Origin of the sequence: Methylobacterium sp. SD274 (assembly GCF_017355285.1) — a bacterium.
Lineage (GTDB): Bacteria > Pseudomonadota > Alphaproteobacteria > Rhizobiales > Beijerinckiaceae > Methylobacterium.
Window position 1 is genome coordinate 1 of sequence record NZ_JADIJP010000017.1, and the last position, 107,056, is coordinate 107,056.

Annotated in this window: 94 protein-coding genes, 4 tRNA genes and 5 pseudogenes; 60 read left to right on the forward strand and 43 right to left on the reverse strand. The window is 66.7% G+C overall.

All coding sequences use genetic code 11. The features are described 5' to 3' along the window. On the forward strand, positions 1-282 hold a 282-nt coding region (locus IPV08_RS15075), incomplete at its 5' end, for a DDE-type integrase/transposase/recombinase (RefSeq protein ID WP_207412445.1). 250 nt (positions 283-532) lie between these two features. On the opposite strand, the gene IPV08_RS15080 is transcribed toward IPV08_RS15075, so the two are convergent. The 5 genes from IPV08_RS15080 to IPV08_RS15100 all read right to left on the reverse strand — a co-directional run bounded on the left by IPV08_RS15080 (position 533) and on the right by IPV08_RS15100 (position 5,482). Continuing rightward, positions 533-1,342, reverse strand: coding sequence for a hypothetical protein (locus IPV08_RS15080; protein WP_207412446.1), 810 nt, complete (start codon positions 1,340-1,342; stop codon positions 533-535). A gap of 142 nt (positions 1,343-1,484) precedes the next feature. Next, on the reverse strand, positions 1,485-2,066 hold the full coding sequence (locus tag IPV08_RS15085; protein WP_207412447.1) for a hypothetical protein: 582 nt from the start codon (positions 2,064-2,066) through the stop codon (positions 1,485-1,487). A gap of 1,091 nt (positions 2,067-3,157) precedes the next feature. After that, positions 3,158-4,162: a hypothetical protein gene (locus IPV08_RS15090; RefSeq protein WP_207412448.1), complete on the reverse strand. Its 1,005-nt coding sequence runs from the start codon at positions 4,160-4,162 to the stop codon at positions 3,158-3,160. Positions 4,163-4,214: 52 nt separating this feature from the next. Next, positions 4,215-4,961 (reverse strand): hypothetical protein, encoded by a 747-nt coding sequence (locus IPV08_RS15095; protein WP_207412449.1) that lies wholly within the window; start codon positions 4,959-4,961, stop codon positions 4,215-4,217. Positions 4,962-5,029: 68 nt separating this feature from the next. Then, complete coding sequence (locus IPV08_RS15100) at positions 5,030-5,482, reverse strand: hypothetical protein (protein ID WP_246747970.1); 453 nt, start codon at positions 5,480-5,482, stop codon at positions 5,030-5,032. Between the two features lie 579 nt (positions 5,483-6,061). On the opposite strand from IPV08_RS15100, the gene IPV08_RS15105 reads away from it, so the two are divergent. From IPV08_RS15105 to IPV08_RS24635, 3 genes and pseudogenes are all read left to right on the forward strand, one after another. Beyond that, a complete protein-coding gene (locus tag IPV08_RS15105; protein WP_207412450.1) occupies positions 6,062-7,075 on the forward strand; it encodes a WYL domain-containing protein in 1,014 nt (337 codons plus the stop codon). A gap of 404 nt (positions 7,076-7,479) precedes the next feature. After that, positions 7,480-7,605 (forward strand): annotated as a pseudogene (locus IPV08_RS15110) (transposase); the annotation flags it as partial. Continuing rightward, a pseudogene (locus IPV08_RS24635) lies at positions 7,596-9,167 on the forward strand (ISL3 family transposase); the annotation flags it as partial. The pseudogenes IPV08_RS15110 and IPV08_RS24635, both read left to right, overlap by 10 nt. Before the next feature lie 52 nt (positions 9,168-9,219). Here IPV08_RS24635 and IPV08_RS15125 read toward each other — a convergent pair. Next, positions 9,220-9,930 carry a hypothetical protein gene (locus IPV08_RS15125; protein WP_207412453.1) on the reverse strand — a complete coding sequence of 237 codons (711 nt, stop codon included), beginning with the start codon at positions 9,928-9,930 and terminating at the stop codon, positions 9,220-9,222. Positions 9,931-10,054: 124 nt separating this feature from the next. Between IPV08_RS15125 and IPV08_RS15130 the strand changes: the two genes are divergently transcribed. The 3 genes and pseudogenes from IPV08_RS15130 to IPV08_RS24645 all read left to right on the forward strand — a co-directional run. Continuing rightward, positions 10,055-10,375 (forward strand): hypothetical protein, encoded by a 321-nt coding sequence (locus tag IPV08_RS15130; RefSeq protein ID WP_207412454.1) that lies wholly within the window; start codon positions 10,055-10,057, stop codon positions 10,373-10,375. Further along, positions 10,365-10,715, forward strand: a complete 351-nt coding sequence (locus IPV08_RS24640; protein WP_246747971.1) for an excisionase — start codon at positions 10,365-10,367, stop codon at positions 10,713-10,715. Before IPV08_RS15130 ends, IPV08_RS24640 begins: the two co-directional genes overlap by 11 nt. A gap of 554 nt (positions 10,716-11,269) precedes the next feature. After that, positions 11,270-11,560 (forward strand): annotated as a pseudogene (locus IPV08_RS24645) (tyrosine-type recombinase/integrase); the annotation flags it as partial. Between the two features lie 194 nt (positions 11,561-11,754). Here the strand turns inward: IPV08_RS24645 and IPV08_RS15145 are convergent. Further along, positions 11,755-11,830, reverse strand: a tRNA-Ile gene (locus tag IPV08_RS15145). A 439-nt stretch (positions 11,831-12,269) separates the two neighbouring features. On the opposite strand from IPV08_RS15145, the gene IPV08_RS15150 reads away from it, so the two are divergent. From IPV08_RS15150 to IPV08_RS15165, 4 genes are all read left to right on the forward strand, one after another. Further along, a complete protein-coding gene (locus IPV08_RS15150) occupies positions 12,270-12,671 on the forward strand; it encodes a hypothetical protein (protein WP_207412455.1) in 402 nt (133 codons plus the stop codon). Next, positions 12,668-13,075 (forward strand): hypothetical protein, encoded by a 408-nt coding sequence (locus IPV08_RS15155; protein ID WP_018043878.1) that lies wholly within the window; start codon positions 12,668-12,670, stop codon positions 13,073-13,075. The genes IPV08_RS15150 and IPV08_RS15155 overlap by 4 nt, the downstream gene beginning before the upstream one ends. 119 nt (positions 13,076-13,194) lie before the next feature. Beyond that, a complete protein-coding gene (locus IPV08_RS15160; RefSeq protein WP_207412456.1) occupies positions 13,195-13,455 on the forward strand; it encodes a hypothetical protein in 261 nt (86 codons plus the stop codon). An 84-nt stretch (positions 13,456-13,539) separates the two neighbouring features. Continuing rightward, positions 13,540-14,031 (forward strand): DUF2934 domain-containing protein, encoded by a 492-nt coding sequence (locus IPV08_RS15165; protein WP_207412457.1) that lies wholly within the window; start codon positions 13,540-13,542, stop codon positions 14,029-14,031. Between the two features lie 69 nt (positions 14,032-14,100). Here IPV08_RS15165 and IPV08_RS15170 read toward each other — a convergent pair whose 3' ends face one another. Beyond that, positions 14,101-14,727 carry a hypothetical protein gene (locus tag IPV08_RS15170; RefSeq protein ID WP_207412458.1) on the reverse strand — a complete coding sequence of 209 codons (627 nt, stop codon included), beginning with the start codon at positions 14,725-14,727 and terminating at the stop codon, positions 14,101-14,103. Positions 14,728-14,927: 200 nt separating this feature from the next. Here IPV08_RS15170 and IPV08_RS15175 point away from each other — a divergent pair, with 200 nt between their 5' ends. Then, on the forward strand, positions 14,928-15,221 hold the full coding sequence (locus tag IPV08_RS15175; RefSeq protein WP_207412459.1) for a hypothetical protein: 294 nt from the start codon (positions 14,928-14,930) through the stop codon (positions 15,219-15,221). Between the two features lie 159 nt (positions 15,222-15,380). Continuing rightward, on the forward strand, positions 15,381-15,590 hold the full coding sequence (locus tag IPV08_RS15180) for a hypothetical protein (protein ID WP_056433825.1): 210 nt from the start codon (positions 15,381-15,383) through the stop codon (positions 15,588-15,590). A gap of 394 nt (positions 15,591-15,984) precedes the next feature. Here IPV08_RS15180 and IPV08_RS15185 read toward each other — a convergent pair whose 3' ends face one another. The 3 genes from IPV08_RS15185 to IPV08_RS15195 form a co-directional block, all read right to left on the reverse strand. Next, positions 15,985-16,287 (reverse strand): hypothetical protein, encoded by a 303-nt coding sequence (locus IPV08_RS15185; protein WP_207412460.1) that lies wholly within the window; start codon positions 16,285-16,287, stop codon positions 15,985-15,987. 77 nt (positions 16,288-16,364) lie between these two features. Beyond that, on the reverse strand, positions 16,365-16,793 hold the full coding sequence (locus tag IPV08_RS15190; RefSeq protein ID WP_246747972.1) for a hypothetical protein: 429 nt from the start codon (positions 16,791-16,793) through the stop codon (positions 16,365-16,367). After that, positions 16,790-17,290, reverse strand: a complete 501-nt coding sequence (locus IPV08_RS15195; RefSeq protein ID WP_207412461.1) for a peptide deformylase — start codon at positions 17,288-17,290, stop codon at positions 16,790-16,792. Before IPV08_RS15195 ends, IPV08_RS15190 begins: the two co-directional genes overlap by 4 nt. 246 nt (positions 17,291-17,536) lie before the next feature. Here IPV08_RS15195 and IPV08_RS15200 point away from each other — a divergent pair, with 246 nt between their 5' ends. After that, positions 17,537-19,159 (forward strand): ABC-F family ATP-binding cassette domain-containing protein, encoded by a 1,623-nt coding sequence (locus tag IPV08_RS15200; protein WP_207412462.1) that lies wholly within the window; start codon positions 17,537-17,539, stop codon positions 19,157-19,159. A gap of 90 nt (positions 19,160-19,249) precedes the next feature. Next, positions 19,250-19,624, forward strand: coding sequence for a hypothetical protein (locus IPV08_RS15205; protein ID WP_207412463.1), 375 nt, complete (start codon positions 19,250-19,252; stop codon positions 19,622-19,624). 99 nt (positions 19,625-19,723) lie between these two features. On the opposite strand, the gene IPV08_RS15210 is transcribed toward IPV08_RS15205, so the two are convergent. From IPV08_RS15210 to IPV08_RS15230, 5 genes are all read right to left on the reverse strand, one after another. Further along, complete coding sequence (locus tag IPV08_RS15210) at positions 19,724-21,400, reverse strand: methyl-accepting chemotaxis protein (RefSeq protein WP_207412464.1); 1,677 nt, start codon at positions 21,398-21,400, stop codon at positions 19,724-19,726. A gap of 386 nt (positions 21,401-21,786) precedes the next feature. Beyond that, positions 21,787-22,794, reverse strand: coding sequence for an inorganic phosphate transporter (locus tag IPV08_RS15215; RefSeq protein WP_207412465.1), 1,008 nt, complete (start codon positions 22,792-22,794; stop codon positions 21,787-21,789). A gap of 5 nt (positions 22,795-22,799) precedes the next feature. Further along, positions 22,800-23,456 (reverse strand): DUF47 domain-containing protein, encoded by a 657-nt coding sequence (locus IPV08_RS15220; RefSeq protein ID WP_207412466.1) that lies wholly within the window; start codon positions 23,454-23,456, stop codon positions 22,800-22,802. Between the two features lie 146 nt (positions 23,457-23,602). Continuing rightward, a complete protein-coding gene (locus IPV08_RS15225; RefSeq protein ID WP_207412467.1) occupies positions 23,603-27,895 on the reverse strand; it encodes a translocation/assembly module TamB domain-containing protein in 4,293 nt (1,430 codons plus the stop codon). Positions 27,896-28,074: 179 nt separating this feature from the next. Then, the gene (locus tag IPV08_RS15230) at positions 28,075-29,988 is read right to left on the reverse strand and encodes an autotransporter assembly complex family protein (protein WP_246747973.1); all 1,914 of its coding nucleotides are present in this window, start codon (positions 29,986-29,988) and stop codon (positions 28,075-28,077) included. Positions 29,989-30,646: 658 nt separating this feature from the next. Here IPV08_RS15230 and IPV08_RS15235 point away from each other — a divergent pair. Beyond that, entirely contained in the window at positions 30,647-30,856 is a 210-nt protein-coding gene (locus IPV08_RS15235; RefSeq protein WP_018043862.1) for a cold-shock protein, read from the forward strand. Positions 30,857-31,068: 212 nt separating this feature from the next. After that, positions 31,069-31,443 carry a DUF6481 family protein gene (locus tag IPV08_RS15240; protein WP_056433860.1) on the forward strand — a complete coding sequence of 125 codons (375 nt, stop codon included), beginning with the start codon at positions 31,069-31,071 and terminating at the stop codon, positions 31,441-31,443. A 255-nt stretch (positions 31,444-31,698) separates the two neighbouring features. Here IPV08_RS15240 and IPV08_RS15245 read toward each other — a convergent pair whose 3' ends face one another. Both IPV08_RS15245 and IPV08_RS15250 read right to left on the reverse strand, forming a co-directional pair. Next, positions 31,699-31,938, reverse strand: coding sequence for a hypothetical protein (locus tag IPV08_RS15245; RefSeq protein WP_056433863.1), 240 nt, complete (start codon positions 31,936-31,938; stop codon positions 31,699-31,701). A gap of 153 nt (positions 31,939-32,091) precedes the next feature. Beyond that, positions 32,092-34,197, reverse strand: a complete 2,106-nt coding sequence (locus IPV08_RS15250; RefSeq protein ID WP_246747974.1) for a TonB-dependent receptor — start codon at positions 34,195-34,197, stop codon at positions 32,092-32,094. 288 nt (positions 34,198-34,485) lie between these two features. Between IPV08_RS15250 and IPV08_RS15255 the strand changes: the two genes are divergently transcribed. From IPV08_RS15255 to IPV08_RS15280, 6 genes are all read left to right on the forward strand, one after another. Beyond that, positions 34,486-35,232, forward strand: coding sequence for a DUF3750 domain-containing protein (locus IPV08_RS15255; RefSeq protein WP_207412514.1), 747 nt, complete (start codon positions 34,486-34,488; stop codon positions 35,230-35,232). Further along, positions 35,229-35,738, forward strand: a complete 510-nt coding sequence (locus tag IPV08_RS15260; RefSeq protein WP_207412469.1) for a GNAT family N-acetyltransferase — start codon at positions 35,229-35,231, stop codon at positions 35,736-35,738. The genes IPV08_RS15255 and IPV08_RS15260 overlap by 4 nt, the downstream gene beginning before the upstream one ends. Before the next feature lie 80 nt (positions 35,739-35,818). Continuing rightward, the gene (locus tag IPV08_RS15265) at positions 35,819-36,064 is read left to right on the forward strand and encodes a ferredoxin (RefSeq protein WP_200919226.1); all 246 of its coding nucleotides are present in this window, start codon (positions 35,819-35,821) and stop codon (positions 36,062-36,064) included. A gap of 5 nt (positions 36,065-36,069) precedes the next feature. Continuing rightward, positions 36,070-37,371 (forward strand): FAD-dependent oxidoreductase, encoded by a 1,302-nt coding sequence (locus IPV08_RS15270; protein ID WP_207412470.1) that lies wholly within the window; start codon positions 36,070-36,072, stop codon positions 37,369-37,371. Then, positions 37,368-38,621 (forward strand): cytochrome P450, encoded by a 1,254-nt coding sequence (locus IPV08_RS15275; RefSeq protein ID WP_207412471.1) that lies wholly within the window; start codon positions 37,368-37,370, stop codon positions 38,619-38,621. Before IPV08_RS15270 ends, IPV08_RS15275 begins: the two co-directional genes overlap by 4 nt. 168 nt (positions 38,622-38,789) lie before the next feature. After that, on the forward strand, positions 38,790-39,383 hold the full coding sequence (locus IPV08_RS15280) for an AprI/Inh family metalloprotease inhibitor (protein WP_056433882.1): 594 nt from the start codon (positions 38,790-38,792) through the stop codon (positions 39,381-39,383). Between the two features lie 76 nt (positions 39,384-39,459). Here the strand turns inward: IPV08_RS15280 and IPV08_RS15285 are convergent, their stop codons facing one another. From IPV08_RS15285 to IPV08_RS15315, 7 genes are all read right to left on the reverse strand, one after another. Next, on the reverse strand, positions 39,460-41,214 hold the full coding sequence (locus IPV08_RS15285) for an outer membrane beta-barrel protein (protein ID WP_207412472.1): 1,755 nt from the start codon (positions 41,212-41,214) through the stop codon (positions 39,460-39,462). A 341-nt stretch (positions 41,215-41,555) separates the two neighbouring features. Further along, positions 41,556-41,762: a hypothetical protein gene (locus IPV08_RS15290; protein ID WP_056433887.1), complete on the reverse strand. Its 207-nt coding sequence runs from the start codon at positions 41,760-41,762 to the stop codon at positions 41,556-41,558. Between the two features lie 176 nt (positions 41,763-41,938). Next, positions 41,939-42,940: an NAD-dependent epimerase/dehydratase family protein gene (locus tag IPV08_RS15295; protein ID WP_207412473.1), complete on the reverse strand. Its 1,002-nt coding sequence runs from the start codon at positions 42,938-42,940 to the stop codon at positions 41,939-41,941. A 70-nt stretch (positions 42,941-43,010) separates the two neighbouring features. Continuing rightward, on the reverse strand, positions 43,011-44,324 hold the full coding sequence (locus IPV08_RS15300; RefSeq protein ID WP_246747975.1) for a glycosyltransferase: 1,314 nt from the start codon (positions 44,322-44,324) through the stop codon (positions 43,011-43,013). A gap of 231 nt (positions 44,325-44,555) precedes the next feature. Then, on the reverse strand, positions 44,556-46,760 hold the full coding sequence (locus IPV08_RS15305) for a polysaccharide pyruvyl transferase family protein (RefSeq protein WP_207412474.1): 2,205 nt from the start codon (positions 46,758-46,760) through the stop codon (positions 44,556-44,558). Positions 46,761-47,118: 358 nt separating this feature from the next. Further along, complete coding sequence (locus IPV08_RS15310) at positions 47,119-48,444, reverse strand: glycosyltransferase family 1 protein (RefSeq protein ID WP_207412475.1); 1,326 nt, start codon at positions 48,442-48,444, stop codon at positions 47,119-47,121. A gap of 331 nt (positions 48,445-48,775) precedes the next feature. Beyond that, positions 48,776-48,851, reverse strand: a tRNA-Asn gene (locus IPV08_RS15315). A 206-nt stretch (positions 48,852-49,057) separates the two neighbouring features. Between IPV08_RS15315 and IPV08_RS15320 the strand changes: the two genes are divergently transcribed. Beyond that, a tRNA-Cys gene (locus tag IPV08_RS15320) sits at positions 49,058-49,131 on the forward strand. A gap of 57 nt (positions 49,132-49,188) precedes the next feature. Here the strand turns inward: IPV08_RS15320 and glpK are convergent. Next, positions 49,189-50,694: a glycerol kinase GlpK gene (glpK, locus tag IPV08_RS15325; RefSeq protein WP_207412476.1), complete on the reverse strand. Its 1,506-nt coding sequence runs from the start codon at positions 50,692-50,694 to the stop codon at positions 49,189-49,191. Between the two features lie 70 nt (positions 50,695-50,764). Continuing rightward, positions 50,765-52,273, reverse strand: a complete 1,509-nt coding sequence (gene glpD / locus IPV08_RS15330) for a glycerol-3-phosphate dehydrogenase (protein ID WP_207412477.1) — start codon at positions 52,271-52,273, stop codon at positions 50,765-50,767. A 523-nt stretch (positions 52,274-52,796) separates the two neighbouring features. Between glpD and IPV08_RS15335 the strand changes: the two genes are divergently transcribed. The 5 genes from IPV08_RS15335 (at position 52,797) to IPV08_RS15350 (ending at position 57,233) form a co-directional block, all read left to right on the forward strand. Then, positions 52,797-52,870: transfer RNA gene (locus IPV08_RS15335), tRNA-Gln, on the forward strand. Between the two features lie 117 nt (positions 52,871-52,987). Further along, positions 52,988-53,170 (forward strand): DUF6538 domain-containing protein, encoded by a 183-nt coding sequence (locus tag IPV08_RS25085; protein ID WP_348646135.1) that lies wholly within the window; start codon positions 52,988-52,990, stop codon positions 53,168-53,170. A gap of 493 nt (positions 53,171-53,663) precedes the next feature. After that, the gene (locus IPV08_RS15340; protein ID WP_207412478.1) at positions 53,664-55,826 is read left to right on the forward strand and encodes a marine proteobacterial sortase target protein; all 2,163 of its coding nucleotides are present in this window, start codon (positions 53,664-53,666) and stop codon (positions 55,824-55,826) included. Next, positions 55,814-56,389: a class GN sortase gene (locus IPV08_RS15345; RefSeq protein WP_207412479.1), complete on the forward strand. Its 576-nt coding sequence runs from the start codon at positions 55,814-55,816 to the stop codon at positions 56,387-56,389. Before IPV08_RS15340 ends, IPV08_RS15345 begins: the two co-directional genes overlap by 13 nt. Before the next feature lie 85 nt (positions 56,390-56,474). Next, positions 56,475-57,233, forward strand: a complete 759-nt coding sequence (locus IPV08_RS15350; protein ID WP_207412480.1) for a helix-turn-helix transcriptional regulator — start codon at positions 56,475-56,477, stop codon at positions 57,231-57,233. A gap of 157 nt (positions 57,234-57,390) precedes the next feature. Here the strand turns inward: IPV08_RS15350 and IPV08_RS15355 are convergent, their stop codons facing one another. Further along, entirely contained in the window at positions 57,391-58,392 is a 1,002-nt protein-coding gene (locus IPV08_RS15355; RefSeq protein WP_207412481.1) for a helix-turn-helix domain-containing protein, read from the reverse strand. Between the two features lie 568 nt (positions 58,393-58,960). Between IPV08_RS15355 and IPV08_RS15360 the strand changes: the two genes are divergently transcribed. The 10 genes from IPV08_RS15360 to IPV08_RS15405 all read left to right on the forward strand — a co-directional run bounded on the left by IPV08_RS15360 (position 58,961) and on the right by IPV08_RS15405 (position 72,967). After that, a complete protein-coding gene (locus tag IPV08_RS15360) occupies positions 58,961-62,599 on the forward strand; it encodes a flagellin (RefSeq protein ID WP_207412482.1) in 3,639 nt (1,212 codons plus the stop codon). Between the two features lie 91 nt (positions 62,600-62,690). Beyond that, on the forward strand, positions 62,691-63,074 hold the full coding sequence (locus IPV08_RS15365; RefSeq protein WP_056433946.1) for a flagellar biosynthesis repressor FlbT: 384 nt from the start codon (positions 62,691-62,693) through the stop codon (positions 63,072-63,074). Between the two features lie 442 nt (positions 63,075-63,516). Next, the gene (locus tag IPV08_RS15370; protein ID WP_207412483.1) at positions 63,517-65,088 is read left to right on the forward strand and encodes an ABC transporter substrate-binding protein; all 1,572 of its coding nucleotides are present in this window, start codon (positions 63,517-63,519) and stop codon (positions 65,086-65,088) included. A gap of 99 nt (positions 65,089-65,187) precedes the next feature. After that, entirely contained in the window at positions 65,188-66,168 is a 981-nt protein-coding gene (locus IPV08_RS15375; protein WP_207412484.1) for an ABC transporter permease, read from the forward strand. Further along, the gene (locus tag IPV08_RS15380) at positions 66,168-67,091 is read left to right on the forward strand and encodes an ABC transporter permease (protein WP_056433956.1); all 924 of its coding nucleotides are present in this window, start codon (positions 66,168-66,170) and stop codon (positions 67,089-67,091) included. The genes IPV08_RS15375 and IPV08_RS15380 overlap by 1 nt, the downstream gene beginning before the upstream one ends. Then, positions 67,091-68,926 (forward strand): ABC transporter ATP-binding protein, encoded by a 1,836-nt coding sequence (locus IPV08_RS15385; protein ID WP_207412485.1) that lies wholly within the window; start codon positions 67,091-67,093, stop codon positions 68,924-68,926. The genes IPV08_RS15380 and IPV08_RS15385 overlap by 1 nt, the downstream gene beginning before the upstream one ends. An 86-nt stretch (positions 68,927-69,012) precedes the next feature. Next, positions 69,013-69,771 (forward strand): DeoR/GlpR family DNA-binding transcription regulator, encoded by a 759-nt coding sequence (locus IPV08_RS15390; RefSeq protein ID WP_246747976.1) that lies wholly within the window; start codon positions 69,013-69,015, stop codon positions 69,769-69,771. Next, positions 69,764-71,056 (forward strand): Zn-dependent hydrolase, encoded by a 1,293-nt coding sequence (locus IPV08_RS15395; protein WP_207412486.1) that lies wholly within the window; start codon positions 69,764-69,766, stop codon positions 71,054-71,056. Before IPV08_RS15390 ends, IPV08_RS15395 begins: the two co-directional genes overlap by 8 nt. Further along, a complete protein-coding gene (locus tag IPV08_RS15400; RefSeq protein WP_207412487.1) occupies positions 71,053-72,021 on the forward strand; it encodes a phosphotransferase in 969 nt (322 codons plus the stop codon). The genes IPV08_RS15395 and IPV08_RS15400 overlap by 4 nt, the downstream gene beginning before the upstream one ends. Positions 72,022-72,031: 10 nt before the next feature. Beyond that, complete coding sequence (locus IPV08_RS15405) at positions 72,032-72,967, forward strand: phosphotransferase (RefSeq protein WP_207412488.1); 936 nt, start codon at positions 72,032-72,034, stop codon at positions 72,965-72,967. Positions 72,968-73,074: 107 nt separating this feature from the next. On the opposite strand, the gene IPV08_RS15410 is transcribed toward IPV08_RS15405, so the two are convergent. The 11 genes from IPV08_RS15410 to IPV08_RS15460 form a co-directional block, all read right to left on the reverse strand. Beyond that, positions 73,075-73,425 (reverse strand): Rieske 2Fe-2S domain-containing protein, encoded by a 351-nt coding sequence (locus IPV08_RS15410; RefSeq protein WP_207412489.1) that lies wholly within the window; start codon positions 73,423-73,425, stop codon positions 73,075-73,077. Further along, entirely contained in the window at positions 73,397-74,101 is a 705-nt protein-coding gene (locus tag IPV08_RS15415) for an ABC transporter ATP-binding protein (RefSeq protein WP_207412490.1), read from the reverse strand. Before IPV08_RS15415 ends, IPV08_RS15410 begins: the two co-directional genes overlap by 29 nt. Then, positions 74,094-74,909, reverse strand: coding sequence for an ABC transporter ATP-binding protein (locus IPV08_RS15420; protein ID WP_207412491.1), 816 nt, complete (start codon positions 74,907-74,909; stop codon positions 74,094-74,096). Before IPV08_RS15420 ends, IPV08_RS15415 begins: the two co-directional genes overlap by 8 nt. Continuing rightward, positions 74,906-75,943, reverse strand: coding sequence for a branched-chain amino acid ABC transporter permease (locus IPV08_RS15425; protein ID WP_207412492.1), 1,038 nt, complete (start codon positions 75,941-75,943; stop codon positions 74,906-74,908). Before IPV08_RS15425 ends, IPV08_RS15420 begins: the two co-directional genes overlap by 4 nt. Beyond that, positions 75,940-76,812, reverse strand: a complete 873-nt coding sequence (locus IPV08_RS15430) for a branched-chain amino acid ABC transporter permease (protein ID WP_056141947.1) — start codon at positions 76,810-76,812, stop codon at positions 75,940-75,942. The genes IPV08_RS15425 and IPV08_RS15430 overlap by 4 nt, the downstream gene beginning before the upstream one ends. Positions 76,813-77,150: 338 nt before the next feature. Then, positions 77,151-78,302: an ABC transporter substrate-binding protein gene (locus IPV08_RS15435; protein ID WP_207412493.1), complete on the reverse strand. Its 1,152-nt coding sequence runs from the start codon at positions 78,300-78,302 to the stop codon at positions 77,151-77,153. Positions 78,303-78,358: 56 nt separating this feature from the next. After that, the gene (locus IPV08_RS15440) at positions 78,359-79,582 is read right to left on the reverse strand and encodes a 2Fe-2S iron-sulfur cluster-binding protein (protein ID WP_207412494.1); all 1,224 of its coding nucleotides are present in this window, start codon (positions 79,580-79,582) and stop codon (positions 78,359-78,361) included. Then, positions 79,579-80,454, reverse strand: coding sequence for an FAD binding domain-containing protein (locus IPV08_RS15445; protein WP_207412495.1), 876 nt, complete (start codon positions 80,452-80,454; stop codon positions 79,579-79,581). The genes IPV08_RS15440 and IPV08_RS15445 overlap by 4 nt, the downstream gene beginning before the upstream one ends. Then, positions 80,451-82,823, reverse strand: a complete 2,373-nt coding sequence (locus tag IPV08_RS15450; protein WP_207412496.1) for a xanthine dehydrogenase family protein molybdopterin-binding subunit — start codon at positions 82,821-82,823, stop codon at positions 80,451-80,453. The genes IPV08_RS15445 and IPV08_RS15450 overlap by 4 nt, the downstream gene beginning before the upstream one ends. After that, positions 82,820-83,686: an alpha/beta hydrolase gene (locus IPV08_RS15455; RefSeq protein WP_207412497.1), complete on the reverse strand. Its 867-nt coding sequence runs from the start codon at positions 83,684-83,686 to the stop codon at positions 82,820-82,822. Before IPV08_RS15455 ends, IPV08_RS15450 begins: the two co-directional genes overlap by 4 nt. 26 nt (positions 83,687-83,712) lie before the next feature. Next, entirely contained in the window at positions 83,713-84,987 is a 1,275-nt protein-coding gene (locus IPV08_RS15460) for an amidohydrolase/deacetylase family metallohydrolase (protein ID WP_207412498.1), read from the reverse strand. Positions 84,988-85,138: 151 nt separating this feature from the next. On the opposite strand from IPV08_RS15460, the gene IPV08_RS15465 reads away from it, so the two are divergent. Then, entirely contained in the window at positions 85,139-85,660 is a 522-nt protein-coding gene (locus IPV08_RS15465; RefSeq protein WP_207412499.1) for a MarR family transcriptional regulator, read from the forward strand. A gap of 60 nt (positions 85,661-85,720) precedes the next feature. On the opposite strand, the gene IPV08_RS15470 is transcribed toward IPV08_RS15465, so the two are convergent. Beyond that, positions 85,721-86,725: a LysR family transcriptional regulator gene (locus tag IPV08_RS15470; RefSeq protein WP_207412500.1), complete on the reverse strand. Its 1,005-nt coding sequence runs from the start codon at positions 86,723-86,725 to the stop codon at positions 85,721-85,723. A 148-nt stretch (positions 86,726-86,873) separates the two neighbouring features. Here IPV08_RS15470 and IPV08_RS15475 point away from each other — a divergent pair, with 148 nt between their 5' ends. The 8 genes and pseudogenes from IPV08_RS15475 to IPV08_RS15505 form a co-directional block, all read left to right on the forward strand. Beyond that, positions 86,874-87,890 (forward strand): carbon-nitrogen hydrolase family protein, encoded by a 1,017-nt coding sequence (locus IPV08_RS15475; protein ID WP_207412501.1) that lies wholly within the window; start codon positions 86,874-86,876, stop codon positions 87,888-87,890. A gap of 110 nt (positions 87,891-88,000) precedes the next feature. After that, a complete protein-coding gene (locus tag IPV08_RS15480) occupies positions 88,001-89,314 on the forward strand; it encodes a substrate-binding protein (RefSeq protein ID WP_156467937.1) in 1,314 nt (437 codons plus the stop codon). Between the two features lie 11 nt (positions 89,315-89,325). Next, the gene (locus IPV08_RS15485; RefSeq protein ID WP_056434011.1) at positions 89,326-90,201 is read left to right on the forward strand and encodes a branched-chain amino acid ABC transporter permease; all 876 of its coding nucleotides are present in this window, start codon (positions 89,326-89,328) and stop codon (positions 90,199-90,201) included. After that, complete coding sequence (locus tag IPV08_RS15490; RefSeq protein WP_207412502.1) at positions 90,201-92,123, forward strand: branched-chain amino acid ABC transporter ATP-binding protein/permease; 1,923 nt, start codon at positions 90,201-90,203, stop codon at positions 92,121-92,123. Before IPV08_RS15485 ends, IPV08_RS15490 begins: the two co-directional genes overlap by 1 nt. Continuing rightward, positions 92,110-92,814 carry an ABC transporter ATP-binding protein gene (locus IPV08_RS15495; protein ID WP_056434019.1) on the forward strand — a complete coding sequence of 235 codons (705 nt, stop codon included), beginning with the start codon at positions 92,110-92,112 and terminating at the stop codon, positions 92,812-92,814. Before IPV08_RS15490 ends, IPV08_RS15495 begins: the two co-directional genes overlap by 14 nt. Positions 92,815-92,932: 118 nt before the next feature. Then, positions 92,933-94,354, forward strand: coding sequence for a pyruvate kinase (gene pyk, locus IPV08_RS15500; protein WP_207412503.1), 1,422 nt, complete (start codon positions 92,933-92,935; stop codon positions 94,352-94,354). Between the two features lie 214 nt (positions 94,355-94,568). Beyond that, positions 94,569-94,853, forward strand: a complete 285-nt coding sequence (locus IPV08_RS24650) for a hypothetical protein (RefSeq protein WP_246747977.1) — start codon at positions 94,569-94,571, stop codon at positions 94,851-94,853. A 12-nt stretch (positions 94,854-94,865) separates the two neighbouring features. After that, a pseudogene (locus IPV08_RS15505) lies at positions 94,866-95,819 on the forward strand (glutamate carboxypeptidase); the annotation flags it as partial. 10 nt (positions 95,820-95,829) lie between these two features. Here the strand turns inward: IPV08_RS15505 and IPV08_RS15510 are convergent. Together IPV08_RS15510 and IPV08_RS15515 are read right to left on the reverse strand one after the other, a co-directional pair. Next, positions 95,830-96,042 (reverse strand): DUF6494 family protein, encoded by a 213-nt coding sequence (locus IPV08_RS15510; protein ID WP_056434031.1) that lies wholly within the window; start codon positions 96,040-96,042, stop codon positions 95,830-95,832. A gap of 147 nt (positions 96,043-96,189) precedes the next feature. Beyond that, positions 96,190-96,552, reverse strand: a complete 363-nt coding sequence (locus tag IPV08_RS15515) for a DUF4440 domain-containing protein (protein ID WP_056434034.1) — start codon at positions 96,550-96,552, stop codon at positions 96,190-96,192. Between the two features lie 523 nt (positions 96,553-97,075). Between IPV08_RS15515 and IPV08_RS15520 the strand changes: the two genes are divergently transcribed. The 3 genes from IPV08_RS15520 to IPV08_RS15530 all read left to right on the forward strand — a co-directional run bounded on the left by IPV08_RS15520 (position 97,076) and on the right by IPV08_RS15530 (position 98,912). After that, a complete protein-coding gene (locus tag IPV08_RS15520; protein WP_207412504.1) occupies positions 97,076-97,528 on the forward strand; it encodes a Tellurite resistance protein TerB in 453 nt (150 codons plus the stop codon). A 563-nt stretch (positions 97,529-98,091) separates the two neighbouring features. Further along, positions 98,092-98,343 (forward strand): hypothetical protein, encoded by a 252-nt coding sequence (locus tag IPV08_RS15525; protein WP_244477934.1) that lies wholly within the window; start codon positions 98,092-98,094, stop codon positions 98,341-98,343. 179 nt (positions 98,344-98,522) lie between these two features. Then, positions 98,523-98,912 carry a hypothetical protein gene (locus IPV08_RS15530; protein WP_246747979.1) on the forward strand — a complete coding sequence of 130 codons (390 nt, stop codon included), beginning with the start codon at positions 98,523-98,525 and terminating at the stop codon, positions 98,910-98,912. 145 nt (positions 98,913-99,057) lie between these two features. On the opposite strand, the gene IPV08_RS15535 is transcribed toward IPV08_RS15530, so the two are convergent. Next, the gene (locus tag IPV08_RS15535) at positions 99,058-99,468 is read right to left on the reverse strand and encodes a hypothetical protein (protein ID WP_056434050.1); all 411 of its coding nucleotides are present in this window, start codon (positions 99,466-99,468) and stop codon (positions 99,058-99,060) included. Positions 99,469-99,622: 154 nt separating this feature from the next. Between IPV08_RS15535 and IPV08_RS15540 the strand changes: the two genes are divergently transcribed. From IPV08_RS15540 to IPV08_RS24655, 9 genes and pseudogenes are all read left to right on the forward strand, one after another. Beyond that, on the forward strand, positions 99,623-99,910 hold the full coding sequence (locus tag IPV08_RS15540) for an MTH1187 family thiamine-binding protein (RefSeq protein ID WP_056434053.1): 288 nt from the start codon (positions 99,623-99,625) through the stop codon (positions 99,908-99,910). 67 nt (positions 99,911-99,977) lie between these two features. Further along, a complete protein-coding gene (locus IPV08_RS15545; protein ID WP_207412506.1) occupies positions 99,978-100,907 on the forward strand; it encodes an aldo/keto reductase in 930 nt (309 codons plus the stop codon). Then, positions 100,891-101,640 (forward strand): NADPH-dependent F420 reductase, encoded by a 750-nt coding sequence (locus IPV08_RS15550; protein ID WP_207412507.1) that lies wholly within the window; start codon positions 100,891-100,893, stop codon positions 101,638-101,640. The genes IPV08_RS15545 and IPV08_RS15550 overlap by 17 nt, the downstream gene beginning before the upstream one ends. Positions 101,641-101,666: 26 nt before the next feature. Beyond that, positions 101,667-103,022, forward strand: a complete 1,356-nt coding sequence (locus IPV08_RS15555) for an MFS transporter (protein ID WP_207412517.1) — start codon at positions 101,667-101,669, stop codon at positions 103,020-103,022. Positions 103,023-103,044: 22 nt separating this feature from the next. Continuing rightward, positions 103,045-103,512: a low molecular weight protein-tyrosine-phosphatase gene (locus IPV08_RS15560; RefSeq protein WP_207412508.1), complete on the forward strand. Its 468-nt coding sequence runs from the start codon at positions 103,045-103,047 to the stop codon at positions 103,510-103,512. Between the two features lie 16 nt (positions 103,513-103,528). Next, the gene (locus tag IPV08_RS15565) at positions 103,529-104,329 is read left to right on the forward strand and encodes a fructosamine kinase family protein (RefSeq protein WP_207412509.1); all 801 of its coding nucleotides are present in this window, start codon (positions 103,529-103,531) and stop codon (positions 104,327-104,329) included. Positions 104,330-104,519: 190 nt separating this feature from the next. Continuing rightward, complete coding sequence (locus IPV08_RS15570; RefSeq protein WP_207412510.1) at positions 104,520-105,185, forward strand: protein-L-isoaspartate O-methyltransferase; 666 nt, start codon at positions 104,520-104,522, stop codon at positions 105,183-105,185. Between the two features lie 186 nt (positions 105,186-105,371). Next, positions 105,372-106,766, forward strand: a complete 1,395-nt coding sequence (locus IPV08_RS15575; protein ID WP_056434067.1) for a TolC family outer membrane protein — start codon at positions 105,372-105,374, stop codon at positions 106,764-106,766. Between the two features lie 136 nt (positions 106,767-106,902). Then, positions 106,903-107,056: pseudogene (locus tag IPV08_RS24655) on the forward strand (DUF2497 domain-containing protein); the annotation flags it as partial.

Sequence of the window (107,056 nt, forward strand, 5' to 3'; positions counted from 1 at the left end):
GTCACCAAGCATTTGCAGGAGGGCATCGAGAGCGACCACTTCCGGGTGAAGCGGTCGCTGCCGCGGGTGGGTGGCTCCCGCTCGTTCAACACTGCGCGGCGTACGATCCAGGGCTTCGAGGCCATGCTCTGGCTGCGCAAGGGTTTTGGGTTGGCCGGCGTATGGACGGTACGCGAGCAGAACCGGCTACTTGCATTCTGCTTTGGCCTTCCTCAGGCGAACGAAGGGGGAAAGCAATTACGGCAGACTTCGTTCCACGTCTCACATCCGCGTTTGCGATAGGCCCAGAGCGTGTCCCAAAAGCCCAAAATCTGTCGCCGCCTCCAAAGACTTTGGCCCTCCAACGGCGGGAGCGTTAGCGAGTCCACTTGATCGGGGGGCGATGCTTGAACCCAGCACACGACTTTCTTTAGCGAGTGATCCTTACGCATCCCGCATCAAAGTTTCTCGTATGCTTTGATGCCGTTCGGAATACTGCAACGTGTTGCTACTCCGGCGGTGAGTCGAGTTTGACGGCGGGATCTAGCGCCATTCAAATTACAACCCAACCAGCGGCGAGCAAATCCTCAAAGCTTTCGAATCGCGTACTGACTGGAGCGTCGCGGTCGACCACGCGCAGGATGCCGGCGTCGAGTTCATAAGTGTCCATAGCGCCGAACCGACCGTCGCGGTTCTTTAGGTAAAGGCGCCCGGTGCCCTCAATGCCGGCTGTAATACGGGAATCCCCGATCATGCGGAGGTCTGGCCACCGTTGCCCTAGGACCTGACGCGTACGCTCGACCGAATCATCTGACAGGGTGAACTCTCGAACAGTGTCCGGCGTGTCCAACACCAGTTGCTTGGACGGAACCTCGTGGTCGCACCGCTCCGATCCATCTTCGGGCGTTAGCAGCGGCAGATCCTCCTCCTCGTAGCCGGTAGCGCCCAGCGCCGTGGCATGAATAGCCACGTCGACAAGGGCGGTCGCCAGGGTCTGCCCCCGACCTGAGCAGTCGAAGAAGCGATGCCGCAGCCAGACGGCGTGTCGCGCGCCGTCGGCCCGCCGCGGTTCGTCGCTAAGATCCCCATAAATGATCGCCCAGCCCGGACCGAAACCCAGCTGTCCTAGGAAGCGAAGGGCGTCCTCGACAGAACCGGTGATGTCGTGCCCCGCACTGATCCCCCTGCGCGCGCCCTCGGGCCGCGCGAGCCACGCCGCAGCCGAGGCGGCAGCAATCGTGTTCGGCAGCAGCAGGGCGACGATCGCGCAGCCTAGGTCAGGGTCGGGCTCGCCCGTGTGGCGCAGGCGCAGGCGCAGGTCGGCGAGGTGGTCGAGATCGAGCGGGTGCGTCGTGTCTGTCATGCTTCCCTCCAAGGCGATCGTTGGGGTCCGGTGCGGGTTCTGGAGTCATTGGACGGAGCATCGAAGGCAGCCCACCTAGCTTCGTTCCCAACCAGTGTGGACCGTTAGGGGCGCAGTTCGGCGCGGGGAGGACGATCGCCCCTCATCCCGCGACTGCGCTGCTTGTTACGTCCGGCCACTCCGGCAGGAACCACACGACGGTGCGCGGCGGTCGATGATCGTTGCTCTCCGAATGATTGATAGGCGGCCGCCAGCCGCAGATCTGCGGGTAGAGAACGCATCGGCCCTCCACAAGCCGCAGGAGCCAGCCCGCCATCGAGACCTGCACCTCCCAATCACAAGTGAGCGGATCACCCGTTTCGGCGATTAGCCCGTCGCGCCCGGCCAGACCGATCTGCATGAATTTGAGATCGTGGATCGTGGCGTGGATCAGATCCTCCCAGGACGGCTGCCCGCGGTAGAAGCAGCCGAACCAGTGGGTGCCGGCGGCGTGGTGGCGCGCCAAACGAGCGAGAAGCGTTCCAATGGCCGATCGGTGGTAGGCTACGTGATCCGCCCGCTCGATATCCCCGACCTGCCTGAGGGTCAGTGCCCACGACTGCGGGCTCCACCGATCCGGGTTTGCGGCCGCGATAAGGCCGCGGGCGACTGCTCCGGGCGTGATAAGCACGTCGGCGTCGACGCCGAGCGAGCGATCCACCGCGCGCCGCCGCGCCGCCTCCATCGCCTCTCTTCCGCCGCCGGCGGCTTCTCCGTCGCCAATGGGAGGCGGCCGAAGGGACGCCAGCGCCTCTCGGACGCGATCAAGGCTCGGTTGGAGCCCGGCGGGGGCTGCCCTGGTCTGCCCCGGTCGCGTCTCGCCGGCTGCGGGGGCGACGCACATGGTGGGGATCACGGCGCCCGCCCCCCGGAGGAACGCTCGGCGGGGAAGGCCAGGCGCACGCGGGACTCCCCGACGCGGGTCGATGTACGCGGCCGACGTCGTCGCCGAGCGGGCGCGCGCATGCCCTTCCGCCTCGTAGCCTCCGGAAGAACCCTCGCCGGCGACGCGGGCGGGCGGCGCTGCGCACAGCGGATTCGGCCCGACAGGCGCGGACGAGCGGACTGGGGTCTTGGTCATCGTCTTCTCCGGCGGAACCACACCCACGGGATAGTGGCCCGACACGACAGAAGCGGTCGCAGAAACGGGGCCGTCTAGCGCACCGGGCGGATCAGGGGATCGAACCGGTTCGCCTGGACGCGTCGTCGGCGAGGTCGACGATCGGGAACAGCCGACCGTTGATCCCGGTGGCGAGGGCCACGACCCGCCGCTCGGCGTACGCGCTGGCGCGGTGTCGGACGAGGTGGCAGATAGGGCGGCCCACACACACTCCCACGCCCTGGGACCGAGGGCGGCGATCAGGTCTTCCCAGGAGCGCAGGGCGAAGGTCGGTTCGATGTCGGCCGCCGCGAAGAAGCGTTCGAGCCACAGTACCCGGGGCTGGTCAGCTCGTCGCAGTGCTCAGCTACGATCGGTAACAGGATCGCGTCCAGGGACCGCGTACACGCCGTCGGAGCCGCGCCGGCTACGAGGTCGTTCGGCGTGAGGCCGTGAACCCGCGCCGAACGCGGACTGCAGTGCCTTGGTGCGAACCAGGCCCAGGTCGGGCAGATGGGCGTGGACCAGCCGAGCGCCGGATTCGTGCGCGCCGGCCCGATCGCTAGGCCGAGCTCGATCGGGTCGCCGCCCTCGTCGAGCGAACCCGCCTCAAAGTCGAGGATCGCGAGCGGCCAGGGCAAGGGCACGGCGACGGGTCCGCGGGGTAGCGGTCGTCCCTATTCATCGATCACCCACCCCTTCACGACCAAGTCCTCGACGCTCTCGTAAGGGTTGCACGCGTACGAGTAGCGATCCTCGACGACGATCGGCCAGGGCCATCCGTCGACCTTTTTCATGATAGTTCCGAACCGCCCATCGGCGTGCTTCAGCCGGGTGCCGACGATGTCCGCCGCCGGGCACGCGAGGTGAGACTGCGTCTCTGCTCGCAGCCGCTGCGGCCAGGAGTGGGGCGGCAGGGGGACCGAGGGACCCTGCTGCTTCAGGAGGCGCATCAGGGCATACGTGGCGTTCTCGGCTGACTCGGCCGGGGGGACCCTCGCTGCGTAACCGTTCGGGTGGTAGGCGCTCACGAGGCAATACTTCAGCCCCGGGCGGCTCCAGATGCGGTATCCGTCTTTGTCCCTCCATGCAGCGTGCGCGCCCACGGGTGCGCCATGGTTCAGCATGGTGTGGAGCAGTTCCCCGTGTTCGTTCGGACCGACGAAGGCCAGCACGGCGTGCGGCTTCAGGAACTCAATCTCGGCGCGGAAGAGTTCGGCTTGCCAATCCCCATACTGCTGCGCGTTGAAATTAGGGTGGTTGTGTACAGCGACGCTTCCGTTGTGCGGCGCGAGCACTTGCGCCTTTGACACGTTGGACCACGCGACTGAGCAAGTGTCCGCCCGTCCAAAACGTCCGCAAAACAGGTTGAACGCTTGCCAGAATGGTCCAGCGCTCTGGTAGGCAGCGGCGATACCGGGACCGGTTGCGTCGGCCCAGGCATGCTCAGGGGTGACACCATTGTACCCGAATCGGTCGGGGTCCGCCTCCTTGCCCTTCGTCTCCTGTCCCATGACAAGCAGACGGATCTCGCTTGCGAAGTAGCTCTCGTGCACCGCGACCGCTTGCGGCAGGCTGAGATCAGCGACGAACTGCGGATCGAGGACGCTCCCGTCGTTTGCTTGGGTGACGGCGTTGATGTAGGCCTGCCGGTAGGCGCCGCTGTCGGCGATCCAGGTCATGCGTCTTTCCCCTCCATCTTGTCCGATTTGTGGGGTCGACCGGAGGCAATGGTCACCGCATCCTGGATCCGTCTGCGAACGCGACGACGACGGTGGCGGTAACGCTCGCTTCGAGCGAGGCTGTCAACCAGGTCGGGCGGTCGACCTCGTCGGCGAGGACAGCCTGCCAGAATGCATCGAGCGCCGATAGCCGCAGTTGACGGGCCTCGTCGCCGTGGGCGAGTTGCACGAGGAGTAGACCGCCGGCAAAACCCTCCTGCGCCGCCCGCGCGATCCAGTCGCGCAGAGTCGCGCCCGCCCCTGGCGCGCCGAAGCCCGGCCGAACACAGGCCCGCGCCCGGGCCGGCCCGCCGCCCGCCGAGCCGACGTGCGCGATCACCGGGCCGAGGTCGAGCCCGATCAGCAGGTTCCCGGTGATGAGGATGGCGAGCGCCTCTACCAGAGCGGCTAGGCCAGCTTCCTCGCCCGCGACGACGAGGTCCGCCGCGGGCAGCCCGCCGGGCCGAGTGAGCCCGTCGGCGAGCGGCAGAGCGCACGCGACGAGCCGCCGGCGCGGTCTGACGTGCGCAAGGCGCGGCGGCAGGTGGATCGGAAAGATCTCGAGCCAGGGCGCCGCGAAGATCATGTCAATCTCCCAGTCGGGCTCGTGTGCCACGAAAAGGGTTGCGCTCGCGAATGGCGGCAGCGGCCGGCCAAGGGACTGCACGACGATCGACGGGATCGGGCAGCGCACACGCACCACCTCGCCGGGCGCAAAGGCGGCGTAGAAGCCCCCGCCCCACTCGGGGCGCTCGAACATTCCCACGCTCGCAAGCGGGCTCGCGCGCCCACGCACGAAACCGGCCGGTTCGGCCTCGCGCGCCCCGATCACGAGCCCGAAACCCCACCCGACGTGTCCGTCCCGGCCGCGGCGCGGTCCCGTTCGGCTAAGGCGGCGCGGGTGAGCGCGACGAGTTCCGCCTTGGGCGTGAACGGCGCCGCCGCGCGCTGCCGCGCTTTGGCCATGCGCGCATGCGCCGCCTCCCAGGCGGCGTCCCGGGTCAGTAGGCGCAAGAGCGTCGCTGTAGGGCCCTCGTCGGGCAGGGCTCGGGCTAGCAGGCCGTCGCGCTCGTCGCGCACAAGCCACAGGGTCAGCGTGCCGTCCGCCGCCGTCGCTGCTTCGTCGGGTACGGCACCGGCGTCCTTCAGCGCCCGCACGCTCCCCGCCTCGAAGCCGCAGGGGACGGTGCCGCTCAACGCCACGATCCGGACCGCATGTCGAGCCTGCCCCTGCGCCCGGGCGATCTCGCCGCCGCCGATGGTGCGCGTTCCCCACGTCATGCCGATCCCCCCCCCTGTGAACCTCGCGTCGACCGGTTGCCCGACGAGCGGCAGAGCGTGCCGCCGACGTCCATCTGGTTGCCCCCTTCAAAACCGCGCTTCTACGTCAGAACAGGACGCACATGGAACGCGGGGATGCCAAGAAACGACTGCTACGCCTTCGCTGAGCGCCTCCTCGCCCTTGGTCTCGCCCTGGCGGAGGCGCGGCGGACCGACCCTCGAAGAAATGGCGGAGCGCCTCGGAAGTCCGCAACGTACCATCGGCGAGCGCCTCCGTATTGTTACGCAAAAGGCCAGCATCCTTGAGCGCCTGCATGCTCTCCTGCTCGATCCTGCAGCCGACCAAGCCGCCCCGACTTGCGATCGCGGTGGCTTGACGTGCCTCCGCCTGATGCCGGGCGATCTTACCCCACCCGATCGTCCGCGTACCCCACGCCTTTCCTACCTCCCGAAGCTAAACCTGCTGACCGACCCAGCAGCGACGCACTCAGTTTAGGCTTGCTGACCAATCCATCCTTGTGGCAACCGCAAGGGGCGACAAAATCGGTCGCATGATAGGCGACCGCGAGGGCTGAAGGGATGAGTACGCGCTATGCACCCGCTGAACGCCTGCTTGCCCTGAGCCTCGCACTGGCGGAAGCGCGGGGTGGCTTAAGCCTCGATCAGATGGCCGAGAGCCTTGGTGTCGGGCGACGCACAGCTGAACGTCTTCGCGATACGCTCAATCGTCTTCTTCCTGACGGCCTCACGTCCATCTTGCTCGACGATGGCACGAAGCGTTGGCGTGTAACTGCCGGCCGTTTGATGCCGCATCACGCCCCGACGCTCGATGAGATGGTGGAGTTGCGGCTTGCTGCCGACCGCGCGCGGCAGCAAGGCCTGGAACACGAAGCGGAGCGTCTCGGTTCGCTGGCTTTAAAGCTCGAGGCCAGCCAAACCCGCGCGCAATATCGGCGCGCTGACGAGAACCTCGCAGATCTCCTTGCTGCGACCGGCGTCGTCGTCAGGCCAGGCCCTCGGGAGGCGATCGCAGCAGACCTGATCGAGGCGCTGCGCGAGGCGGTCCTCGCCAATCACGTCGTGCGCCTCGTCTACCGCCGGCGTGACACCGGCCAGTTATCCTATCCGATCCTTCATCCTTACGGCTTCCTCACCGGCTCGCGCGCGTATCTCGTCGGTTTCAATCCACATCCGGACGTACAAGCGCACCGCCTCTACGCGATCGCTAACATCGAACGCGTGCGCCCAACCAGGGACTGTTTTACACGCGACGAAACTTTCGATCTCCACGCGTACGCGGCGCGCTCGTTCGGCGCGTTCTGGGATGGAGAGATGTTCGACGTGATCTGGCGCTTCTCGGCCGCCGTGGCCGCAGATGCACGAAGCTTCCGCTTTCATCCCACCCAACAGGTGACTACTAACGACGACGGTACTATCACGGTGGCCTTCCGTGCGTCCGGACTTACCGAGATGGCGTGGCACTTGTTCACGTGGGGCAGCCATGTCGAGGTGCTCGCGCCTGAAACGCTGAGGGCGCGGTACCGCGACTGCTTGGCTGCCGCGGTGCACACAGTGCACGCGTTCGCCGACTAACTAGCCCGGACGTTCTGCCTCGGACGCGGTACGCGCAAGGGTAACGTGCCTCAACCTTACGACTAGATACTGACGTCGTTCAGATTGGGAATGTGTATGAGAGGGCGGTGCAAATCTAGGCTACTAAAGCCCCCCACGCGTATCGGCTTTGAACGCCGTAGTTCGGTTGCCGCATTGGCGTAATGACCCTGACCTGACCCTCCAAACTGGCCCACACTGAGCGCAAGTTTTTCGGGCACCCTGAACCCTGAAGGAGGGTGGATGCCATGCCTCGCAAAAGCTTCACGAACGAACAGATCGCTTTCGCCCCTCGGCAGGCGTAGAACGGTGCGACGTAGGACTAGGTGTTTGGTCCCTCCATGTGGCATCAGATGTATCACCACATGCCGGGACCAAACAACTAGGTCTGCTGGAAGATGGGTGTGTCCGAGCCTACTTTTTATCGCTGGAAGAAGCAGTTCGTCGGCATGGTCGTGCCGGAGATCCGACGGCTCAAGCAGTTGGAGGACGAGAACAGCAAGCTCCAGCGAAGCGAGATCACGCCCGTCGCCCACGCTGTCATACGGTCAGCCGGTCAGTGCATAGTCGCTATCACCGGCGTCCCGCCGACTTGCCGACGAGCGGTCATGAGATGCGTCTGACCCTGACGATCCGACGTTTCTACTGTCACGATGCTGCTTGCGCGCGTCGGACCTTCGCCGAGCGTCTGCCCCGCCTCCTCGACCGCTACGCTCAGAGGACCCGCCGCCTGGCCAACGCTCAGGTTCGGACCGCGCTGGCGCTCGGTGCCACACCCATCGCCCGGCTGCTGCCGCACTTGGCGATACTGACCTGTGCCACGACACTGCTGCGGGGTATCCGCAAATGGCCGCTGCCGACCGGATCCAAACCGATTATCGTCGGTGTCGATGACTGGGCCCTGCGTAAAGGCCGAACCTATGGCACTATTCTGCGCGACCTCAAACGCCGCCGTCCCATCGACCTGCTGCCAGATCGTTCGGCCTCGACGCTGGCGGCTCGTCTGCGACGCGACCCACAAATCCAGGTCGTGGCACGGGACCGCTCGACCAAGTATGCCCGTGGGACCGCCATGGGTGCGCAATATCCCGTTTAGGTCGCGGACCGGTGGCACCTTCTGCTCATTACCCGGCGGATGGTCGAGCGGTGGCTCGCCCGCGTTCATCCGCGTCTGAAGCTGCTGCCGGCCGTAGCCCCGTCATCGCCATCTATCCGGCGCGTCACGGCCTACCCACGCGCACCGTCCGAGATGCTTGCGCGAGCAGCGTCCCGCGGTCGATGGGAAGCAGCCTATGATGGCGTGCGTCGCCGCCATGCGGAAGGACACTCGCTTCGGCGCATCAATCGCGAGACAGGCTTGGCCCTAGCTACGGTACGCAAGTACGCCTTCGCCGTGAGCTTTCCCCGGAACGGCATGCGTGAACCGAAGCCGAGCATACTCGATCCTTATCTCGGGCATCTGCATGACCCCCGCGATGAGGGCTGCGAGAACGCTGCGCAGCTCTGGCGCGAACTTCAGGGTATCGGATTCGCCGGCATCTCGAAGCAGATGCGTCGTTGGTTGCCCGAGCGGCGCCCAGGCCCGGCCAAAACGACTATCCGGTCGTCGCCAGCACCGGCTGTCATCCGGGTTGCGACCTCCACCGCATCACCCTTGGTCTCATCCAAGCAGCTGTCCTGGCATCTCCTACGGGAGCCCGAAGAACTCGGCCCCGAGGCAGCCGCGGTCGTCTCGCGCGTCCTGCAGGATACCGAGGCGGCTAAGGTCGTCGATCTTGGCCGCCGGTTCTGCCGGATCGCCCGGAGCCGCTGTGGCCAGCAGCCGTCAGGAAAATCAGATGTTACGGCGTTCGATCAATGGCTGGGCGAGGCGCGAACCTGCGGTGTCCGGATTGTCGAGAGCTTCGCGGCTAGCCTCTGTCAGCATAGAGATGCCGTTCGGTCCGCGCTGCCACTGATTTGGAGCAGTGGACAAGCCGAAGGCCAGATCACGCGTCTCAAGCCCTTGAAGCGCGCCATGTACGGCCGCGCCAATCTCGACCTCCTACGACGACGGCTCCTCCTCGCAGCCTAATCCACCAAACTTGGCGACAAGCCACTTCAATGGGGTGGACCAGATCTTTAAATTAAATCTCTACTTGCATAACCTCAATGCTACCGTCAAGCATATTGTTCTGCTTAAGCCAATCGGCGCCAAGTTGCGCTATTTCTTCTGTTGGAACAGCAAGTATTACTTTGCTAAACAACCTACTGAGACCCGCAGATCTCACCATCCAATAATTGAGCATTCTGCGATATGCTACATCACTTTCATAAGGCCCCATCGCTATCGCTGCCAATGAGAAATCGGCATCATTCTGCTTTATGAAGCAGCAATCGACACTCGGACTATACCACGGATTATTTTTCGATTTAACGGAAATGTACTCATCTAAACGTAAAATATCGCTCAGGTATTCCGCTAAATATTGACGATATCCTACTGCAAGCGCTCGACCTCGCAGTGTAGGCGACAGGCGCGCACGGGCCTCGCTTTCACCAGCCGCGATCGCTTCTACCGATGCCCCCTTTACAAGCTCCTTGGCGGCTGCCGCAGCTCCCTTTGCGTCGTACCCATTCCATTTCTTAATATATTCAAGACCCGCAAGCGGAACTGCCCTCAGGTTCAAGCCAGCCATCAGCTGCGATGATTCAACTCTCTCGACAAACTTTAGCATTGCGACAGCTCGGCGCAGGGTTTGAGGACTGACGTCAAATCGCTCGGCGAGCACCCGAAAACCCTGCTCTCTTTGGCCGTGATTCAGCTGCCTAAGCTCGGGCGCAGCCTCCGCTGCCATGACGGCCCATCGGGCAGGCAGAGCCTGGGTCCGGTCTTCCCGGGTATGCGCCGTACTTGGACGTGAATGATCGGTCATGGCAACGGTTTAGAACCTACGATGCGCTTCAGCAATCGCCTCACTTGTGCGCTATCTGTTCTCGTTGTATGGTATGAATATCTCAAATGACATCGCGGTGGATCACATGGCTCAGTCGCTAAAAATTCACGACAGGTGTCGAGCCCAACCGACCGAAGGCAAAGATATTAGAAAAATTCTTGCCCACCGAGATATCGAGGAAAAGTCCGTTAATTTTATCGACATCGGACTTTGCGAGGACGAGCGCGGCAGAATTCGAACAAGTATTGTTGAGGCGGCCCAATCAGCTAAAATTGTTTCGCTAAGCAATGCTGCTTCCCCAAGACACACCATTTCTGGCTTGGGACAGGCATGTGATGGAAGGTGATATTACGAACCATTCACCACTTCGCTTAGGAATTGCGGCGAAAATCGCATTTCCAGATGGAAGCATGACAGCGTCTGGACTGCGACGGGAAAAAGAAAGAGGGCGGCTCGCAACAATGCGCGTTGCTGGGAAAGACTACACAACTTTAGCTGATATTACCGAGATGCTCAAGCAATGCCGAGAACCAAGAAAGGCGCCAGACTCTGGTACCGAGAACCTCGCCACGACGAGAAGACGGGCAAGCTGCGAGACCGAGGAACCTGGATCATCAGAGATGGCGCTGAATTTATCGCCACTGGATGCACTCTTACAGAAGTTAGATCAGCTGAAGAAAAATTAGCTGCGTACATCTCAAGAAAAAACTCACAAATTATGCCGGTAAAAGACATAGAAAAGATTGACGTCGCACACGTTTTGAACTTTTATCATGAAAAAACAAGGGAGAAGCAAGCAAACAAGGAGAAACTTGACGAACGCATAAGACGCTTAGCTTTATGGTGGGGCGGCAAAATGCTGTCGCAAGTTACCGGCGAAACCTGTGAAGAATTTACAGATTTCCGAGGTACGAATGGTGGTGCAAGACGCGATCTACAGGACTTAGCTGCAGCGATCACATTACATCGGAATCATGGTCTTCATCGAGAGCTTGTGGAAGTGTTGTTACCGAGCCGCGGTCAATCACGGGATCGCTGGCTGACACGAGATGAGGTTGCCCGCCTGCTGTGGGTCTGCTGGCGTCATCGCGAGGTTCAAACTTGGCAGCATGGCACGCGTGCAGGCAAGTCGGTAGTGACCAACAAGCGACCGCTTCGCCACATTGCTCGGTTTATCCTAATAGGCCTTTACACCGGTACAAGGGCAGGAGCTATCGCGTCCGCATCACCCTTCCGGCATATGGGTCACTCTTTCGTTGATCTCGATGCGGGTCAGTTTCACCGCCTCGCTTGCGGGAGGAGGGCAACGAAAAAGCGTCAGCCATTGGTGCGTCTGCCTTCCCGACTGGTCGCTCATATGCGTCGCTGGCAGTTGCAAACCCATTTTATCGAGTGGCACGGCAAGCCGGTAAAATCCGTAAAGACAGGCTTCAAGACCGCTATCACGCTCGCTGGACTGAGCGGAAAAGTCCATCCTCACACCCTACGCCACACAGCTGCAACGTGGATGATGCAGAATGGCGAGGACATGAATGAGATTGCTGGCTTCCTTGGAATGACGGTCCAGATGTTGAATGACGTTTACGGCCACCACCATCCGGATTTTCAGGAAAGAGCCGCTGAATCATTCTCTGTGAAAAATCGCAGGAAGCGTCAAAAAGTGGGGGTTTCTGTGGGAGCCCTTACGACCCCCTCTGCCGAGGCAGATCGAACCATTGAGAACATTGGTGGGCCCGGCAGGACTCGAACCTGCAACCAGACCGTTATGAGCGGTCGGCTCTAACCATTGAGCTACAGGCCCCACGTCTATCCCGTAAAAGGAAAGAGGGGGCTTCGTCCAGCCGTGGGGAGTCCGAAGATCACGGATTTTCGCTGGTTGGCCCTCTCCTGTCATTGCGCGATCGAGGCGTGCGGTATCCGTTCCGGGCAGCCTGTTTATGCCGGACGGTTCAGATCTTGACGGGTGGTGTAGAGCCGGATCGGCTTTTGTCGTCCTGTCAGCGAAGCTCCAGACGCCGACCGTCGCTGGTCGAGATTCATCCCTCGGCAACCGGCAGGCCCTCCGACATATGCGCAGCGATGCGCTTCGGGCTGTCGGGTCGAATACGGGGCACAGCGGTGTTGGGTGAGAATGGAGACTCCCATGAGGCAAGGTCGTCTTCGCGTTAAGGTCATGTTAACCCTGGGCCGACGATCGTTCCCGGACGGACCAGGGGTCTGCCGATCCGATTGAGGAGCCGATGGGCCGCACGATCCTCGCTTGCCGGCTCGCCGCTTCATCTCTCGCCTGCACTCTTGCAGGATCGCCCGTTCTGGCCCAGGAACCGCTCCTCCTGAGAATCAGGCCTCCCGACGCCGCTCCGGCCGAGATCGGCGCCAGCGGGGGAATGCCGTCGGCGGAGGAAGTGGCACGGGCCCGGGCCGCTCGCGAAGCGGTGTGGGAGCGAGCCAACCGCCGCGCCCGCATCGCGATCGCCTCCGTCTGCAGCGGCTGTCTGCAGCCGGAGCGGCCGGCGCGGCCCAATCCTCAACCGCGCCCGGAGGACGCCGTCGTCCGGACGCAGACGACACCGCCCGCCGCCGACACGGCTCCGGCCCACACACTCGCCCAGACATCCACGAGCCAGACAGGTATTCCATGACCCAGTCGCACCCCACCAGCGGCGCCGAGCCGGATCCCGCCTGCCCGGTCTCCCTCGACCTGCTCGGAGCGGTCTACCGTGCCGAGCCGGAGGACCTGCCCGAGATTCTCGCCGAAATCCCCCCCACCACTCGCGCCAAGCTCGCCGTCTATCTCTACGGCAAGAGCCACATGCATCAGCTCGGCCTCTCTGTCGCCCGAGCCTGCGAGCGGGACGACCTCGTGCGTGTCGCGGGCGAGATCGGCTCGGTGGTCCATGGCCAGGCGCAGATGAAATCCGCACGGCCCGCGGCTCCGAACCCCGCCGCCCCGCCGCCGCCCCGCAAGATCAGCCTCGGCGGCGGTTCGGCCCCGAAGAAGATCAGCCTCGGCGGGTCCTCCGCGAAGTCGCGCTCCTTCGATTGAGACGCGCTCACGGAATCGTGCATCCGTGACGTCGGTTCGACAGAGCCGCCCGTTTCGACCATGGCGAGCCGCGTGGCATAAGCGCGGCCATTGCGCCCATCGGCGTGGAGAGGACTGACATGTTCGGTGCGTGGTGGAAGCTCGGCATGGACGCGACCCTGCTCGCGATGGAATCGCAGCAGGTGATCGGCCTTCGTCTCGCTAAGCTCTCCCTGGGCGGTCCGGCCGCGCAGATCGAGGCTCAGCGTATGGTCAGCGAGAAGATCATGGCGACCGGCGAGGCGGCCATGATGATCGCGACCGGGGTCTCCACGCAGAAGGTGGTCACGGGATACCGCCGAAAGGTCCGCGCCAACGCGCGACGCCTCTCGCAAGCCTGAGACGCCCTGGCCGCGGGGCGACATTAACCGAGCATTAACCAACCTCCGCTTCCATCGGGGCCACCACCCACGAGGAGAGCGCGAATGAATCCCTTCGAGCAGCTGGTGCGCGAGCGCGCCTATGACATTTGGGAAAGCGAGGGCCGAGTGTTCGGCCGCGCCGAGGAACATTGGCTGACGGCCGAGGCCGAGTTGCGCGCGGCGAGCCTTTCCGCACCGGTCTACGTTCAGCCCGTGACCGCCGATCTCAGCCTGGCACCGAGCCCGGCCAAGACCCTGAAACCCCGCGCCTCGCGGAGCACCGCCGCCAAGGCCGTCACCGAGAAGGCCGTGGTCCAGGCGTCCGAGACCGCGCCGCGCCAGACCAGGACGGCCAGCGCTAAATCGTCTTCGGCCAAGGCTGCTTCTGCCAAAACACCGGCCGCGCCCAAGGCGCCCAAGGCCGCCTCGACCAAAACTGCCGCGACCAAGACCGCATCGACCAAGACTGCATCGAGCTCCACGGCGACGAAACCGCTCCGCGCCACGAAGCCGCGCGCCGTGGCGCCGATGGAATCCGCCGCGACCGTGCATTGACGGCAAGCGGATCCGCTCAAGCCCGCCGCCCCTCGCCGGGCGTCGGGCTTCTTTTTTGTACCTTGTGATTCAGGCGGCGCGCCGTCGCTCGCTCCAGCACAAGAGCGCGGCCGCCACCATGGTGAGGGCGAGCAGGACAACGTTGAACACTGCCACAGCCGGCCAAGCCTGGGCTGTCCAGAACCATCCGCCGGCCAAACCAAGGCAGCTCGAACCGAGATAGCCAGCGCGAAGGTACAGGGACGCTGCATGGCCCTTGGACCCGGCCGCCATCCGACCGACCCAGCCGCTCGCCACCGAACGCGCCACGAAGAACCCGGCCGTGACCGCCGCAACGCCGACGATCATGCCGGGAAGCGAGGGCAGCAGCGTGAGGGCGATGCCCACCGCCATGATCAGGATCCCCGAGGCGAGGACGGAACCACGACCGAACAGGTCCGCCCGGGAGCCTGCCGTCGAGGATGACATCACACCGAACAGGAAGACGGCGAAGACCAGACTGATCTGGGCCTGGTTGAGGCCGTAGGGCAGGGCACTCAGCCGGAACGTCAGGTCGTTGAAGGTCGCGACGAAGACGCCGAGAACAAGGAACCCGGTGGCGAAGAGCAGCGGCAGGCCGGGATGACGCAGGTGACAGGCCCAGGCTCCCAGATGGTAGGCCGCGTCGATGCCCGAACGCCTGATGAAACGGACCATGTCGAGCGCGGCATCTGGGTCGGGGAAATGCCGAGAGCGTAGGGACAAGTCGGGCAGAACCGATGGAGATCCTCTCCGTTCTGATCCGCCCTTCCCATGGCGCCGCGATGGGACGGGCGGAACGTCGCGACAACCTTTGCTGTTATAGGGTCACGTGATCGATTCGCGCCGGATCCCGGCCAGTGCTTCCGAGGCCTGTGATGAAGACCGCCTTTTCCGCCTTGCTCGCCATGACGATGATGGCGGCTCCCTTTGCCGCCGAGGCCGGTTCCGGTCCCTATCGGGATCGTCCGATGGTGCGGGACATCGACTCCACCGGTGGCATCACGGTGGGTGGCCGGGCGCCGTGGAACCAGGCCTGGGAATACGATTCCGGCAGCGATAACGACCGCCGGCCGGAACTGCCCTATTATCAGCAGGGCCGTGGCCAGCAGACCGGCGGGCCGGCACGCAACCTCTTGCCCGATGACGGTCTCCACATTGTCCCGCGCTGAGGGTCCAGTCTGGAACCGCTCTGCAAGCCACACATGACACAAATGCGTCAGAACCGGCTGCCGGCTATGAATAGTCGGCGAAAGGGACTGGCGGAGGCGGACGTCTTCGCGTAGCGAACCGCCCGGGGAAAAGTGATCCCGAGCGACGGAACGCAGACCATGGCGCATCAGGCCCAGTCGAGCTTCGATTCTCAGCGTCCTTATGAGCGGATGGCGCTCCAGGACCAGGTCGAGGCCGCAGTTCAAGACGGCACGACCCCGATCAGCCGGCTTCTGCGGCTGATGTTCGCCGTCGATGCGGATGCAACGGCCAACGAGAACCTGCGCCTGCGCCTGCGGGCGCGTATCGGCGCACCGCGCAGCGTCTGATCGTCGGCGGACGTAGCCTATCGCCGCCGACGTGCGGCGCGTGGCTGGGAACGCGCCATGCAGGTCATGTAGATCTGCCGGCCGACCGCGTAGAGCCCAATCCCACCCGGATCGGGCGTGACGAACACCTTCGCACGCGCCTCGTTACGGCAGGCTGCATCCTGCGGGCTCTTGATCGGGGCCTCTGCTCGAGCCTGCGAGACCAATCCCAACAATCCCACAGCGACCATGCAGGCGATGCTGCGTCCTTGACGGCCAGCCGATTCTCCACCGCATGATCCGGTAGTTTCACCCATGAGTTTACCCCCCTTCGTTGCGGCTAAGGTAGGGCGGTTCGTCGGAAAAGCGCATCGGTATTAGGTGCCGAATATCCGCTTCCCTCCGGCACGACTCCCTATGGTTTGATCCAGAGGCAGGAGGGCTCGCCCCTTACCGCGAGGCATTCGAACGGAGCGCCGCCGATCATGGCGCGGTGTTCCGGTGCGCCGACACGATCGCGGGCGATTCGGCGGCAGCCGGGATGGTCGCCGAGATCGGCCCGAGCCTGCCCCATCAAGACCCGCAGGTTGACCAAGGTATCGCAGGCGACCACCTCGCTCGCCGACATCGAGCCGGCGCCGGCCAGGGTCGTTCCCGCCATGCCCACTCCCGTCATGATCAACAGGAGAGCGATTCCCCGGCGTTGCGACAGCTTCATGGTGTGGATCTCCGGCTTGGCTCTACCGGAGGCGATATAGGGCACGCTGCGGCATCGCCCGCCGCCATGACGCGCCGTCAGCGCTTGGATTTGGGGGGCGGCGCCTTTTTGACCGCTCGCGCCGGATCGGCCGGGACGACCGTTCCGGCGATGGTCCAGGAACAGATGCTGGTTCCAGTAATGCCAACGCAGTCGTACTCGTTGCCGTTGAGGGCGGCATGGTCCGTAATGGCATTGACCGTATCACGTCCGAGAAGATTGCAACTCAGGTGGTCGGCCTTCGGATCGGCCAGGGTCGCGGCCGCTTTCTTGAGGTCACCTTCCGACTGGCGCAGGAGAAGACGCAGATTGGCCAATGACGGGCAGCCAATCGCCGGCGCGGAGGGCAGGGCCGCGGACGACGGCAGGGGCGTCGGAGCTTTGGCCGGCTGCGCTTCGGCGCGCGCCGCCCCTATCGCTGCGAGGAACAAGGCCGCCAGCGGGCGGGAACGGGATCCACGCCTCATGCCGCGCGCCTCGCCTTCGCGTAGCGCTTCACCGCACGGTCCCGACGAAGCCGCGACAGGCGCTCGATCCAGAAAATGCCGTCGAGCTGGTCGATCTCGTGCTGCAGGCAGGCCGCTTCGAACCCCACCGATTCGATTTCATGCCAGGCCCCGTCGAGATCGGCATAGCGAAGGCGTATCCGCGCCGCCCGCTCCACGATGTCGGAGGCGCCCGGCATCGAGACGCTGCCCTCGGTCTGAGGCTCCGTCTCGGGTGAGGCGAAGACGATCTCCGGATTGACGTAGATCGTCGCCGGCGTACCGGGCTCGAGCCGCAAAGCCACCACGCGGGCGAGCCACCCCACATGTGGCCCGGCGAGGCCGATGGCCGAAACCCGGGCGATGGCGGCGACGAGATCCGCGGCATCGCGGCGAAGGTCCTCGTCGAACACGCTTACCGGTTCGGCGCGCAGACGCAGCCGTGGATCGGGGTAGAGGATCAGCGACTGGACCGGCACGGGGCAGGGGACCTTCGGCAGAGAAGCTTCGGCGAATACCCTTTGAATGAGGCGATGCGTGGATACGCGATCGGCCCGGCGCTGTCCAAGCAAGGCCCTCGCGGCATCTGGGCTCGGGTCCGGCCGGGGCACCCATCCGCGACAGCGAAGCCGTGCCTCCCGGATCGTGCCCGTGGTACCCCGCCTTCCGCTTCCGCGCGCCATGCCGTAAGGCCGCGGGACAGATCTCAGGACAACGATGCGCGCATGATCCGCCTCGAGAAAATCGGCAAGCAGAACGGACGGCAGATCGTCTTCATCGAGGCGTCGGCCGCTCTCCAGAAGGGCGAGAAGGTCGGCCTCGTGGGGCCGAACGGCGCCGGCAAGACCACCCTGTTCCGGATGATCACCGGCGAGGAGGAGCCCGACGAGGGCCAGGTCGCCACCGATCGGGGCATCACCATCGGCTATTTCAGCCAGGATGTCGGCGAGATGTCGGGCTGCTCCGTCGTCTCCGCCGTGATGGACGGGGCCGGCCCGGTGAGCGTGGTCGCCACAGAACTGAAGCAGATCGAGGCCGGCCTCGCCGATCCGGACCGGATGGACGAGATGGATGCCCTCGTGGAGCGCTACGGCGAGGTCCAGGCCCGGTTCGAGGAGCTCGACGGCTACGCCCTCGAAGGCCGAGCCTACGAGGTGCTGGCGGGGCTGAGCTTCTCCCAGGAGATGATGGACGGCGATGTCGGCAAGCTCTCGGGCGGCTGGAAGATGCGCGTGGCTTTGGCCCGCATCCTCCTGATGAACCCGGACGTGATGCTCCTCGACGAGCCATCGAACCATCTCGACATCGAGAGCCTGATCTGGCTCGAGGCGTTCCTGAAGAACTTCGAGGGCGCCCTGCTGATGACCTCGCACGACCGCGAGTTCATGAATCGCATCGTCTCCAAGGTCATCGAGATCGACGGCGGCACACTCACCACCTATTCCGGCGACTACGGCTTCTACGAGCAGCAGCGGGCCCTGAACGAGACGCACCAGCAGGCTCAGTTCGAGCGCCAGCAGGCGATGCTCGCCAAGGAGATCAAGTTCATCGAGCGCTTCAAGGCGCGGGCCTCCCACGCCGCACAGGTGCAGAGCCGGGTGAAGAAGCTCGACAAGATCGAGCGGGTGGAGCCCCCCAAGCGCAGGCAATCGGTGGCGTTCGAGTTCCAGCCGGCGCCGCGCTCCGGTGACGATGTCGTCATCATCAAGAACGTGCACAAACGCTACGGCAGCCGCACCATCTACGAAGGACTCGACTTCTCGATCCGCCGCCGGGAGCGCTGGTGCGTCATGGGCATCAACGGCGCCGGCAAGTCGACCCTGCTCAAGCTCGTGACCGGCTCGACCCCGCCCGACGACGGCAGCATCGCCGTGGGGGGAAGCGTCAAGCTCGGCTACTTCGCCCAGCACGCCATGGACCTCCTCGACGGCGAGCTCACCGTGTTCCAGGACCTGGAGCGCTCGTTCCCGCAGGCGGGCCAGGGGAGCCTGCGGGCGCTGGCCGGCTGCTTCGGCTTCTCGGGCGACGATGTCGAGAAGCGCTGCCGCGTGCTCTCGGGCGGCGAGAAGGCCCGGCTGGTCATGGCCAAGATGCTGTTCGACCCGCCGAACTTCCTCGTCCTCGACGAGCCGACCAACCACCTCGACATGGGCACCAAGGAGATGCTCATCACCGCGCTGGCGAACTACGAGGGCACGATGCTGTTCGTGAGCCACGACCGGCACTTCCTCGCCGCCCTGTCGAACCGCGTCCTCGAACTCACCGCCGACGGCATCCATCAATATGGCGGCGGCTACACCGAATACGTCGCGCGCACCGGCCAGGAGGCACCGGGGCTGAGGAGCTGAGCGGCTGGTTTCCCCCTCTCACCGCGGGCGGGGCGAGGGGATGCACGGTAACGAAAGCGCCTCGAACCCGATCACCCCAGGAGACCGACCATGGATGCCAAACTCGCTGACATCGTCAGGGCGGCGGCGGCACAGGCCCGGCGCAAGGCCCGCGCCTTCGACGGATCGTCGTCGAAGGACGCACTGCCCTGGGCGGTGATCGAGGCCTTCGATGCCGATGTGCGTGGACATGTGGAGCGCGACCGCCGGATCGAAGAGGAACGCGACCGGGTTCTCATCGCCGCCGTCAATTTCGCCGAGACACCGGACGAGGACGGCGAGGAGGCGGTCGGGGCCGCGCGGGATGCCCTCATCGATGCGATCGACTACCTCGAACAGGCCGTCCTGCGCTTCGGAAGCGTCAACCGCCAGGGAGCCCGGCTCGGCTACGGCGAGACGGGACAGAGGGTGACCGACGGACGGTGAGGGTTTCGCCCACCGGGGGTGAACCCGGACGGTCGACATGAGAACGGGTCAGGCTCCCGCGAGCCCGACCCGTTTGTAGGTCCGCGCGGTGGAATCGGGTCAGGCGGCCCGCACCGTGGCGAGGAAGCGGTGCACTTCTCCGGTGAGATGTTCGGATTGCTGAGAGAGTTCGCCAGCGGCGCCGAGCACCTGGCTCGCGGCGGCTCCGGTCTCTTCGGCAGCACTGGCCACGCCGGCAATGTTGCTCGTCACCTCGTTGGTACCGGCCGAGGCCTGCGAGACGTTGCGCACGATCTCCTGCGTCGCCGCGCTCTGCTGCTCGACCGCCGCCGCGATGGCAGTCGCCACGGCATTGATGTCCCGGATCCGCATCGTGATCGAACCGATGGCCGAGACCGCCTGGCCGGTAGCGCCCTGGATGTGGCCGATCTGCTGGGAGATCTCATCCGTGGCGCGGGCCGTCTGGTTGGCCAGTTCCTTCACCTCGGCGGCGACCACCGCGAAGCCCCGGCCCGCTTCACCGGCGCGCGCGGCCTCGATGGTGGCGTTGAGGGCGAGCAGGTTGGTCTGGCTGGCGATGGTCGAGATCAGGCTCACCACATCCCCGATCCGGCTCACGGCGCCGCTGAGTTCCTGCACGAGGCCGGCCGTGATGTCGGCCTCCGTGACGGCGGATTGTGCGAGAGTGGCGGAGCTCGAGACCTGTCGGCCGATTTCCTGCACGGACGTGCCGAGTTCCTCGGCGGCGGCAGCGACGGTGTTCACGTTGACGGCGGCCTCCTCGGCTGCAGCGGCCACGGTGGTGGATTGCGACGCGGTCTGCGTCGCCGTCACCGTCATGGCCTGCGCCGTGGCCTGAAGCTCGGTGGCGGAGGAGGAGACCATGCCGATAATGCCGCCGACGGCCGTCTCGAAATCCTCGGCCATCTTGCGCATTCCAGCACGGCGCTGCTCCTCGGCGGAAGCCCGAGCGAGGACCGTGTCCTCTTCGAGCTGACGCGTGCGGATCAGGTTGGTCCGGAACACTTCCACCGCCTGGGCCATCTCGCCGATCTCGTCGCGGCGGCCCATGGAGGGAACGGCGGTCGTCTCGTCACCGCCGGCGATGTGACGCATGGCCTGGGTCATGCGCTCGATCGGGCGGGCAACGCCGAGGAACGAGAAGATCATGGCCGAGACGGCCATCACGATGCAAACCGTGAGCATGATGATCGAGATCCGGATCGCTTCGGCCTGCTGGCTGCGCGCCGCCTCTCCGGCGGCGTTGGCCGCCGCCACATTGATCTCCACCAGACGGGTGGCCGCGTCGGCGACCGCCCGATAATTCGCGTGGTTGCCTTCGCGGAAGAAGCTCAGCGCCTGCTCTCTGTCGCTCTCGCGCATGGAGCGGAGCTTTCCCCAATCGGCCTTCAGAATCTCCATCTTGGCGATCAGATCCTCATAGATCGCCTTTTCTTCCGCTTCGGTGATCAGGGACTTGTAGTCTTCGATGGACTTATTGCGCTCCAGCATCATTTCGTTCGCGAGCTTGAGATCGGCCTGCTCGATGGTGCTGTTGGGAGCGGTCAGGTAGCGCAGCTGGGACGTGCGGACCCGGAGCACCAGACGATTGATCTTGTCGGCCTGAGTCACCGACGGCACGGCATTGTCGACCAGAACGGCAATCTTCGTGCCGATGTCCTGAAGCTTGTATAGGGCCACCAAGCCCTGCGCTGCCGAAATCGAAACGACGATGCTGAACAAGCCGATCAGTACGGCCTTGATCGACAATCGCATGACTTATACTCCCCCAACGATACAATGATAATAACCGAATAAAGAGTCTTATTTAATATTTTATAACTACTTGTATGAAATATAGTTCATCGATATTTGATTTATATTCGCCCCGCCTTAACGATCGTGTATTCAAATTTATGTAAATAAAAACTCTACCCGCCCCACCGATGACTTGAATAACGACAAAACATGTATTGTTACGTCCAATTCGCGAAACCCTTACCGCGAAACTTATTTCAGTATTCGCGAGCATCACAACTGACCACCAATATCGGCGCAGCAGCGGTAGTGTGAGGCGTGCCTGATTTCCCTCGACCACGAGTAGAAGGGTCTCGCGCGGAGGTTCGCGGCATCATGGCTCCAGGCGAGCCGGGCAAGATCGCTCAGCCGAGCCAGCCCGTCAGGACGTAGCAGCATGCGGCGATGAGGGCGGCGGCGGGCAGGGTCAGGACCCAGGCGACGACGATGTTCCCAGCGATGCCCCAACGGACCGCCGAGGTCCGGCGGGCTGCGCCCACGCCGACGATGGCGCCGGTGATGGTGTGCGTGGTCGAGACCGGGACACCGACCCAGGTCGCCAGGAACAGGGTGATGGCGCCACCCGTCTCGGCGCAGAAGCCCTGCATCGGATTCAGGCGGGTGATCTTCGAACCCATCGTGTGGACGATGCGCCAGCCGCCGAAGAGGGTCCCGAGCGCCATGGCCGATTGGCAGGCCAGGACCACCCAGAGCGGCACGTGGAAGCTGCTCCCCAGATGCCCCTGCGAGTAGAGCAGCACAGCGATGATCCCCATGGTCTTCTGGGCGTCGTTGCCGCCATGTCCGAGGGAATAGAGCGAGGCCGAGACGAATTGCAGGAGCCGGAAGCTCCGGTCGACCGCGAAGGGCGTGGCGCGCCGGCAGGTCCAGGACACGATCAGCACGAGGAGGAGGGCGAGGAGGAATCCGATAAGCGGCGAGAGCACGATGGCGGCGATCGTCTTCGACAGGCCGGACCAGACCACCACACCGAGACCCGCCTTGGTGATGCCCGCCCCGACGAGGCCACCCACCAGGGCGTGCGAAGAACTCGACGGAATGCCGAGCACCCAGGTGGCGATGTTCCAGGCGATGGCGCCGACCAGCGCGCTCAGGATGACGCGCGGATCGACGATCCCGGCATCGACGATCCCTGTCCCCAGGGTCTGGGCCACATGGAGGCCGAAGAACAGGAAGGCGATGAAGTTGAAGAACGCCGCCCAGAGCACCGCGTATTGCGGGCGCAGCACCCGCGTCGAGACGATGGTGGCGATGGAATTGGCCGCGTCGTGCAGGCCGTTGAGGAAGTCGAAGAACAGGGCGACGGCGATGAGGCCGGCCAGCGCCGGCAGCGCGAGGGAGGCGGCGTCCATGCCCGTCACACGTTCTCGATCACGATGCCGCTGATCTCGTTGGCGACATCCTCGAACCGGTCGACCACATCCTCCAGGTGCCCGTAGATCTCGGCGCCGATGATGTAGGCCATGGTGTCGCCGTCACCGCCATCCTTGCGATGGGCCCGGTAGAGGGCCTTGAGGCCACGCTCCTGCAACTCGTCCGAGCGGCCCTCGACGCGGGTGATGCGCTCCGTGAGGGTGTTGATGCGTCCCGCATGGGTGCCGACGGCGTTGAGCAGGGGGATCGTCTCGGCCGTGAGACGCGCCGCCTCGAGCACGGTGTCGCCCATCTCGCGCATCAGAGGCTCGAAGGAGCGGATCTCGTAGAGGGCGATGGTCTTCACGGTCTTGTTCATCTGGTCGATGGCGTCGTCCATCGACTGGATCAGGTCCTTGATGTCGCCGCGGTCGAACGGGGTAATGAAGCTGCGCCGGACCGCGAGCAGAACCTCGGCGGTGATCGCGTCCGCCTCGTGCTCGCGATCAACGATCACCTGGCAATAGCCCGGCACGCCGTCGCCGCCCTTCAGGACACCCTGGAGCGCCTCCGCTCCCGCGACGAGGGTCTGAGAATGGCGCTCGAACAGGTCGAAGAAGCGATCCTCCCGCGGCATCAAGGCCCGAAACCAGCCCATCATTCGGCGTGTCCCTTCCCGATGTGGCGGGCACTCTCCGCTCGGCGCCGCAGGCTATGTCAGCCGTCAGGTGGCCGTGGCCCTGAGAGTCCTGCCGGCCGATAACGTCTTCGAGGCCGCTCCGGTGCCGGTCATTCGCTCCGACCCCATCAATATTCCCATTCGGCTCCCACCCCCACGGCCGTGCGGCCGTCGCTGCCGGCCTCGCCCTGGATCTTGATGCGACGGGTCACGTCGTAATCCACGGTGGCGGCGGTATCCTGAGGCTTGGCGCCCGCCTTGACGCCGACGCTCAGACGGTCGCTGAGATAGCGCGAGGCACCCAGGGCCGGACCGCCGCTGGCTCCGGTGGAAACGTCCAGGCTGTCGAGGCCGAGCCCCTTGCGGGCCTGTTCGAACACGTCCGGGCCGCCGGCCCCGCCGGAGAGCTGCGACACGGCCTGGGCGAGCTGCAACGCCTGGAAGGGCGAGAGTCCCCCGGCCGCCTTCTTGAACAGCAGCCGCGACAGCACCTCGTCCTGCGGCAGGGACGGGTCGGAGGTCAGGATGAAGTCGGGCTGGTTGGCGGGGCCGCTCACGGCCACGCGGGCGGTGACCTCGGCGGCCTTGGTCTCGGCCTGGAAGTCGAGATCGGGAATCGCGAGCTCGCCGTTGAAGGCCAGGCGGCCGCGGGTGAAATCGAGGCGCTGGCCGATGATGCTGAGACGGCCGCGGCGCATGGCGAAATCACCCACCGCCACGGGGTCGCGCGAGGTGCCGGTGAGGCGCAGGTCACCGCCGAGTTCCGCGTCGATTCCGCGCCCACGCACGAAGATGCGGTTCGGCGCATGGACGGCTACGTCCAGCGTGGCGTCGAAGGGCGGGGGCGCCTTCCTGCGCTTGCCCAATGCGGCGACCTTCGCCTTGCGGTCGGCCTTCGCATCGAGGCGCACCCGTACGTCGGCGGGCGTATTGACCCGGCGCACGCCGGGCAGGGGCTGCACGGTCGCGGGCAGCCGATCGGGGACCGTCACATCGACGGAGACGAGGTCGACCCGTCCCGACACTTTCGGCGTCCGCGCCAAAGGACCGCTCAGGGCGAGGTTGAGGCTCGCGGTGGCGGTGACGATGGGGCTTGAGACGAGCTCGGCCCGCTCGGCAGTGATCTTGAACGTGCCGGGGAACCCGCCATTCGGGTCCAGGGCCACGCGCCCGCTGGCCTGAAGGCCGCCGCCGTTCCGGGTCTGGGCGGTGAGACGCTCGACAGCGAGGGTATCGCCCCGCCCGGTGACGCGGCCCTCGATCTGCTTGAGGGCGATGCCCTGGAGCGGATCGGTGAAGCTGCCGCCGGAGAGGGTGGCGGCACCCTCGGCACGAGGCGCGTCGAGCGTGCCCGAGACGCCCCCGTCGAGGGCGATCCGGCCGCCCACCCGCTGGCCGCCGACGCTGAGCAGGCTGTTGGCCATGGCCGCGTCGAGGGTACCGCGCAGTTTCAGCGCGATGGGTCCGCCCGCCGAGACGGGCAGGAAGCCGGCAAGGGTCAGCTCGGCGCCGCGACCGGCCGAGACCCGGCCCTCGATCCCGGCACGGCCGTCGCCCAGTGTGCCACTCGCCTTGGCGTCGATGGGCGGCAGGCCGGCCTTGCGCGTCTCCGGTGTCACGACCTTCGCCACCGACAGGGCATAATGCCCTTCCGGCCGCGCGGCCGTGCCGTGGATATCGGCGTCCCCGTCGAGGGTACCGGTGAGGGCGAGGCTCGGCGAGGCAATGCGGGCAAGAGCCAACGGCAGCGCCCGGATGCCGAGTTTCAGGTCGAGATTCGATCCGGCGCGGCCGGCGAGGCTGACCCGCCCGGTACCGGCGGCGATGACGAGACCGTCGATGACGGCCGAGCCCCGGTCGAGGGTGATCGTGGCGGGACCAGCCAGCGCCAGGCGGTCCTTGCCGCGTGACGCGGAGAAGCGCGACAGCTCGATCCGCGTGGCCTCGGCCGGAACCAGCCGGGCAGCCCCGTCGAGATCGAAACCTCGCGCCTTGGCGGTGAGGGTGATGTCGCTGGCACTGGGCGACCCCACGGCCAGGAGGCGCACGGTGTCGATGGACTCGCCGGCGGCGATGACCCGGTCGGCATTGACCCGCCCGTCCACGACGGGATGGGCGAGGAGATCGCGGCCGGCGAGGTCGGCGTCGAGCTGCGCGAGGCCGATCTCACCCGAGCGCAGGGAGGCGCCCTTGGCCTTCACCGACGCGTCCTGGCGTCCCCCATCGCGCGAGAGGGCGACGGTCGCGTCGAGGCTTCCGGCCAGCGGCGTGAGGGCGAGCGGCGACAGGTCGTCGAGATTGGCGGCCGAGAGCGTGACGCTGCCCTGCGTGAGGAGGGTCGCCGCATCGACGGCCGCCTTGCCGGCGAGGGTGGCCGACCCGAGATTCACCGCAAGCCGGTCGAGAGACCAATCTGCGCCCGTGCGGGCGAGATGCACGTCCCCGCGCAGGGTCTTGCCGCCGATCTCGCCGCCCAGCGCCACCGTTCCATCGAGCGCCCCGGTGAGGTCCTTGAGCGCCGCGGCTACGCGCACGTCCCGGATCGGGCGGCCGAGCGCCCGTCCGTCGGCAGCGGTGAGGGTGGCGGTGAGGTCCGGTTTCTCCAGGGTTCCGGAGAGCCGCCCGTCGAGGAGGGCGCGGCCGGCAAGGCGCGGATCGAGGGCGGAGAGGCTTTTCACGTCCACTAGGAGCTTGGCGTCGGCGAGACGCGCCGTGGCCTTGCCCTCCAGCCGGGCCACCATCTCGGCGCCGTCGAGCTTCACACCATCGAAGCTGTACCCATCGAAAACCTGGGAAAGCCTGCCTGAGAAATGCGGCTCGCGGCCCAGGAGCCGGTCGAGGGCCGGCAGGCCGAGGACGAGCCCCTGTGTCGTCGCATCCACATCGGCGGTCACGGCCTTGCGGGCGGGGTCCCCGCTCAAGTTCGCCTTAACGACGACGCTGCCGGCCAGGGTCCGGTCGGCGACATCGGAGAACGCCGAGAGATCGGCGAGGCCCGCCTTCAGCGTGCCCGTGAGCGTGTTCTGGCCGACGCGGCCGGCATAGGAGAGCGTGGCGGTGGGCGCGTCGAGATCGAACGCCGCCACATCGACCACGCCATCGGGCTGCAGCGTGCCTCGGAAGCTGAAGGCACCGCGCGATCCGACCGCCCGGCGCAGGGCCGGGTCGGCTAGCTTCAACCCCTCCACATTGGCATCCGCACGGAGCGCGAAGCGGGTGGCGCTGGGATCGCCGCCCGTGGGTTCCATGGCGAGGCTGGCGGTGATCCGCTCGAGGACGTTGCCGTCCGCGCGCAGGCCCGCCGCCTTGAGGTCGCCGTTCACCCGTGGCCGCGCGATCGGCCCCTTCACGGTCCCGTCGAAGACGAGGGTGTCGAGCTCGGCATTGGCCGCCTTGGTGACGCTGCCATCGGTGGGGACGGCGCGGGCCGAGATGGTGAAGTCGGCGACCCGCTCGGGCGTGAGGCCGCCCGACGCGTCGAGGCGGGCGGTGCGGGAAGCGAGGGCGAGGCGGTCGATGCCGAACGCGCCGTTATCGGCAAAGCGCAGGGCGCCGTCGAGCTTGGTGGTGCCGGAGAAGATCGCCGCCGCCGGGCCGGGCAGCAGCCCCTCGATCCGCGAGGAGAGGTCGAGGGTGAGGGAGCGATCGGCGCCGGCCCGGGCGATGCGGGCCGTGCCCTTGGCGCCGAGATCGGGGCCGGCATCGAAATCGAGCTGGGCGTTCCAGGCATCGAGGGTGCCGCGCCCGTCGAGATCGAGGTTGATCGGCGGCTCGCCGGGGAGATTGGCGAATTTGGAGAGGAGGCCACCGGCGGCCTCCACCAGGGTGGTCTTCACCTCGAGCTTCTCGCCCTTGGGCACGAAGAGCAGGCGGGCGACGAACTGCCCGGTGGCGTCGAGGCGGCGCACGGACAGGTCGAGGTCGAGCCCTTCGGACGGGGCGCCGAGCTTGGCCTTCCCCTCGGCGGACAGGCGTGCCGGCTGACCGGCGACGGTCTCGCCGAGGACGAGCTCGGCGAGCTTGAAGGCGGTGATCTCCACCTTCACGGGCAACTCGGGAAGCAGCGAGCCATCGGGCTCCGGCGTCGCCGAGACCGGGGCGGGGAGGGGACGGCGCAGCACTTCGAGGCGGCCGATCTCCAGGCTGTCTACCTGCAGCCGGCCGGAGAGGAGGGCGAGGCGGCTCCAGACCAGGCGTGCCTTGTCGAGCTTCAGCCAGGGACCGTTGCGATCGCTGATCACCACGTCGCGGATCGTGGCGTTCGACGAGAGCGCCCCGTCCACCGCGCCGATGGACACCTGGGAGCCCGGCGTGGACAAAGCCTTCGACAGGAGCCCGCCGAGCACGGTCTTCTCGCCGTCGTCGGCGCGGGTGTAGGTCGCGGGAACGGCGATGCAGACGGTCAGAGAGACGATCGCCACGATGACGCGCGTTCTCCCTCCCCCCCTTGCGGGGGAGGGCGGCCTGCGAAGCGGGTCGGGAGAGGGGAGCGCCATGTCCGGAGAGGTCGGTCCCTCTCCCGCCTGCTCCGCAGGCACCCTCCCCCGTAGAGGGGGGAGGGTCGATGCGCACCGAACCATAACCCGTCCGAAAAATTCCATCAGAACGACTGCCCCAGGCTGATGTACAGGGCCACGGGACGTTCGCGGTTCCCCTTGATGCGGTCGAGGGGGAACGCCACGTCGACGCGGATCGGGCCGATGCCGGTATAATAGCGAAGACCGAGGCCCGCCGCGTAGCGGATGCGCTCCTCGAAATCGGGCAGGCTGCCCTCGAAGGCTGTGCCGGCGTCGAAGAACGGCACGATCCCGATCGTGTCGGTGATCTTGACCCGCGCCTCCACCGAAGCTTCGAGCAGGCTACGCCCACCGACCGGCAGGTTGAACGGCCCGCGTGGGCCCAAGGTCCGATAGGGGAAGCCACGCACCGAGCCGCCACCGCCGGCGAAGAAGCGGATATTGGCCGGGATGTCCTCCAGGCTCGCGCCCGAGATGGAGCCGAATCCGACGCGGCCGGCGAGGATGTAGCGGGCCTCGTCGTCGAGGGCGTAGTAGGTCGAGCCCTGTGCCTTGGCGACGAAGATCGACGGATCCGAGCCGAGGAAGCCGGCATAGGGTGTCACCGAGGCGGTGGCACGGAACCCCTGCGTCGGATCGAGCAGGTTGTCGGTGGAATCGTAGGCAACGGAGAGTGGCACGCCGACGAGGCGGTAATCGACCTTGCCCAGCGCGTCCTGCGAGCGACCGGCCTGACCGTCGACGCCGATCTGCGCGTAGAACGTGTCGGAGAACCGGTGCCGGATGCCGATCGTACCGCCGGCCGCGTCCGAGACGTAGGATTGCTGGGCCTCGCGGCCCGCGAAGACATTGGCCACGAGATCGTTGCGCGTGCCCCATAGAGCCGGCTTGACGAAGGTCGCGGAGACCCTGCCGCCCAGCCCGTTCGAATCGATCCCGGCGGCCTTGCGCTGCGCAGCGTAGAGGTCGTTGCCGAGATAGTAGATGTCGGCGTCGAGCCGCAGGGTCTCGCCGCCGCCGAACAGGTTGCGGTTGGCATAATAGGCACGGATGCCCGGGCCATCGACCGTGGAGAAGCGGGCCGCGACCCCGATCAGGTTACGGTCGCGCTCGGTCACGTCGACGAAGATCGGCAGGTTGCCCTGCGCGTCGAGCGCCTCGCCCTCGCGTACCCGGACGGAACCCAGGGCCTCCACCTTGGCGACGGACCGGCGAATGTCGGCCACGGCCTTGGGTGAATAGGGATCGCCCGGCTCGCTATAGATGAAGGAGCGCACCACCGCCGGGTCGATGCCGGTGGTACCGCGCACGACGACCTCGCCCAGCCCCGCGATCGGCCCGGGATCGATGGTGAAGCGCACATCCATGACGTGGGCCTCGTCATCCACCACAGGATCGCGCGAAACCGCCTTGGCGAAGGGATGGCCCAGCGCCCGGAAGCGGTCGACGATCTTCGCCTCGCGGGCGAGCACGGTGGCCGAGCGGGCGGGGACGTCGTCGCCCACCCGGGTGAAACGCTCAGGCAGCACCTCGGACGGGAAATCGTTGCCGCGGGGGTCGGAAGCCGTCACCGTGCGGAGCTTATAGAGCGGTCCGGCATCGACGACGATCTTCACGGGCACCAAGGCCCGGTTCCGGCCGCCCTCGGCGGCACGCGCCGCAGCCGCCACCGAGGCCTCGCCCGTCAGTTCGACGCCATCGATGCGGATGGCGACCTTGCCCTGGTAATAGCCGTAGCCGGAGAGCACGTCTGACAGGCGGCGAAGGTCCGCCTCCGCACGCCGCACGATGCCCTCGCCGTCGGGCGGAGCGTCCTGGCGAAGGCGATAGAGCGTGGAGGTGTCCTGCAGAGCCTGCAGCACGTCGTCATCCTCGAGCCCCTGAAACTTCACCGAATAGGGCAGCGTCTCGCCGCTCGGTGCCGGCGGCTCTTCTTCGGAACCGAACATGCCGAACAGGTCGAAGGCGATGGCGGGGGAGGCGGCTAAGGTGCTCATCGACACGCCGCCGAGGACGGCCATGGCCACGCCCGCGCAGCCGTGTTTCAGGCCTCTGCCCTTTAGGTCACGCGTGTTCGACGTCACGAAACACGGCCCGCCCGTGATTCGGACCGGTTCGCTCTCGCCCCTTGCAACGGCATGCCCGCAAAGGTTCGTCCGTCAGCCGTCGATTCCGTCATCCCGCCCCCGCTTCGATGCCGGTCAACCTTCCGTGACGACCCCTCACCGGGTCGTTAAGGTCGTTCCTCGCCTCATGTCGCAGAGTGGCAAGCCTAGACCGCACCACCCACGAGGGCAATCTCGGCCGGTGCCGCAGCCCTTCGCTCAGTCGGCTCCGGGGAAGGATGGAAATCGCGCATCTCGACGGGAACCCGGAACGGCCGGGAGCCTTGTCTGAACATCGCAGGCACCCTAACTTTCACCTATCGGACCTTGTCTTCCACGATCCCCCGCCGGTTCAATCCGGGTCGCACGCCCAGCAGTCATTGCAGAACTGCTGCGGTCTGTCGCTTCGATCTCATCGCATCTCCGAAACCCTGCGCCCTGTCGGCCGCACGTCGTTTTCTGCGGCCCGAGAGGCCCCTCCCCACACAATTCGAGACGAGGGCGCGAAGACTGCAATCGCGTTCCTCCCGACGACGAGAAGGACATCACCATGAGCACGGGTACCGTGAAATGGTTCAACGAGACCAAGGGCTACGGCTTCATTCAGCCTGATGACGGCGGCAAGGACGTGTTCGTCCATATCTCGGCCGTGGAACGTGCCGGCATGCGCAATCTCATCGAGGGGCAGAAGCTGTCCTACGAGATCGAGAACGACCGTCGCACCGGCAAGCAGTCCGCCGGCAACCTTCAGGCGGCCTGAACCGCTAAGGGCGAGGGTCGTTCAGTGAGGCCTTCGTTCAACACATGCGTAGGAAGCCGCCCTGTCATGGGCGGCTTCTGTTGATTCCGGCCGAATCGTGAGGCATTGGGCTTTTCGATTCGATCCCGTCTTCCGATGATTCACAGCAAGGCTCAGCGCCGCGCGCTTCCGCTCGCGGAACGGGCCGAGACGCACCACCCGAGAAAGGTCAGATGAGCGCCTTCGACTACAGGAATTTCGACGACCGCCGTAAGAACTCCGCCAGCGCCAAGCAGATGCTGCTGGAAAAATTCAAGGCCCGCCCTCCGGCGGATGACCCGGAAATGGTTGCCAAGGCCCAGGCCCGCGCAGCGGTTGCCCGCGCCCGGGACGAGAGGGCTCGCGAACGCGAAGCCGCCCGCATCGCGGCCGAAAAGAAGGCCGCTGAAGAGAAGCGCGCCCGCGAGGAGGCGGAACTCGCCGCACAGATCGCCCGCGAAGAGGAAGAGACGCGTCTCGCCGCCGAACGCAAGGCGATCGAACTCGCCGAGAAGAAGGCCCAGCGCGATGCGCGCTACGCGGCTCGCAAGGCCAAGGCTCGCCGCTGACACCCACAGAGGAAGCCCTTCCCGGGGAAGGGTTAGCCTCGTCGCTCCGGGGGGCGCCGGACGCTGGATGAGACAAGGGCTCGGAACGTCGTACCGGATTTCGCATCCGCTGCGGCGCTCCGGGCCCTTCGCGTTTCTTCGCGGCACACGCGCCGAGAATGGAGCACGATGACAGGCATTGAACAGATGCTCGGAACGCGAGATTCGGCGCGCCGGTTCAATGCCGCATCAGGACTAGCGACAGGAGGCCGAAGTTTAAGCCTCGCCCTCAGCTTCGCCTTCGTCTTTCTCGGAGGTCGTCTCGACCTCGCCCTTCGGCTCGGTATCGGCCTCGGGGCGGGGGCCGGCCTTGAACGAGCGGCGCGGGGCGTTGCCGCGCTTCATCTGCGCCGGCTTCTCGATAGCGCCGAGACGCTCGGAGAGCTGCTTGGCCCGTTCGTTGAAATCGTTGGTGGTGCGCGACTGGGACGCACCACTTTTAAACGCATTCGCCACTTGGGCCTCATGGAGTTGCCCAGGGCACGGGTTCGTGCGGGGTTGCTCACCTTATAGCACGGTTTGCCACGCCGCGGGCAGCTAACTGTCCGACTTCGGTCTCATCGGTCCCGAAACGGGCCGGTGCGGCCCGTTTCGAGGAGGGGTCCGGCTTCAGAACCGGGCCGTCAGGAACAGCCGAACGTTGCGACCTGGCAGCAGGATCTCGTCCTTCTTGAACGACGCGGAATTGCGGATATCGTCGTCGAGGAGGTTGCGCCCCTGGAGCCCCACCGTGACCTCGGTGGCACCGTAGATCGCCGGGTCGAGGGACTGCGTGTAGGCCAGTTCGGCGCGCAGGTCGTTCCAGCCCCGGGTCAGCGTCTCGAACGGCGCGATCTCCGTATGGTCGAAGGCGTGAAGGAGGTTCACACGGCCGAACCAGCCATTCGCCCGTAGGAAGGCGCCACCACCCAGACGATGGGGAGGAATGCGCGGAACGTAGGAACCGTCGTCGAACTGCGCCCGTACGAAATCGTATTGCGCCTCGATCCCGGCCCAGCCGTCGCCAACGGGAACGATGTCGAGCTGGGCGCCGATCTCGGCGCCGTAGAAGGTCGTGTTGGCCTGGGAGTAGACGATCTGGCGCAATTCGTCGCCGCTGCCGCAAGAGGCGAAATCGTCATCGCAGCGGTTGCCCGTATCCCGGCGGTAGATGAAGCCGGTATAGCGCGTGACATATCCGGTCGCGTCGAGACGCAGGGGGCCTTCGGCCCGGCGCAGACTGAGCTCCATCGTGCGGGCGCGTTCCAGCTTCAGGGTCGGATCACCGATCTCGAAGGTCGCGGAGGCGTGGTGCGGTCCCTGCGAGAACAGCTCGTAGCTGGTGGGCGCGCGCTCGACATAGGAGCCGTTGATGCTCGCCACGAACCCGTAGGGGAGGTCCTGCAGAGCGCCGAAGCTCAGACTCTTGGGGGCGAAGCGGCGGGTCAGTGCGTAGCTCGACGGATCGATGCCGCCGGGCAGATAGTCGGTCGGGAACAGCGTGGCGATGCTGTTGAGCCGGTCGTTCCCGATCCGGCCGGCTGCCTGGAAGCGCAGGCCGCCCCCCACTACGAGTTCCTCGAACAGATAGGCGGCCAGGGAGCGCGATTCCGTGGGCGGCAGGAAGCTCTCGAGCTGCGAATTGAGGACTCGCCGGCTGGTCTGCACGCCGACCGCGCCGGTCAGGGTGCCGAGCGCGGTGACGACCGGTACGTGCTGCGCCTCGAACCTGGCCTCGACCTCGCGGTTCTTGAAGATGGCCTGCACGCCCTCGGGGCCGGCCACCTCCTCATGGTCGTGCTCATGCTCATGGTCGTGATGCGCCAGACCGATCTCTTCGTGGCGGTAGACCGAGCCGCCGGCCCAGAACCGCAGAACCTCGAACGGCCCTTGGAGCGGTCGGTACTCGCCACGTGCGAGCACCCGGTCCTGCTTCGGGTTCAGACTTGAGCGGGTCTCTTCCGACTCGCCACCGGGGATCTGGTACATCGCCTCGTAATGGCTGAACGACACGCCGAGGAAGCCGCGATCGCCGATCGCCGAGATTCCGATGGAGCCGCCCTGCGTCTCGGTGGCCGAATTGCGCTGGATGCCGCCGGGAATCGCGTAGGAATCGGTTGCCGTCTTGAACCCGTCGGCATGGACCGCGATGCCGTTGGCCCCGGCATCGACGCTCGCCGCGCCGAGCCGACCGTTATCGACACTGGAATAGCCGGTGGTGACCTGGCCGGAGACACCCCGGGCCGGAATGAAGGTCGGCACCTGGTTATTCTCGGACGAGACCACGCCGCCGATAGCTCCCGAGCCGTAGCGCAGGGTCGCCGGGCCCCGGATCACCTCGATTCGATCGGCGGTGAGCGGGTTGACCGGCACCGCATGGTCCTCGCCGAGATCGGATACGCCGCCATTGACGATTCCGTTCTCCTGAATTCGCACCCGCGCATTGTCGAGGCCGCGAATGATCGGCCGCGAAGCCGCGCCCGGCGCATAGGTCGAGGACGAGATACCGGGGCGGTCGGATAGGGCGTCGCCGAGGGTGCGGGGCTGGTTGCGCTGAATCTCGGAGCGGGTCACCACCGTGACGGGGGAAAAGCTGTCGCCGACGACCGGCAGCACGCCGGTGGGAAACCCACCCACGGCGGAAGGGCCGGGGGCGGGAAGGATCGGGCTCGCGGAGGTTACGCTGAGTTCGGAGAGCGTCGCCTCGGCCTGCTGGGCCGCTACGGGAGCGACCATCGCGCCAGATGTCAGGCCCGCGCCGGATAGCATCGTCCCGGCCAGCCAGATCCTTGATCGTCTCGTCCGCATCACGCCCCTCAAGAATTATGTTATAATGTTTCATCCGCGAGGGCGTCTATTTCCGCAAGGGGGGGAGGGCGCTGATGGACGGTTGGAGCCCCGCCTGTTGCCGAACTGCATCAACGGCAGATGCCGCTGCGACGAAGGCGGCGCTTGCGGGAGGCTCGGCGCAGGCAAACATCCTTGCTTGTGATCTCCCTCTCCCTCCTTGGCACCACCTTCCGAATGCTCGGCCTGCTTCTGCTCGCTCTGTTCCTTCTGCCGCTCGGCACCCATGCGCTGTGGTGGACGGCGCGGGGCGGCGGCGCAGCGGATTGGGCAGTGGCCGACTGGTCGAGCGCCGGGCTGTTGCGCCCGCCCAAAGCGAGCGATCCGGCCCTCGTCAGGGTCTATGCGGCGCGTGTCGGGCGCTGGCGCGGGATCTTTGCCCATCACAGCTGGATCGTGGTGAAACCGGCCGGTGCCGCCCGCTACACCCGCTACGACGTGGTCGGCTGGGGGATGCCGGTCCGCACGGATGGCTGGGCCGCAGACGGCCGCTGGTTCGGCAACGATCCGCAAACCATTCTCGCCCTCGACGGGGACGATGCCGCCCGCGCCATCCCGGCGATCCGCGCGGCCGTGGCCGACTACCCCTACCGGGCGCTCGGAACCTACCGGGCTTGGCCAGGCCCGAACTCGAACAGCTTCGCGGCGCATGTGCTGGCCCGCCTGCCGGAGCCGCAGGTCACTCTTCCGCCGACGGCGCTGGGGAAGGATTGGGCGCCTCCCGGACGCATCGTCGAGCGCACGCCGAGCGGCACCGGAATCAGGCTGACCGTCGGCGGCTATGCCGGTATCACTGTCGGCTGGGTCGAGGGGGTCGAGATCAACCTGCTCGGCCTCGTCGCAGGACTCGACCTGCGCCGCCCGGCGATCAAACTTCCCGGTTGGGGAAGAATCGGAGTGGCATTAGCCCGGATCGAACGATGACGTCCCTTCTTATTCGTGCCGCCGAACCCGACGATTCCGATGCGATCTGGTCCATCCTCGAGCCGGTGATCCGGGTGGGCGAGACCTATGCGCTTCCGCGTGACGGATCCCGCAAGGCCATGCTGGACTATTGGTTCGCCCCGGCAAACCAGGTCTTCGTCGCCGTGGACGAGGGCAGGGTGCTCGGTACCTTCATGCTCAAGGCGAACCAGCTGGGTGGTGGGGCCCATGTGGCTAATGCCGGTTTCATGACGCATCCCGACGCGGTCGGCCGCGGCATCGCCCGCGCCATGGGACGACACGCTATCGACGATGCCGCCCGGCAGGGCTTCCTGGCAATGCAGTTCAACTTCGTCGTCGCCAGCAATACCCGCGCGGTAGCCCTGTGGAAGAGCCTCGGCTTCTCGGAACTTGCGCGCCTGCCCGACGCGTTCCGGCATCCGACCCTCGGATTGGTCGATGCCCTGGTGATGCACCGGAAGCTCGGGACCGACGTCGAATCGTGAAGCGCTCGCGCGACCTTTGCGCTCGCGACGGAACCTCGGCTCGCCGGAAACCTTGTCGGGTGATTCCTGCAGCGAGCCTCATGCCAGATTCTTCCTTGCCACCCGACGCGACGCCACCCTTGCGCGTCACCGTCGATCTCAACCGTTGCCAAGCCTATGCTCAATGCTGCTACGCGGCGCCGGGGCATTTCGTGCTGCATGGGCGAGAGGCTTTGTTCTACGACCCCGCTCCCTCTTCCTCCGCCCGTCTCGCCATCGAGCGTGCTCGGGTGTCCTGCCCGGTCCAAGCGATCCGCGTCGAGGATCCGGAGCGACAGGGCCGATGAGGGGCATGGACGCCGAAAGGAAGAACACCGGGGGACATACGGTGGTGGTCGGCGCGTCCCTGGCGGGCCTGCGCGGGGCCGAGGCCCTGCGCCGCGCGGGCTTTGCCGGCCGCCTCACCCTTGTCGGCGATGAGCCGCATCGCCCCTACGACCGGCCGCCGCTCTCCAAATCCGCTCTTACGGGCGAGGTGGCGCCCGAAGCGACGGTCCTGCCGAACCTCCACGCCCTCAATGCCGATTGGCGGCTCGGCGTCGCCGCCACCGGTCTCGACAGGCAGGCGCGCGAGGTCCGCCTCGCCGACGGTACGACCTTGTCGTATGACCGGCTTCTCATCGCCACCGGTTCGCGCGCACGATCATGGCCGAACCCGACCGAGGCAGGCCTTGCCGGGGTCCATACCCTGCGCGGGCGCGACGATGCCGCCGCCCTGCGTCAGGCGCTCGCCGCCGGCCCCAAGCGCGTCCTCATCATCGGCGCGGGTTTCATCGGCTGCGAGGTCGCGGCATCCTGCCGGGCCCTCGACCGCGCCGTCACGCTGATCGATCCGGGGCCGGCGCCCCTCGCCCGGATTCTCGGGCAGCCGGTGGGCGAGATCGTCGCTGCCCTGCACCGAGCTCTCGGCGTCGACCTGCGCAGCCGGACCAAGGTCGCGCGGCTCGAAGGCAATGAGGCAGGCCGGGTGGTCCGGGCTATTCTCGAGGACGGCAATGTAGTCGAAACCGACCTCGTGGTGGTGGCGTTGGGCGCCGTGCGCAACACCGAATGGCTGAGCGGATCGGGACTCGATGCCGGGCCGGGCGGCGTCGTCTGCAACGAGACCGGCTACGCCCTCGACACCGAGGGGCGTCCTGACAGGGCCATCGCCGCGGCCGGCGACGTGGCGCGGTTCCCCCATCCGCTCTTTGACGGACGTCCCGTCGCCCTCGAACATTGGGGACACGCCGTGGCGCAGGGCGAGCACGCCGGGCGCCTTCTCGCGGGCGAAGCCAATGAGACGGACTATGCCGAGATGCCCGCCTTCTGGTCGTCCCAGGGCGGGATCACGATCAAGTCGGTCGGCCTCACCGAAGGGGCGGATTCCATGGTCTTCGCGCAGGGGAGCCCGAAGGAGGGCCGCTTCGTCGTCGTCTACGGCGCGAAAGGCCGCTGCATCGCAGCCGTGTCGTTCGATTCCGCCCGGTGGCTTCCCGCCTATGCCGAGCAGATCGCCGCCCGCGCACCATTCCCTCCCATCTGCGGCGGAACCGACGAACACAATCTGACGGTGCTGTCGCCGGGCTTTCCCGAGAAACGGACATCGCCATGAAGACCGGACAGCTGTTCGAGGCGGTCAAGGACGAGGCGAACCGGGCCGATCCCTATCCGCTCTATGCCCGACTGCGCGAGACGCCCGTCTCGCGCCAGGACGACGGCATCTATGTGGTCTCGACCCATACGGCGATCACGAGTCTCCTGCACGATCCGCGGATCAGTTCGGAGACCCTGCCGCCGAGCGAGCGCCCCCGGACCGGTAATCCGTTCTCGGACTGGATCGTCAACCCGGTCAAGGACCACCTCACCAACACCCATCGCCCCTTCATCTTCCGCGATCCGCCGGACCACGACAGGCTGCGGATGGCCGTGATAGGGCAATTCACCCATCAGCGCGTTCATGCCATGCGCGGGCGCTCGCATGACCTCGTGGCCGACCTCCTGGACAAGCAGAGCGATGCGACGAGCTTCGACCTCGTCTGCGACCTCGCCTATCCGCTTCCCGTCACGGTGATCTGCGAAATGCTCGGCGTGCCGCCGGAGGACGAGCCGCAATTCCACGGCTGGGCGACGCAGCTCGCCTCGGCCCTCGAACCGGACAACCTCGGCAACGAAGAGGCACGAGCGAAGAACATCACCACCTTCGACGAGATCTCCACCTACATGCGTGGCCTCATCAAGGAAAAGCGCCGACATCCGCAAGACGACATGCTGTCGGGCCTGAGTGCCGGTTCCGGGCCAGGCGGCGAACCGGGGATGGGCGAAGTCGACCTCATCGCCAGCGCCATCCTGCTGCTGGTGGCCGGGCACGAAACCACCGTGAACCTCATCGCCAACAGCACGCTGGCTCTGGTGCGCCACCCCGATATCCTCGCGCGGCTCGCCGGCGAGCCGGACCTCGCGCCGCGTCTGATCGAAGAGATGCTGCGCTACGACCCACCGGTGCATTTCCGGACAAGGCGGGCATTGAGCGCCATCGACATCGCCGGCACCACCATCCCGGAGGGCGCCGACATCGTCCTCCTCCTCGCCTCCGGAAATCGCGACCCGGCGGTGTTCCGCGATCCGGACCGGTTCGATCCGGATCGCCCCGATATCCGTCATTTCGGCTTCGGCGGCGGACTCCATTATTGCGCGGGCGCGCCGCTCGCCCGGTTCGAGGCCGAGGCGGCCCTGGTGGCGCTGGCGCAACGCCTCGTCCATCCGCGTCTGATCGACGATCCGCCTCCCTATCGCTCGGGCGCTGCCTTGCGCGGCCCCATGCATCTTCGGCTTGCCATCGATGGAGTGGCACCTCGGCGCTGAGGCCGCGAGCATGCGCGGGGGCGATTGAGGCCTTGCCGCCACACCGTGTCCGAAAAGCCAGAGCGATGCGCCTTTCCCCTCTCGGTCGTCCCGCATTGCCTTGCCGTCAGCGCAATTGGCGGTGACGCAGCGGTCTATTGCCGATGTCCCCGCCGGGAAGAGAGATCAATGCCGCGTCAGTTCCTGTCGACCGTTGCCCTCGTCGCCCTTGCCGCAGGCCTCGGCGCCTGCAGCTCGTCGCGCCTCGATGGGCCGAGCCGCGGCAGCCGTGCCGGTCTCGGTGCCCAGGCCGCTCTCGAGCCGGCCGCACCGGCCATGCCCGCCGGTCCGGTGACCTCTTCCCCCCTTGCTCCTCCACCAGGCGCCAGCGCCGCCCCTGTCGACGCCCCGCCTCCGGTAGGTACGGACGTGGCCGTCGCGCCCGCCCCGGTCGTTGCCGAGCCGGTCTATGTGCCGCCGCCGGCTCCGCCGGTCGTGTCGAGCGGTCGCTCCTCGGTGGTGGGAAGCTGGAACGCCAGGGACGCCACGGGCTCGACTTGCAAGGTCTCCCTGTCGAGCGCCCCCGCCCTCGACCTCTACAAGGCGAATGCGTCCGGTTGCGCCAACAAGGATCTGGCGAAGGTCACGGCCTGGGATTACCGCGACGGCGAAGTCTATCTCTACCAGCCAGGCGGCACCGTGACGGCCCGCCTGCGCCAGGGCGGCGGGGCGCTGGACGGAGCGCTCTCCAAGTCCGGCGCGTCGCTGGCATTGGCGCGGTAGGGCCTTATCCGGCACCTGACAGAGGCCGCCTGAAGCCCTGCGGACGCTCAGGTTTCAGGAGGCGGCCCGAGCCCCCTCAAGGCGTGACCCGTAGCCCCAGCAGCCAGGTATTGGCACTGAAGCTCGACCCAGCGGAACTGCTGTCGATCTGCTGGTAGATGTAGCTGCCGCGCAGGGAGAGCCAGCGGTTGAAGCGGTAGTCGAGCCGTGCGGTGGCTGAGAAACCACGCTCGGTGATGTTGACCCGGTCGTAGTCGCTGGCGAGGTAACCGCCGCCCAGCGTGATCGACAGGTTGCGCAGGAGGTCGTGCTGCACCTCCAGCGTCACCGCTTTGGTCAGGACGCCGCTCGATCCCGGGACGGCGGTTTCGATGATGCCGGTGGCCGCGTTGAGCCGCACCGTGGTGAGCGGGCTCGCCGTCCAGATCAGGGCCGCGTTGATGATCGGCGCGGTGAGGTCCTTCAGGCCCGGATCGACATAGGTCCGATGCTGGAGACCCGCCGAGACCTCACCGTTGACGAAACGGGTGAGCGCCACGCGCGCGCCGCCCGTGACCGTGATGCCATCGGAATTCCGGCGGATCCCGTTGGAATCCGTGCGCAGGTCATAGACGCGGGTATCGGCCAGGACGTCGAGGAAGGGCGAGATGACGGGCGAGATCTCGTAGGAGGCGCGCAGCCTCAGCCCGTACTGGTTCAGGTTGCGGTCGCTCTGGTTCAGGATCGCACCGTTGGAGAGCGTCGCGCTCTCGAATTCCGACCGGTCGATGAGGCCGCGGAGAGAGACCTGCAGCCGGTTGAACGTTTCGGTGACGCCGATCGTCGTGCCGTAGCTCGCCACGATCGGGCGGTTCGAGAGCGTGGCATTGATGTCGGGCGAGCCCGGCCGCTGCGTGTCGACGAGGAAGCGGGTCTCCACATCGACGGTGGTGCTGCGGTTGGCGTCGAGGCGCAGGCGAACGGTACCCGCGCCGTTGGGCCGGCTGGCGGCCTGGTTGTCAGGGAAGTCGAGATAGCCGCCGCGGAGTTCGCCCGCGAGTTCGTGCGAGGACCAGTCGCTGCGGAAGGCGAGTTCGCCCTCGGTGCGCAGGGCGAGCGACCCCTTGGCGCGGTTGGGCGTGATCTGGTCCGGATTGGTGTCGTAGCCCACGCTCTGCTGGAACACCGGCAGGAAGGTGAAGGTCCCGAGCTTGATGCCGAGGGGGGCATAGGCCTCGTCCACCACCAGCGGCCTGCGCAGGGCCGAGCCGAGGAAAGCACCCGGCGTGCTGATCCCGGCGAGCGGTAGCAGGGTAAGGGACGGCGCCAGGGGCGGGGCGGGTGACGGGGTCGGCAACGGCGCGCCGACGACGGCACTGCGGATCACCGGGGTCAGGCGCAGGTCCGGCGATGGCGTCCGCACGATGGAACGGACCGGCCGCGTCGTCGCCACGCCGAAACGACGAGGTGGGATCGCGCGCATGCGCAAGAGATCGGTGGGATTGCGGTTGTTGCCGGCGCTCGAAGCCACAGGCGGAACGGGCGAAGGGGAGCGCCGCCGGGCAGCGGTGCCGGCCGAACCATCGTCCGTCTGCGAAAAAGCGCCGTCGCTTGGGGAGGCGGCACCCGTCGATGCATCGCCGGACGCGCCGCTCCCACGCAGGGTCGGACCACCCGTGGTACCGGCACCCGTGGCGGAGGAGGGATTCGTGCTGCCGAAAGTCGGGGTAGCAAGCTGTGTCGCCGGGCGCGACTGGGCCTGCGCCTGCACCCCCGGCAAGGCGACGGCGGCCGTCAGGATCAGGCTACGAAGCCCCGTCCTGCGCCATCCTGCGGTCGGCCCTGCACGCATCCCGGACGACTGTCTCTCCGCGGCCCTGGCGTCGAACGTCTCGCGCGACAAGACCACTGCCCGGGATGTTTCACGGACGTCCCTTCGCGCATCCCGGACCGGCGCGATGGACGCGGCGGCCAAAGATCGCCCCAGAGGATCGCCCACGTCCAAGACGCACGGCCCTTACATCGGGACGGCTCCTCGCCGACCCCAACGTGGTAAAAGAACAGGGTTAGCGTTGTCTTAAGGACGGGGCGCCGAAGGGGCTAAAGTCGTTCACGCCCGTGATCGGCTCACGGCGCGAACGCTCCCGGCCATGAGGGCGAAAAGACCGACGATCCAGGGCGCTGCGCCCTGCTTCACCAGGTTACGGACGAGCCAGGCGCGGCGCGCTCCATGGCGTTCAGGACGTCGACCAGTGCGTCGGCCGCAGCGAAGGCAAGCCCGACCTGCCGGACACCATTCACCAATGCCGGGCGGCCGGTCTTGGTGTCGAACACTGTCCAAAGGTCGAGGCTCCGATCATCTGATCGGAGGTCGTAGGTGATACGGCAATCGATGAACATCTCTGTTCCATAGGAATCCCGGGTTAGGTCGAGCCCGTCGGTCCTGGGAACACTAGCATCCCGCCAATTGCTGCCATCCCCCATTTGGGGGATGAGGGACCTCCCGCTAGCAGCCGGGTCCCCGATAGGACGCTGTCCATCTGCAATGCCGTCGCCGCGGGGGTGTCTGGTTCGTATCAACCGAGCCGGTGATAGGCCTTGAACCAGCGCACGAAGGCCGGGATGCCGATTTCGATCGGCGTCGTCGGGGCATAGCCGAGGTCACGGGAGATGGCGCTGAGATCGGCATAGGTCTCCCTCACGTCGCCGGGCTGCATCGGCTCGGACCGACGGATCGCCGGACGCCCGCAAGCTTCCTCCAGCACGTCGATCATGCGCAGAAGCGGCACCGACGTGTTGTTGCCGATGTTGAAGAGCCGGTGCGGCGCATGACTGCCGCCCGCCTTCTCCGCGCCGTCATCGGGCGGCGGATTGTCGAGGCAGGCGAGGATGCCGGCGACGATATCATCGATATAGGTGAAATCCCGCCGCATCGCGCCGTCGTTGAACACGCGGATCGGCTCGCCCGCGAAGATGGCTTTGGCGAACAGCCACAAGGCCATGTCGGGCCGTCCCCACGGCCCGTAGACGGTGAAGAAGCGCAGGCCCGTCTGGGGCAGGCGATAAAGATGGGCGTAGGTCTCGCTCATCAACTCGTCCGCTTTCTTGGTGGCGGCATAGAGCGAGACCGGATGATCGACGCGGTCCTCGACCCGGAAGGGCAGGGAGGTATTGCCGCCATAGACCGAGGAGGACGAGGCATAGGCGAGATGCGCCACGCCCCGGTGACGCGCGAATTCCAGAATGTTGAGGTGACCGACCACGTTGGCCTGAATGTAGGCGCGCGGGTTCTCGATGGAGTAGCGCACCCCGGCCTGCGCGCCCAGATGGACGATCCTGTCGACCCCATGCCCGTCCAGCCCCCTGTCCAGGGCCTCGTGATCGGAGAAGTCGATGGGCAGGAAGCGGAACGCGTCGCCCCGGCGCGTCGCGATATCGGCGATCCGGTCACGCTTGAGTGCGACGGAATAATAATCATTGAGATTGTCGATTCCGATGACCGTCTCGCCACGCGCGAGCAAGTGATCGGCCACATGGTAACCGATGAAGCCCGCCGCTCCGGTCACGAGAATCGCCATTTCGGGTCGAGGCCTCATCGTGGTCCGAACCGCCTGCCGACGAGGCCGGCGGCGGTCCGGAAAGGGTCGTTCAGATTCGCTCGTAGAGTTCCTTGAGGCGGCCGCGATAGATCTCGGGGCTATACTTCGCCGCCTGAACCTTGCCCATCTCGGAGAGGCGCCCGCGCAGATCCGCATCCGAATCCACGGCGCGGATCGCGTCGGCGATGTCGCGTGCATCGTAGGGGTTGATCAGCAGCGCGGCATCACCGGCGACCTCCGGCGTCGAGCCCTCCTTGGAGGTGATGACCGGAGTGCCGAGCAGCATGCTCTCCAACACCGGCAGGCCGAAGCCTTCGTAGAGGGAGGGGAACACCACGCCTTTGGCGCCGCGGATGAGACTGACGAGAAGGGAGAACGGCGCGTAGTCGAACCGCCGGATGCGGTCGCGCTGGTAGGTCATGTTGTCGATCTGTTCGAGATACGAGTTCGTCGTCGGATTGATGAACTTGAACTCGACATCCGATTTCCAGGCCGCGCCGCCGACGATGACGAGAGGTGCCGAGACCTGGCTGGCGAGATAGGCTTCGACGAGGCGGCCGACATTCTTCTTGGGCTCGATGGCGCCAAAGAACAGGAAATAGCCCTTATAGGGCAAGCCGAACGCGCCCTCGATCTCGCGGCGGACCACCTCTTCGGGCTTCTCGGCGAACTTCTTCGGGATTTCCACCGACTGGTAAGTGTTGGTGATCCGGTGCTCGGGGCAGCCGAGCAAGTTGATGATGTCGCGGCGCGAGGTCTCGGACACGGTGACGATGTGATCGGCATCCTTCACGATACGCCGCATCAGGCGTAGGTAGCGCCGCTTGATGTCGCCGGTGGTGAAGGGCAGACGCAGGGGCACGAGGTCGTGCAGGGTGTAGATGTTTTTGGCGCCCGGAATCCGGATCGGCAGAGGATAGGTCCAGTGCATGATGTCGGGCGTACGCAGGCCGCTGACGCGCAGGGTGCGGTTGTAGGTCTTGAAATAGGCGAGCGCGACGTCAAACAGGTTCACGCTGTTCCAGATCTGGTCGAAATACGGCATCCGCGCTTCGAATGTCTTGCTGATGACGGTGCCGGTGATCGGCACTTTCACCGCACGCCGCCCCAGGGGCGAGGTGAGCTGGTCGCGAAGATAGCGCAGGATCACCAGCCATTGCGGCGGGACGCCCACCGCCGGATCGAAGAAGGAGATCTCGCGCAGGAGTGGATCGATGCCCGGCGATGCGCGGGTCCCGTAGAGGACGTCGGTCCGGTAGCCGAGCTCGTGCAACTCGTAGCTCAGGTTGCGGGCGTAGGTGGCGACTCCGGTCCCTTTCTCCAGGCCGAGATTGTACCCATCCAGCATCACACTTTTAGGCATTCCAGACTTCCTTGGATGGTTCTGCGATGGGTCGTTGGCGACTAGGATAGAGACTCGGACCAAATGAAAGATTTGGATCAAGTGCCGTCTTCGCGTCGGCGGCCCGGGTCCATAACGGAAGCATTCCGTTCCTGCTCCCCGGGCGGTGACGTCTCCGAAAGGGACGGAGTTCAGTTCTCCAAGATCGGCGCGTGGACTCGACGATATGACGCGTTCCGCGGAGCCGGAAGCCTAGAACTTGAGCGCTTTGAGCACCTTCGGCTCCACCGGCCAGGGCGTCGCATCGAACTCGACCGCCTTCGGCAGGGGGAAGGCCTCGAACAGGGCCTGGGGCGAGTAGGCCAAGGGACGCCATGTGGCCTTGATCCAGTCGAGGGCCTTGTCCCATTCGGGCTTGGCGCGCCGCTCCAGGCAGAAGGCGTTGAGGCGGGTCACACCGGCGCCGAGATAGAAATCCCGCACCCGGTGATCGACCTTCTCCTCATCGTCGTCGAGCTTGAGTTCACGGCCCTCGCCCTGGCCATAGGTGGCGAACCAGGCGCTCGGAATACCGTAGCATTCCGCGATCACGAGGCCGTGGAGCGAGGTGGAGAGGATGTGCCGGCAGGACACGATTTCCTCGACCTTGGCGCGCAGCGACGGGGCGTCACGGTCGGTGATCGTGTTGATGATCCGGATATCGCCCTTGCGCTCGGGGGGGATACCGTAGCGTGTCATCACGTCGAGGACGGTGGCGGCGGGATCCTGGGAGGAGAGCTCGGTCAGGTGGACGATGACGCCGATCTCATGGGTCTTCGCCACATGGTCCATGGGCCAGAACTTGGGCAGCAGGTAGACCGGATCGCCGTAGATCTCCGGCACCGTGATGCCCTGCGCCCTCAGTACGGCGCCGGTCTTGGGGCCGCGCACGGCATGGACGTGGAACTCGGTCCCCGCCGGGCGCTGATAGGGCGCCGGGTTCGGACTGCCCGGCCTGCGCTGGGCATCGAGACCGGTGCCCCACATGTGGACCGTCCCGTTGGTGATGGCATGGCCGATGGTTCCGACCGCGACGAGACGCTCGGAATTGCTGTCGAAGGCCGCATGCCGCACGACGCGCCCGGAGATGGCGGCGACCATGACGGCGCTCAGCGCGTCACCGAAATTGGCGTAGGGAAATTTCTGCGAACTGGCCGCCCAGGCCAGGGGGACCGAACCGGGCGGCAGGGTCGATTTAATGCGCTTCAGGAGAGCGACGGAGCTCTTTTTTTTTTCTAGCTTCGCCGCAGCATCTTCGCCAGCTGGCTCGGAGACAGTCTTTTCGGCCACAGCTCTCGCAGCGGCTTTGGGAGCGCCTTTGGGAGATTCGTCAGGAAATCGGGCGGCTGCCACTTTGGCACCTCCCGGAAATTCCTTGCGGTCCAGGCGGTTCAGCTCGCTGACATCGTGACGTAGTTTCAGGTCAGTCAGCGCCTTGTGCTCCCAGATCGTCTCGCCGGGCGCGGCGGAGATCGGGCTCAGATCGACAGGGAAGGCGTTGATCAGGGCATCGCCATCAAAGCTCTTCGGCGACCAGCTCTTGTCGATGGCCTTCATGATGGCGGGCCAGTCGCTCGGCTTGGGCCGCGGCTGGTTGTAGACATCGATCTTCGGCAGGCCGAGGCCGGTGTAAAGATCGACGATGCGCAGGTCGACATCCCCCTCGGGGGTGAGTTCCACCGATTGCAGCCCGTCTTTGCTCAGGCTCGGCGCGAAATACAGGCAGGGAATGCCGTAGGATTCCGCGATCACCATCCCGTGGAGGCTGGTGGAAACGATACGCTCGCAGGACAGGATCTCGTCGATCTTCGACTGAAGCGCGCCGACATGCAGTTCGGTGACGGTCGTGATGAGATGGACGTCGTCGGCGAGTTCGGCCGGAATTCTGAAGCGCGCGATCTCCTTGCGCGGCACCGCCTCCATCTCGCGATTTGCGAGCTCCGACAGGTGTAGGATGACACCGAGCTTGTAGCGCTTCTTGACGGTCGGCTTGTAGAAAAGCGGCAGCAGCCAGACTGGGTCACCGTAGGGAACGGCATGCGAGAGGGTCTTGGCCGAGAGGAGCGATTCTGAGACCGGCCCACGTGTGGCGGTCACGGTAAAGTGCGAATCCGCCGAAGGAACGAACGGCTTCTTTTCGTTCGCCGGCGCCGAGGGGTTGGCCCAGTTCGAGCAGCCCGTTCCCCAGAACCAGACCTCACCATTGGCGAAGCCGTGTCCGATCGTACCGACGCAGGACAGGCGAGGCGCGAAGGACTTCATCGGCGTTCTGCGGATCGGCTTGCCCGAGAGCAGCGCGATCATCACCGGGCTCAAGGCGTCGCCGAAGTTGAGATAGTTCATGTCCAGGGTCGAACCGGCCCAGGCCAGCGGAATCTCGCCTTTTCCACGCACGTACCGGGTGATGGATGTCGCCATAGATCACGTCCTCAATTCTTGGATTATCTAAACGAAAACGACGATCTCATCGTCACTGCACAACCTAGACCCACAACCATCAACACGATTGACGCTCTAGCTTTCGTCCCACGGCAATCAATATTTAGGAGCCAAACAAAGTCATATCGATGCTTAGGTGACTATAAACCCAGCAATCCAGCGCGACCAAAGATCTTATCCCGCCGACAGACAGCAAGGTCATCTCGCATTTGATTGCCTCGATCCCGAATCCATGGATCCTCTTCAAGTCATTGGTGCGCCTGATTAAGGCGGTTCCTGCGGGGTGTCCAGGGCAGGAGTTCACGTTAATGGGAAGGCAGCGAGGGAGCGACCAGCATCACGATGTCGTCTGAGAGACGCGCTGCCTGGCGGTGTCCTCCGGCGCCGGGGTCCCGTGGGACGGGGTGGGACGTTTGGCAGCCCGAGCGGTCTTGGCCTCCTCGTCCACACGGCGAAGGGCCGCCATGATCTGCCGGCCCGTATCAGTCCAGGTGGCGGGGCGATAGTTCCTGTCAATCTCGCGCTCCTTCTCTCGGAGCAACTCGGGATCGGTGGCATAGGCCTTGATCTTGTCGGCCCATTCCCTCGTCATATGGGGAGGGGCATAGTCGACGAAGTGCCGACCAACCTCGGGCAGGGACGTGGTCTTCGAGACGATGCCGAACTTACCAAAGCTCAGGGCCTCGGCCACCGGTAGCCCCCAACCCTCGTAGCGAGAGGGAAACACGAACATCTGGCAATTCTTGTAGAGGGTCCGCAGGGCCAGATCATCGACCTTTGCGAGGAAGTGGAGCTTCCGCGCCAGCAATGGCGTCCGCCTGATGATTGCACGCAGCATCATGCGCTTCCTGCGCTTGCTATGCCCGACGCAGACCAGGCCCGGGGCCGCCTCCTCATTGCCCTTGAAGGCCAATGACCAAGCCTTGATGGCGACCCGGTGATTCTTCCGCGGATGCACCGAAGAGACATAGAGGATGTAGGGCCCCTTCACCTTCAACGGCTTCGGTGGGGTGTTGTCACCGATCTGCGACACACCGAAATCGAGGGTCACGATCCGCCCGCAATCGAACCCCTGATAGGCGATCAAGGCTTCCGCGGTGGCGCGAGATGGCGTGAAGATCACGTCCGCCGTCTCGAGCACGAGATCAATCCAGCGCTTGAACGTCTCATGGGCTGAACGGAAGGTGAGCTTCGGCTGCTCGATCGGCAGCATGTCGTGGACCAGGATCGCCTTGCGGCAGGAGATGTTGGCGGATTTCAGCGCGCTGATGATGCCGGCATAATTCGAGCGCGACCAGCTCGCCCCGAGCATGACGAGCCACGGGGCAGAGCGGGGCACGGAACTGTCGGCAGCCGCCGCCGGCTGGTTCTTGAAGATGCGGACATAACTTAGCTCCTCCACCGCCTTGGCGACGAGGGAGCGCCCCTTGACGGTATTGGTCCGGCCATAGGCCTCGATGAGTTCCAACATCGGGGCACTGATGGGCGCGAGCCGCCGTTTGAAGGGGGTGATGCCGATGGGAGTGATGACGCAGTCGAGATCGTCCGCCTGTATCGCGCTGGTGATCTCATAGACGACGCGCTGGATCCCGGTGATCGGCAACCCTCTTTTGAAGAAGGACACCAGATCCGTGTAGTCCATCAGGATGTTTGCAGACTTCATCGAACGTGCAATGCGGTTCCGACGATGGAGATAGACCGCAGCATGACATGCCCCCGTCTCTGACTGCCCCCGGAGTCAGCGATCTTTGCCATCGTTAGGAAGGCCCCGTCCGCTCGAGAACATAGAAGCTCAGTGCGAGCACTACACGCCGAAAATATGACGGCCCCCGCACCGAGGGAGGCTACCGCATCGCACTACCCACGCATAGCCGGTCCGGCAGAACGAAGCGCCCATGGATGGCCGAGGCTGAACAGAATATGTTTGAAATGAGGAGACCGATCGGCCTCACACCCATACCTCGTTCGGCGTCACAATCGACCGAAGAGGAAATTGGCTCCCCGAGTAGGACTCGAACCTACGACAAAGCGATTAACAGTCGCTTGCTCTACCAACTGAGCTATCGGGGACCACGGCGGGGTCTCTACACACGGCTTTGGCGGGACGCAAGGCCTCTTCGCATATTTGTCGGCTTTGTTTACGGCCTCGCCTCCGTTTGGCCTCCTGTCGCGGAATCCCCGTTGCGGACGGGGCCCGGGCTCTGTAAGAGACCGGTCACCCCGGATCGACCGTCCGATCCGGAGGCGCCATTCCCTCATCGATGGGATGTGCGAGAGGCCTCGTGGCGGAGTGGTTACGCAGAGGACTGCAAATCCTTGCACCCCGGTTCGATTCCGGGCGAGGCCTCCAATTTCTTTCTCGATGGGTCACGGTGAGGCGAAGAAGGCCGGCAATGGCCGACCTTCCTCATCCCGTCGCTTCCGTCCACCCGAACGAACGCGTCACCGCCTTGCCCCAGGCGGCGTAGAGCCGGTTGCGCCGGTCCTCGTCCATTCGTGGGTGCCAGCGATGGTCGACGCCCCAATTGGCGACGAGGTCGCCCGTGCCGGCCCAGTAGCCCGTGGCGAGGCCTGCCGCGTATGCGGCGCCCAGTGCCGTGGTCTCGGTCACCTTCGGGCGCAGCACCGGCACCGCGAGGAGGTTCGCCTGGAACTGCATGAGGAGGTCATTGCGGACCATGCCGCCATCGGCCCGTAATTCCTTGATGGCGATCCCCGAATCCGTCTCCATCGCCTCGATGACCTCCCGGGTCTGGTAGGCGGTGGCCTCCAAAGCGGCGCGGGCGATGTGGCCCTTGTTGGCGTAGCGGGTGAGGCCCGCGATGATGCCGCGCGCACTCTCGCGCCAATGCGGCGCGTAGAGCCCGGAAAAGGCCGGCACGAAATACACGTCGCCATTGTCCTCCACGGTGCGGGCGAGGGGCTCGATCTCGGCACTGTCCCGAATGAGGCCGAGATTGTCGCGCAGCCATTGCACCAGGGCCCCCGTAATGGCGATGGACCCTTCCAGCGCATAGACCGGTGCCTGATCACCGAGCCGGTAGGCGAGGGTGGTGACGAGGCCGCAGGTGGAGGGTACCGGCGCCGTCCCGGTGTTCATCAGCACGAAGCAGCCGGTGCCGTAGGTGTTCTTGGCCTCGCCCGGAGAGAAGCAGGCCTGGCCGAACAAGGCCGCCTGCTGGTCCCCGAGGATGCCGGCGATGGGAACCCCGGGGAGGGCGCCGCGCGTCTCGCCATAGACCATGCTCGAGGAGACGATCTTCGGCAACATCACCGGGGGGATACCGAAGGCCGAGATCATGCCGGGATCCCAATCGAGGGTATCGAGAGCCATGAGCTGGGTTCGGCTGGCATTGGTCGCGTCGGTGACGTGCAGCCCGCCCGCGGGTCCGCCCGTGAGGTTCCAGACGAGCCAGCTATCGATGGTGCCGAACAGGACATCCCCGGCCTCCGCCGCCGCGCGGGCGCCGGACACCCGGTCGAGGAGCCATGCGAGTTTGAGGCCGGAGAAGTAGCTCGCCAAGGGTAGCCCCGTGACCGTCCGGAAGCGGTCCTTGCCGCCATCGCGCGCGAACTCGCTCACGAGCCCGTCCACTCGCGTATCCTGCCAGACCAGGGCGTTGTGAAGCGGGCGCCCGGTGGCGCGATCCCAGATCACCGTCGTCTCGCGCTGGTTGGTGATGCCGATGGAGACGAGGTCGGAAGCGATCAGCCCCGCCATCGCCAGGGCCTCGCGTATGACGATGCGGGTGTTGCGCCAGATCTCGTTCGCGTCGTGCTCTACATGGCCGGGGCAGGGATAGATCTGCTCGTGCTCACGCTGGGCCGACGCGACGATTGCGCCGCCGCGATCGAAGACGATGAAGCGCGTGCTGCTCGTGCCCTGATCGAGGGCACCGACATAACGGGTCATGGCCGCCTCCTATCCTTGGAGCGTGTCGTTTCTGTACGGCTCGCGAGGCCGGGCGCGAGTCCATCGGCTCTCAGGCTGCGCTGGCCTTGCCGGTCATATAGTCTTCGAGCCGGGCCTGTCCCTCGGGTGACAGATGCAGGCCGAGTTTCGAGCGGCGCCAGAGGATATCCTGCGCGCTGCGTGCCCATTCGCGATCGATCAGGTAATCCACCTCCGCCGCCGTGAGTCCCTCTCCGAAATCGGTGCCGAGATCGGCGAGGGTTCGGGCCGTGCCGAGTAGTTCGTCCGTGCGGGTGCCATAGGCACGGGCCAGGCGCCGCGCCATCATCGGCGGCAGGAAGGGCCGTCGCGCCATGAGATCGCCGACGAACCTCGTGATATCGGCATTCGGCATGTCGCCGCCTGGAAGAATCCCAGTGGCGGTCCAGGCGGGCTTCAACCCCGGTCGATAGGGGGCGAGCTTATCGATCGCGTGTTCGGCGAGGCGCCGGTAGGTGGTGATCTTGCCGCCATAGACCGAGAGCACGGGCAGGCGGCCATCGCGGTTCGAGACATCGAGGACGTAGTCGCGAGTGACCGAAGAGACATTCGTGGCGGCATCGTCGAAGAGCGGGCGCACGCCCGAGAAGCTCCACACCACGTCGTTGGGGCCGACCCGAGCCCGGAACGACCGGTTGATGCAGTCGCAGAGATAGCGGGTCTCGTCCTCGGAGATTCGGACCGGGCCCGGCTCCCCCCCATGGGGCACATCCGTGGTACCGATGAGGGTGAAGTCGCGCTCGTAGGGGATCGCGAAGACGATCCGCCCGTCCGGCTGTTGCAGGATATAGGCCTGCGCGCCATCATAGAGCCTCTTCACGACGATATGGCTACCCTTGACGAGCCTGACCGTCGCACGGCTTGCGAGGCCGAGCGTGCGCCCCAGGGTCTCACTGACCCAGGGACCAGCGGCGTTGACGACCATGCCCGCACGTATGGTCTCGCGGCGGCCGGATACGACGTCGCGGATCGTGGCGACCCAGGATGTCTCATCGCGATGGGCGGATTCGACGGCGGTGCGCGTCCGGATTTCGGCGCCGCGCTCGCGCGCATCCATGGCGTTGAGCACCACGAGGCGGCTATCCTCGACCCAGCAATCCGAATAAGCGAACCCGCGCGTCAGGCGCGGCTGCAACGGCGCGCCCAGATCCGTGCCTTGCAGGCGCAGGGAGGCCGAGCCGGGCAGGGTCTGCAGGCGGGCGAGGTGGTCGTAGAGAAACAGGCCGAGCCTCAGCATCCAGGCAGGGCGTAAGCCCTCGTCATGTGGCAGGACGAAGCGCAGCGGCCAGATGATGTGGGGAGCGAGCCGCAATAGGCGCTCGCGCTCGGCCAGCGCCTCCCGCACCAGTCGGAACTCGTAATGTTCGAGGTAGCGAAGACCGCCATGAATGAGCTTCGTCGAGGCGGACGAAGTGAACTCGGACAGATCGCCCTTCTCGCAGAGCAGCACCCCGAGGCCGCGCCCGGCCGCGTCGCGAGCGATACCCGCGCCGTTGATGCCGCCGCCGATGACGAGGAGATCGTATTCGCGCGCGCTCAACCCGTGACCTCCCTCGCCCTGCGGCGGGAGCGCTCTTGTCCGGCGGGGCTCATTCCACGCGGACCCTGTGACGTTCCTCGAACACTGACGGTCCCCGCCCGAAACGTCGCCGGAATGAATCGGGCCTCACGCTCTCTTCGCCAACCCCGGACAAGTATGGATGTTTCGGTGAGCTGACATTTACGCACGATATTCCCATCGGACGAATGGCCCCACGGCCGCAGCACATCCGGCCAGTCAGGAGCGGGGGCGCGCGTGCGTCGCGTCGGGAATGCGTGACATGGATGTCGGCGGGTTGCATCTCCCTCGGCAAGGCCGGTCTCGGCTGGGCGGGGAAGTCGACTCCGCCGCCCGCGAGACGCCGACCGTGGAAATACATCCTCGGTGATTTTGGCATCATCGGGGTGGTTGACCGGACGGGAGCGGTGGCTTATGCGAACAACCTCGTTCGGAGGCGCTCACGAAGCTTCCGGCCCAGATCGAAGAGCGGCGTTAAAAAACGCCTTGTCTTCAAAGGGTTCGTTGGGGGATAGTTTAACGGTAGAACAGTGGACTCTGACTCCTCTAGTCGAGGTTCGAATCCTCGTCCCCCAGCCACTGTCTCACCTAAGTCATTCCGATCATTGACCTCCTCGCGCAGTCGCCCTGCGGTGTGAGCCTGTTGCTACACACCGCTGCTACACAAGGCACCCAGCCAGGTGCCGAAGGAGCGGAGTGGCACCGATCGCGAATGTCGTCCTACGTGGACGAACCTTTCATTTCCGCCGACGTATACCGACAGGCCTGCGAGCGACCTTGTGCCTCACCGAGATGGTGCGCAGCCTCAGGACATCGGACGCGCGGACTGCCAAGCTGCGGGCAGGCATCGAACTGATCAAGGCGTTCAAGGCCCGCTAAAGGCGAATTCGAGCCCCGCGACAAGCTTCTCAATGCGAAGCGAGCATGCCTCGCATTGTACGGCGAACAGCCCGAGCGCGGCCACGAGGGCTGTTCGGGCGAGATGTAGCCAATCCACGCCGATGCTCTTCTCAAACGGCCAGCGCAAGCTCGTCATCTCGTCGGTCGTCGGGGATCTCACGGGCTTGGAGTTGGCTGTCGCAACCCGCGCCTGCGCAACCCGAGCCTGCCCGGCAATCGCCGATGACCACCCTTCCGCAACACGGCCGCCTGGGACGCGGCCATGCAGCGAGGTTCGCCTCTTCTTGAAGGCGGAGCGGAACCGCGTTGTCCGCACGGTACCGGACGGACACCGGACAGATCCGCCTGCGCCGGGCTCAGTCGTCCGGGTGCGGCCCGAGACTGGCCGAAGCGTCCCATGGCGAAGCTTCGATGCGCGGGTGAATCTCCGAAACGAGCCGGCCATCGAGCCGGGAGCCCGGAGATCAGACCCATGCTGCCCTCAATTCTCACCAAGCGCGTCCGCCCGCCGGATGGCACCGGAATCGTCCAGCCCGTTTCGCCGTTGTTCCTGGCGCTTCTCGCGCTACTCATTTCGATCTGCTCGGCCAGTGCCCTGCCGGCACCGTCGAGCGGCAGCCTGGTTCTGCGTGTGCCGGATGCCGCCTCGCCGGTCGAGGCGCCGCGTCTCAGCACCGATTTCAGCGTCACCATCAGCGGCCCGACCGCCCGCACAGTAGTGACCCAAGCCTTCCGCAACACCACCGGGTCCTGGGTGGAAGGCACCTACCTTTACCCGCTGCCGGAAGATTCGGCGGTCGATACGATGAGGCTCGTGATCGGCGACAAGGTGATCGTCGCCGAGATCCGCGAACGCGCGGTGGCCAAGCGCATCTACGAGGCGGCCAAGGCGGCCGGACAGAGCGCGGCCCTGACCGAGCAGGAGCGGCCGAATGTCTTCACCAACACCGTCGCCAATATCGGACCGGGCGAGACCGTGCTGGTGCAGATTGAGTACCAGCAGACGGTGGCCATGTCCGGGGGCACCCGCTCCCTGAGGCTGCCCCTGGTGGTGGCTCCTCGCTACAACCCGGCCCCGCCCGCACTGGATCTCGTCTCGGCGCGTGATGAGACGGCCTCCGACCCGGTGCCCGATCGCGATCGGATCACCGCGCCCGTCCTCGACCCCTCCCTGGCCGCCCCGGTCAATCCCGTCGGTATCACGGTGCGGCTCCAGGCCGGCTTTCCGCTCGGCATGGTGAGGAGCGCCACCCATCCTCTCCATGTCGACGAGACCGGCCCGGAATCCCGGCGCGTGACCCTGGCCGACGGCGTCGCCCCCGCCGACCGCGACTTCGAACTCACCTGGGAACCCGTGCCGAGCATGGAGCCGCGCCTCGGATTGTTCCGCGAGACGGTGGCCGGCCGCACCTACCTCCTCGCTACCGTAACCCCGCCGGACGCGAACGCGGCGCGGCGCCAGCCCCGTGACGTGGTCTTCGTCATCGACAATTCGGGCTCGATGTCCGGCGCATCGATGCGGCAGGCGAAGGCCGGGCTGCTCGCCGGCCTTGCCCGGCTCACGCCAAGCGATCGGTTCACCGTCATCCGCTTCGACCACACCATGAGCCAGCTCTTTCAGGAGCCGGTCCCGGCGAATTCCGAGAACCTGCGGGCGGCCGAGAGCTTCGTCGCCGGATTGGAAGCGAGCGGCGGCACCGAGATGCTTGCGCCCCTCCGTGCGGCCCTCGCCGACAGCCATCCGGAGGATCGGAGCCGCGTCCGCCAGATCGTCTTCCTCACGGATGGCGCCATCGGCGACGAGAACCGGATCTTCGCCGCGATCCACGACGGCCTCGGCCGGAGCCGGCTGTTCATGGTCGGGATCGGCTCGGCTCCGAACGGGCACCTGATGCGTCACGCCGCCGAGATCGGTCGGGGCAGCTACACCGCGATCCACACCGTCGACCAAGTGGCCGAGCGCACCCGCAGCCTCTATGCCAAGCTGGAGACCCCCGCCGTCACCGACCTTGCCGCGACGCTCTCGAACGGCGGTGACATCACCCCGAATCCGCTGCCCGACCTCTACCGTGGCGAGCCGGTGGTGCTCGCCGCCGACATCGCGGAGCCGATGGGCACCCTGACACTGACGGGCCGTATCGGCGAAGCGCCGTGGCAGACCAGCGTGTCCCTGGCCGACGCGGCCGAGGGGACGGGCATCTCGAAGGTCTGGGCACGCTCCAAGATCGCCGAGGCCGAAACCGCCCGCGTCACCGGGCGCGTAATGCCGAACCAGGCCGATGCCACGATCCTGCAGCTCGCCCTGGCGCATAAGCTGATGACCCGCCTGACGAGCCTCGTCGCCGTCGACGCGACCCCGCGCCGGCCGGCCGGTGCTCCCCTCGTGGCGACCGATCTGCCCCTGAACCTGCCGGCGGGCTGGGACTTCGCGAAAGTCTTCGGCGAGCGCGCCGCGCAGCCGCCGCAGGAGCGCCGCGCCGCTCTCATCCCGGCCCAGGCCATGGTTCCGGCCCAGGCGGTCCCGCTGCCCCAGACCGCGGCGGGCACCCGGGCGCAGATCCTCTTGGGTCTCGTCCTGCTGCTCGGCGGATTGCTCACCCTTCGCCGGGTGCGGAGCGTCCGATGCGCCGCATGACCGGGGGGAGGGTGCTCGCCACCCTCCTCATCCTCGCCGGCCTCGGCGTCCTGGTCGGAGCCGCCTGGATTCCCGCCAAGGCCGCGCTCGCGCAGGTGCTCCTGGAGCGTGCCTTCGCCCGAAGCCTCGCCGAGGGCCGCCCGGTGCGGCCCTGGCCATCGGCCGATACCGAGCCGGTGGCACGACTCACGGTGGCGGGACAGAGCTTCGTAGCCCTGCGCGGCGGCAGCGGACAGGCCCTGGCCTTCGGCCCCGGCCATCTCGACGGGACACCGGAGGCGGGCGAGCCGGGCACCGCCATCTTCGCGGCCCATCGCGATACGCAATTTGCGGTGCTCGCAGCGGTGAAGCCGGGCGATGTCGTCTCGGTGACCCGACGGGACGGGCGCACCATCCGTTTCCGGATCAGCGGCAGCCGGGTCGTGTCCTGGGACGCATCGGGCATCGATCCGGCCGCCCCGGGACGGAACATCGCCCTCGTGACCTGCTGGCCTCTGGATGGCCTGGTGCAGGGGCCGCTGCGCTTGGTCGTGGAGGCAGAGGCGGTGGACGGCGCGGATTGAGCCACTCCTCTTACCAAGCTGTGTCTTGCCAGCCTGTGCGGTTTCGTGCGGATCTCTGCAGAGACGAGCGACGAGCCGAGAGACCGTGCAAGAACCCGAGACCGAGCTGCCCGAGGGCCAGAGCCGCGCCATTGCCCAGGCCGTGCGCGAGGCGCTCGCCCGTCGCCGGATCTCCCGTCAAACGCTCGCCGATCTGGCTAGGATCAGCATCTCGACCCTGGAGAAGGCTCTGGCCGGCCGCCGGCCCTTCACGCTCGCCACCACCATCCGCCTGGAGGAAGCGCTCGGCCAGCGCCTGCGCAACGGCACCGAGCCCGTCAGCGCAGCACCGGAGACGCGGCACGCTCCTTCCGAACTCGGCTCCTATTCCCGGGAATCCGCCGCTTGGCTCGAAGGGCGCTATCTGACTCTGCGGCCATCCTTCGGCATGGCGGATGCGGTCTTCGCCTATCGCACCGAGATCGCGTGGGACGCGGCGAGCGCACGCCTTGCCTTCCGCGAGGCTGAGCGAAGCGATGCGCCTTTCGCCCAGACCGGCAGCGTCGCGGTGCCGAACCAGTCGGGCATGATCTATCTCCTGACCAATTGGCAGGGGCAGTGTCGCCTTGCCGTGCTCTGCCGGCCGACCATCCATGGCGAGATGTTCGGGCTGCTCACGACGCTGCATGCGGGACGCGGCACGCAGCTGACCCCGGCCGCGGCTCCGCTCGCGCTCATCCCCGAAGCTTCGGCCGGCCCGGAACTCAGCTACGGACGCGTGACGTCCGGCATGCCGGCCTATGCCGATTACCGCCGCCAACTCGGACGGGTGTTCGAGGAGGGCTACGGGGTACTGTTCGGCTGAGCCGACTCAAATCGGACCGTGTCAAATCCGGCTACCCTCGAAGAGCCGGGGATTGTGCGACGAGACCGTGCGGGCATTGCGCCGATGCCGGTCCAAGCCGCCGATCCGGGCTCCGGCGGATCGGACGGGCGACGTCTCTGCCGATCTCGTGTGGCGCTCAGGCGCTGAGGCTCCGCATCCAGCCGAGCAGCACCGGAATGCTATCTTGGCTACGGTGCGCGACCAGCCGCTCCTCCAGTGCCTCGCTCGGAAGGAATCCGAAGCGTCTGCGAAAGGCACGGCTGAAGGTCTTCTCGTCGGAGAAGCCCGTGGCGTAGGCCACCGACGAGATGCGCGGGCGGCCGCCCGCCGCGCCGAGGAGCTTCATCGCCCGCAGCAGGCGCCGCTCGCGGATGTAGCTGGCGACCCCGCCCTCATGCTCGAAGAGCCGGTAGAGCGTGGCCCGCGAGAGCCCGAACTGGGTGATCAGCGTGTCGATCCCGAGGGATTCCGAGGCCAGTTCCTGCTCGATGAACTGGCAGATGGCGATCTTGTTGAGCCGGTCGAGGGCCGGCGCCTGGTTCACGTCGGGCTGGAAACAGGCGGCGCAGAGATCGGCGGCCGCGCTCGACAGGTAGCGCAGCTGGTGCGCCTCGGCGGAGGCGGCGCTGGCCACCAGGCCGGACAGGTACGTGTAGGAGAGGTGCCGCACGGGGGCCGAGCGGTAATCGAGGGGTTGCCCGTGCAAATTCTCGATGGTGGCGATCTGGTCGCCGAGGAGCTTGCGCGGCAGCATCACGTTGGTGGCAGAGACCGGCCCGGCCTCGCTGACGATCGGCTGGGTGAGGTCGAAGACCACGAGCTGGGAAGCCTTGATCTCCACTGAGCGTCGGGCGGCGCCCATCCGGCTTTGGCCGGCGGTGTAGAACTGGATCAGGATGTGGTCGACGCCCTGCCGGGCGATGGTCCGGGCCGAGCGCTTCAGGCGCTGGGTCGGCGCGGTCACGGAGCCGATCAGGGCTTCCCCGAAATGATACGTGGTCAGGGCGATCGGCGAGGCCAGATCGGCATCCGACGCGAGCTCGGCCTCGAAGACCGGCGCAAGATGATTGCACCAGGACTGAGCCAGCAAAGCCGGATCGGTGGGAGCGATGAAACGGTCGCAGAGAATGCCCGTCATAAATCAAGGCCTTCAAAACGGTGAAGGCCCATGGTCGTCACGCCGCAGCACGGAACCTGATGTCTTATGGAATCTTCGCCCTGAGACAGATTTTCTAATGGCGACATCATCAACCGATACTCGAAAGAGAATTCATCTCGACCATGACTTTGTACAAACAGACCACATCCTAGCGATAGAGAAGTACTTACGTACAACATCACCAGCATAACATCATATTTTAATAAATCTTTAATTTACGAAGACTTGGATTTCAACGGGATCGGGTCGCGATGAACAGTCTTATCGGCCGATTGTGATCCGGCCTGCCGTCACGGTCATTTGAAACGGGCCGGCGACCAAGGCAAGCAGGCCATTCCGTATGGGGGCTCGATTATGAGACAAAAACGACTATGTTTGAGATACTAAGTAACCTAAAGACGCTTTGAGACACTATGCTACTTAGATGAGACGCATTGCCCCTCAATACAAACACAATTCGAGCATCAATTAAGATGTCGATAAGTGGATCACCCCCTGTCTGGGGCGTCGCCAACAGGGCGATGTCTCGATCAACAGGATCCACACGATGTCCAGCAGCATCACCCTCACCGCCGCAACGCGCCAAAACCTGCTTTCGCTCCAGGACACGGCAAACCTGCTCTCGACCACCCAGAGCCGGCTCTCCACCGGCAAGAAGGTGAACTCGGCGCTGGACAACCCCACGAACTTCTTCACGGCGCAGAGCCTGTCGGCGCGCTCCAGCGACATCAGCTCGCTGCTCGACGGCATCTCCAACGGCGTCCAGGCGATCCAGGCGGCGAGCCAGGGCATCACCTCGATCACCAAGCTCCTCGAAACCGCCAAGTCCACGGCCAGTCAGGCACTCGCCGACAAGACCGGCGGCAGCAGCGGCATCAGCGGCGGCGCTACGGAGCAGGCCGCCAAGGTGACGGCCACCTCGACCCTGGCCTCCCTCGGCACCACCGGCGCCACCGGCGAAACCACGTTCGACTTCTCCGGCCCGACCAAGGACGCCTCTCTCGAGATCACCCTGGGCGGCACCAAGTCGACCATCCGCATCGATTCCGCGACCCTCGCCTCGTCCGGCACCGACCTCTCCAAGGTCACGTCGGACCAGCTCCTCACCGCCATCAACGGCCAGATCGCCAACAACAGCGCGCTGGCCGGCAAGGTCACGGCCGGCACCAGCCCCGACGGCCGCATCACCTTCTCGACCACGACGACGGGAGCGTCCGCCAGCCTGACCGTGGCGGGTTCGGCCAATTCCACCATCGATATCGGCTACGGCAAGTCCTCCACCACGCCGACCTCCGCCACCGTCACCGCCAATGCCGAACTGGCCGTCGCCACGGATTTCTCCACCGGCAGCGCCTCCCTGGTGGTGAGCGACGGCAACACCTCGGTCCAGGTGCAGCTCGACAAGAACTCGGCCACCGACGAGCTCGGCGGCACGCTCGGCGCCTCGGCCACGCGGGAGGATGTCGCGAAGGCCATCAACAAGCAGCTCAAGGATAGCGGCTCCACCGCCACGGTCGAACTCTCCAGCACCAACAGCCTCGTGTTCAAGTCGGCCGATGTCGGCCCCGACGCGCAGATCTCCGTGATCGGCGGCATCGACACCACGGGCGGCAACGGCGCAGCCGGCATCGGCTTCAGCACCTTCACGGCGAGCACGCCGGTCGCGGGCAATCCCGCGGCGGCGGATTCCACGACGGCGGCAGTGGGCGAGTATACGGCGCCGGCCCTGGTCAACGGTGGCGGTACCGCGAGCAGCACGGCGACCTCTGCGGTCGCTCTGCCGGCGACCTTGACGCTCGAGGCGGGCCAGAAGTCCGTCTTCACGGTTGCCGGCAATACGGTCAGCATCGATGCGGCGTCGCTGAGGACGAATGGCACGGCGCTCGGCTCGGCGCCGCCACTCGCGAACGTTGTCGATGCCATCAACCAGCAACTTGCGGGCACAGGTGCCGGCATCACGGCAAGCACTACCACTGACGGCAACCTCGTTTTCACGACCGATGCTGACGCCTCGGCTGATATTGTCATCGAGACGTCCGGCACAGGACTGACCGATCAGCTTGGCCTGTTCACCAAAACCAAGGCTACAGCGAAGCTCGCCACGACGTTGGGCGACAACATCGACCTGACCGGCAAGAGTGCGACCTTCACAGTCACCGGTGGCGGCACCGTCACTCTCGACGCGACGAAGACCGACAATTCCGGTCAAGCCATCGGCAATAACCCGAACCAGAAATCGGTTGTCGAGGCGATCAACAAGCAGCTGACCGGCGGCTACTCGGCCTACATCGACTCCGCCGACAAGCTGACGATCGTCGGCCCCAACTCGGCGACCGCCGCGCCTGTCATCACCGCGGCCTCCGACACGATCGGCCTCGGCCTCGGCACCGCCAACACGCTGACGGCCACCAACGCCGCGACCACGCCGTCCGCCAGCACGGGAGCGAAGGTGACGGCGGCCGGTACGGCAGTCTCTGGAGTAACAGGAACGGATGGTGACCCCTTTGCCCTGACCACGACCGCGAACACGTTCTCGATCGGCGATGGCACCACGACGGTCGAGATCTCGATCGCTTCCGACACGGCGAAGGTCGGCGGTGGGACACTCGGCACAACGCCGAGCCAGAATGACATCAAGGCCGCCATCCAGGCGCAGCTCGACGCGGCCGGCGTCAACGTCACCGCCGCGTTCAATGCCAACAAACTGGAATTTACCTCGAAGGGGGTCGGCACCAGCGGCACCGTCACGCTGACGCGCGGTGTCGACGGCACGGGTGCTGCGGGGCTCGGCATCGGCTCGGCGGTTGCCGGCGAGGAGCCCGTGACCGCGACCGGCCTCACGGCCGGGTCCATCGACCTCTCCGGCGGCAAGTCGAGCGCCTTCACCATCCATGACGGCATCATCACCACCCCCGCCACCCCCGCCAAGGCCATCACAGTCTCGTCGACCAGCCTCGACAAGGATGGAAATGCCATCGGCGAATCGGCCACGCAGGCCAAGGTCGCCGAAGCCATCCAGGTCCAGCTCGACCAGGGCGGCATCAAGGCCACCGTCTCCTTCGTGGACGACAAGCTCCAAGTGAAGTCGAACGCCGTCGGCACCGGCGCCGCCGCACCGACCCTGACCGCGACCCGCGACACCGCCGGCCTCGGCCTCGGCACCACCACCACCGCCAGCAGCACCCCCACCGCGGGCGGAGGCACCGCCGCCACCGGCGTCACCGCCTCCGGCACCGAGGCGACGGACGGCTCGTCCAAGGCCTCCATCGTCGGCACCGAGCAGACCGTGACCAAGGATTTCAGCGGCACGAAGGACGCGTCCTTCACCCTGAAGCTCGGCACCGGCCCGCTCAAGCTGATCACGCTCAACAACACGAACCTCGGCACTTCGGCCGCCACCAGCCAGACCGCCATCGCCAAGGCGATCAACGACCAGATCAACGCCGATACCGGTCTCGCCGGTAAGGTCGAGGCGAGCTACGTCAACAGCAAGCTCGTCATCTCGACGAAGTCCTCCGGCTCCGACCAGAAGCTGACCATCCAGGCAGCCCAGGTCACGACCGGCGGTACCGCAGGTGTCGATATCGGCTTCGGCGTTTCCGGATCGGGTGCCACCTCCCAGACGGGGTCGGGCACGGATGTGGGCGGCAGCAAGGGCACCAGTTCGGTGCGCTCGGCCCTGGCGCAGCAGTTCAACCTGATCCTCGAGAAGATCACCCAGCAGGCCCAGGATTCCGGCTATAACGGCGTCAACCTGCTGTTCCGCAACAGCAACAGCGCCGCCGACAACACCCTGCACATCGCCTTCAACGAGAAGAACACCTCGGCGCTGGACATCCAGGGCGTGAAGTTCGATGCCGCCGGCCTCGGCCTCGACGCCGTCGAGGGCGGGTTCCAGTCGGACACTGATATCAACGCCGCCATCGAGCAGCTGTCCGAAGCCACGATCCAGCTGCGGACCCAGTCCTCGACCTTCGGCGCCAACCTGTCGATCGTGCAGAACCGTCAGGACTTCTCGAAGAACCTGATCAACATCCTCGACACCGGCGCCGCCAACCTTGTGAACGCGGACCTCAACGAGGAGGCCGCCAACTCACAGGCGCTGTCGACCCGCAACTCCATCGCCACCTCGGCTCTCTCGCTCGCCAACACGGCGCAGCAGGGCATCCTCCAGCTCCTCCGCTAAGCGCGCGCACTTACGGGGACCGGCGGCCAGCGCCGGTCCCCGCCCCATCCGACGATCGATCCAGGCCCGTTTCCAGAAGGGATTCACCGCCATGGCCCTGCGCCTCGACCTCAAGCCCTACGAGGGTTTCCTCATCAACGGCGCGCTCATCCGCAACGGATCGCGGCGCTCCGACTTCCTCATCGAGACCCACTGCAAGTTCCTGCGCGAATCCGAGGTCATCAAGGAGAGCGAGGCCGACACGCCCGCGAAGATGCTCTGCGTCACCTTGCAGATCCTCTACCTCGCCGACGATCCGGCCGAGGCCGAGGATCTCTTCGCCCGCCAGGCCACCGAGATCATGCGGACGAGCCCGTCGCTCGCCCCCCACCTGCTCGCGATCCACGACGCGATCGCGGACCGCCGCCACCACGGAGCGATCAAGCTGGGCCGCGCCCTCGTGGTCGCCGAGCGGAGCCTTTCCGAGGCCGCGTGATCGATAAGGGCGCCGCGTGGCAGGCTCCCTCCCGCCGGTCGCCACGGCACAACCTCGCCCTTGTAGCGCGGCGGCCCGATGCAGGAGATCCCGGAACGGTGCATCGACCCGACCGGGCTCCGCGACGTGTGGCGATACCCGGCGAGGCTACTTCATGGAGCCTCGTTAAATTGGCCTATGAGCGAGGTTGACGCTGTCCTCCACCGAAGCGCCGGCGCGGCGCAGGCCCGCACCGGGCCAGAGCCCTGCTGATATCGCCCCTTCGCTGATCCCCACCCATCGATGGGACGAGAGAGCCGGATCGCCGATTGGGAGCCATCTCCTGCCCCGCCCCGCCACCATCCGCCCCATGCCCGTTTTGACCGATTCGAGCGCTCTGGCACGCGCCGTGCTTTGTGGTTTTTGACCACTTTGACGGATACGTGGCTTTGGGAGTTTCGGGATGGCCGACGGGATGGATCGCAGGCGGTTTCTGCAAGGCAGTGCGGCACTGGCCGGTGTCAGCCAGATCAATCCGGACTTCCTGATCTCCTCCGCTTTCGCGCAAGGGGGAAAGCCGCTGGTGTTCCTGTCCGCCGAGAACATCACCGGCAACTGGGATCCGACCGCTCACACCACGCTCTCGCAGAAGAACATCGAGGGATTCGTGATGGGCTTCCTCACCCGCACGCCGATGACGCTCGATGACCCGAGCAAGGTGGTCTACGAGCTCGCCACCGATATCCAGCTGATCGAGCCCACCCGCCTGCAGATCAAGCTGCGCAAGGGCATCCACTTCCACGACGGCAAACCGTTCAAGGCCGAGGACGTCAAGGCCACCTTGGAATACGGCTCGGGCAAGGACCGGCCGGCGCAATGGTATCCCGGCCCGACCGACACGCTGACCATCACGACGCCCGACGACGAGACCGTCATCGTCGACACGTCGAAGGGCGGCTATCCCGCCCATCTCTTCATCTTCCTGGCGTCGTTCCTGCCGATCATGTCGGCCAAGGACATCGCGGAAGGCCCGGGCGGCGCCCTGACCCGCCGGCTCAACGGCACGGGTCCGTTCCGCTTCGTCGAACAGCGCGGCAACAGCACCGTCCTCGCCGCCTTCGACGGCTACTTCAAGGGCAAGCCGGCGATCCCGGGCATCGACTTCACCTTCACCGGCGACTCGACCACCCGGATGCTCTCGCTGATGAACGGGCAGGCCTCGATCGTCGAACGGCTCGAGCCCGAGCAGGTCGAGACCGTGAAGGCCAACCCGAAGATCGCGATCAATCAGGTCGTCTCCGTCGAGAACAAGTATCTCTGGTTCCGCTGCTCCAAACCGCCCTTCAACGACGTGCGCATCCGGATGGCGGCCTGCCACTCCATCGACCGGGCGATGATCGTCGAGCTTCTGGGGGCGGCCGGCCACGCATCCGCGAACTACGTCTCGCCCGTGAAATTCGGCTACGTCGATCTCGAGAACTATCCGGCCTACGACCCCGCCAAGGCGCAGGCGCTGCTGGCCGAGGCCGGCTTCCCGAAGGGGAAGGGGCTGCCGCCGCTCGAATACATCACGTCGGTGGGTTTCTACCCGAAGACCAAGGAATACGGCGAGGTCATCACCGCGATGCTCAACGAGCAGGGGTTCCCGGTGAGCCTCACCGTCCTGGAACCGGCGGCATGGAACGAGCGCCTCTACCATCGCCCCGGCGGCGGCCCGGGCCACATGGTCGATTGCGGCTGGTCCACGGGCTCGCCGGAGCCGGATCTGGTGCTGCGCACCCATTTCCACTCGTCCTCGCACCGGATCACCGGCATCGAGGACGCCGCGATCGACGCGAGCCTCGACAAGGAGCGGGCCGCGCCCACGCTGGAAGCACGCAAGGCAATCCTTCAGGACGAGACCATGCCGCTCCTCGCGGCGAAAGTGCCGGCTTTGTCGCTGTTCACCTCCGTGATGATCCACGCGATGCAGAAGGAGTTGCAGGGTCTCTATGTCTATCCCGACGGCTCCATCGACGCCTCCAAGACGGTCTGAGCAACCAGCCCGATCCCATGCGCGTCGGGCGCGCGACACGGTCCGCTCCGGCGGGAGCCGTGTCGCGCCCTGCCGAACCCGTCACCGGACCTGCACCCGATGTTCGTTCTCAGTTTCCTCGCCCGGCGCCTCGCGCAGGGTGCGGTCATCATCTTCCTGGTCTCGCTGCTGATCTTCACGCTGCTTCGGGTCGTGCCGGGCGATCCCGTGCGGCTCATGGCCGGCGGCATGGCGCCCGAAGCCCTGATCGAGCAGATCGCCACCCAGATGGGTCTGCGCGATCCCATCCCGGTCCAGTTCGGACGCTACATGGTGCGCGTCGTCCAGGGCGATCTCGGCCAGAGCTTTGTGCGGCCGGCCAACGGCGCGTCGACCGGCGGCGCGACCTTCAACGACACCACCCGCGGCGAGCGTGCGAAGGTCCTGGACCTCATTTTCGATGCCCTGCCGATGACCCTGCAACTGGCGGCATTGGCCCTGCTCTTCGCCCTCGTTTTCTCCAGCCTGCTCGGAATCGCGGCGGGCCTGCACCCGGGCGGCATCGCCGATAAGCTGGCTTTCACCGTCTCGTCGGTCTTCGTCTCGCTGCCGAATTTCTGGCTCGGCATCGTCCTGGCGCTGCTCCTGTCGGTGAAGCTCGGCTGGCTGCCGGCGATCGGCTATGGCGGCTTCTCCTACACCGTGCTGCCGGCCCTGGTGCTCGCGGTGGAACTGTCGCCGGTGCTGATCCGGACTTTGTCGGGGGCCGTCGCCGCGCAGATGAGCGAATCCTACGTCGCCGTCGGCCATGTCCGCGGATTGTCGCCGAGCCGGATCGTCGCCGCCCATGCCCTGCGCAACGCCTCCGTCCCGTTGCTCAACCTGCTCGGCGTGCAGTTCTCCAGCCTGCTCGGCGGCGTGATCATCGTCGAATACATCTTCGATTATCCCGGTCTGGGGCTGCTCACCATCAATGCGGTGCTGCAGCGCGACTTCCCGCTGATCCAGGGCATCGCGATCGTCACCAGCGCGATCTTCGTCCTCATCAACATCCTTGTCGATCTCGCCGCCACCTCCATCGATCCGAGGCTCGAATACTGATGAGCGCCCTCGACGCCACCCTGGTCGCCCAGCCATTGCGGGTCGACGTCGCCGCCTCCCGCTCGATCGGCCGGCGCATCCTCTCGCATGCCGGCCGCTCCACCGAGTTCCGCATCGGCTTCGCGCTGTTCACGCTCCTCGCCCTCGCCGCTGCCTTCTACCCCGAGCTCAGCGGCATCGATCCCTTGAAGATGAACGTGCGCGCGCGCCTGCTGCCGCCGCTGTTCGTCGGTGAGACCTGGAGCTGGGCCCACCCGCTCGGCACCGACCAGATCGGCCGCGACATGCTGGTGCGCAGCCTCGTCGGCCTGCGCTACTCCTTCCTGATCGGCGTTGCCTCGGTCGCCGTCACTCTCCTGATCGGTTGTGCCCTCGGCACGATCGCGGGTTATTTCGGCGGTCGCACGGATACGGTGGTGATGCGCATCACCGACGCGCAACTCTCGATCCCGATGATCATCCTGGCCATCGCGGTGCTCGGTGTCTCGCGTCCGACGATCCCGGCAATCATCCTGGTACTCGGTCTGTCGAACTGGCCGGTCTATGCCCGGGTGATGCGCTCGATGGTCATGGCCGAGCGGGGCCGTGAATACGTGCGGGCCGCGCAGGTCTCCGGGGCGACGCACCCGCGCATCATCCTCACCCTGCTGGTGCCCCTGCTGGTGCCGCCGCTGCTCTTCACCTCGGTGCTCGACGTCGCCCGGATGATGATCTTCGAGTCGACGCTCGGATTCCTCGGTCTCGGCGTGCAACCGCCGACACCGACCTTCGGCAACATCATCGCCGATGGCCGCAAGTACCTCCTCAATGCCTGGTGGATCGCCACCATGCCGGGAGTCTTCCTGTGCCTGACGCTGACCAGCATCAACCTGATCGGCGCCGCCTTCGAGCGCGCGCGCAACACGATTCACGGAGGCGCCTGATGGGCCCCGTCCTCTCCGTCCGCGATCTGCGGATCGACCTGAACCTTCCGGGTCGCGAGCGCCGTATCCTCGACGGCATCTCGTTCGACGTCGCGCCGCGTGAGATCGTCGGCGTGGTCGGCGCTTCCGGCGCCGGCAAGACGGTGCTGTCCCGGGCGGTGGTCAACTGGATCGCCCCGCCCCTGGTCATCGGCGGCGGCGAGGTTCGGTTCCGCGACCGCAACCTTCTCACGCTGCCCGCGCGCGAGATGCGGCGGCTACGCCGCGACATCGCCTATGTCGGCGCCAATCCCATGGGTGCCCTCGATCCGACCCTCCCGGTCGGGCGCCAGATCGTGGAGAAGATCCGGGCGGTGGCGCCGGAGGTGAATGCGGCCGAAGCACAGGACCGCGTGATCGCGATGCTCGACGCGGTGCGCATTCCCTCGGCGAGCGCGCGCTTTCACGATTACCCGTCGCAATTCTCCGGCGGAATGATGCAGCGGGCCCTGATCGTCGACGCCATGATCTCGAACCCGGCGCTTCTGGTCGCCGACAACGTGACCCAGCCCCTCGACGTCACCGTCGCCGCCCAGGTGATCCGCCTGATGCGCGAGCTGACCGAGGGGTTCGACACCGCGATCCTGTTCGTCTCGTCCTCGCTCCCCGTCGCCCGCGAGGCGGCGAGCCGTATCCTCGTCATCGATGAGGGCAGGCTGGTGGAGGAGCAGCCGACCGAAGCGCTGATCGCCGCGCCCCGCCATCCCTATACCCGCGAACTCGTGGCGCAGATCCCCGCGATCTGGAGCGCGCGGCCGACGGTGCCGGCCATCCCGCGGAAGGCCGCAATGCCGGGCTCCGCCATCGTCAGCCTGCGGGACGTGTCGCAGACCTACCGGGTGAAGAAGCGCGGCAGCTTTGCCGGGACGAGCGCGCTGCGCGCGGTTCGCCATGTCACCTTCGACATCCACAAGGGCGACAGCTTCGCGGTGGTCGGCGAATCCGGCTGCGGCAAGTCCACCCTGATGCGCCTGCTCAGCCGCCTGGAACGGCCCAGCAGCGGCGAGGTCCTGTGTGAGGGGAGGGACATTGCAGGGCTTTCCGGGTCCGAGCTTCTCGCCTTCCGGCGCAAGCTTCAGCTCGTGCTCCAGGATCCGTTCGACTCGCTGCCTCCGCGCACGGGCATCGGTGCGATGCTCGAAGCGCCCCTGCGCACTCATGGCTGGCGCGACGCCCGGCGTATCCGCGACAAGGTACGGGACGTCATGAACGATGTGGGGTTGCCCGTCTCGCTCTACGACCAGTTGCCGCTCGGGCTTTCCGCCGGGCAGCGCCAGCGCATCAACGTCGCCCGCGCCATGGTGCTCGACCCGGAGATCCTGCTCATGGACGAGACCCTCTCGGCCCTCGACCAGACGGAACAGTTCAAATTGCTGGCCTTGTTCGACACGCTCCAGCGCGCGCACGGCCTCACCTACATCTACATCAGCCACGACCTCGCCATGGTGCGCAAAGCCTGCAACCGTATCGCCGTGATGTATCTCGGCGAGGTCGTGGAACTCGCCGATAACGAGCGCCTCTTCTTCGATCCTGGCCATCCCTATACGCGGACCCTGCTGTCGGCGATGCCGACCCTGGAGGAGCGGCGCTACCGGCCGGAGGATTGTCTCCTCGAGGGCGAGCCCCCGAGCCCGATCGACCTGCCGACCGGCTGCTCGTTCCGGTCACGCTGCCCGCAGGCATTCGAGACCTGCGTGACCCTGAGCCCGCACCTCGGCGTGCGCGGATCGCGCGATCTCGCCGCCTGCCATCTCGAGACGGATCCCGCCCCGAACCGTGTCGCCGGACTCGTCTGATGCACGGCTTGTTCCTTCGGCGGGTCCATCTCCCGGTCGGCGTCGGGACCGGGGCACATGGCCCCGGATCGGCGGCAAAGGAGGGAATGCCTGCGATGGGGATCACCGGGCGTCGCCTCGATCTCGTCCTCGATGCGCTCGAACGCGACGGGCGGGTGACCGTGAAAGACCTCGCGACCCGGCTCGCCATCAGCACCGAGACCGTGCGGCGCGACCTGCGCGACCTCGAACTGCGTGGCCATGCGCGGCGGGTCTATGGCGGGGCCGTCCTCGACCGGAGAGAGAGCGACAGGCCCTTCGATGAACGTGTCCGGGTCGCCGCCCGGGAGAAGGCGCGGATCGCAGAGGCCGCCCTGCCACTCGTCGAGGACGGCATGACCGTCTTCATCGATGCGGGCACCACGACACTGGCCTTCGCTCGCAAGTTGCTGGGCCGGCGCATCCGGGTCCACACCAACTCCATCGACATCGCAGCGCTTCTGGCGGGCGATCCCCAGGCGCAGGTCACCGTGCTGGGCGGAGACATGAAGCCGGACTACAGGGCCCTGTTCGGCCATCGCACGAACACCGTCCTGCGCGAGCACATCTACGACGTGGCGATCATGGGCATCGTCACCGTGCATCACGCGCTCGGGTTCATGGATCTGGGCGAGGACGAGGCGGTCCTGCGCCGTTTCGCCGTGGAGCGCACGCGCCACTCCGTCATCCTGGCCGATTCCTCCAAGTTCGGCCGGCTTGGCACGATCCGCACCTTCGGCCTCGACACCCTCGTCACCAACGCCCCTCTCACGCGCGATATCGCGCGGGCCTTTCAGCGCACACAAGTGGATGTGATCCATGCCTGAGACGACCTCACCCTCTTCCGTACGGATCGACCCCGCGCGCCTCCAGGCCATGATGGAGGCCGTCTCCGTTTTCGGCGGCGGAGCGGGCGGCTCCATGACCCGCCTGACCCTCTCGCCCGAAGACGGACAGGCGCGCGACTGGCTCGCCACGTGGTTCCGCGAGAACGGCTTCGCGGAAAAGGTCGATCCTATCGGCAATCAGTTCGGGCGCCTCGATCTGGCCGGCGCCAACGCCCCCGTGGTGATGGTCGGTTCCCATATCGACAGCCAGCCCAATGGCGGCCGTTTCGACGGCGCACTCGGTGTGATCTCCGCCTGCGAGGCCATCCTGGCGGTCCGCGAGAGTCTGGAAAAGAGCGGCGGCCGGTCCGCCTGCAACTTCGTGGCTGCCAACTGGACCAACGAGGAAGGGGCTCGCTTCCAGCCGAGCCTCCTCGGCAGCAGCGTCTTCACGGGGGCGGCGGACCTGGCCTGGGCCCTCGGCCGGCGGGACGGGGCGGGGATCTCGGTCGGCGAAGCTTTGGAGAGCATCGGCTATGCCGGGACCGATACCGTCCCGATTCCAGACGCCTATCTCGAGTTGCACATCGAAGGCGAGTCGGTCCTCGAGCGGGAAGGGCTGCGGTTCGGTGCCTTCACGCGGTTCTGGGGAGCCGTGAAGTATCGCCTCGCCTTCCTCGGGCGGCAGGCCCATACCGGGCCGACCCCGATGGCGGCGCGCCACGACGCTCTCCTGGCCGGGGCCTATGTCATCACCGATCTCAAGGCGCTGGCCGGGGAATTCGGGCTCGACCTGCACACCTCCGTCGGCCGGATGGAGGTGTATCCGAACTCGCCCAACACCGTTCCGAGCGAGGCCGTGCTGTTCATCGAGCTCCGTTCCGGATCGCAGGCGATCCTGGCCGAGGCGGAGACGCGGCTGCTGGCGAGCATCGAGGCGGCGGCGGCACGGGCCGAAGTCGGGCATGAGATCCGCTCCATCGACCGCCGCGCGGCCGGACGGATGTCGCCCGGTCTCGTCCACCTCGCCGAGCGCGCGAGCGACGCCAACGGCGCCCCGGCCCGATCCCTCGACACGATCGGCGGCCATGATGCGATCAGCCTCGCGGCGGTGTGTCCCTCCATCGTGCTGGCCGTCCCCAGTGTCGGCGGCGTGATCCACCACCCGACCGAGTTCACCACGCCGGAGGATCATGCCTTCGGCACGCAGGTCCTGGCGGATATGCTCCTTATCCTGGCCAACGAGGGCCTGTCGGTCCTCGAAGTGGAGAAGGAGCGCCGGTGAAAGCGCTCGGCATGCCGGCGGATACGCAGGAACGCCTTGCCGAAGCGGCCCTTGCCGCCGCGCCCATGCTGGCGGGGAGGGCGGTCCATTATCGGGAGGCTGTGCCAGGGGTCGCCTCGCCGTCCTATCACGGCGTCGAATCGACCTCGTACCTCGTCGGCGAGGCCGCGGATGCGGCACCTCGCTACTTCCTGAAGGTGGGGGAGCGCGCGGCCGCGGCCTTGCTCGATCCCTCCGCTGCCTTTCGGGCAGCGCAACGGATCGCCTCCCTGGGTCTTGCGCCTCGCCCCCTCCACTTGGCCGAGGCGGAGGGCGCGATCCTGTTCGAGTCTCTCGGCCCCGAATGGCGTCCCGCCACCCTCGACGCGTTGCGCCGGCCCGAGCGCATGGTCACGGTCTTCGAGGCCTTGCGGCGCATCGGTGCCGGCGAACCGTTCGAACGTCGCTGGAGCGTCTTCGAGGCGATCCGCGGGCTTCGCTCATTCCTCGGCGAGGAGGCCGACACCCTGCCGCAGGATTCCTGGTTCCTGTTCGATTGGGTCGACGCCATCGAGGCGGCGCTGACAGCCGCCGGAACCGAGATCCGTCCGGCCCATGCCGACCCCCATGCCTCGAACCTGCTGTTCTCCCCGGACGGCGCGCTCCGGCTCGTGGATTTCGACATGGCCTGTGACACCGACCCCCATTACCAGCTCGGCGCCTTTCTCAACGAAGCCTGCCAGTTCGACGCCCAGATGAAGCCTGCGATCGAGATGGCGGAAGGGGCTTACCGCGACGCCATCTTCCACCGTTGCCGGGCCTATGCCGCCGCCGACGATCTCCATTGGGGCCTCCGGGCCCTGGCTATGGACCGCCTGTCACCCCGTCGCGCCCTGGAATTCCGCAAATATGCGGCCTGGCGCTTCCTGCGGTGCCGGATGCGGGTCGGTGGACCGGGTTTCGAGGAAAGCCTGAGATCCCTGTGACGAGGCGAGCATGATATCCCTGGGCGGCGGCACCACCGATACCGAACGCGCCTTCGAGGCCATTCTCCGCTCGGTCGCGCCATGGCAGGGACGCCCCATGCGCTATCGCCCGGTCCTGGGCGGCATCAGCAACATGAATTGGCGCGTCGAGATCGATGGCGAACCGCATGCCTATTTCGTGAAGATGCCCGGTCGCGGAACGGAAATGTTCATCGATCGCGCCGCCGCCCGCGCCGCCAGCCGGCAGGCCGAAGCGATCGGACTCGGGCCCCGTACCTTCGATCATCTCGACGCACGGGACATCGAGATCGCCGAGTTCGTCGATGGCCGACGTCCCTCGACCCACCGCGACTTCGCCGACCCCGCCCTGCGGGCCGAGGCGATGGGCGTCTATCGCCGATTCCACGCAGCGCCGCTGCTGCCCCTCACCAAGACCGTGTTCGACATGATCGCCGAACATGACCGGCAGGTGGCCGAACTCCAGGCGCCGATGCCGCCCGATCATGTGTGGCTGACGCGCCAGACGCGCTTGGCGCAGTCGGCGCTCGAAGCCTCCGGTCTCGATCTCGTACCCTGTTTCAACGATCCGATGCCGGGCAACTTCCTCATTGGCGAGGATGGCTCCATCCTGCTGATCGACTTCGAATACGCCTCCAACAACGATCGCCTCTACGACCTCGCGATCTGGAGCGGAGAGATGTTCTTCCCCGAGAGCGTCGATCGCGAGCTGATCGAGGCGTATTTCGGGCGCTACGACGAGGCATCGTTCGCCCGCCTGATGGTGCATAAAGCACTCGCCGACGTGAAATGGTCGACCTGGGCGATGGTGCAGAACACCATCTCCACCCTCGATTTCGACTTCTACAAATACGGAATCTGGAAACACATGCGGGCCCGCTCGATCATGAACGATCCGCGCTGGCCGATCTTTCTGAAGGCGCTCTGATCACTGGGCTTCATCGCCGCGGCGCCGAGACGATCGTCTCGGCGAGCGAACCCGGCAATGCCATGCACCCTCTCGCGGATCCCGGTCACGATGGCCGGCCCGCGTCCTCATCCGTCGGATTCGATCCGTACCTGGATATCGCCCCCCTTCCTGCGGGTCGGGTAGGTGTGGAGGTCGCGAAAGAACCATCCCGGCGAGACGGCACCGTCCGTCAGCGCGAACCATGCCGCGTGCCTTGGGCAGAACAGGCGTCCCCCGGAGCAATGGCCGAGGGCGAGATCCGCCCCTTCATGCGGGCAGGCCCGTTCCGCCGCGAAGATGCCGTCACCGTCCCGCACGAGCACGAGATGGCGCCCGGCGACGAAGACGGGGAGAATGGCCCGGCCGTCCAGGGCCCCGATCCGGCAGGCATGGATCCAGGCCCCGCCTTCAACCGCCGAGATAGGCTTGGCGCACATGCGGGTCCGCGATCAGCGTAGAGCCCGGCCCCGCCAGTACGATGCGGCCGGTCTCCAGCAGGTAGGCGTAGTCGCAGAGTTCGAGGGCCGCGAAGGCGTTCTGCTCCACGAGGAGGACCGTGGTGCCGGTGTCGCAGATCGCCCGGATGACGGCGAACATGCGCTCGACGATGTTGGGGGCGAGCCCCAGCGAAGGCTCGTCGAACAGGACGAGCCGGGGGCGGGACATCAGCGCACGGCCGATGGCCAGCATCTGCTGCTCGCCCCCCGAAAGGGTGCCGGCGGCCTGATGCTTGCGCTCGGCGAGGCGCGGGAACTCGCCGTAGATGCGCGCGAGATCGGCGGACACCCCGGGCGGATCGCGCCGCAGGTAGGCGCCCATGGCGAGGTTCTCCGCGACGCTCATCTGCGGGAACACCCGCCGCCCCTCCGGGCAATGGGCGATGCCCTGGGCCAGCACCTTGCGCGGGTCGGTGCCGGTGATGTCCCGGCCGGCGAAGTGAATGCTACCCGAGCGCGCCGGGATGAGTCCCGAGACGGCCCGGAGCGTCGTCGACTTGCCGGCGCCGTTGGCGCCGACCAACGCCACGAGCTGTCCCTCCTCGACCTTGAGCGAGAGCCCCTTCAGAGCCGTCACCGTGCCATAGCCGCAGACGAGATCGCGGATCTCAAGCATCGATCGTCTCCCTGGCGGCCTGTGCGGCTTCGCGGGCGGCACTTCCCTGGCCGAGATAGGCCTCGATCACGGCCGGATCGGATCGGATCGCCGCCGGCGGCCCCTCGGCGATGAGGCGGCCGTAATTCAGGACCACGATCCGGTCGGACACTTCCATGACCATCGGCATGTCGTGCTCGACGAGGAGGATGGTGACGCCGCGCTCGCGGATCGAGCGGATCAGACGCACGAAGACCTGGGTCTCGGAGGCGTTCATGCCCGAGACCGGCTCGTCGAGGAGCAGCATGGCAGGCTCGGTGGCCAGGGCCAGCGCGACCCCGACGAGGCGTTGTTCGCCATAGGCCAGGGACCCGGCTTTCTCCTGAGCCCGGCCGGAGAGCCCGACCCAGTCGAGGAGTTCACGGGCCCGGTCTCGCAGAGCCACCTCGCCGGTGCGGTCCCGCCCGAGCAGCGTGTCGACCAGCCGCGCGCGGCCCCGCCGATGCAGGCCGATCATCACGTTGTCGAACACGGTGTCGTCGGGGAACACGCTCGTACGCTGGAACGTCCGGCTCAGGCCGAGACGGACGATCTCGTGCGGCTGCAACCCCTGGAGGCTGGTGCCGCGGAACCGGACCTGACCCTGGCTGGGCTTCAGGAAGCCCGTCATCACGTTGAAGGCCGTCGTCTTGCCGGCCCCGTTCGGGCCGATCAGGCTGACGATCTCGCCGGGATGGACGTCGAAATGCAGGTCGGCGATGGCGACGAGGCCGCCGAAGCGCACGCCGACATGGTCCACCGACAGGATGGGAGCGCGGATCTCGCTCATGGCCTGGCCTCCACGGGCATCCGGGCGGGTGCGCCACCGGGCGCGTGACGGCGCGTGGCGAGGCGAGTGAGGCCCGGCACGATGCCGCGGGGCATGACGAACTGGATCACGATCAGCACGAGACCGAACACCATCCATTGCGCCTCGGGCACCATGACCGGCCGCAGGGCGACGGGAAGCAGGCCGAAGATCAGGCCGCCGACGACGGGGCCGAGCAGCGTGCCCTTACCGCCGCCCACCACCATGATGACCATGGTCACCGTGGTGGAGAACAGGAACACGTCGGGATCGATGATGCGCAGGTAATGGGCGTAGAGGCTGCCGGCCGCCCCCGCCATCGCCGCCGAGATCACCGCCGCGAGGGTCAGGGTCCGGGTGGCGTTGATGCCGACCGAGAGGGCCAGGGACTCGTTCTCCTTCAGGCCCCGCATGGCCCGTCCGAAGCGCGAACGCACGAGGCGGGCGATGAGGGCGTAGCAGAGCGTGCCGACCACGAGGACAAGGTAGTAGTTCTGCAGCTTCGTCCGCAGAGTGACGGAGCCGAGGCCGGGCAGGCCGAGGCTGAAGGGTGGGATGCCCGTCAGCGCCAGGGGCCCCTGGGTCAGCTCCACCCAGTTGAGGGCGACGAGGCGCACCACCTCGGCGAAGGAGATCGTCACGATAACGAAATAGGCACCCCGCAACCGGAAGGAGAGGCGGCCGACGAGGTAGCCGCAGGCGGCCGTCGCCAGCACGGCGAGGCCGAAGCCCACCACAGGCGGCCAGGGCTCGTGTACGATGCGAAGGCCCCAGAACAGTTCCACATCGAAGCCGAGGCTCGTGAGGGCGCTGACATAGGCGCCGATGCCGAAGAAGGCGATGTGCCCGAGGCTGAGCTGCCCGGTGAAGCCGAGTAGCAGGTTCAGGCTCATGGCCGCGATGGTGACGATGCCCGTCGTGATCAGCGCGTTCAGCAGGTAGGGGTTGTGGCCCAGCGCGAAGGGCAGGGCGGCCAGCGCCGCCAGGAGGGCGAGAGCGGGGAGGTGCCGGGTCATCCGATGCGCTCCGCCTTGGCGAAGAGGCCCGTCGGCTTGAAGATCAGCACCGCGATGATGATCAGGAAGCCCATGGCGTCCCGGTAGCCCGACGAGATGTAGCCGGCGCCCAGCTCCTCAGCCAGCGCCAGAATAAAGCCGCCGATGGCCGCCCCGGTGATGTTGCCGAGCCCGCCCAGGATGACGATGGCGAAGGCCTTCAGCTCGGCCATCCCGCCCATCTGCGGGAACACCACATAGACAGGCCCGAGGAGTGCGCCGGCCGCCGCCGCGAGGCTGGAGCCGATGGCGAAGGTCGCGGTGTAGATGAGCCGCACGTTGACCCCCATCAGAGAGGCCGTGTCGTGGTCCTGGAAGGTGGCCCGCATGGCCAGCCCGAGGCGGGTCCGGTTGATGAGCCAGTAGGTCAGGCCGATCAGCGCGAGAGCCGCGCCCAGCACGAACAGCCGCAGCCACGACACCGAGACGGGTCCGAGCTGGAGCGGCGCATCCGGGAAAGGGGTCGGAATCGATTTCGCGACGCCGCCGAACAGCCAGAGCGTGCCCGATTGCAGGACGATGCCGGCGCCGATCATCACCAGCATGGTCGTGTCCATGTCGGCGCCGCGTAAGGGCCGCAGCAGCACGAGGTCGAGGATTGCGCCGAGCAGGAGGCCGCCGAGGATCGCGGTCGGCAGGGCGGCGAAGAAGCCGAGCCCGAGGGCGGTAACGGCGAGGTACATGACGTAGGCGCCCACCGTGTAGAGCGCCCCGTGGGTGAAGTTCACCACGTTCATGATGCCGAAGATCAGGGTCAGCCCGATGCCCAGCAGGGCATAGGTGCCCCCCAGGACCAGGGTGTTGAGGAGGTGCTGCAGGAATTCGGTCATCGAGGCCTCGCCTGTAAGCAGGTGATACGGTCGTCGGCTGAGCGTCAGTGCAGAGTCAGCGAGCTTGGCGCGGGTCCCTGTCCGTCAGCGTGACGGCAATTGCGCGGGATGGGCCGCCCTCCTCCCCCTTGTGGGGAGGAGTTGGAGGTGGGGGTGGTTGAGCGACCCTCAGCTTGCGGGGGCTAGCGGAGCCACCCCCACTCCTAACCTCTCCCCACAAGGGGGAGAGGGACGCGCTCTGCCCGCAAAAACAGATGGGGGAATCCGGTAGCCCTAAGGAGAAGAGCCTGTTCCGCATGTGATACCCGAGGGGTGCGAGCCGGGAGGCATGCGCCCGGCTAAAGCGTCGGCACCACGACCTTCCCGCCGTCGATCTTGACGAGGTAGACGTCCGGCTTGCTCTGGCCGCTTTCGGACCCGGCGGGGCCGGCCTTGGCGAAGCGGATCTGTCCGTTGAGGCCGGTGAAATCGACCGACCAGAACCCCTTCTTGATCGAGGCCGCATCGGCGGCGCCGCCCTTTTCGATGGCCGCCGCGATGGCGCGGATGCCGTCGTAGCCCCGGAAGCTCTCGGTGACGCCGGCGAACTCGAAGCCGCGCTTTTTCCACTCGCCGATGAAGTAGGCGGTGGCCGCCGGGTTCGGGGTCTTCTCCGGGTACCAGGGTAGGAAGGTGGTGAGATGCATCGTCCCCTCGGCGGCAGCACCTGCCTGGGCGATGATCTGGTCGGGGTTCTGGGAGCCGCCGGTGGTGATGATCCGCTTCTTGAGGCCGAGCGCCGCCATCTGCTTGAACAGGAGCGTCAGCTGATCGACGGCAGCCGTGATCATGATCGTGTCGGCATCCGAGCCCTTCAGCTTGGAGAGCTGGGCGCTCATGTCCTGCGCGCCCTGGTCCATGGTCTCCACGAGGCCGACCGTGACGCCCTTGCCCTTGAGCATCTTGCCGAAATCGGCCGCCGCGCCCCGGCCCCAGTCGTTGTTGATGGCGAGAAAATCGACCTTCTTCAGCCCGAGCTTCTCCACCATCGGCGCGAAGGCCTCGGCTTCCAGGGCCGAGGGCGGCGAGATGCGGAAGACGTAGGGGTTGCCCGAGGTGGTGATCTTGCCCGACGACGACGTCTCCACCAGCATCGCGGTCTCGTAGTCGGCGAGCTTGGGCATCACCGCGAGCGTTAGGCTGGACCCCCATGCCCCCATGAGCACCGGGGTCTTGTCGCTGGTGATGAGTTTTTCAGCCACCGCCGCCGCCTCGGTGGGGTTGCTCTTGTTGTCCTCGACGACGAGTTCGAGCTTACGTCCCAAGACACCGCCCTTGGCGTTGATTTCGTCGGCGGCGATCCGGGCGCCGTTGACCACATAGGTGCCCGACGCCGCGAACGGCCCGGTGAGGGGCTCGTTAACGCCGATCCGGATCGCCTGCGCGTGGCCCCCCCCCGCCGACAGGACGAAGGCGAGGGTCAAGGCGGGAATCGTGTGGCTGCGCGTCATGGTGGTCTCCGGTCTTGAGCAGGATCGCGGGCAGGATCGCGGGGGGGAGGCGACGGTCAGGGACGGCGGCCCCATGCGGCGAGACGCCGGCGTAGGGAGGTCGTCAGCATCGTGAGGAGCAGGCGCAGGGGGTTGAGGCCCGTGGCAGCCGGGGCCGGCGCACCGGAGAGGCGGGCTTCGAGGTTCGCGGCGAAGTCGGCCCCGAGGCGTCCGGCGAGGTCGCGCACGAGCCCCGGCCGCCCGAACTGCGCCAGCGGCCCCTTGAGGGTGTAGCCGACGGCAAGATCGATCCGGGCGGTTCCGGGGGTCTCGCCCGGCCCGACGCGGTAGCGGATCTCGCCCTGCGTGGCGGAGCGTCCTCCCGCGTCGCTGCCGGCACCGAGGATGCGTCCCGTGCGGGCCGCCTCATCGCGAAAGATCCGGGCGCGGCCGCGAAAGCGCGCGGCGATCGGACCGATCCGCACCTGAAGCGCGCCCTCGACCGCGTCCGAGTTCGGCTGGCCCGTCAGCATGGCGCCGGGCAGGCAGGCAGCCACGGCCTCGACGTCGCCGAACAGGGCGAAGACGGTGTCGGGCGGGTGCGCCACGGTGAAGGACTGGTCGAACCGGTGGGCCGGCACGAAATCGCCGTCGAGATCGGCGATCGACCGCGCGGCCTCGGCCTGTGCAACGGGGCGCAGGGGCGTGCGGGCCGCATCCGATGCGGTGCCGGACGACGTGCCGAGGCGCGCGCCGACGGGGCCGAGGCCGCGCTGTCCGCCGGTCGTCGGCGCGATGCCGCGGGCGCGACGCTCGGCGATGACGCTGCGCACCGCTCGGACGATGCCGACATAACCGGTGCAGCGGCACAGGTTGCCCGAGAGGCCGGCGCGGATGCGGCGCTCGTCGGCGTCCGGCAGGCGCAGGACGAGATCACGGGCGGCGATGAGCATGCCGGGCGTGCAGTAGCCGCACTGGAGGGCGTGCTCACGGTTGAAGGCGGCGCGCAATTCACCGGCGACCGGGTCGTCGTCGAGCCCTTCGATGGTGGTGATGTCGGCCCCCGCGCAGGCCCCCGAAACGGTCAGGCAGGCGCGAGCCGGCTCGCCGTCGAGCAGCACCGTGCAGGCCCCGCAGATTCCGTGCTCGCAGCCGAGATGGGTCCCGGTCAGGTCGAGGGTGTCGCGCAGGACGTCGCCGAGATGCGTGCGCGGCTCGGCCCGCAGGCTGCGCGCACGACCGTTCACGGTGAAGTTTAGCGGCAGGCGGTCGTCGCGAAGGGCTGACGCGGCGGTGCTCATGCGGCCTCGCTGACAGTAGGTGTGAGGGAGGGCGGCACGGCGGCCGCCTGGGCAATGGCGCGGCCCAGCACGGTGACGTGGACGTGGCGGTCGACGGCGTCGGTCATCCCGGCCTCGCGCAGGCGCGCATCGGCGGCCCGGGCATCGAAGCGTTCGGCGAAGTCGGGACCGATCCGGCCGCCGAACAGGTCGGATGCGTCCGGGATCACGAGGGGCGCACGCTCGATGGCGCCGATCACCACGCGGCCGCGCCCGACATGGGGCTCGATCCACACGGCCCCGATGGCGTGGGCGAACTCGCCGATCTTGGAGCAATGCTTGACGTAGCCCCAGGCAGTGCCGGGAGGGAGGGCGGGAATCCGCACGGCGACCAGCATTTCGCCGGGCGCCAGGGCCACGTCGAGGGCGCCGGTGACGAAGTCCTCCAGGGCCAGCCGACGGCGGCCGGATGTCGAGGCCAGTTCGACCTCGGCGCCGAGCGCGATCAGCGACGTGACCCAGTCGGCGGCCGGATCGGCATGGACGAGGGAGCCGCCAATGGTGCCGCGATTGCGCACCGGCCGGTAGGCGATGGCCATCGCCACCCGCGCCATGACGCCGCCCGTGAGGTCGGGGACGCGCCCGTCCTCGATATCCGCATGGGTGATGCAGGCGCCGAGCACCAGGGTCTCGCCTTCGACCGAGGCCCGACGCAGCTCGGGGATGCCCGTGATGTCGAGGACGAGGTCGGGTTCGACGAGGCGCAGGTTCAGCATCGGTCCGAGGGATTGCCCCCCGGCCATCAGCTTCACGCTGCCCTCGGCGGTGGCGAGCCGGGCGAGCAGGGCGGACAGATCGCCGGGGCGCTCATAGGCGAAGCGGGCGGGTTTCATGCGGCCTCCCGACTGCGGGCAGAGGCCGCGTCACGGGCCTCCAGCACGGCCTCGACGATGCGGTGCTGGCTCACCGGCGCATGCAGCATCGCCACACCGAGGGGACGCAGGGCGTCGTTGATGGCGTTGGCGAGCGCAGCCGGGGGCGCGATGGCCCCGCCCTCGCCGATCCCCTTCACGCCGAACTGCGTGTAGGGGGAGGGGGTCTCCATGTGGTCGATGCGGGGTTCGGGCACCTCCGCCGGCCCAGGCAGGAGGTAATCGGCGAAGGTGGAGGCCAGCGGCTGGCCCCGGGAATCGAAGCGCATCTCCTCGTAGAGGGCCGTACCGATCCCCTGCGCGAGGCCGCCATAGATCTGGCCGTCCACCACCAGCGGGTTCACCAGGGTGCCGCCATCCTCGACGATGACGTAGTCGAGGATTTCCACCGCGCCGAGATCGGGGTCCACGGCGACGAGGGCCGCGTGCGCCGCGTACGAGAAGGTGCCGGAATCGCGTTGCGGCTTGTAACCGGCGGTGACTTCGAGGCCGCCCGGATTCACGTCCAGGCTCAAATCCTGCGGGCGCCGGTACCAGGTGTGGGCGATCTGCGCGAGGCCGACATCACCCGAGGGACCGACGACGCGGCCCGCCTCGAAACGGCAGGCCGCCGGGTCGGCCTGGAGCAGGTGCGCCCCGATGCGGAGCGCCCGCAAGCTGAGTTCGCGGCAGGCCGCCGCCACGGCGCCACCGGCCATCACCATGACGCGCGAGCCCCAGGAGCCGGTGGAATACGGCGTCATGGCAGTGTCGCCATGGACGAGGCGCGTGCGGGCCACCGGCACGCCGAGGATCTCGTGCGCCACCTGGGCGAGGGTCGTCTCCAATCCCTGCCCGTGCGAATGCGCGCCGATCCGGAGCTCGAGGCCTCCATCGGGAGTGAGCCGGGCACCCGCCTGCTCGTGGCCCGGCACCATGGGGATGCCCCAGCCGGAATAGACCGAGGTGCCGTGCGCCGCCTGCTCGCAGTAGATCGAAAGCCCGAGGCCGATGCGGCGCCCGTCGGGCTCGGGAATCCGCTGGCGCGCCCGTACGGCGTCGACATCGATGGCTTTCAGGGCGCGTCTCAGCGCCTGCGGATAGTCGCCGCTGTCGAAATGCTTGGCGGTGATGTTGTCGAAGGGCATCTGCTCGGCTCGCACGAGGTTCTTCTCGCGCACCGTCCAGGGCTCGAGGCCGGCCTCGGCCGCCACCGCGTCGAGGATGAGCTCCATGGCGAAACACACGCCGGTCCGGGCGACCCCGCGATAGGGCAGGATCGGGCACTTGTTGGTGGCGACCGACCAGGTCCGGCAGCGATAGGCCGGGAAGTCGTAAGGGCCGGGAAGGATGCTCGCCACCTGCGCGGCCTCGAGGCAGGCGGAGAACGGGTAGGCCGAATAGGCACCGGAATCGACGGTGGCCTCGCAATCGATGCCCCGGAGGGTGCCGTCCCGCTCCGCATAGGCGGTGATGCGGTAATGGTGCTCGCGGCAATTGGCGTTTGCGGTGAGATGCTCGCGCCGGTCCTCCAGCCAGCGCACGGGATGGCCGACCCGCAGCGCCAGCCATGCGAGGCAGACATCCTCAGCGAGCAGGATCGCCTTGTAGCCGAAGCCGCCACCGACATCGGGCGAGACGATGCGCAGGCGCCCCTGCTCGATCCCGAGACATTCGGAGAGGCCGTTGCGCACGATATGCGGCATCTGGCTCGCCGTGTGGACCACGAGCTGATCCATGCGGTGGTCGAGATGCACCACCGTGCCCCGCCCCTCGATGGGCGCCATGCACTGGCGTCCGGTGGAGATGGTGCGCGAGACCTTGATCGGAGCGTCGAGCGCCGCGGCGAAGTTCACGTCGACCAGGGTCTCCAGGAAGACGTTGTCGCCCCAATGCTCGTGGACCAGGGCGGAGCCGGGCTCGCGGGCGGCGAGCATGTCGTGCACGGCCGGCAACTCCTCGAGGTCGAGGACGATGGCGGCGGCGATGTCCTCGGCTTGCGCTCGCGTCGGCGCGAGGCAGATCGCCAGCAATTCGCCGACCTGCCGGACCTTGTCCTTGGCGAGGATCGGCTGCTCGGAGACCTTGAAGCCGGCGAGCCCCGAGACGGCCCGGATCGGCTGCACGTCCGCGAGGTCGGCCGCCGTGAACACCTGCCCGCGAAACGCGTCCGGTACGTGGATCGCCCGGATGCGGGCATGCGCCAGGGGGCTGCGGACGAAGGCGACGTCCTGCAGGCCGGGCAGGCGCAGGTCGCCGACATAGTGTCCGCGCCCGCGCATCAGGCGGTCGTCTTCCTTGCGGGGCAGGCGTGCGCCGACGCCCTCGGTGAGCAGGATCGCGTCGCTCATGCGTGTCTCCCCTCGATGAGATCGATGGCGGCGCGCACCAGCACGCCGCCGGGACGACGCAGTTCGTTCAAGATCGAGAAGTGTTCGGCCCCCGCCACGGGGACGAGCGGCCCCGGCGCGTGGTGGGCGCTACGCAGGGCGTGAAAGTCGCGGGCGTCGTGGACGAGGGCCGGGCGCTCGGCGCTGCCATAAGCAATGGCCAGGGGTTTCCCCACCACCGGCAGGCGCAGGGGTGACAAGGCCGCGACCTCCGCGTCGGTGAGGGAGAGGGCATCGTTCAGCCCGGTGTCACGGATGGGCCCGAGTTCGTAGACGCCCGAAATCGCGAGCCCCGCCACCACGGCCGGGTGATGCAGCTGCATCGCCGCGAGATGCGCCCCCGCCGACCAGCCGGCCAGAACGAGTGGCCCCGCGATGCCGTGCGCCGGCCCGTGCTCGACCAGCCAGTCGAGGGCCAGGCCGATCTCCTCGACGATTTGCGTCAGGCTCGCTTCGGGGGCGAGGGTGTGGCCCGGCATCGCCACGGACCAGCCGGCGGCGGCGGGGCCTTCGGCGAAGCAGGCGAACAGGTCAGGGGAATTGCGCTGCCAATAGCCGCCATGAATGAAGACGAGGCAGGGCGCCGCCGGGTTTGTCGCCGGATAGAGGTCGAGGGCCGTGCGGGGCGCCGACGCATAGGGGATGTCGAGGGCGCCCGGATGCGCGGCGCGGTAGATTGCGGAGGCCGCGTTGCGCGCCGCCGCCTGGGCGGCGGCATCGGGCACCGCCGCGTTGTTGTCGTAGGCGGCATCGCGCGCCGCCCGGTCGAGGCGGGACCAATCGTGCCGGGGGTCGGGCGGCAGCGGGGACGGATCGGCCCTCATGCGGTCGTCTCCTTCGAGTGCCGGGGTCAGGCTGCGATGGCGCTGGGCAGGATCGGCGAGTCGGCGTCGAAGCGGCGGCCGGCGCGCAGGCAAAAGGCCGGCTGCAGCAGGCGCTGGGCGATGACCTGGGTGTCCTCGTTGTCGCGCAGCAGGAAGCGACCGCGATGGTCGTGCAACACCGAGACGTCGGCGGCGAAGCCCGGCGTCAGGGCACCGATCCGGTCGGACAGGCCCAGCATCTCGGCCGGATGCTTCGTCACCATGGGCACCACCTGTTCGAGGCTCAGGCCCAACGCCATCATGGAGCTCATTGCCTGGGTCAGACTGAAGCGGGCCTGGCCGAGGAAGGGGTGGTTCTCGTCGTCGTGGTGCTCGTCGGGCGTGCCCGCCGGCCGCGGCACCTCGGTGTTGTAGCCGTGCATGTCGGCGCCCAAAGTGTAGGGCACGACGCCCGCCGGCAGGGAGGCGCGGGCCACCCGATAAGAGAAGTGGCTTCCATGCCCGACATCGACCCGGAGGCCCGCATCCATCGCCGCGCGGATGATCGGATGGACGACGCCCTCCTCATTGATGAAGCCGCCCGGATGACGCGTGAACGGGTGGGCGAGGAAATCCCCGGGGCGCAGCAGCGGGATCACCCGCTCCATGATGGTGTTGGCGTCCTCGCCGTTGGCGCCGCTCTCGGGCAGGCCCCAGAGCTGGCCGAAATGCACGTAGAGCGGCAGGTCGGCCCGGCGGCTGATCTCGGCCGCCATCTCCATCACCTTGATGCCCCAGCGGGCGAAGCCCCCGATCTCGGCGTGCCCCTTGATGCCGCGCACGAGGTCGCGGTTCTCGACCGCCGACTTCACCGTGGCGTCGATGTCGACTCCGTCCGGGCTGTAGAGGTTCGGATAGAAGTGCCCTTCGAGGCCGCCGACCAGATAGGCGGAAAGGAACGCGTAGATCCGGGTTTCGGCCTTCTCCGCGATGAAGTGGCGGAAGCCCGGCAGGGTCATGCAGGACGCGCCGCCCTGGTCGATCACCGTGGTCACGCCCGAGCGCACGCCGACCATGTCCGGCGGCAGTCCGAACCGTCCGGTGACGTATTGGTAGACGTGCCCGTGGGTGTCGATCATCCCCGGCAGGACGAGCTTGCCGGAGACGTTCACCACCTCGGTGGCGGCAGACGGTATGATGCTGTCCTCGACGGCGGCGATCCGCCCGTCGCGGATGGCGACGTCCTTGATGCCATCGATGCCAGAGGCCGGGCAGATGACCCGTCCGCCGCGCAGCAGCATGTCGTAGCGACCAGCGTCCATTCCGTCTCCTCCATCGTCGCGCGTCGGCCTTCGCCTTGCCTCGCACGGACGTGACCAGGGAAATGCGAAGTATGCTTCGTATATCTGCCAAGGCATGTTACGTGCCAGGAACCGTCCGGGCTTCGGATCGGGAGCGGGAGACGGGACGCAGATGAACGAAAGCGGGCTGGCTGAAGCGGATGCGGCGCCATCACCGGAGGCTCTTCAGCCCCTCGGAACGCCTTGGCTCCTGCCGGAACGGCCGGGTTTTCTGATGCGGCGGCTACATCAGATCCATGTCAGCCTATTTTCAGAGCGTTGTGGCGCTTTCCGCGTCACCCCCCTGCAGTACAGCCTGCTCTCTCTACTGGCAGAACGTGAGGAAGCCGACCAGACAACCTTGGCCAATGCGGTCGCCCTCGACAGGACGACGACGACCGGCGCCCTCAAACGCCTGGAGCTGCGCGGATACGTCGAACGCTCTGCTTCGCCGACCGATCGACGTTCTCAACGCTGTCGCCTGACCCAGGCAGGCCGTGCCCTGCTGGGGCAGATGGAGACGGCCGCACGTCAGGCCCATGACGCGACGCTCGAACCCCTTTCGGAAGAGGAGCGGGCGACACTGATCCGGCTCATGAAGAAGATCACCGCCGCCCATCAGCAACGTCGGGACGCGGACGGGCTCGTGAACTGAGCGACCCCGCAGAGAAGCGCCCGCAGGCCCCCATCGCGCAAGCGGGTGACCGCCCGACGATCATGCGGAATGCACTGTCTCGCATCGCGGTTGAACACTTGGAACGCGCTTCCGCGGCTGTTCCCCGATATGGCGAACCGCCGGTGGAGCGGCATCGTCCGCCGACACCCGAAACTGCGCATCCGCCGTGATCGTGCTCTTCAGGAAGGCCATGACGGCCCGGATGCGGGGCACGAATTGAAGATCCGCGTGAACGTTGAGCCAGAGTTCGCGGGTCGTGAAGGCGCTCTCGTGCAGAACCGGAACGAGGTCGTCACGGGCCGTCACCGCAAAGCTCGGCAGCAGAACGAGGCCGAGCCCTCCGAGTGCCGCGCTCTTCTGCGCGATCATGCTGGTGGAGCGGAACACCGTCCGGGGCTCGTCGAGCACGTCGTCCAGCCAGCGGACGCAATCGACCTGTATGAGATCCTCGACGTAAGAGACGAAGCGGTGCTCCTTCAACGCCCATAGATCGACGGGGCATCCATGCCGCGCGAGGTAGCTCGGCGCCGCATACAGGCCAAGCCGGAACGCTCCGATCTGCTCCGAGACCAACCCTCTCCCCGGTGGCTTGAAGAAGCTGAGGAAGAGGTCGGCCTCGCGACGGTTGACGTAGACGGTTTGAGCCGAGGTCACGAGGTCGATCATCAAGTCGGGGTGGCGGTCTCTCAAGCTTGAGAGGCGCTCGGCGAGGTACAGGGAGGCAATGCCCTCCATCGTGGCGAGCCGTACGCGCCCCCCGATACGGCCATCGCCGGAATGATCCTCGTGCCGGAGGGAAATGACCGCGCTCTCGACCTGCTCGGCATGCTGGAGCATGCGCTGCCCCATATCGCTGAGACGGAGCCCCGACGGCACGCGCTCGAAGAGTGCGAGGCCGAGGACGCTCTCCAGGTTCGCCAGCCTCCGGCTCACAGTGGATTGGTCGACCTTCAGGCGCTTGGCCGCGGCGGCGAGACTCCCGCCACGGGCGGCTCCCAGGAAGACCTTGATGTCGTTCCAGTCCAGGAGATCGAAGGTCTGCATGGTCGAAGCGGGCGCAAGATGTGCGCCAGTCGCCCCTGTGCGCCGGCCCGGACATCATCCCGGAGACATCCTGCAAGGCGCCTTGCAGAATTGCCCGCTTCGCAAGCCGATTCCACCACGTAACTTCGGGGTGGAAAGGGAAACCCCGATGCTTCCACGGTTCAAGGCCGCAGCAATTCACGCAGCACCCGTCTTCCTCGATGCCGCCGCGACCACCGCCAAGGCGGTCGCCCTGATCGAAGAAGCGGCCCGGGCCGGCGCCGCGCTGGTCGCCTTTCCCGAGACCTTCATCCCGGCCTTTCCGGTCTGGGCGGCCCTCTCGGCTCCCATCGACAACCACGATCTGTTCGCCCGCATGGCGGAGCACTCGATCCTCGTCGACGGACCGGAGATCGCGCGGATCCGGCAGGCGGCGCGGGCAGCGGGCATCTTCGTATCGATCGGCATCAGCGAGCGCTCGCCCGCCAGCGTGGGCTGCCTTTGGAACGCCAACCTTTTCATCGGGGAGGATGGCACGATCCTCAACCACCACCGCAAGCTGATGCCGACCTATTACGAGAAGCTCATCTGGGCCTCGGGCGACGGGGCCGGGCTTAAAGTGGTGGAGACGGGGATCGGCCGCATCGGCCAGCTCATCTGCGGCGAAAACACCAACCCGCTCGCCCGCTATGCCCTGATGGCGCAGGGCGAGCAGTTCCACATCTCGTCCTGGCCTCCGGTCTGGCCGACGCGCCGGCCGCAGGGCGGCGGCAATTACGACAACCTCGCCGCCAACCGCCTGCGCGCCAGTGCCCATTGCTTCGAGGCCAAGGCCTTCGGACTGGTCACGGCCGGCGTGCTGGACCGGGACGCCTACGACTTCCTGGCGGCGCGCGATCCGGGCGCCGCCGAGGTGCTCGACGGAACGCCGCGCGCCGCCTCGTTCTTCGTCGATCCGACCGGCACGCAGATCGGCGAGGCGCTGCAGGAGGAGGGGATTCTCTACGCTGAGATCGACCTCAACGCCTGCGTCGAGCCCAAGCAGTTCCACGACGTGGTGGGCTACTACAACCGCTTCGACGTCTTCGACCTCGCCGTGAACCGCCAGCGGCTCGCGCCCGCACAGTTCCGGGACGGTCCGGCGCTTGCGCCCGAGCCGCTGCCGCCTGTGGCGACCGGCGCGTGACTTGCTGACGCCAAGCCGAACCGCCCCGCATTCCTGATCCCGACCGAGTCCCAAGCACAGAAGCCTTAGAGCACCCGAACAGACCCCTCGAAGCCAGACCGGAGAGACCCCTGATGCTCGATCGTCGCACGCTCCTCCTCGCCGGTGCCGCCGGCCTGATGCTGCCGGACCTGCGCGGTGCCCGCGCCCAGAGTCCCGCCCAGATCGGCACTTTTCCGGAGGGGGTGGGCACGGATTCGGTGTTCGTGGGCCTCAACATGCCGTTGACCGGGGTGTTCTCCGGTGACGGCAGCGACCTCAAGCTCGGCTATGAGCTGGCCATCGCGCAGATCAACGCGGGCGGCGAGATCCCCGCCGCCTGGGGCCTCAAGGGCAAGGGCGTGCTCGGGCGCCAGATCCGCCACAAGATCGCCGACACCGAGGGCAAGCCCAACGTCGCGGTCCAGGCCGCGACCCAGTTCATCCAGCGCGACAAAGCCATCATGTTCCAGGGCTCCGTCAGTAGCGCCGAAGCCATCGCCCTCGAGGAGCTCGCGAGCCGCGACAAGGTCCTCTACATGGTCGGCATCGCCGGCTCGAACGACGTCACCGGCAAGAACTGCCAACGCTACGGCTTCCGCTCGCAGCAGAACGCCTACATGGCCGCCAAGGCCCTCGCGCCCGTCGTCGCGAAGGCATTGGGCAAGAACCTCAAGGCCGCCTTCCTCGTCCCCGACTATACCTATGGCCAGACGGTCTACGATTCCTTCTCAAAATTCTCGAAGGAGCAGGGCTGGACACAGGTGCTGAAGGAGACGGTGCCCCTGGGCACGGCCGATTACAGCTCGGCGCTTCTCAACATCGCCAACAGCGGCGCCGATGTCTTCGTCAACATCTGCTTCGGGTCCGACGCGGTGGCCTCCACGAAGCAGGCCGAACAGTTCGGCGTCCTCTCCAGCATGAAGCTCGTGGTGCCCAACCTCTCCTCCTTTCAGGACAAGGAGGTGGGGCCCGAGCTGATGCAGGGCGTCTACGGTTCCTGCGACTTCTGGTGGACACTGGAGGACCGCTATCCCCTGGCCAAGACCTTCGTCGAGGCGTTCTTTGCCCGAAACAAGTACCGTCCGCGCTGGGGCGCCCACATCGCCTACATGCAGACCTACCTCTGGGCGCTCTCGGTGGAGCGGGCAGGGGGGTTCAATCCTGTCGACATCATCAAGGTGATGGAGGGCTCGAAGTCCCAGCCCTACGAGACCACGATCGGCCGCGTCTATTACAGGGCAGAGGACCACCAGATGGTCCGGCCGATCCCGATCCTGCGCGGCAAGGCGCCTTCGGCCATGAAGGGCCCGGAAGATTTCTACGAAGTCGTCGATCTCGTCGACGGCGAGACGGTGATGAACCCGCCCGACCTGTTCGGGTGCAAGCTCGGCCCCTACACCTAAGGCACACGACCATGCCGAGCACCGCCGTCCTCCTTTCCCAGGCCTTCAATGGCCTCGCCCTCGGCAGCCTGCTGGCGCTGGTCTCCAGCGGGCTCACCATCATCCTGGGCACGCTGGGCGTGCTCAACTTCGCCCATGGCGCATTGTTCGCGGTGGGCGCCTACACCGCCTTCGTGATGATGCAGGCAACGCACTCCTTCGTGCTCGCCCTGCTCGGCGGCTGCGCCGTGATGCTCATCATCGGCTTTGCCATGGAGCGGCTCATCATCCGCCATTTCTATGCCCGGCCGGACGAGGACCAGATCCTCGTCACTTACGGGATCGGCATGGTGCTGGTGGAAGCCTTGCGGACCTGGTTCGGCGGCAACAGCCAGCGGGTGCCCGTCCCCTCCTGGGGTACCGGCGCGACGAAGCTCGGCTTTCTGGTCTACCCGACCTACCGTCTCCAGCTGATCGGCATCATCGCGGCGCTGCTGGTGGGCCTCTACCTCGTCCTGTACCGGACCTCGGTGGGACTGGTCGTGCGGGCCGGCATCGAGAATGCCGGCATGGTCGGCATCCTCGGCATCGACGTGCGACGCACCTTCCTCTTCGTCTTCGCGGTGGGCATCGTCGCCGTCGGCCTCGCCGGCATGCTCTACGCCCCCGTCGTCGCGGTCACGCCCGACATGGGCGCGAGCTTCATGGTTCAGTCCTTCGTGGTGATCGTGCTGGGGGGCCTCGGCTCCTTCCCCGGCGCCATCGTCGGCGGCCTGATCGCGGGCGAAATCATCAGCCTGACCAGTGCCTTCAACTCCGCCTATTCGGAGGTGATGCTCTACGGCCTGATGGCCCTCGTCCTGGTGGCGCGGCCGCAAGGGCTGTTCGGCACGGAGGGCCGGGTCTGATGGGCGTCCGTCCGCTGCGCAGAGCCTGGCCCGAACTCGCCCTCCTCGTCGTCCTCCTCACCGCGCCGATCCTCCTGCCGCCGCTCGGCTTCTCGCACGACCTGCTGTCGCGGGCGCTCAACTGGGCGCTGTTCGGCCTTGGCCTCGACATCCTGTTCGGGCTCGCCGGCCTGCTCTCCTTCGGCCAGGCGGCCTTCTACGGGGCAGGCGGGTTCGTCGCCGCCTATCTGCTGGTCTCGGGTCTGATCCAGAGTGTCTGGCTCGCCTTCCTGATCGGCACGCTGGCGGCCGGCCTGTTCGGCCTCGCGGTCGGCTGGCTCGCCGTGCGACGCATCGGCATCTACTTCGCCATGATCACCCTGGCCTTCGGGCAGATGGCCTATTTCATCCAGAACTCGCCGCTCTCCGACTATACCGGCGGTGAGAACGGCATCGCGGGGGTTCCGGTGCCGGTGATCGGCTTCGGGACGTGGGCCGTGCGGATCACCGCCGGCCTCCCCATGTACGCGCTCCTCGCGGCGACCTTCTTCCTCGGCTTCGTGCTGGCCCGGCGCATCGTGCACTCGCCGGTCGGGCTCATCCTGAAAGCGATCAAGGAGAACACCCCGCGCGTGGCCATGCTCGGCCACGACGTGCCGGCCTACAAGCTCGCGGCCTTCACCATCGCGGCCCTCTATGCGGGCCTCGCCGGCGCGATGCTGGGTTCCTTCCAGAGCTACATGCCGCCGGACGCCTTCGCGCTGGAGACCTCGGGCCAGCTGGTGGTGCAGACCATCGTGGGCGGGGTCGGAACGCTCGTGGGGCCCCTCGTGGGCGCCGTGCTCTGGCTGTGGCTGCGCGACAACCTCCAGCTCATTCCGGGCTTCGGCTCCCTCTGGAAGCTGATCCTAGGCGTAGCCTTCATCGGCTTGGTGATGGGCCTGCGGCGCGGCATCTGCGGAGAGATCCTGCATCGCTGGCAACAGCGCGGCGAGGCGATCCGCCTCCGCGCCGCGAAGGCACGCACGGAGGCGATCGAGGACGCCATCGCTTCGGGAGGTATCGTCGCGCCGGAAATCCCGGCCGAGGTCGCGCTGCCCATGCCACGACCGGCAGTGAACGGTCGCACCGCCCATGCGGAGATCGCATTGGAAGCTCGAGGGCTCGCCCGACATTACGGGGGCCTCAAGGCCGTGGACGGCGTGAGTTTCCAAGTCCGGCGCGGCTCGATCCATGCGGTGATCGGCCCGAACGGCGCCGGCAAGAGCACGCTCTTCAAGATGCTCTCCGACGAGGTGACCCCAAGCGCGGGATCGGTCCTGCTATTCGGCGAGCGGCTCACGGGGGCGGGCGTGACGGAGGCGACGCAGCGCGGCGTCGCCAAGAGCAAACAGCTCAACCAGCTCTTTCTCAACCTCTCCGTACGGGAGAACCTGCGGGTGGCGGCCCTCGCCAGGGCTCGCGGGCGATACCGTCTCGACCTTCTCGCCCCAGCCACGGGCCGGGCGGAGGTGGAGGCGCAGGTCGAGACCATGCTGAGCATCCTCGATCTCGGGATGCGGGCCGAGACGCGCGTCGGCATCCTGGCCTATGGCGAGAAGCGCCGGCTCGAGATCGGCATGGCCTTGGCCACCAGCCCCAACGTTCTCCTCCTCGACGAGCCACTGGCCGGCATGAGCCCCTCGGAACGCGTCGCGACCTGCGCACTCATCAGGCGGATCGGTCGTTCCTGCACGATCCTCCTCGTCGAACACGACCTCGATGCCGTCTTCGATCTCGCCGAGCGAATCACCGTCCTGAGCGAAGGGCGCCTTCTCGCGGACGGGCCCGCCGAGACCGTGCGCCGCGACCCGGCGGTGCAGAAGGCCTATCTGGGTGCTGCCCCGGACGAAGCCTCCGGCGAGGGAACCACGATCCTGGGAGCCACGCATGAGCCTGCTTGAGGTCGAGGGCATCAACACCCTCTATGGGGATTCGCACGTCCTCTTCGACGTCTCGCTCCGGGTCGAGGAGAACGAGGTCGTGGCCCTGCTCGGCCGCAACGGGGCCGGCAAGACCACGACGCTCCGGACCCTGATGGGCGCCCTCTCCCCACGTAGCGGCACGATCCGCCTCGATGGCAAACAGATCCAGGGATTACCACCCGAGAAGATCGCGCGGGTCGGCATGCAGCTCGTGCCCGAAGAACGCGCCATCTTCGGCACCCTCACGGTGGAGGAGAACCTGCGCGTCGCCCGCCTCACCGCACCGAAGGGCTGGTCCCTCGACCGGGTCTGGGAAGTCTTCCCGCGCCTGAAGGAGCGCCGGACGTCGCGGGGCCGGACCTTGTCGGGCGGCGAGCAGCAGATGCTGTCGATCGCCCGAGCACTCATCCGCGACCCCCGGATCATCCTCCTCGACGAACCGTTCGAGGGCCTGGCGCCGCTGATCGTGCAGGACCTGATCGCCCTCACGCGCCGCCTCGCCCAGGAGGGCCGGACGATCGTCGTGGTGGAGCAGAACGTGGCCGCGGTGCTCAGCTTCGCCCAGCGGGTCTACGGCTTCAACAACGGCCACGTCGTCTATGAAGGATCGGCGGCCGACCTTCGCCGCGACCCCTCGCCGATGCGCGCCTTCATGGGGCTGGCCGCATGAGGTCCACCGTCCGCCGAGGCAATGGCCCGCCCCCCCCTCTCGACCCAGGCGGTTTCCATGCGATCCTGAGCGTCCGAACCCCGTTCCGAGAAGGCGGTCGCTCGCGGCCGAATCGTTCATGCGCCGCTTCCGTCACGCCAAGATCGTCGCCACCGTCGGCCCCGCCAGCGCGTCGCCCGAGATGCTGCGCCGGCTGTTCCTGGCGGGCGTCGACACCTTCCGCCTCAATTTCAGCCACGGTACGCAGGCCGACCACGCGGTGGTCCATGCCGCGATCCGCGTGCTCGAGCACGAGGTGGGCCGGCCCATCGGCATTCTGCAGGATCTCCAGGGCCCCAAGATCCGCCTCGGAACACTCGCCGGCGGCCGCCTCGACGTGGTCCCGGGTGAGAGCCTCCGCTTCGTCCTCGATGGCGCCGAAGGCGGGCGCGATGCCATCCCCCTTCCGCACCCGGAGATCTTCGCCGCCGTCGCGCCGGGGCAGGACCTGCTCATCGACGACGGTCGCGTGCGGGTGCGTGTCACCGGCCTCACCCGCGACAGCATCATCGCCGAGGTGGTGATCGGCGGCACCCTCTCGAACCGCAAGGGCGTCAACCTCCCCGGCACGTTGCTGGACGTCTCGCCGCTCACCGCCAAGGACCGGGCCGACCTCGCCTTCGGGCTGGAGCTCGGCGTCGACTGGGTCGCGCTCTCCTTCGTACAGAAGCCCTCCGACGTGATCGAGGCGCGCGGGCTGATCGGCGACCGGGCCGGCATCATGACCAAGGTGGAGAAGCCCCAGGCCCTGGAGCGCATCGACGACATCATCCGCCTCTCGGACGCCGTGATGGTGGCGCGCGGCGACCTCGGCGTGGAGATCCCGCAGGAGGACGTTCCGGGGCGCCAGAAGGAGATGATCCGCGCCTGCCGCCTCGCGGTGAAGCCCGTGGTGGTGGCGACCCAGATGCTCGATTCGATGGTCTCGGCCCCGACACCGACCCGGGCCGAAGCCTCGGACGTCGCCACCGCGATCTATGACGGGGCGGATGCGGTGATGCTCTCGGCGGAATCCGCCACGGGAAAATTTCCCGTGGAGACCGTGGAAATGATGGCCCGGATCATCCATCGCACCGAGACGCACAAGCTCTACCGCTCGCTCATCACCGCCTCGGACCCCGACGAGGAGGAAACGCCACCGCACGCCATCGCCTCCGCGACGGCCAGCCTCGCCGATGCGGTGAACGCCGCCGCCATCGTGGCCTACACGCTCAGCGGAACCACCGCCGCGCGCATCGCACGCCGGCGCCCGGAGGTGCCGATCCTGGCGCTCACGCCGGACCTCGAGACCTCGCGCCGGCTCTGCCTGCTCTGGGGCGCGCACAGCGTCCAGGCCGCGGAGGTCACCACCTACGAGGAGATGGTGGCGGGCGCCATCGACCAAGCCGTGAAAGAGGGCTTCGCCAAGCCCACGGATCTCGTCGTCATCACCGCCGGCATCCCTTTCGCCGTGGCGGGTACGACGAACAACGTCCGCATCGCTCACGTGCCGCCCGCATAGGCCGTATCAGCCGGTGCGCGACGACGGTCCGAACAAGGGGCACGCCTGGCGACCCGGCCCAAACCCGGCCGGTTCGCCCGCAAGCCGCGCGATCCTTGCGTCGGAGCGGTCTCTACGGTTCTGTGACGATCGATGCGAGAAACTCCGGGACGGGCAGCCTACGAGCCGGATAGATCGTGGCTCGCTGCGTCGGCCTCCGACGAGAAGGATTTCCATGCGTACGACCGCGTCTCTGGCCCTCGCCGTCCTCATGGCGCTGGCGCCGCTCGCCGCCCGGTCCGCTCCGGACGACACCGTGCTCGCAGCGGTGAAGGTGCAGGACGGCCCGTATCGCGAGACGCTGAAGGGGTTGGTCGATCTCGATAGCGGCACCGGCGACGTGTCCGGCCTGTCCAAGGTCGAGGCGCTCCTAAAGGCTCGCCTCGAAGCCTCGGGACTCGCAGTCAGCACCCGCAACGCCCCCGTCTTCGGCGGAAACACGGTGATCGGTACGCGATAGGGCAGCGGCACGCGCAAGATCATGCTGCTGGTGCATTACGACACCGTGTTCGGCACGGGCGACGCTGCCAAGCGCCCCTATACCGAGCGCGAAGGCCGCGCTTATGGACCGGGTGTCGCCGATGCGAAGGGCGGCATCGCGATGATCCTGCACCTTCTTTCCATCCTGGAGACCTTGCGGTTCGACGGTTACGGTACCCTCACGGTGGTCTTCAATCCCGATGAGGAGCGCGGCTCGCGTGGGTCGCGCGACGAGATCGCCAGGATCGCCCGCGATCAGGACGTAGTCCTGTCGTTCGAACCCTCCTTCGCCGAAGCCGGCGTCGATGCCGTCACCGTGGCGACGAAGGGCATCAACTACGCGAGCCTCACCGTGAAAGGCCGTGCCTCCCATGCCGGCGGCGCGCCGGAAGCCGGACGCAACGCGGTGGTCGAACTCTCCCACCAGATCCTCCAGCTTCAGGATCTCGGAGACCCAGCCAAGGGGACGAGCCTGCACTGGACCGTAGTCCATGGCGGCACCAAGCCGAACATCATTCCCGATGACGCCAAGGCGGAGGGCGACATGCGCTACTTCGTGCCGAGCGAGTACGACCGCGTCCTGTCCGAGGGACGGAAGATCGCCGAATCGCATCGCGTTCCCGATACGCAGGTGACCTTCGATCTCGCCAAAGGCCGCCCGCCGCTGCCGAGCAATCCGGGGACGAAGGCCCTCGGGGAACGCGCACGCGCCATCTATGCCGAGATGGGTGCCGAGCTCATGCTGGCGGAGATCGGCGGGGGGACGGATGCGGGCTACGCCTTCCAGCCGGACAGCCCGGCGAAACCCGCTATCCTCGAATCCCTCGGCATCGTCGGGGGCCGCTATCACAGCACGGACGAGTTCGCGGTCCTCGCCAGCATCACGCCGCGGCTCTACCTCGCGACCCGCCTGTTCATGGAGGTGTCGAAGGAGGCAGGCCGCTGATCGTGACAGGTCAGCGTGTCGTGCCCGGATCTTCGCCCAGTGAGATCGTGCGCTCGACCACGTGCTCCAGCGGCGCGTTCTCGGCCGTGAGAGTCATGCGAAGCTTCAAAGACCCGCCCGGCACCTGACCCTCACGGGCCACACGCTCAATCTCACGCTGCGACGTCACTCCGACTTCCTTCAGGAACTTGCGCAGTTCGATGTTGAAGCGATCCTCGTCCATGACGTGTTCCTCCGTTTTGCCCCGATAGAGGCGATGGGACCGGTTATGACCCGGCGGGTCCGGATAGGCTCATCCCTCGAAACGGGATGTGGGCCGGGCCGGGATGCTGGCCCGGCGAACCGAGGATGGTTCAGTTCCAGATGTCGCTCAGTTCCAAGTGTGGAGCAGAGCGCGCCAACCATCGCCATGAGGCTCCAGAACATTCACCCAATTGCCCCCATAGCTCTGGGACTGACCCCCCTCTCCCGGTCCGGTCAGCTGCCAGAGCCCGGTGAGGATGACGGTCTCGCCCCTCTGCGTGGTGTCCTGGACCGTGATCTTATGGTCCTTGAATCCCTTCGCCTGCAGGTCGGCGAAGAAAGCGGAAATCTTGTCCGCTCCCTGGACGGGCGAGCCCCCCGCCGGGATCACCTTTCCCTCGTCGCTGTAGAGCTTTCCCAATGCGGCGGTGTCGCCCTTATTGAAGGTCTGATCCCAGAGATCAGCGATCGCTTGGCCTTGTAAACTCATCTCTTCTCCATCCGTTTCTTCGACGGTTCAGCGAGCACATATCGAAGCCGTGGTGCCCAGGGCCAAATGCCCGCAGTCCCGTCCTTGCCTTCCCGCGCGTTCCGAGCCGGCGATGCGGAATGTAGAGCGCCGTTCACCGAAGGGGATGGCCTCCGCCGGTTCGGAGGTCGGATGGAGGTTGGTTCCGGTTCCGCATCAACCCCAGCCGTCGATCGAACCTCGCCTAAACCTCAACTGCGGGCGACGCCGTGGATCGCCCGACATGGCCTGTCGGGGCTGAGGGCCCGGTTCGGCGAGACCGACCGACGTCGCGAATTCCCTCGACCGCTCGCATTGCCGTGCCACGACACCGACGATGAGTGGCGGCACCGATGACACAGGCTCTGCCATGCGGTGACGTCACTGCCTGCCGGCCTAAGAAAGCTCGTGCGTTCGGCGTGCGAACTTTGCATACGATTCCGAATGGCAGGTTCGAGCGTTGCCCGTTCGCGGCCCTCGGCCGGACCGCCCCAAGGAGTCCCTGATGGGCATTTTTCAGAACCTGCTCGAACGCGTCACCGCCTATGTCGGCGACAAGACGCTGATGTATGCGGCCGTATCCGCAGCCTCGAACGTCATCGTGGCCGACAGTGAGGTGGACGAGGCGGAGGTCGAGGTCGCACTCGCGGCCATGCGGGCGAATCCCATCATCGAGAAGGGATACGATACGCTGATGCTGGAGGCGGAACTGTTCGACGGGATCGCGCGGGCCCGGACCCGCGTCGGGCGGGCGGACAATCTGAGCCGCGTGGCCGCCATCGCCGACAGGTCCATCGGTCAACGAAACGGGGTGTTCCTGATCGCGGCCGATGCCGCCGATCACGAGGGGATCAGCGACGTCGAGCACATCGCTCTCGATGAAATCGCCGCCGCCCTTCTGGTCGACAAGGAGGCTCTGCTCCGGCTGGCTCCGGTGAAGCCGTCGATCCCGTCGTAACCGGGGCGATGCGTCCTGCATGGCCGATCTAAGTCATCGATGCGAACCGGCACATCGAAGGGTGTGTCCGGCGGGCGACACCGAATGGTTAAAATCATATTAACCATTCATGACGACCACACGTTAGAAATCCTTCGACTATAGAGCCGGCATCCAACCCTTGCCGGTCATTGCCATGATCCTCGCTTCCCGCAACATCGTCAACGAACACCGCGAGATCGCCGCCATCGCGATCACCTACGGAATCTTTCTCAGTGGGATCATGCTCCTCACTTGGACTATGGCCTGACGCCGTCCACAGCGAGCCGGGCCCCTGTGTCCGGCTTCGCCCACGGCCTCGGAATCTGTGCCGGCACGACGGACGCAGCCTGAACTTGCCCTCGGGTCAAGCAGTGCACTGACGTCGTACGCCGGGAGCGCAAACCGAATGCGGTCTTCGTCAAGGAACCGATGAGCCTTGAAAGATGTTCGTCCATCCAAATTGGAGGAAATGAATGTCTGACAGCGCTTTAGCTTCGGTTATCGTCCCGTCTCTCCGGGCGGCTCGCTCGGCGAGGGAGCGGTTGGCACGTGCCGGGTTCGCCCGCAACAGCGTGGATATCGAACGCCACGGCGACGAATTCGAAGTGTCCATCAGCACGAGGACTGAGAATCTGGAGCGCGCTCAGAACATCCTTCAGGGCAACCCCGTGGTCGGCGATCTTCGCGATGCGGGCTCACGTGCGCTCGGCGCCTTCCACGATAACCGGCCGCTCGCGCTGGGCCTCGCGGCACTGGCGGGCTTTGCCATCTTCCACGTCTCGAAGAGGCGGTGAAGCCGAGGCCGAACGCGCCAACGAACGGGCGAGCCCGGTAGTCGCAAAGCGGGCAGATGGGCGCCGTTTTGCTCCGGGCCGAAGTGGCGGTTAGACTGACCACCATGAAACATGAACCGATCCGCCGGTTTGTCATCGTGTGCCGTTTCGGCGCGGCGATGCTCGGCGGATTGTCCATAATGATGTCGACCACCGTCTTCGCTCAGTCTCCGTCACCGGCAGTTGCGGTAAACAACTGGGCGGACCTTCGTGCGACGTTGGCGTCCTGCTGGTCGGTCCCGCCGGATACCAGGGGATCGCTGATCGCGTTCCTGTTCGGCATCAGCAAGACGGGTGAGCTGCGTGGTCCACCTCTCGTCACGGCGCGCCGCCTCCAGGGCGATCAGGACGCCAGGAAACGGTTCGAGGAGGCAGCGAGGGATGCCGTGAACCGTTGCTTTCCCATGACGGTGACGCCGTCCTTCGGAGCCATCCTGGGCGAAAGCCCCATCCGCCTGCGCTTCGTCAATACGCCGCCGACGGCGGCCTACCAGATCAACAGCAACATAACGATCTTCGCACCACCCTAATCGCGCCGCATCGGGGCGGAGACGGTGTGCTTCCGATCCGTCGCTGTTTCATGAGCCGGAATGGCTCGGAACAGGCGACAGCGATAAGCGAATGCAAAAAGGGCCGCCTCGCGGCGACCCCTTCGTTTCCTCATACCGTTTCGGCTCAGTAGCCGTAGTAACCACCGTATCCGTAGCCATAGGCCGGCGCGGGAGCGTAACCGCCGTAATAGCCGACGGGGCGGCCATAGCCGTAACCGTCGTAGCCGTAACCACCGTTATAGGCTCCGGCCGCGATGGCTCCGGCAGCCAAGCCAGCGACGCCGAGGCCGATGGCGGCACCAGGACCGATGCCGCGACGGCCATATCCGTAACCACGACCGTAGCCGCCGCCGTAGCGACCGTAACCACCGCTGTAACGGCCATAACCGCCGCGATGACCGTATCCACCGTGGCCGCCGAAGCCACCATGACCGTATCCGCCGCCATGGCCCCAACCACGGGCTTCCGCAGGTGCCGCCGCGAGGAGGGCACCGAGGCTGACGGCCGCGGCCGAGAGGAGTGCGAGCTTGCGCATTCGAAACATCCTGTTGTGAGGTATGCCCATCAACGGACCGGGCGCCCGGCCGTTCCCATCGGCCCCTGGGCGCTGGCGACGCAGGCCGTCGAGACGCCTCTAGGACCATCGGGATCGGCCATCCCGTTTGCCCGCATTGCCAAGGAGAACCGTCATGAAAGTCGTCGCGGATCTGTGCATCGTCCCCATGGGGGTCGGACCCTCGGTCTCCTCCTACGTGAAGGAGATCAAGACCATCCTGGAGACCAGCCACCTCAACGCCGAGATGCATGCCAACGGCACGAATATCGAGGGCGAGCTCGCCGACATCTGCCGGCTCATCGAACTCTGCGAAGAGAAGCTGAGCCAGCTCGGCGTTCAGCGGGTCTTCTTCACCATGGCCTTCTCGTCGCGGCGGGACAAAGAACAGTCCATGGCCGACAAGCTGACGGCCGTTTCCTGATCCGTTGGCACCTTGGCGGCGCAGCGGCGTTGACCCTGCCCGATCCCCGGATGAGGACCGAGCCCGCATGCATCCATCCCGACGTGCGTTCCTGGCCGGTGCCGGCCTGGCTCCCCTGATCGTGCCGCTGCTGCAGCGCGCCACGTCCCCGGCCCATGCGGAGGAGGGCGGTCTGATCCGCCGCGCCATCCCGTCCTCCGGCGAGATGCTCCCCGCCATGGGGATCGGTACGTCACGCCGCTACGAGGTCGAGCCGATTCCCGAAAAGATCGCGCCCCTGCGCGAGGCGGTGCAGCGGTTCGTGGCGCTCGGCGGCTCGGTCATCGACACGGCGCCGAGCTACGGCACGGCCGAGGACGTCCTCGGCCAGATCCTGTCCCAGGACGGTCTGCGCGAGAAGGTGTTCCTCTGCAGCAAGGTCGGGACACCGGGCCGCGAGGCCGGCGCGGCCGAGATCGCACGCTCCTTCCGCCGCATGGCGACCGACAGGATCGACCTCGTGGCGGTCCACAACCTCAGCGATACGGCAACGAACCTCGCCACGTTGCGTGAGCTCAAGGCCGAAAAGAAGATCCGCTACATCGGCGTCACGGTCTGGCGAGACAGTCAGTTCGCGGATCTCGAGGCGGTGATGCGGCGCGAGACGATGGATTTCATCCAGGTCAATTACGCCCTCGACGACCGCCGCGCCGCCGAGCGCATCCTGCCGCTGGCGAAAGAGCGCGGCATGGCGGTGATGGTGAACGTGCCCTTCGGGCGCGACCGCCTGTTCAAGGCCGTGCAGGGACGCGACCTGCCGCCCTGGACGGCGGAGTTCGATTGCGCGAGCTGGCCGCAATTCTTCCTGAAATACGTCCTCGCCCACGAGGCCGTCACCTGCCCGATCCCCGGCATGGCCAAGGCGGCTTATGTCGAGGACAATCTCGGCGCGGCCCGCGGCCGGTTGCCCGATGCCGCCCAGCGAACCCGAATGGAGGCCTATGTCGACGCGCTCTGATGTCCTCAACCGCCGTGCCGTCATCGCTCTTGTAGGCGGCTTTCTCGCCGCTTCGAGCCTGCTGGCATCACCCTGTCCCGCCTCGGCCCAGGCTGCACCGCAGCCGGTCCGCATCGGCATCGTCGGGGCCGGCAATATCGGCGGCACGATCGGTGGCCTCTGGGCCAAGGCCGGCCACGAGGTGATGCTGTCGTCGCGCCACCCGGAGGAGCTGAAGGGCCTCGTCGAGGAACTCGGGCCGAAGGCGAGGGCAGGCAGCCCGGCCGAGGCCATCGCGTTCGGCGACGTCATCCTCATCGCGGTGCCCTACAAGGCTTATCCGCAGCTGGCGCAGGACCATGCCGCCGCGCTCAAGGGCAAGGTGGTGATCGATGCCGGCAACGCGACCCAGGCCCGTGACGGCGAAGTCTATGGTGAGGTCCAGGCCAACGGCATCGCGGCGGTCTCGGCCAAATATCTGAACGGGGCGAAGGTCGTCCGGGCCTTCAACGCGGCCAATTACAAGGTCTTCGCCAAGAACGCCCATCGCCAAGGCGGACGCATGGCGATCCCCATCGCCGGCGACGATCCCGCGGCGCTCGCGATCGCTTCCCAACTCGTAAAGGATGCGGGCTTCGATCCGGTGGAGGTCGGGCCGCTGGCCAAGGCGGACAGCTTCGCCATGGGCTCCCCCGGCTTCGGCCTCGACCTGAATGCGGAGGAATCGCGGGCGCGCTTCGGGGTCACCCGTTGAGCGACGGGCCAGGGCTGGCAAAGCCGCTGACCGCCGGTAGCGGTGGCTACGTCCCGCCCTGGCTGCGGCGGCTCATCGACGTACAGGCGGAGGAGGTGCCGGCCCTTGCATGGTCCTGGGCCTACATCTTCTCGATCCTGGCGGCCTATTACGTCCTCCGGCCGATCCGCGACCAGATGGGTGTCGCCGGCGGGATCGAGAACCTGCCCTGGTTGTTCACCGGCACCCTCGTGGGCATGCTGGCGCTGAACGTCCCCTTCGCCTGGCTCGTAAAGACGTTGCCACGCGCCCGGTTCGTGCCGCTGACCTATCGGTTCTTCGCCGCCAACATCCTGCTCTTCGCCGGGGCGCTCTATTTCGCCGGGCCGGAGGGCGACATCTGGATCGGCCGGGCCTTCTTCGTCTGGCTCTCGATCTTCAACCTGTTCGTGGTCTCGGTGTTCTGGGCCACCATCGTCGATGTGTTCTCCACCGAGCAGGGCAAGCGCCTGTTCGGCTTCATCGCCGCCGGCGCGACTCTCGGGGCGATCGCCGGATCGGCGACGACGGCGATCCTCGCCCGCGACGTGCCGACCTGGGCGCTCCTCATCGGCGCGGCCCTGCTCCTCGAGGTGGCGGTGTTCAGCATGCGCGGCCTCGCGCGCTTGTCCGACCGCCTGAACCGGGCTCCCGTCACGGGCGACGCCGCCCCGTCGGAGGCCATCGGCGGCAGTGCCTTCGCGGGCATCACCCGCACGTTCCAGTCGCCCTACCTGCTCAATATCGGGCTGTTCCTGCTGCTATTCTCGGTGACCTCGACCTTCCTGTATTTCGAGCAGGCGGGCATCGCCAAGCGCAGCTTCCCCGATCGCGGCTCGCAGACGGCCTTCTTCGCCAGCGTCGATCTGCTGGTGAACCTGCTCACCCTCGGCGTGCAATTCTTCCTTACCGGCCGGATCGTGCGGCGCATCGGGGTCGGCCCCGCCCTCGCGCTTCTGCCGGCGGCCAGCATCCTGGGATTCGCGGCGCTTGCCGTCTCTCCCACGATCACGGCCATCGTGGCGTTCCAGGTCTTCCGGCGGGCCGGCAACTTCGCCATCGCCCGGCCGATCCGCGAGGTGCTGTTCACGGTGGTCCCGCGTGAGGACCGCTACAAGGCGAAGAACTTCATCGACACCGTGGTCTACCGCACCGGCGACCAGATCGGCGCTTGGTCCTTCGCGGGGATCGCGGCCCTCGGCCTCGGTTCGACGGCCGTGGCGGTCACGGCTGTGCCGCTCTCGGCGGCCTGGCTCCTGAACAGCCTCTGGCTCGGCCGTCGGCAGGAGGCGAGGCGGGTCGCGATAGAAGAAGCAGAAGGCTCCGACAAGGATCGGGCGACCGGGCCGTCGCGCGACCGCTGACATCGACATTCGAGGAGCCGTTATGTCCGCAGGCAAGCCAGCCGTCCTGTTCGTGTGCCTGGGCAACATCTGTCGTTCGCCCCTCGCGGAGGCGGCGTTCCGCGTCGAGGCCGAGCGGGCGGGTCTCGACGCGGAGGTCGATTCGGCCGGGACCGGCGGCTGGCATGCGGGCGAACCGCCCGACCCGCGTGCCCTGGCCGTCGCCCGGCGCAACGGCGTCGACATCTCCGGCTACCGCGCCCGTCGGGTCGAGCCGGCGGATTTTGCCCGCTTCAGCCACATCGTCGCCCTCGATGGCGACAATCTCGCCGTGCTGCGTCGGCTTCGACCGAAAGAGGGCGCCGCATTGTCGCTTCTCCTCGACCATGTGCCCGGGCGCAGGGGCGAGGCGGTCGCCGACCCCTATTACGGCGCCGATGCGGGGTTCGACGCCACCTGGGCCGACGTGACCCTGGGCGCCCGTCACCTCGTGCGCGCGCTCAAGGCATGATGCCTCTGGCCGAACCATGATGCCACTGGCAGAGCGTGGAGCGGCGCTGCTCGGGCGCCGTCTCGTGCGGGTCGAGCCCATGAGCGGCGGCAACCTCTCCGGCCTCGTGCGGATCCTGCTCGACGACGGCAGCGCGGCGATCGTCAAGGATGGACCCGATCAACTGACGGAAGCCGAGATGCTCCGCGCGATCCGCGCCGCCGGAATTCCCGCGCCGGAAGTGTTCGCGGCCGATGCCCGGACCCTGGTGATCGAGCCCCTGCCGGCCCGCGGCGGCAACGCGGATGCGGATCTCGGCCGCGTGATGGCGCGCCTCCATGCCGTGACCGGCGACAATTACGGCTGGACCCGTGATTACGCCTTCGGGACGGTGCGGATCGACAATAGCCGGAGCGAGGATTGGCCCGACTTCTGGAGCGAGCACCGGCTACTCTGCCACGCTCCTCATCTCGACCCCACGCTCAGGCGAAGGATCGAGGTCCTGGCGAGGGCGCTCCCCGAGCGTCTTCCGGCCCGTCCGCGTCCGTCCCTGCTGCATGGCGACCTGTGGGGCGGCAACGTCCTGATCGACGGCGACCGCGTCTCCGGGCTCATCGACCCCGCCTGCTACCACGGCCATGCCGAAGTGGACCTCGCGATGCTGTCGCTGTTCGGTGCGCCCGGCCTGGCCTTCCGGGAGGCGTATGGTGCGGCCGAATCGGGCATGCCCGAGCGTCGGGCGATCTATCAGTTGTGGCCGGCGCTGGTGCATCTGCGCCTGTTCGGATCGGGTTACCGCTCCATGGTCGAGACGCTGCTCGACGCCACCGGCTGCTGAAACCTCCGCCCATTCCAGCAGGCCGAAGCGAAGCTGTCTTCCGTCGACCCGACCACGCCTCGAACCTTGCGTTTTGAGGGCCGATCCACGACAACCCGGCAAGCTTCGGCGCTGGCGTCCGGCCCCTTCCGAATATCCGGATGAGGCGGAGGGGCGCCTACGGTCGATGCGGCGAGGGAAGACGAAACCCATGCTCGATTACGCGCAGGCGCGACGCCTCATGGTGGATTGTCAGTTGCGGACTTTCGATGTCAACGACATCCCCGTCCTCGACGCTTTCGAAGCCGTGCCGCGCGAGCGCTTCGTGCCGCAGGGCCGTGAGGACTTCGCCTATATCGACCAATCCCTCCGCATCACCGGACGGGATCCGGCGACATCGGATCGCGCCGTCCCGGCCCCGATGATCCTGGCCCGCATGATCCAGGCGCTGCAACTCGCGCCGGGCCAGGTCGCCCTCGATGTCGCCACCGGCTACGGTTACGCCGCCGCCATCATGCGGCAGCTCGGAGTGCGGGTCGTCGCCCTCGAATCCGACGAGACCCTCGCCGCCGAGGCCGAGAGCCGCCTGTCGGGCACGGACGGTATCGAGATCGTTCACGGTCCTTTGCAGGAGGGGGCGGCGAAGGCGGGGCCGTTCGACGCGATCCTCGTCAACGGCCGCGTCGAGACGAGGCCTCAATCCCTCCTCGATCAGTTGAAGGATGGCGGACGCCTCGTCTGCGTGATGGGTCGCGACAGGGCCGCGAAGGCCACCCTGTTCATCAGGACCGGGGATGCTTTCGGAGCGCGGCCGCTCTTCGACGCCTCGCTTCCGGCCCTCTCGGCGTTCAGCGCGGATTCCCATTTTTCGTTCTAGCCGCGGGAGCAGGTGTCGCTTTTATGCGGCACTGCGCCATCAATCTCGCGCCTAATCCCTCTCCGCCGATGCCCTGAAGCACAACCTCCGCTAAGCTGACCTGTGAGGCGGGCAATCCGGATGGCACCCTAGGCGCTATGGCTGTGACGAACAGCCGACCGGTTCATCGAGAAACCGCAAGGGCAGATGGACGTGAGACAACGCAAACTTGCGAAAAGCTTCCGGCTACGGCTGGGTGGCTTCGCCGCGCTGACGCTCGCCGCCGCCTCTCCGGCCGTGGCCGAGACGCTGGATAGCGCGCTGGCCCGTGCCTATGGCGCCAACCCGGCGCTGAACGCCTCGCGTGCGGGATTGCGCGCTACCGATGAGAACGTCGCGCAGGCCAAGTCCGGCTACCGCCCCACCGTGAGTCTCGACGCCGATATCGGCCTCACCCAGAGTCAGGGCCGTGTGAGCGGCATCTCTCTCAATCAGGTGACGAAGCCCGGCGGCGCCGGGCTGACGATCAACCAGACCCTGTTCAACGGCTTTCAGACCGACAACCAGACCCGTCGGGCCCAGTCGGACGTGCTCGGCACGCGCGAATCGCTGCGCGCCACCGAGATGACGACCCTGTTCAACGCCGCCCAGATCTACATGTCGGTCCTCAGCGACACGGCGACCCTGGAACTGCGCCGCAACAACGTCGAGGTGCTCGAGGAGCAGCTGCGCCAGACCCGCGACCGCTTCAACGTGGGCGAGGTCACCCGGACCGACGTCGCCCAGGCCGAGGCCCGTCTCGCCGGCGCGCGCTCCGACGTCAGCGGCGCGGAGGCGAACCTGCGCGCCAGCATCGGCACGTACCGGCGCATCATCGGCGTCGAGCCGCGGCAGCTGGCGCCGGGACGCCCCCTCGACCGGTTCGTGCCGCCGAACCTCGACAACGCCATCTCCATCGGCCTGAAGGAGCATCCGCAGATCATGTCCTCGCTTCACGCGGTGGATGTGGCCGAAGCGCAGGTGAAGATTTTCGAAGGCGCGCTCTATCCGACTGCCGCCCTGCAGGGCAGCGTCCAGCAGCGTTACGATACGCAGTTCCCGGGCGATAACGGCGTGACCGCCTCCATCGTCGGCCGCATCTCGGTCCCGCTCTACGAGGGCGGCCAGACCTATTCGCAGATCCGCCAGGCCAAGGAACTGGTGGGTCAGGCCAGGATCAACGTCGAGGATATCCGCGACCAGGTCCGGTCGGCCATCGTCACGGCCTGGGGTCGTCTCGAAGCAGCGAAGGCCCAGGTCATCGCATCGCAGGCCCAGGTGCAGGCCAACGAAGTGGCGCTGAACGGCGTGCGCGAGGAGGCCCGTGTCGGCCAGCGCACCACGCTCGACGTGCTGAACGCTCAGCAGGAACTGCTGAACTCGCGCGTGAACCTCATTCTCGCCCAGCGCGACCGCGTGGTGAATTCCTACGGCGTGGTCCAGGCGGTGGGCCGCCTCACCGTGCGCTTCACGTCGATCCCGGTGGTGGCTTACAGCCCGAAGGAGCATTTCGACCAGATCAAGGATCTCTGGTACGGCGTGCGTACGCCTGACGGACGCTGAGGGTCGCGAGGAACTCGCAGGGCGCCGGTGTTATCCTGTGCCTTGCGCCCTGCCGGTCCTTGTTTCCGGCGCCCGTGGTGAAATACTCAGAGTGATCGAAATACTTCTTTAACCATGTGACCCGAGCGTCGTCCGGATGAGTGCAGCGAGCCCCAAGACGCCGGAAAAGGGCCAGGAACCCTCCATGGAGGAGATCCTGGCGTCCATTCGCCGGATCATCGCCGACGACCAGAACGCCAAGGCGGAGGTGGTCTCGCCGGTTCGCTCCACTCCGCCGCTGCCGGAGAACG

What these genes read in the sequence shown, in the direction of transcription:
- IPV08_RS15080 (WP_207412446.1), bottom strand. Translation starts at nt 1,342, where the DNA reads ATGACAGACACGACGCACCCGCTCGATCTCGACCACCTCGCCGACCTG.
- IPV08_RS15085 (WP_207412447.1), bottom strand. Translation starts at nt 2,066, where the DNA reads ATGGAGGCGGCGCGGCGGCGCGCGGTGGATCGCTCGCTCGGCGTCGAC.
- IPV08_RS15090 (WP_207412448.1), bottom strand. Translation starts at nt 4,162, where the DNA reads ATGACCTGGATCGCCGACAGCGGCGCCTACCGGCAGGCCTACATCAAC.
- IPV08_RS15095 (WP_207412449.1), bottom strand. Translation starts at nt 4,961, where the DNA reads ATGTTCGAGCGCCCCGAGTGGGGCGGGGGCTTCTACGCCGCCTTTGCG.
- IPV08_RS15100 (WP_246747970.1), bottom strand. Translation starts at nt 5,482, where the DNA reads ATGACGTGGGGAACGCGCACCATCGGCGGCGGCGAGATCGCCCGGGCG.
- IPV08_RS15105 (WP_207412450.1), top strand. Translation starts at nt 6,062, where the DNA reads ATGAGTACGCGCTATGCACCCGCTGAACGCCTGCTTGCCCTGAGCCTC.
- IPV08_RS15125 (WP_207412453.1), bottom strand. Translation starts at nt 9,930, where the DNA reads ATGGCAGCGGAGGCTGCGCCCGAGCTTAGGCAGCTGAATCACGGCCAA.
- IPV08_RS24640 (WP_246747971.1), top strand. Translation starts at nt 10,365, where the DNA reads ATGGAAGGTGATATTACGAACCATTCACCACTTCGCTTAGGAATTGCG.
- IPV08_RS15150 (WP_207412455.1), top strand. Translation starts at nt 12,270, where the DNA reads ATGGGCCGCACGATCCTCGCTTGCCGGCTCGCCGCTTCATCTCTCGCC.
- IPV08_RS15155 (WP_018043878.1), top strand. Translation starts at nt 12,668, where the DNA reads ATGACCCAGTCGCACCCCACCAGCGGCGCCGAGCCGGATCCCGCCTGC.
- IPV08_RS15160 (WP_207412456.1), top strand. Translation starts at nt 13,195, where the DNA reads ATGTTCGGTGCGTGGTGGAAGCTCGGCATGGACGCGACCCTGCTCGCG.
- IPV08_RS15165 (WP_207412457.1), top strand. Translation starts at nt 13,540, where the DNA reads ATGAATCCCTTCGAGCAGCTGGTGCGCGAGCGCGCCTATGACATTTGG.
- IPV08_RS15170 (WP_207412458.1), bottom strand. Translation starts at nt 14,727, where the DNA reads ATGGTCCGTTTCATCAGGCGTTCGGGCATCGACGCGGCCTACCATCTG.
- IPV08_RS15175 (WP_207412459.1), top strand. Translation starts at nt 14,928, where the DNA reads ATGAAGACCGCCTTTTCCGCCTTGCTCGCCATGACGATGATGGCGGCT.
- IPV08_RS15180 (WP_056433825.1), top strand. Translation starts at nt 15,381, where the DNA reads ATGGCGCATCAGGCCCAGTCGAGCTTCGATTCTCAGCGTCCTTATGAG.
- IPV08_RS15185 (WP_207412460.1), bottom strand. Translation starts at nt 16,287, where the DNA reads ATGAAGCTGTCGCAACGCCGGGGAATCGCTCTCCTGTTGATCATGACG.
- IPV08_RS15190 (WP_246747972.1), bottom strand. Translation starts at nt 16,793, where the DNA reads ATGAGGCGTGGATCCCGTTCCCGCCCGCTGGCGGCCTTGTTCCTCGCA.
- IPV08_RS15200 (WP_207412462.1), top strand. Translation starts at nt 17,537, where the DNA reads ATGATCCGCCTCGAGAAAATCGGCAAGCAGAACGGACGGCAGATCGTC.
- IPV08_RS15205 (WP_207412463.1), top strand. Translation starts at nt 19,250, where the DNA reads ATGGATGCCAAACTCGCTGACATCGTCAGGGCGGCGGCGGCACAGGCC.
- IPV08_RS15210 (WP_207412464.1), bottom strand. Translation starts at nt 21,400, where the DNA reads ATGCGATTGTCGATCAAGGCCGTACTGATCGGCTTGTTCAGCATCGTC.
- IPV08_RS15215 (WP_207412465.1), bottom strand. Translation starts at nt 22,794, where the DNA reads ATGGACGCCGCCTCCCTCGCGCTGCCGGCGCTGGCCGGCCTCATCGCC.
- IPV08_RS15220 (WP_207412466.1), bottom strand. Translation starts at nt 23,456, where the DNA reads ATGATGGGCTGGTTTCGGGCCTTGATGCCGCGGGAGGATCGCTTCTTC.
- IPV08_RS15230 (WP_246747973.1), bottom strand. Translation starts at nt 29,988, where the DNA reads ATGAGCACCTTAGCCGCCTCCCCCGCCATCGCCTTCGACCTGTTCGGC.
- IPV08_RS15235 (WP_018043862.1), top strand. Translation starts at nt 30,647, where the DNA reads ATGAGCACGGGTACCGTGAAATGGTTCAACGAGACCAAGGGCTACGGC.
- IPV08_RS15240 (WP_056433860.1), top strand. Translation starts at nt 31,069, where the DNA reads ATGAGCGCCTTCGACTACAGGAATTTCGACGACCGCCGTAAGAACTCC.
- IPV08_RS15250 (WP_246747974.1), bottom strand. Translation starts at nt 34,197, where the DNA reads ATGGTCGCTCCCGTAGCGGCCCAGCAGGCCGAGGCGACGCTCTCCGAA.
- IPV08_RS15255 (WP_207412514.1), top strand. Translation starts at nt 34,486, where the DNA reads ATGCTCGGCCTGCTTCTGCTCGCTCTGTTCCTTCTGCCGCTCGGCACC.
- IPV08_RS15260 (WP_207412469.1), top strand. Translation starts at nt 35,229, where the DNA reads ATGACGTCCCTTCTTATTCGTGCCGCCGAACCCGACGATTCCGATGCG.
- IPV08_RS15265 (WP_200919226.1), top strand. Translation starts at nt 35,819, where the DNA reads ATGCCAGATTCTTCCTTGCCACCCGACGCGACGCCACCCTTGCGCGTC.
- IPV08_RS15270 (WP_207412470.1), top strand. Translation starts at nt 36,070, where the DNA reads ATGGACGCCGAAAGGAAGAACACCGGGGGACATACGGTGGTGGTCGGC.
- IPV08_RS15275 (WP_207412471.1), top strand. Translation starts at nt 37,368, where the DNA reads ATGAAGACCGGACAGCTGTTCGAGGCGGTCAAGGACGAGGCGAACCGG.
- IPV08_RS15280 (WP_056433882.1), top strand. Translation starts at nt 38,790, where the DNA reads ATGCCGCGTCAGTTCCTGTCGACCGTTGCCCTCGTCGCCCTTGCCGCA.
- IPV08_RS15285 (WP_207412472.1), bottom strand. Translation starts at nt 41,214, where the DNA reads ATGCGTGCAGGGCCGACCGCAGGATGGCGCAGGACGGGGCTTCGTAGC.
- IPV08_RS15290 (WP_056433887.1), bottom strand. Translation starts at nt 41,762, where the DNA reads ATGTTCATCGATTGCCGTATCACCTACGACCTCCGATCAGATGATCGG.
- IPV08_RS15295 (WP_207412473.1), bottom strand. Translation starts at nt 42,940, where the DNA reads ATGGCGATTCTCGTGACCGGAGCGGCGGGCTTCATCGGTTACCATGTG.
- IPV08_RS15300 (WP_246747975.1), bottom strand. Translation starts at nt 44,324, where the DNA reads ATGCCTAAAAGTGTGATGCTGGATGGGTACAATCTCGGCCTGGAGAAA.
- IPV08_RS15305 (WP_207412474.1), bottom strand. Translation starts at nt 46,760, where the DNA reads ATGGCGACATCCATCACCCGGTACGTGCGTGGAAAAGGCGAGATTCCG.
- IPV08_RS15310 (WP_207412475.1), bottom strand. Translation starts at nt 48,444, where the DNA reads ATGAAGTCTGCAAACATCCTGATGGACTACACGGATCTGGTGTCCTTC.
- glpK (WP_207412476.1), bottom strand. Translation starts at nt 50,694, where the DNA reads ATGACCCGTTATGTCGGTGCCCTCGATCAGGGCACGAGCAGCACGCGC.
- IPV08_RS15340 (WP_207412478.1), top strand. Translation starts at nt 53,664, where the DNA reads ATGCTGCCCTCAATTCTCACCAAGCGCGTCCGCCCGCCGGATGGCACC.
- IPV08_RS15345 (WP_207412479.1), top strand. Translation starts at nt 55,814, where the DNA reads ATGCGCCGCATGACCGGGGGGAGGGTGCTCGCCACCCTCCTCATCCTC.
- IPV08_RS15355 (WP_207412481.1), bottom strand. Translation starts at nt 58,392, where the DNA reads ATGACGGGCATTCTCTGCGACCGTTTCATCGCTCCCACCGATCCGGCT.
- IPV08_RS15360 (WP_207412482.1), top strand. Translation starts at nt 58,961, where the DNA reads ATGTCCAGCAGCATCACCCTCACCGCCGCAACGCGCCAAAACCTGCTT.
- IPV08_RS15365 (WP_056433946.1), top strand. Translation starts at nt 62,691, where the DNA reads ATGGCCCTGCGCCTCGACCTCAAGCCCTACGAGGGTTTCCTCATCAAC.
- IPV08_RS15370 (WP_207412483.1), top strand. Translation starts at nt 63,517, where the DNA reads ATGGCCGACGGGATGGATCGCAGGCGGTTTCTGCAAGGCAGTGCGGCA.
- IPV08_RS15375 (WP_207412484.1), top strand. Translation starts at nt 65,188, where the DNA reads ATGTTCGTTCTCAGTTTCCTCGCCCGGCGCCTCGCGCAGGGTGCGGTC.
- IPV08_RS15380 (WP_056433956.1), top strand. Translation starts at nt 66,168, where the DNA reads ATGAGCGCCCTCGACGCCACCCTGGTCGCCCAGCCATTGCGGGTCGAC.
- IPV08_RS15385 (WP_207412485.1), top strand. Translation starts at nt 67,091, where the DNA reads ATGGGCCCCGTCCTCTCCGTCCGCGATCTGCGGATCGACCTGAACCTT.
- IPV08_RS15390 (WP_246747976.1), top strand. Translation starts at nt 69,013, where the DNA reads ATGCCTGCGATGGGGATCACCGGGCGTCGCCTCGATCTCGTCCTCGAT.
- IPV08_RS15395 (WP_207412486.1), top strand. Translation starts at nt 69,764, where the DNA reads ATGCCTGAGACGACCTCACCCTCTTCCGTACGGATCGACCCCGCGCGC.
- IPV08_RS15405 (WP_207412488.1), top strand. Translation starts at nt 72,032, where the DNA reads ATGATATCCCTGGGCGGCGGCACCACCGATACCGAACGCGCCTTCGAG.
- IPV08_RS15410 (WP_207412489.1), bottom strand. Translation starts at nt 73,425, where the DNA reads ATGTGCGCCAAGCCTATCTCGGCGGTTGAAGGCGGGGCCTGGATCCAT.
- IPV08_RS15415 (WP_207412490.1), bottom strand. Translation starts at nt 74,101, where the DNA reads ATGCTTGAGATCCGCGATCTCGTCTGCGGCTATGGCACGGTGACGGCT.
- IPV08_RS15420 (WP_207412491.1), bottom strand. Translation starts at nt 74,909, where the DNA reads ATGAGCGAGATCCGCGCTCCCATCCTGTCGGTGGACCATGTCGGCGTG.
- IPV08_RS15425 (WP_207412492.1), bottom strand. Translation starts at nt 75,943, where the DNA reads ATGACCCGGCACCTCCCCGCTCTCGCCCTCCTGGCGGCGCTGGCCGCC.
- IPV08_RS15430 (WP_056141947.1), bottom strand. Translation starts at nt 76,812, where the DNA reads ATGACCGAATTCCTGCAGCACCTCCTCAACACCCTGGTCCTGGGGGGC.
- IPV08_RS15435 (WP_207412493.1), bottom strand. Translation starts at nt 78,302, where the DNA reads ATGACGCGCAGCCACACGATTCCCGCCTTGACCCTCGCCTTCGTCCTG.
- IPV08_RS15440 (WP_207412494.1), bottom strand. Translation starts at nt 79,582, where the DNA reads ATGAGCACCGCCGCGTCAGCCCTTCGCGACGACCGCCTGCCGCTAAAC.
- IPV08_RS15445 (WP_207412495.1), bottom strand. Translation starts at nt 80,454, where the DNA reads ATGAAACCCGCCCGCTTCGCCTATGAGCGCCCCGGCGATCTGTCCGCC.
- IPV08_RS15450 (WP_207412496.1), bottom strand. Translation starts at nt 82,823, where the DNA reads ATGAGCGACGCGATCCTGCTCACCGAGGGCGTCGGCGCACGCCTGCCC.
- IPV08_RS15455 (WP_207412497.1), bottom strand. Translation starts at nt 83,686, where the DNA reads ATGAGGGCCGATCCGTCCCCGCTGCCGCCCGACCCCCGGCACGATTGG.
- IPV08_RS15460 (WP_207412498.1), bottom strand. Translation starts at nt 84,987, where the DNA reads ATGGACGCTGGTCGCTACGACATGCTGCTGCGCGGCGGACGGGTCATC.
- IPV08_RS15465 (WP_207412499.1), top strand. Translation starts at nt 85,139, where the DNA reads ATGAACGAAAGCGGGCTGGCTGAAGCGGATGCGGCGCCATCACCGGAG.
- IPV08_RS15470 (WP_207412500.1), bottom strand. Translation starts at nt 86,725, where the DNA reads ATGCAGACCTTCGATCTCCTGGACTGGAACGACATCAAGGTCTTCCTG.
- IPV08_RS15475 (WP_207412501.1), top strand. Translation starts at nt 86,874, where the DNA reads ATGCTTCCACGGTTCAAGGCCGCAGCAATTCACGCAGCACCCGTCTTC.
- IPV08_RS15485 (WP_056434011.1), top strand. Translation starts at nt 89,326, where the DNA reads ATGCCGAGCACCGCCGTCCTCCTTTCCCAGGCCTTCAATGGCCTCGCC.
- IPV08_RS15490 (WP_207412502.1), top strand. Translation starts at nt 90,201, where the DNA reads ATGGGCGTCCGTCCGCTGCGCAGAGCCTGGCCCGAACTCGCCCTCCTC.
- IPV08_RS15495 (WP_056434019.1), top strand. Translation starts at nt 92,110, where the DNA reads ATGAGCCTGCTTGAGGTCGAGGGCATCAACACCCTCTATGGGGATTCG.
- pyk (WP_207412503.1), top strand. Translation starts at nt 92,933, where the DNA reads ATGCGCCGCTTCCGTCACGCCAAGATCGTCGCCACCGTCGGCCCCGCC.
- IPV08_RS24650 (WP_246747977.1), top strand. Translation starts at nt 94,569, where the DNA reads ATGCGTACGACCGCGTCTCTGGCCCTCGCCGTCCTCATGGCGCTGGCG.
- IPV08_RS15510 (WP_056434031.1), bottom strand. Translation starts at nt 96,042, where the DNA reads ATGGACGAGGATCGCTTCAACATCGAACTGCGCAAGTTCCTGAAGGAA.
- IPV08_RS15515 (WP_056434034.1), bottom strand. Translation starts at nt 96,552, where the DNA reads ATGAGTTTACAAGGCCAAGCGATCGCTGATCTCTGGGATCAGACCTTC.
- IPV08_RS15520 (WP_207412504.1), top strand. Translation starts at nt 97,076, where the DNA reads ATGGGCATTTTTCAGAACCTGCTCGAACGCGTCACCGCCTATGTCGGC.
- IPV08_RS15530 (WP_246747979.1), top strand. Translation starts at nt 98,523, where the DNA reads ATGATGTCGACCACCGTCTTCGCTCAGTCTCCGTCACCGGCAGTTGCG.
- IPV08_RS15535 (WP_056434050.1), bottom strand. Translation starts at nt 99,468, where the DNA reads ATGCGCAAGCTCGCACTCCTCTCGGCCGCGGCCGTCAGCCTCGGTGCC.
- IPV08_RS15540 (WP_056434053.1), top strand. Translation starts at nt 99,623, where the DNA reads ATGAAAGTCGTCGCGGATCTGTGCATCGTCCCCATGGGGGTCGGACCC.
- IPV08_RS15545 (WP_207412506.1), top strand. Translation starts at nt 99,978, where the DNA reads ATGCATCCATCCCGACGTGCGTTCCTGGCCGGTGCCGGCCTGGCTCCC.
- IPV08_RS15550 (WP_207412507.1), top strand. Translation starts at nt 100,891, where the DNA reads ATGTCGACGCGCTCTGATGTCCTCAACCGCCGTGCCGTCATCGCTCTT.
- IPV08_RS15560 (WP_207412508.1), top strand. Translation starts at nt 103,045, where the DNA reads ATGTCCGCAGGCAAGCCAGCCGTCCTGTTCGTGTGCCTGGGCAACATC.
- IPV08_RS15565 (WP_207412509.1), top strand. Translation starts at nt 103,529, where the DNA reads ATGATGCCACTGGCAGAGCGTGGAGCGGCGCTGCTCGGGCGCCGTCTC.
- IPV08_RS15570 (WP_207412510.1), top strand. Translation starts at nt 104,520, where the DNA reads ATGCTCGATTACGCGCAGGCGCGACGCCTCATGGTGGATTGTCAGTTG.
- IPV08_RS15575 (WP_056434067.1), top strand. Translation starts at nt 105,372, where the DNA reads ATGGACGTGAGACAACGCAAACTTGCGAAAAGCTTCCGGCTACGGCTG.